Raw genomic sequence first — 115,343 nt, forward strand, 5'->3', positions numbered from 1 at the left:
GCAAATGTAGCTATATTATATACTACCTCATTTTGAAAACAATATATAACCAATGGTCGAACGTTGGTTTCGACTCTGTTACGTGCCCTTCGTTTTGAGAATCATGTACAACTCCTTTCTGATGGGACGATGTTTCTGTAGGTTCTGTCTTCAAATTTAAAAGCATGACACCTAGGGTCAGGCCTCCTGGCAGAGAATTGATAAGTTTATATATTTTACTATGAGGCTGCTTGTACAGCCATAGGGTGAGACAAAATGTACTCACTAAGTTCCTAGCAGTATTTGGTAGTGCCATTTGCCTGCTCCATCGCGAACATACCATGCCGGGGTAGCTTATTTCAAATCCTCTTGAATATATTAGATCTGGAAAAAATTAGCATCAGAGGTTGCTTGTACAGCCATAGGGTGGGGCAAAATGTACTCACTAAGTCTAAAAGATAATACAACCACCATGGGCTCTATTGTATTCTTGAAAGTTAGACTGCCGGGGTGCCAGATTCAATTTAATATCATTTCAAATTAGAATGATTGTTTCAATAGAAACTTTTGAGGCTGCTTGTACAGTAGAGTGAGATATCATGTACTCACTAAGGCTATTCAGACAATACAATCGATGGGCTCGCTTGTGTGCTACTGCCAACGGAAATGCCGGGACATTTATCGGTTCTTCCCCACTCATATCTTTGAAATCAATAAGAGTGTAAAGGGTCACTGGTTATTGATCAAGAATGCTATAAGATTACAAAGGAAATGGGTGCCTGAGGTTATTAGGAACGCCCTGTAACTTGAACCTGATAGGTAGTATAAATAGGAGAATAATGTCCCTGCAAAGAAACCATTAATCATGTAGATGATATTGTAATTGTGTGATAAGGCAAATACAATACCGGATAAAATAATGATAATCCATATTGAAACTCTTTTTTCCAGTATGTAAAATGGTAGGGATTGAAATATTATGGTTTCAAACAATGGAGCAAATACAAGAATAATAAGCATCTCTTCAATTGGATTATCAAACTTAATGAAGTTTGATAGGATGTCCTTATTCAAAACAACACTGGAAAGAAAACTAAAGACAAAAGAAAGAACCAGGTTGCTTATGACAAAAAATGTCATAAGCTTATAACCTGGTGAATTTTTAAGAAATGAATTGAGATTTTCTAGTTTTTTCATCTATCTATATTCACCCGGTCTGATCGGGTGAGTTGCATTATACTTGAAAAATTCAACGACTCCTCGCCCAAACATCGATGTATAATATGCAACGTCATATGCGAAGCTTGTATCATTGCTAGGTGCGGAGCTCCCACCATCTGTTAAAACCAATTCATCAACAGACATTTCTTCCAGGTGTAGCTAAATTAAAGCTCTTCATTTTTTTAGATTTTTGAGTTTACGAAATTGTTCTTTAGGTTTGGATTATTTGTATTCAACGGCATTCCAACCATCGCTTAGACCTTTTTTAGGTCAGACCAGTTTTCGGAAACCCAAATTCCAATACCTAGCAAACCCCACTTTTTTAAAGGCTTTAGACTGCCACCATCGATTTGAGTCATTTCTCCAATTTGTAACTCCCCAATGCCAAAGCTTTCGAACGCTATTTTTTTTTCATAAATAGTTGTTCAATAGCAAGTTATAAAAACCATTGCCTACTAAAAGGTGGCTATCTTAAAATCTTCAACAGATAAGAGCCGTACCCACTTTTCACTAAAGGTTCTGCTACTTTTCTTAATTGCTCTTTATCAATGAAGCCCATTCTATAGGCAACCTCTTCGATACATCCGATTTTCAATCCCTGACGCTCTTCGATCACCTGTACAAATTGTCCGGCTTGCATTAAAGAAGCAAAAGTACCTGTATCTAACCAGGCGGTACCCCTGCTCAATACACCAACCTTTAGCTTGCCCTTTTCCAGGTAAACCTTGTTTACATCTGTAATTTCGTATTCCCCTCTTGGTGAAGGTTTGATGTTCCTAGCAATTTCCACGACAGAATTGTCATAGAAATACAAACCTGGAACTGCATAATCTGATTTAGGTTGAGCCGGTTTCTCTTCGATTGAAATCGCTTTGTTTTGATCATCAAACTCGACAACACCATAACGTTCAGGATCTGAAACCCTGTAAGCAAATACAACACCACCATCAGGGTCTGCACTTGACTGTAATAATTTAGCCATTCCATCGCCATAGAAGATATTATCTCCGAGGACTAAAGCAACCTTATCATTTCCAATAAAGTCAGCTCCAATGACGAATGCCTGTGCAAGGCCATTGGGTTGCTCTTGTATGGCATAAGAAAACTTACAGCCAAGGGAACTTCCGTCGCCAAGAAGTTTTTCGAAATTAGGAAGATCGTGAGGTGTGGAGATGATAAGAATTTCTTTGATTCCGGCCAGCATCAATATAGACAATGGGTAATAGATCATCGGTTTATCATAAACCGGCATCATTTGTTTACTCATTACCAGGGTTAAAGGATGCAACCTTGTGCCACTTCCCCCTGCTAAAATTATTCCTTTCAAGTTATAGCGTTTGTTTGTTTAAAAATCTATTAAGGTGTTAACTATTTACGTCTTTATCCGAAGATACATTATCTTCCAGCTCTTTAAACCATTCCGCGCCATATTTCCTGGTAAGTGGTCCTTTTAAAAACTGATAAACCGGTACCTTTAGCTCTCTTCCAAATGAACATGCATCATGGCAGATGTGCCACCTGTCGTAATTTAACACTTCAAATTCGGGGTATTGGGTTACCCTGATCGGGTATAAATGGCAAGAGATCGGTTTTTGCCAATCAATTATTCCCTGCTCATATGCCTTCTCAATTCCACACTTGGTAATTCCGTTCTCGAAGGTAACATAAGCACACTCTTTGTGCCCATCTACGCATGGTGTAGTTAAATCGCCATCAGCATCAACTACAGATGTTCCCTGCTCTTCAATTGCGGCGATTCCTTTAGGTTCAAGCAAATGCTGAATCTTTGGATAAATTTCTTTAAGTATTGCTGTTTCTGCTACATCCAAAGGTGCGCCAGCATCACCCTCTACACAACAAATACCCTTACATTTGTTGAGGTTACACACAAAGTTTTCCCTGATCAGGTCTTCGTGCACGAGGGTATTTTGTACTTCTATCATCTTCTTCTATTTTACTATAGCCAAAGGATACCTTAATCCATCGGCAGATTTAATTTCCATTATTACTGATCCTACCAGAATCTCTACCTGAGCCTTTACAGGCACCCTGTTGCCATCATCGGTAATCCACAAGTACAATTTACTGTCTTTACGGAAAATCCTTCCTGGCTTTATTGAAGGGCTAAATTTCAGACAGCTTATTTTCCCAAGCTTAGTCTTTATAACTTCCTTACCTAAATATTGTATTTGGAGCTGACTGATCTCATCGCTCAGAAAATAGTTTAGTTTAACGAACTCACCTGATTTCATTTTAGAGACATCAAGGCTTCTGGCAAAATAGTAAGAAGAAACCAGGTCGAATGTCTGATTGCTAGGGGCAATAAAAGTACCCTTTGTAGCCACCACTCTCCTTTCCTCCTGATTAAATCTGGCTTTGTCTTGTCGCCTGTAACTTCCTTCTCTAATATTCTCCTGAAAGAAATAGGGTTTTAAGTTAACCTTATCTATGTAGGAATCGTAATGATCTCTGATCTTGTAAAATATATCAAAGGTTCCCGAGGTTACCCCATCAACACTTAATTTATAAGTAGGATTACCATCAAATTTAAGGTCAGAATTAAGCACTTTTAATGTCCCTTCTGCGGCTGTGATAAAACCATATTTCAATTTATAGGTTAAAACCTCTCCGGGTTGAAACACTGGTTCCTTTACAAAAGGCAACTCTTGTGCAGTAGCCCTAAAGCTTAGGAATGCAACAACAATAAACAATAGTGATTTTCTCATACCTAAGCTAAAACAAAAAACAATCCAAAATTAATCCTTTCGCTTATATATGGGCACAGTAGAGCATGGCTCTCCATACATAATGCTTTTTACAACAGGCGTTAGCAGATTAGTAATCTCTACATAAGCCGAAACAGGCAGATCAATATCTGCACAGCCTTTTACTACCACACGTTCGCCGGCAAAAGCATTAAGATCGATCTTTGCAAGCGCTTTAGTAAACAACACAGCCTCTAATGTTTCAAGGCTACCAAATACAATCTCATTTGCATATGGCTTCATTTTATTGGCCAATAGCATGTAAGCCCAGGTTGGCACTATCGCATCAGCACTGCAGGTGATTGCTACATTTTTACCAGTATATGCTGTCCAGTCGTGCGTTTTTATAAACTCTCTGAAATCTTTCTCTCTTAACATTAGTCCGTGAAAAAGATTATCCTTAATATCATAAACGACTCTTTCTCCCTGATTAAGATAATCTTCAAGGCTAAACGTAATTAAACCGCTGGCCGCTACTTTATTGACAAAATTTTCTTGAATCTCCATCGCTCTAAAATAAAAAAACCGGAAGTAGAAATACTTCCGGTTACAAAATTACGTAAAATAAGATTAATAGAATTTCACCCTATTGTCTTTTATCTCGCTTTTATCTTGTAATGCCTGAAATGCCGCACCCAATGAGCGCTGAGCAGTAGCCTGCATCATTATTTCTTTTTGTTTATAAGTATTTGCCAGTGGCGCAGGATTAGTAAATCCATCTACCGAGAATGCATAAACACCACGCTCGCCATCAATTGCTTTAGAAAGCTTACCTGGTTGAGATCCAAATACAGCTCCAACCACTTTATTTTCCTGACCGCCGCCCGGGATAATAGGATTAGAGAATACAATGTTTTGAACAGGTGTTGCTGGTTTAGCCAGTTTTTGGGCTACCTGATCAATGTTAGCAGCACCTTGTAAGGCTTTGTCGACTTTTTCTTTAAGCATTTTAGCCTTAACTAGATTACGAACTATAGGCTCAATATCTTTTTTAACAGCTTCTAATGGCAAAGTTCCTTTTGGTCTGATATCAGTAACACGCGCTACCACAAATGAATTATCCATTTGATATACCTGATCTAATACATCTCCTTTTTCAGCATCATAGGCATCACGAATTAACTGACGTGGATTATCTAAGCCTGGAGCGAAACCTTGTGTTGGTGTAATTTTATCAGCTACGCCTACAGTATAACCTTTTTTCTGAGCAAGCTCAGAGAAACTGCCACCTTTAACTTCACTTAAGAAGTTACTTGCTTTTTTATAGGCAGCATCTTTAGTTTTATTACTTGCCGATAAGCTCTTCTCAATGTAAGCCAACTTAGCCACTTTTGAAGAACCAATTTGCTTCTCAATTTTAATTAAGTGTACACCGAACTGTGAGGTTACCACTTTAAGGTCGCCAACGCTTCCGTTAAATGCGGCGTTCTCAAATTCAGGGACCATTTGGCCACGGGCGAAAGTACCAAGATCTCCACCTTTATCTTTAGATCCATCTTCGCTGTACTGAGCTGCTAAAGTAGCAAAGCTTGCGCCTTTTTGAATCAGTCCTTTTAACGAATCAGCCATTTTTACAGCTTTATCTACACCACCAAGTTTGCTGGCATCAAGCAGGATATGACTTGCTTTAACTGAATCAGGAGAGAAACGGGTGTCAATAACTTTAACCAGTTTGTAAGAATTACCCGAGAATTTAGGTCCGAAGAAGCTTCCTGCAGGCAGGTTAAATACCACTGAATCTACAGCAGGATCTAATTTACCTTTATTGATATAAGTGTATGGAACTTTAACGTCTGAGTTAACCGCAGCAAAAAGAGAGTCGTTAGCAGCTGTTTTAAAGTCTACTGCAAGTTTCTCAATCTGAGATTTAACCGCTGCAGAATCTTCTTTAGTTGGGCTAACACTGAAAGACACATACTCAAATGCACGTGTTTCTGTAGGGTTTTCAAAACGTTGTTTGTTATCGTTATAATAAGCTGAATAATCAGCTTCTGCAATCTTTACGCTTGCATCAGGAATAGATGCATATTCAAGACCAACATATTTAAAGTTAGCCAGTTTGTTACGGCCTATATATTCATCATTAGCTTCTAATGAAGTTACATAAACGGCGTTGCTGATCAGCTTAACATATTTCTGTTGTAATGCTTGTCTTTCTATTTCAGCTTCAACAGCCTGCAGCTGTTTTGCCATATTAGGGTCTTTGTAACCTTCTTTAAAGGTTCTGATCACCTGAGCTCTATCAACCTGACCAGTTTGAGGGTTTCCAAAATATTGTACAATTATTGGGCTTGGATTGTCGCCTTTAATAAGGTCAGCCAATTCATCAGAAGAAACGTTTATGCCTAGACGACTATACTCTTTTCCTAAAAGCACTCTTGCTACTTCACCTTGCCACACGTTATCAACCGCCATAGCCTGCATCTGGGCATTACCTGAACCACCATATTGTTGTTTGAACTGAGCAAGGCTTTGATCAACCTTAGCACCAAACTCATCTATGTTTATTTCCTCACCATCAACAGACCCCACAACTTTTTGAGAAGCAGCCCAGAAAGGCTTACCTACGTTAATTGCATCACCAACCAAAAATGCAACAATTGCAAAACCGATGGCTCCTATCAGAATATAGCCTGCGCGATTCCGCAAAAATGTCATTAAACCCATAATATTCTTATTTATAATTTTTTTTAAGAGGGCGCAAGATACAACTTTTGCTAAAAAAAGAAAATATTAAATTGTATTTGAATAAGTATTTAAAAATTAGGGAAATAAGCCCCTTAAATAATTATGCTTATTCTCCGAAATTATCCGGCACATAGGTCTCGCCCGATCCGTTTTTCCAGTTGATAAAATTGAAATCTTCAGTAGCAGTAAAGTCGACCGCATTAAGCACTGTACCGTCTGGTTTTGTGACTACTCCTTTCGGAGATAAAAACAATTTCTTGTTTTGGTCCCAAACCAATTCTTCGGTATTAAAGGTCATGTTTTCATTAACAACAACAACGTTTCTCCTGAAGATGGTTAACTTCTCGGTATCTTTCATAATCGCATAGTCTGAGGTAATAGACCCTTTGATCTTAGTTGTGATTTCGTCGATGAAGTTGATTTTTACACCCTTTGGCATTTCCTGATAAACCGCACCATTGGCGGGGGTAACTTTATCCAGAATAGGTGCAAACCCTTGTGCCTTAACTTTAGCAGAGTCACTATAAATAATGTCTACACCTGTAGTACGGTCCCTGTTTAAAGCAATCTTTTCAGATAGCTTTGCAGCTTTCTTCAGGTCGTCTTCCCCACAGGAGCTTAAACAAATTTGCAGCAGACAAAGTATAACACTTCCATATATTATACCCCGGGCTTTCATTAGTCGAATTTATATCTTCTGAACCAGGTATCGTTAAGTGTAAATCCTAGATGGAAATTAATATAATTCTCCTGGATAAGTCCATTAGTTAATGAGCCTCTTTTTCCTACTTCAGTAGTGAAGTTTAGCTTATAAAAAGAGCTTCTGCTAAGGGCTAAAGGAAGCCCGACGCCAAAGGTGACTGCCATTTGCTTCACGTCCTGATTATTTAGCTGGATATAAGTCTTATCATACTGGAATCCCACACGATAATCTACATGCTTAAAATATCCTGAAACTGCAGTTGCATCCGGCGTGATTTGTCCACCTGCCGAGAAGCCCCAGCTATCCTGTAATCCCTGATTAACACCATCCATGCTCAATTTAGACCACTGACCCATTCTATAATCGGCGCCAATCATCCATTTGTTATCTCTTTGAATAGAGATCCCGAAATTGTGCATTAAAGGAAGTTTCATTTTAGCTGAGCTGTTTTCAACTATTTTAACAGTATCAACTTGTGGCAACTCATTACCTTCATTATCCCTTTGATATAAGGTGGTTAAGAAAGTCTTTTTGTAATTAACTGACGAAGAAGAAGATCCCGAATAACCTAAAGTAATGCGTTTTCTTGTTCCCAATGGAATTTCATATTGTGCTCCGTAAGAAAAACCAATTCCACCAACGCTGTTCTTTTTAATGTTGCGGCTATTACGGGCAACCTGATTAACTGGTTCTAAAGAGGCGCTTTCCTGCAAATTTCCGAATATGTATTCAATGTTACCACCAATTCTGAAATGATCTCCAAATTGTTGTCCGTAACCAAAATATGCTTTTGTTAAGTTTCCTTCTCCTGAATAAAGGTAATTTACGCTGTTTGTATCCAGTTTATCACTAACGCTATATTCGTAACCAAGCTCTGTAAATGGTAACAACCCAAAACTCAATGCTGATTTTCCTGATATTACCGGAAAGGCTAGCGCCACGTGACTAAGTGTACCGTTAAAACTGCTTTCGGATTTTGAACCATCTTTTAGGGTAGTAAAAGCGCCGCTTAAACCCATATCAAGTGTGGTCATTGTGATTCCCGAATAAGAGGCCGGATTCTGCATATTGATGTTACTGAATCCGCTGGGTTTATAAACCCCTGTGGAAATACCACCCATTGCCTTAAACTGAGGAAGTAATGCTCCTTTTACGTTTCCAAGTCCAAATCTGGAGTATGGCGACTGTGTTGTAACCTGCGCATTAACAGAAATACTGGTAAGCAATAACAATACTGCCGCTATATAATTAATCTTTTTGTACATATTCAAAAGCAATGACTTCATTTAATCCTTTTAATACTAGGTATGGATCGTGTATAATTTGAGGCGCAAAGATGCTGTTTTTTAATTGTTTCAGCAAAAAAGCTGCATCTCCTCCTGTTATTAATACCGTCAGATCCTTATTTTCTTTATTTTTATGGGAAATAAATCCCTCAACTTCATTAATTACGCCTTGCAAAACGCCACTTTTAATAGCGGTTTGCGTGTCCTCACCCGCGGGTATGTCTGTTTCAGCGCTATCCCACGTTACCAGGGGCAATCTGCGTGTAAAATGATGTAATGCATCAAAGCGCATGTGTAAGCCTAAACTTATACTACCTCCAAAATAGGCATCATCGCTATCCAGCAAATCATATGTTATACAAGTTCCCGCGTCAATTATAAAACAATTTCTTTTGGGATAATAATAATGGGCTGCAATAATCTTTGCCCACCTGTCTAAACCCAGCGTAGAAAGTGTTTTATAGTGATTCTTTATTCCTGTGTTTATCCTTGTAGAAAACTCAATATAATTGGTGTTCTCCTTTAACACCCCAATGATATCTTCAAATTCAATGGCTACACTTGAAATGGTTGAATGACTAATCTTATACTGCTTAATTAAACTTATCAGCGCCTCAGCCGTTACTTGTTTCAGCGTTTGATATTCAACCAGCTTCCGGTTATTAAAAACAGCCAGTTTACTATTCGTGTTACCAATATCTATGACAAGATTATGCATTCAGGACAGCTACTCCAAACTTCATTGCACAAAGCTATTAATCTTTAGCAAGTTTCAACATTTCAAATTGTTAAAAAAAGTTAAACAAACAAAAAGTACTGAATGGCAAAAACAAGGATCAGAAACAGACTTTCATAAAACCATCTTTTTTGTGCGTTTGAGAAATAGTATGCCAATAAAACTGCTCCCGGAGGCACACCTAACAAGAAATGATATAACCTGAAATCGGGTTTGGTATAAAAACTGATAATGCTAATGATGAACATAAAGAACAGCATTTGAAATGCTTTTCTTGTGCTGATAAAACTTCTAAAAAAGTTCTCGCGTAGCTGCAAAGTGGCCAGAACGATCATCACCACCACCGGAACCAATACCAGGTAATCGTTATAATTGATCGTAAATACGGAAGGAAATTTATTAGTAAGCGGTAGCCAGATCTTGTAGAACATGGACAAATTATCATTCCAATAGTAGTAAACGCCTACAAAGAAAAATATGGTAAAAAAGCCAACCAGGCCCGAAATCCACTCTCGCCAGCTAAACGATCTGTACAACAATAATGTAAACCACAGCATCGCCAGCATGACAATAAACGGAAAATAAATAAGCGTTCCGATAGCGATGATCATCCCTACATCAAACATCGTCATGATTGCGTTTAGAGATTTCCCCATCTTCAGGAACTTATCCATTATCCATATCATGAGGAAATTACAAATCAAGGTAGGACTCAGAATGAGAAAAGGCATAAACAAGCTCGAAGCAGTAACATATAACAATGCCGGTAAATATCCCGGCTTACTTAACAAGCCATGGTTGTTGACCACCCTGTTAAACAGGATTGCCTGTACAAAAATGATTATCCCTGCAAAAAAAACATTGCCTGCAGGCGAGAAAGTATTTTGAAGCGGTATCTGTATAAAGAATTTAGTATACGGCTCTAAGAATTCGAACTGAAGCGATGGAGGTAGGTCAGCAAATATTGCCATGCGCATAAAAAATGTATATGCGAATAATATGAGCAGGTTTATAGGGTTTAAATTTCTAAATTGATTGATCATGCCTGTATATTACGGCAAAGTAAAGCAAATTATCTGGCAAACTGCTTCACAACTTTATCAATTACCGCAGCTGTTTCATCAGGGAAATAAAATTGGTGCTCCTGAGGATTGCTTACCCAGTTTTTAATAATCGGCAACCAGTTTTTATTACTTCCCCATATTACGGGCAACCCAAATTGCTTTAGTGCAAAGGCATTACATTGTTGTTCGTACTGAAATTTCATAGGCGCAACAAGCAACTTCTTCCCCATATGCAATGCTTCGGCCGGACCTTCAAATCCGCCACCTGTAAATAACCCCTCACAGCAGGCCAGGCTCTTATTGAACAATTCATTATTCACCGGTTGAACCACTACATTTTCATCCGTATAGGCCACTTTGGTATGTTTAGAGAAGATCTCCCATTTGATATGGGGAATTTGTTTTAAGATGGGGACAAGAAATTTATCGTCTATTGCGGGCAGGTAGACGGTATAATGGCCCAGATTTGAGACAATCATATTCCTGATTTCGGCACGAATTACCGGCGTATAAATGAAATCATCATATCTATCGAAATGAAAACCAACATAGTGAGATGCAGGGGCATAATATTTCATAACCAGCTGCGCCCAGTCTATACTTTTAGGCTTAGGAACTTTTTTAGATTGAAAGGAAGCCTGATGGCTAAGCCCAACGCTCTCTATCCGCTGGCGTTTACAAGCCCAGGCAGTTACCGGCTCAAAATCATTAAGAATCAGGTTGTATTGTTTTAGCGGTACGCTGCTCATGTCTTTAATAAAACGGGGAAGATTCATTTCCTTCCAGGTCTGGTAATGGTTTACACCACCTTTTTTACCGAAGATAAAGCTAAAGCCATGAAGCTGATACTTCACCTGCTGTGTTAATTTAACATCTGCCTGTGTTCCGCTAATTAAAAGATCAACATCTCCATATTGCTGCAGCAATGGCACAATTTCTCTAGCCCGGCTAATGTGTCCATTGCCGGTTCCCTGAATGGCGTAAAGTATCTTCATCCGCTCCGAATATCTGTAATTTTTACGCGCTAGGCAATTTCTAATTTAATCTTTTGTAATAAAGTATTAATATCCAATTTACTGTGAAGGTCTTCACTGTCGGACAAAACACCTTCTTCTGCTTCATCCTTCTCAAAGTCCTTTTGATCGTACTTAAAAATCTTCCAGCTTTTATCGTAGTATTCAAGTGCTGTTAAATTTTCAACCCAGTCACCACTATTCAGATAAGTTACTTCTCCATCCTCTGTGGTAATGGTACGCATTTCAGGTTGGTGAATGTGTCCACAGATCACATACTGGTAACCTTTCTCTATTGCAAGTTCTGCAGCGGTGTACTCAAACTTATTGATGAATTTAACCGCATCTTTAAACTTGGCTTTGATCTTTTTAGAGAAACTCATCTTCTCTCCTCCCATTGAAGTAAGGCACCAGTTTACAAAACTGTTTATTAAGATCAATGTATCATAACCTACTGCACCTAATTTGGCAAGCCATTTGGAATGCTGCATGGTTACGTCAAAAACATCACCATGGAAGAACCATGTCTTTTTTCCGTCAAGTTCCAGGATCAGTTTATTTTGAAGATGAAATGCACCTAAATGCATGTCGGCAAATTTTCTTAGCAGTTCATCATGATTTCCTGTTAAATAATACACAGGAACGCCCTCTACTACAAATTTCATTAATTTTCGAACGACCTTCATGTGGGTTTCCGGCCAGTATCTTTTACTAAACTGCCATACATCTATGATGTCGCCGTTCAACACCAGCATTTTAGGTTTAATGCTTTTAAGGTATTTTAACAATTCTTTAGCGTGACAACCATACGTTCCAAGATGAACGTCGGAAATTACGGCTATATCTACTTCTCGTTTAGATATCATCTTCCTCCATTGTTAATTCGTATGGGCTGAAAAAGAAAGCTACTATCGCAATTACACATACTATTAAAAACAATTCCAACATAGGACGTTAGTTTATTATACAAATTTGCAACATGTAGATTAACAAGGTGTTAAGAAAATATTATGATTAACCAGAGGACAATAAAAAAGAGAAGCATTATAAAAGGGATGTCGCATAAAGCAAAGGTTGACCAAAGCGTAAAAAAAGGCCGTTACTTTTAAAGTAACGGCCTGCATAAAAATTTATAAAAAGCTATTATTTTGCTGATTTTTTCTTTTTCTTATCGTCATAGAATGCAAATCCAAGACCAGCTACTAAAAGGATAGAGCCAGCCAGAGAGATCTTTTCGCCTAAATAATATGAAGTTGGTTCAAACTTGAATTCAACTTTATGATTACCTGCTTCAAGCTGTGCAGCACGAAGTACATAATCTGCTCTGAAGTATGGTTTCTGTACCCCATCTACATACATATTCCATCCTTTATCGTAATAAATCTCAGAGAACACAGCAATGATATCACGGGGAGCACTGTAAGAGTAAATCATATGATCAGGGCTATAGCTATCAAGCTTGATGGAAGCACTCGGATCTGCACCAACATTTTTAGAGCTGATCTGATCTTTATATCTGATATCAACAATAGCTTCTTTTTTAGGATCAAAGCTGCTAATTGCTTTCATTTCCTCATCCGCATCTTTAACAAACTGGACGTTCTGAACAATCCAAGCATTTCCGGCTGCTGTTGCGTTGTTTTTCATCTGGTAAGATCCATTTTTAGGATCCTGAGTGATGATATATTTAGTATTTAGCATATCCAGCACATCCTGGTTAACACTTTTGGTAAGCTGATTGTCTATCAGCTCCTGATATCTCTTCAGTTTTGCCGCATGATACCCACCAATGGTTTTGTGGAAAGCAGAAGTACTTGCATCAGAGAAAGTATTAATGGTTAAATCCATTACCCTAAAATCAGGATCCTTATCTGAAGAGATGAAAGTATCCACTTCACGTTGCTGGAAATGGTTATTCAAATCCGTTTTACTGGCAAAATTACTGTTATTCAAATAACGGCGATCTACCTGCCACATATCAATCATAATGGCGCATCCCAACAAGATAAAGGCAAGTTGTATGTTGATCTTTTTGGTGATAAGTGCCCATACCAAGGCGTATCCAACAGCAATAAACAGGAAGGAACGAATCGCATCAGCACGTGCAATATCCGCCCTATCGGCAATAAGTGCATTGGCGATAGATTGCGCTACACTGGCATTATTTTGAAGCATCTGTGTAAGTGCCTGCACCATTAACTGATGATTAGCTGTAGTGAAGCTAAACAGCGCCGTAGGCATGATGGCCACAATTAGTGCGAAACCACCAGTTATCCCACCTGCGATTGTTAGTTTTTTAACAAGGGTTTTTTGATCATAAGTGCCTTCCTGAGCTTCTTTAATTGCAAGAAAAGCTAAGACAGGGACCATTAAACCCACAAGAGCTAAAATAGACTCAACTGCTCTAAACTTATTATACAATGGGAAGTACTCGAAGAAAAGGTCAGAGATCAACGGAAAGTTCTTTCCGAATGACAGGAACATGAAGAGAATGGTTGTACCGAGTATCCACCATTTTAATCTGCTTCTTACGATTAGCAAACCAAATACAAACAGGAAGCAGACGATAGCACCAAAGTAGTAAGGGCCTGATGTTCCCGGTTTTTCACCCCAATACTGTTGCAAGCCGATTTGCCCTGCTAACTGGCCAATTGCCTGAGTAGGATCGCCCCCGGTTATCCCTTGCAAAGTTTTATACGTGTGGCTTTCGGGCTTTATCAATGCATCGATACTGGTTGCACCACCATAAAGATCCGGAATCAGGAAGGTAAAACTTTCGCCAATACCCTGACTCCAGCCATATGCGTATTCTTTTGATAAACCATTTTTCTCTTCTGCTGCATCGGTAGTTAAGTTAGATTTACCTCTGTTAGATTCTTTACCGTACTCGTAAGTAGTCCACAATTTACCTGTATTAACCATAAATGCAACCAGCATCCCGACCGCCAAAAAGCTTAGCGCCTTACCCAACTGGGCAAGTTTTTTAGCTTTTACAGCATGGTAAATTTCTATGCCAATAAATATCAGCAATGCGATCATCAGGTAATAGGTCATTTGAATGTGGTTTGACCTGATTTCTAACGCAAGGAATAAAGCAGTTAAACTTGCCCCTATCCAATATTTACCCCTGAGGGTTAAAATTACACTGGCAATTATGGGTGCACAAAATGCAATGGCAAGTGCTTTGTTGCTATGCCCTGCAGCAATAATGATAAAATTATACGATGTAAAGGCGAAAGCTATCGCCCCTGCCGCTGCCAGCCATGGATTGATGCGTAGCACAATAAATAAGAAATAAGCCCCAACAAGGTACAATAAAACCGAATCTACCGGATCAGGAAAAATAGTTTTTACCAGAGAGATCACATAGGTTGCTCCATTATACGGATGCTGAACCCAAATCTGGTATGCAGGCATACCGCCAAAAATCTGGTTAGTCCATAATGGACCTTTACCATCTTTTTCTTTGTAGTGCATTATTTCCGTGGCGGTTGCCTTAGCTCCCAAAACGTCTCCCTGGGCAGGTGCCTTACCTTGCAGGACAGGACTGAAGTAGACAAAACAGATGATTATAAAAAATCCAATAATGGCCAGGTGTATGCCATTTGCTTTTAACCAATTATTCATTAAGGTTTGTTTATGATTTAAACTAACCCCAAACTTAGATAAAAAATCCTTTTTAAAAAAAATAAAAAACCGGCAAAAAAACGGCTATTTTATCTCTTCGTAATCAACAAAATCGCCTAATTTATCTGAATTTCCCTTCTTTTCCCTAGGGGGTACATATTCGATTGAGATATCGCCTTCTGGCTTTGAATAGTGTTGATTGTTCGGCTGGCGAGACTGGTTTGCAGCTTGCTGCTGAACTTTACTAAACATACTTCTTAGTACTACAGGAAATATTAAGCGGAGGATGATCCGGATAATATATATGACCAGTACCGATATTAATATGAATTTTATAAGTCCCATTTCTTTATTTTAATATTTACAAATTTAAGTAAAACTGTTTAATTACAGCCTCACTTACCTCTTTGCAACCTTTGAAAAGAGGTTTATTGGTAAAATATAGACACCCTTGCGATATGAATATTACAAAGGCAATTAGATTATTGCAAAGCAATTACAATATACCTTATTTATTCTTCATCAACAATAGCGGCAACCCTGCCCACCTGCCCATCTTCCAACCGAACCTTAATTCCTCTGGAGTGATATGGTGCTGAGGTTAGTAAATTACTTACAATGCCTCTTGTTAAGGTTCCATTACGCTGATCTTTTTTCAATATGATATCCACTTCCAAACCCGGATATATGTCTTTTCTATTTTTTCCGTCCATTATTTACTAAATCTTTCTTCAAACATTTTTTCCATTGCAAACATCTCATCTCTCAATCTTGCGGCCAACAAGAAGTCCATCTCTTTTGCAGCCTTAGCCATGTCCTTACGTGTTTTATCTATCGACTTCTGCATTTCGGGCTTGGTCATATACTGAACAATCGGATCTGCAGCTATGCTCACTTCATCAACCTCTACATAAGCCTTTGCGCGGGCAGCATTGCCAGAGAAATCCAATACTGATGTTTGCTCAAGTATTGCTTCTCTGCTTTTGCCTACGGTTTTTGGAACAATATCATTTTCCAGATTATAGGCAATTTGCTTGTCTCTTCTTCTGTTGGTCTCCTCTATAGTTCTTGCCATAGAGTCCGTAATTTTATCGGCATACATGATTACCCTACCCCTATCATTACGCGCAGCCCTTCCAATTGTTTGAATTAAGGCACGATCAGAACGAAGAAAGCCTTCTTTGTCAGCATCCAGTATGGCTACAAAAGAAACTTCTGGCAAATCCAGCCCTTCCCTTAATAAGTTAATTCCTATCAGTACGTCGAACTCGCCTAATCTAAGTCCTCTTAAAATTTCTACACGCTCCAGCGTTTTTACTTCGGAGTGAATATAACGGACCTTGATGTTTAACCGGTCCATATACTTGGTCAATTCCTCGGCCATTCTTTTTGTAAGTGTAGTTACCAATACCCTATCGCCCATTTTAATGGTTTTGTCGATTTCATCAAGCAAATCATCAACCTGATTAATTGCCGGACGAACCTCAATCAAAGGATCTAACAAACCGGTGGGGCGAATGACCTGCTCCACATAAACCCCATCAGATTTTTGCAGTTCATAATCGGCAGGTGTAGCACTTACATAAATTGTTTGTGGTGCCAAACGCTCGAATTCATCAAAATTAAGCGGGCGGTTATCCAACGCCGAAGGTAAGCGGAAGCCATATTCTACGAGGGACATTTTGCGGGATCTGTCTCCGCCATACATTGCCCTGATCTGAGGCACAGTAACGTGGCTTTCATCAATCACCATCAAATAATCATCAGGAAAATAATCAAGCAAACAGAAAGGCCTCATTCCTGGCGAACGGCCATCGAAAAACCTTGAGTAATTTTCAATACCTGAGCAATAGCCCAGTTCTTTCATCATTTCGATATCAAAATTAACCCTTTCTTCGAGTCTTTTTGCTTCCAGCAATTGTCTGTCGTCAATCAACTGATTTTTGCGGATCTCTAGTTCTTCCTGGATACCCCAGATGGAGGAGTTGAACCTGTCCTTTGGCGTTACGAACAGATTGGCCGGATAAATAGCCATATCTTCCAGCTTTTCCAGTGTTTTTCCTGTTACTGGATCAATAGCGCTAAGTTCTTCAATATCGTCGCCAAAGAATGAAACACGATAAGCCGTATCCAGGTAAGCAGGAAAAATATCTACTGTATCACCCTTTACCCTAAACGTTCCTCTCTTAAAATCATTTGTGGTACGGGCGTATAAAATCTCGACCAGGCTATGTAAAAATGAATTGCGCGAGATTCTGGTTCCCACTGAAAAGCGAAACACGGATCTTGAAAAATCTTCAGGATTACCCATACCATAGATGCAGGAAATAGAAGAAACCACGATTACATCTCGGCGGCCAGACATGAGCGCTGAGGTGGTACGTAACCTTAATTTTTCTATTTCTTCATTTATACTAAGGTCTTTTTCTATATAGGTATTGGTACTGGGCATAAAAGCCTCAGGCTGGTAATAGTCATAATAAGACACAAAATAGTTCACGGCATTTTCTGGAAAGAATTGTTTAAACTCACCATAAAGCTGTGCTGCAAGCGTTTTATTGTGGCTTAGGATCAGCGTAGGTTTTTGCGTTTGCTGAATTACATTGGCAACAGTAAATGTTTTTCCTGAGCCGGTAACACCTAAAAGCGTTTGATAATGTTCATTTCCGTTAACACCTTCAACGAGCTGCTGAATGGCATTAGGTTGATCGCCTGTTGGTTTATAATCTGAAACAAGTTGAAATTTCATCCGTGTTTTTTATGATTTTTAATAGTAAGATGATGCCTGGCATAATTTTCAAATTTACGAAAAAAAGTACACATCAGCCATGCCACCGCTACGCTGGAGGTGGCAACTGTAACACCTTTAACTTAAAAGAGCAGCCAATTGTTTTAGAGGGCAATTTTGTTTAAATTTATGTGATGATATTCGAACTCAGCAAAATAAATTCACATGCCAATGTTTTCATCTCGGAACTTCGAAATGAAAACATCCAAAAAGATGCCATGCGTTTCCGCAAAAATATGGAACGTATAGGTGAATTTTTCGCCTATGAAATCAGCAAAACCCTTGAATATACAAAAACGGAAACACAAACCCCATTGGGCATTGCACCAAGCGTGCAGTTATTGGATCAGCCGGTTTTGGCTACCATTTTACGTGCGGGCCTCCCTTTACACCAGGGATTGCTGAATATTTTTGATCAAGCGAACGCTGCTTTTATTGCTGCCTACAGAAGAACCCACAAAAGCGGAAGTTTTGAAATACAGATGGAACATGTTTCCTCGCCGGATTTAACGGATAAAATAGTGATCATCGCCGACCCTATGCTGGCCACAGGACTAACAATGGTACTTTGCTGCAAGGAATTAATACGGAGATATCAACTCAAAGAATTACACATCGTTTCGGTAATTGCAAGTACCGAAGGGGTTAGGCATGTAAGGGCAAATTTACCCAAAGCGAAGTTATGGCTTGGCGCTATTGACGAAGAAATGACCAGTAAAGCGTATATTGTGCCCGGATTAGGCGATGCCGGAGATTTGGCATACGGGCTTAAGCAGTAAGGCGTTTTTACTATGATTAAACATATTTTTTTCGATTTAGACCATACCATTTGGGATTTTGACAGAAATGCTCAGGAAACTTTGCATCAACTTTATACACATTATGAGCTTCAGAAACTGGGATTAACATCCGCTGAAGATTTTATAACCACTTATACCGAAAACAACCATCTGCTTTGGGCGCAATATCATGTGGGCACTATCACCAAAGAAACTTTAAGATCAGAGCGATTTAAAAAGACTTTTATTCAGCTAGGGGTATCCCCTGAACTGGTGCCACAGCAGTTTGAAGAAGACTATGTGAACCTGACGCCAACAAGAACTAATTTGTTTGAAGGATCTGAAAAAGTATTGGCTTATCTTCAAAAAAAATACACCTTACATATCATTTCTAATGGTTTTAAGGAGAGTACATTAACCAAAATGGATCGTTCAGGTTTAAATCCGTACTTTAAAAATGTGATCATTTCTGAGGATGTTGGTGTTAATAAACCTGACAAAGCTATTTTTGAATATGCACTAGACAAGGCCAGCGCAGAAAAACATGAGTCTGTTATGATTGGGGACAGTGTTGAGGCAGACATTCGCGGTGCCCAGGCATATGGAATAAAGGCCATTTATTTTAATCCTTTAAATAAAGAAAAACCTGAAGATGTTCAGTGGCAAATTACGCATCTTGAAGAATTGATGTTACATTTTTAAAATGTTGCAGATCTTATGAGATTAGATTTAACAACAAAATTTCAAAATAATTACCCCTTTAATCCCTAAAAAAATATTCAATGAAAAAAATCCTTTACATCTGCTTTTTAGCATTCGGCTTTTCGGCTTGTCAGACCAGTCCTAAAGAAACTCAGAATATTGTTACCCCTACACCCAATGGTGTTCCATCCACACAAACTGCAGCCCCATCGGCTCCTGCTCAACAAAGTGCAGCTACCGGTGAAAGACCGGCAAACAATCCGGCACATGGTCAGCCTTTTCATGATTGCTCAATTCCTGTAGGTGCCCCGCTTAATGCAAAAAACACAACTGCTCCTGCCCTGCAGGCGCCCGTTGCTGCCCCTGCACAACAGCAAGTGCCAGCAACAGATAAGGAAGTAAAATTGAACCCCCCGCATGGACAACCTGGGCACGATTGTAAAATCTCGGTTGGTGCACCTTTAACCTAATAAAAACTAAGAGAGAGATTGAGCGTGAGGATCCCAAGCATTAAAGGTTTTGATCAGACGGCCCTGGAGAAATATGTGAAAAATACAGGCTGGCTAATGTTGGCCAGAGTAGGAAGCATGGCCATTAAAGTTGTGGTAGGCATTGCCGTAACAAATTATTTAGGGAAAGATCAAAACGGAATACTTAATTATCCTGTAGCTTTTGTAACCTTTTTTACTGCCGCCGCAGCCCTGGGGGTAGATGGTTTTATAACCAGAGAGCTATTGCGGAATCCAGAAAAGAAGAATGAACTGCTAGGAACCGGCTTTGCTATAAAGCTTATTGGAGGCCTTATTGTTCTTCCGCTGATTTACACAACATACGTTATAGTTAATAGCTATAACAAAATCGATACTCCATTGGTTTTTATTATGACCGTCGGTTTTACCGGTTTAATCCAGTCGCTCAATATTATTGATAGTTTCTTCCAATCCAGAACGCAAGGCAAGTACATCATGCGTGTACAAATAGCAGGAAACGTTCTTTCTGCTGCGATTAAACTTACGTTGATCATTATTGGCGCCAGTTTGAAATGGTTTGTTTTTGCGCTTTTATTAGATGCCGCATTGCTGGCTGCAGGTTACCTATTTATCTATCAGAACAATGGAGAATCAGTTTTCAGATGGACATTTAAGCGCGATATCGCTAAATTTCTGTTAAAAAACTCGTGGCCTCTGGCATTTTCAGCGATCCTTGTTTCTATTTACATGAACATTGATAAGCTGATGATTGAATATTATAAAGGTTCCGGGGAGCTAGGGATTTACGCCAATGCCGTTCAATTTGCCGAAGCATGGTATTTTATCCCCGTTGCTGTAGCCGCCTCAGTATTCCCCGCCATTATGAATGCCCGCAGGGACAACCTCCAGCGGTATGAAAAGAGGATGCAAAACCTGTACGATTTAATGGTTTGGATCAGCATGGTCCTGGCCATATTTATCACATTTTCCGCTCCGTATCTCTTCAGAATATTTAAACCCGAATTTTATAGTGGCGCGCATGTGTTGTCGATACACATCTGGGCGGGAATCTTTGTATTTTTGGGTACTGCAAGTACTCAGTTCTTAATTGCCGAGGGCTATACAAAACTATCTATGCTGCGTACCGCAATGGGTGCGGTGATCAACATTATATTAAACACTTTCTGGATTCCTAAATATGGAATAGCCGGGGCAGCAATGGCTACATTGGTTGCCTATGGCTGTTCAACATTTTGGATTTTACTTATCCCAAAAACAAGACATCATGGTATAATGATGCTTAAATCACTGCTGTTAATTACATTATACCAGAAATTAAAAGGTTCAGCAGATCAGCCAGGCTAGGCCCTACATAAATTTTAATATTAATATATTAGCGCCTTGCATTTAACGTTTTAACTTTACCATAAATCATAACATACTAAAGATGTCCTTAAGAAAGGTAATAAGAGAAATTGTATATAAGCCCAAGAACATGCTGGAGCTCATTCAGCTTAAGGCTAAAATAAAGAACAGCACCGGAAAACTCCAGATCATTATTGGGGCACATACCACTGATTATAAGGATTGGTTACCGACCAATATTGAGCACCTTAATTTGTTAGAGATTGCTTCGTTTGACAACTTATTTGGGGATAAAAAAGCAGACCGTTTTTTAGCCGAGCATGTTTTTGAGCACATCAGCTATGAGGATGCAATCGTTGCTTTAAAGAATTGCAATAAGTACCTTAAAAAAGGAGGAGTGGTTAGAATTGCGGTTCCAGATGGGCTTCACCCCAATCCCGATTACATAAATATGGTGAAACCAGGTGGACACGGGGAGGGCGCTCATGACCATAAATTACTATATGACTATAAAACCCTGTCTAAAGCATTCCAGGAATCAGGCTACCGTGTAAATCTTTTAGAGTATTACGACGAGAACGGTCAGTTTCATTTTAACCAGTGGGATAGTAAAGACGGGCATGTGATCAGATCTAAAAGGTACGATAAACGTTTTAATGAACCTCTGGGTTATTCGTCTTTAATTGTTGAAGGTATAAAAGATTAGATTTATGCAAACCTTTGCGCCCATAGCATTATTTGTTTACAATCGTCCTGAACATACTGCGCGAACACTTAAATTTTTACAACAGAATGAGCTGGCTACTGAAAGCAGGCTATTTGTGTTTTCTGATGGATTCAAATCGGAAACGGACGAAAAAAATGTGCTTGAGGTAAGGGAACTGCTTAAAAATATTGAGGGGTTTAAATCGATCGAGGTTGTAGAGCGCAAGGAAAACATGGGGCTTGCCAAATCAATTATCATTGGGGTAAGCAAACTCATAAAAGACTACAAGCAAGTAATTGTTTTTGAAGACGACCTGATCACTTCACCTTATACATTAACCTATTTTAATGAGGCATTAACCCGGTACCGCGAGGAAAGCAAAGTAATGCATATTGGCGCTTATATGTACAATTTAAAAGATGCTGGTTTACCCGAAACCTTCTTTTATCGTGCTGCTACAAGCTGGGGCTGGGCAACATGGGAAAGGGCATGGGAACATTTTGAACCCAACATAGACACATTGATGGCTAAGTTTGACAAATCCGCAAAAAGCGCTTTTTCTATCGAGCATACCATGAATTTCTGGAAACAGATGGAAGACTTTAAAAGCGGCAAGAACAATTCATGGGCAATAAGATGGTATGCTTCTATATTTTTAAAAGGCGGATTAACGCTTAACCCCTCACAATCGTTGGTAAACAACATCGGCCATGACGGATCAGGCATACATTCGGGGATTAACGATATTTACAATGTAATCATCAATCCCAAACCCATAACCCAGTTTCCTGATACGATAGCTGAAAGCCCTGCTGCATATGCTGCCATCAAGGGCTTCCTGAAAAACAGAAAAGGAACCTTATGGGATAGATTGAAACGCTACCTAGTACAACGGATTAAGTAAAATCTAAGGCTTTCTTGCTTCTAAAATAATGTAAGGCGAAAGCTGTTTGGAATTGAAAGGGAATACTTTGGTGAATATTTTACCCGCCAGCCACAGCGATTTTTTTAACAGCCTTATTCCTGCCGGTTTTTGCTGCTGATTCTCTAACCATAAACTAAAATGACCAAAGTATTTGGCTTGTATCACCTTTAAACCCGCTTGCTTACAAATGTTTTCGAGCAGCCTGGGGTCCATACAATCAATGTTGTGTTTATCGTAATTCTCCCTATCAAAGTTTTTTTGAAACCATCCGTTTAAAGCTTTAAAGTTAGGCAGTGTAATAAACAAGGTCCCTCCTGGCTTTACAAAATTGATGTGCCTGTTAATGATGTCGGCAGTGTCATTAAAATGCTCGATAAGACCACAAGATAAAACAAGATCATATTGTTGCTCCGGCGTATAATTAAACAAATCCGTTTCAATAATATGGATATCGGTTTCGTTTAGTTGATTGGCCTGCAATAAAGCACTAGTAACCGGTGGGTGTACAAAATAATCAAGCAGGGTAACATCAAGTTTAAAATACTTCTTCAGAAAAACGGCATAATATCCTGGGAAACCACCCAATTCAATAGCCGTTTTAACTTTTTGGCCACTAATAATGCCTGCCAGTTCTTTATGAAAAAGATAGTTTTCGGGAATACTAACCGATAACCCGGTTTTGCTTTCCCAATAATTCACCCAAAACTGTCTGTCGGTTAACAGGTTACCCATATTGCTTTTTTAGTTCTTATAAATAGACGATCATTACAGGGCTGTTACCTAAAGTCTGTAAAAAATCAAAGTCTGACGAAAATACACAAGAATTTAATAAAGATTGAAAATATATATTATTTTAGGCTGCATAACCGTTTAAACAGGAAACAATTATCTAAGTCTGATTCATTGAAAGTAGTACACCTAAATACATACGAAGGTAATGGAGGCGCCGGAAGGGCCTGCCTCAGATTAAGCGATGCACTAAATGCAAGTGGCATCGAATCTAAAGTGATGGTTTACTTTCAGTTTTCCGAAAGCTCAAAAACGGGAACTTTTAGTAAGGGTCCTTTTGCAAGGGCAAAAGCCGTATTTAACATCCTTTCTGAACGTTATTTATCCAAGGCTGTAGCCAAAGCTGTGAAAACACCTTTCTCGCTCCAGTGGTTTGGCACTTCAGTGATTGACCATCCGGCAGTAAAACAGGCTGATATTATACACCTGCACTGGATCAACCACGGGTTCTTATCTCCAAAATTTCTGGCGGAAATTGATGAACTGGAGAAACCAGTAGTCTGGACATTTCATGACAGCAACGCATTTACAGGTGGTTGTCATGTACGCTATTCCTGCGAAAACTACTTTAAAGAATGTGGCAACTGCCCCTTACTTCGTTCAAGCGGTAAAAATGATTTCTCACACAAAACCTGGTTGCGTAAGAAAAAAGCTTACTCGGAATTAAACTGTCATATTGTTGCCCCAAGCAGATGGATGGCCGATTCAGTTAAACTGAGCAGTTTAATGGGATTTAGAGAAGTAACGGTCATCCCAAACACAATTGAAACCGAGGTTTTTAAACCGTATGTAAAATCTGAAGCTAAAAAAATCCTTAAGATAGATCCCAGTAAGTTCGTGCTGATGAGTGGTTTTATGCCGTCTAAAAACGACAAGCATAAAGGCACATCTTATTTAATAGATGCACTAAATGACCTTGCAACAAGACCAGGGATTATTAAAGAGAATATAGAGCTGGTGATTTTTGGCAATAAGGATAATGCCCAAATGCCGGAGTTCCCGTTTAAAACAACATTTTTAGGCACCATTAGCAATGACGACCATCTGGCCAAGTGTTATTCGGCGGCAGACGCTTTCATAACGCCCTCTCTTGAAGATAACCTGCCAAACACGGTAATGGAAAGCCTGTCGTGCGCAACGCCTGTGGTGGCCTTTAAAACAGGTGGCATACCAGACATGGTAAAACATCTTGAAAATGGGTACCTGGCAGAATACCAGTCATCTGAAGATCTTGCAACGGGCATTGAGTGGCTATATCACGATGAAAATGCGCCTGAAATTCAGAAAGAAGCAAGAAGAACAATTTTAAATCAATTCTCTGAGCAAGTAATTGCAGAAAAACACTTATTATTGTATCAGTCACTGATAGATTTACAACCCCGATAATTTTTTAGATTCAGAACCACATGCAACCAAAGTTAAGTGTCATTACTATCGTTTATAATAATGTAAAGGATATTGAACGCACCATGCTTTCTGTGCTGAATCAAACTTATAAGAACATTGAATACATCATTATTGATGGCGCATCAAAAGACGGCACCGTAGACAAGATCTATAATTATAAATCGAGGTTAACCCAGTTCATCTCTGAACCGGATAAGGGCATATACGATGCCATGAATAAAGGGCTGGCACTTGCAACTGGAGATTATGTGCTTTTCATGAATTCAGGAGACGAGATTTATGCGCCCGAAACGGTGACCGAGGTATTTCAGAGTGCTGCATCAGCAGATATTTATTATGGTGAAACAGAAATGTTTGACCAGGACTGGATTAGTTTGGGCCAAAGAAGACACCATGCACCCGAAAACTTTGACTGGCAAAGCTTCAGGTATGGAATGAGTATAAGCCACCAGGCCATTTATGTTAGAAGAAGCCTGGCAGAACCTTTCGACTTAAAATATAAATATAGCGCTGATATTGACTGGATCATTAAAGCTGCCAAACATGCTTCGAGCATTGTCAATACACACATTTACGTAGCCAAGTACCTGGTCGGCGGAATTTCTAAGAAAAAGCATCTGGCTAGCCTTAAAGAAAGATTTCACATCTTCACGAAATATTACGGCTTAATTCCAAACCTGATTAATCATATTTTTATAGGGATTAACCTGGCGCACTATTTTATCCGCCACCGCAGAACCAACGATTAGTTTCATAAATGGCTTTTTTGCGTCAAATATCGTTACCTAAAATAGATGCACCCGACTATCCGTTTTCTATCCCTGCCTTTAAGGAGGGCATAACACTAAAAATAAGCAGCAATGTTACCTTCTTTGTTGGGGAAAATGGTTCAGGCAAATCTACACTGCTGGAAGGGCTCGCAGAACATTGCGGATTTAACCTGCGCGGAGGAAACCGCAATCATAATTTAAATACCGGACATCATTTTGAGGGCTATGAAAATCCATTAACGAAACATCTGGGCCTACAATGGATACCCAGACGTATTACTGAAGGATTTTTTATGAGGGCAGAAAGCTTCTTTAACTTTGCTGCCTACATAGACGAAATGGCCGTCTCGGATTCGCGACTCCTTGAGGCATATGGCGGAAAGTTACTACACCATCAATCACATGGAGAATCCTTTCTGGCACTTTTTCAAAATCAGTTTCAGAGCGGTATTTATATCCTGGATGAGCCTGAGGCCGCATTATCGCCTACCAGACTGATGACCTTTATGTCTATCATCAATAAGCTGGAAAGATCGGGACGAGCACAATTTTTGATTGCGACTCATTCCCCGATGCTTCTTTGTTATCCTGGTTCACAAATCTTTAATTTCGGTGAAGACGGACTAAAAGAGACCTGCTACGAAGAGACAGAGCATTACCGTTTGACCCGGGGTTTTCTGGAAAATCCGGATGCCTACTTTAGGTTTTTATTTGAATAGCTGGATTACGGATTTGTAGACCAAAGACCTGCTTCTTTTACAAACACCCTTCTGTTTAATTTTAACTGAGCAACAACCAGTTCCGCAAAATCTTCTGGTTGCATTACCCTGTCAGGATTACCATCAGTTAATTTAAGATCCTTAGCCATATCAGTTGCGATGGTGCTTGGCAATAGCGTGCTTACACGGATGTTGTGTTTACGCACTTCCTGCATTAACGACTCTGACATTCCTATTAAACCAAATTTTGAAGCACTATAGGCACTGGTTACTGCGGCGCCATTTTTACCTGCTGTAGAGGAGATATTAATAATATCACCGGTTTTTCTTTCTATCATTTCAGGTAAAACCGCCCTGGTGGTGTAATAAGCCCCAAATAAGTTTACTTTAACAATCTCTTCCCATCTTGAGGGCTCCAATTCAAGGAATGATCCAAAAGAAGCCGTTCCGGCGTTGTTAATTAAAATGTCAATTACACCCAATTCAGATTTAACCTGAGCAACGGCTGCATTAACGTTCTCAATATCAGACACATCAACTGTAGCAGTTGCTGTTTTGACCCCATACTGTTTTAATTCCTCTGCAAGAGTCTGCAAATTAGACGCAGTTCTGGCCATTAGACCTATATTGACGCCCTCCTGCGCCAAAGCAATAGCCATTGCTTTGCCTATTCCCTTACCTGCTCCGGTAATGATTGCGTTTTTACCTTTTAATGATTCCATAGTATCTTTATTAAAATTCAAAAATAACAAAAAACAAAAGCCTGTTTCTTGCGAAACAGGCTTTATGACTTATCAATAGAAAAAAATTCCTATTTATACAATTTTATTTAGCTTACGTGCAGCTTCAGTTAAGTGAATTTTACGTAAACGCATGCTTAACGGAGTTACCTCGATGTACTCATCAGCCTGGATATATTCCATAGCTTCTTCCAAAGAGAATTTAATTGCCGGAGCAATACGCTGACTATCATCTGTACCAGAAGCACGCATATTAGTTAACGCTTTACCTTTTACGATGTTAACCACCAAGTCATTATCACGGATGTGCTCTCCTAAAATCTGTCCTTCGTAGATATCTACTCCCGGATCAACAAAGAAACGACCACGATCCTGTAATTTATCAATTGAATAAGCGGTAGTACTTCCTTTTTCCATAGAAACCAATACTCCGTTCAATCTGCCAGGGATAACACCTTTCCAAGGCTCGTATGCTTTGAAACGGTGTGCCATAATTGCTTCACCACCTGTAGCAGTTAATACGTTATTTCTTAACCCGATGATACCACGTGCAGGAATATCAAACTCTAAATGCTGTAGGTCTCCTTTTGGTTCCATGATCAATAACTCACCTTTACGTTGTGTTACCAATTCAATTACTTTACCCGCAACTTCACCCGGTACATCAACGATTAGGGTTTCAATAGGCTCACATTTTTTACCATCAATTTCTTTGATGATTACCTGTGGCTGACCAACCTGGATTTCATATCCTTCGCGACGCATGGTCTCGATCAATACTGATAAATGGAGGATACCCCTTCCGTATACCAAATAAGAATCAGGAGACTCCGTTTCTACCACCTTAAGCGCAAGATTTTTCTCGATTTCTTTATATAAACGCTCTTTTAAGCGTTGAGAAGTTACAAATTTACCTTCTTTACCAAAAAATGGTGAGTTATTGATAGTGAACAACATGTTCATTGTTGGCTCATCAATTTTGATTACAGGTAATTGTTCAGGAGCTTCGAAATCAGCAATCGTATCACCGATATCAAAACCATCAATACCTACAACTGCGCAGATATCACCTGATTTTACTTCGGTGGCACGGATTTTTCCTAAACCTTCGAAAGTATATAATTCTTTTACTCTTGATTTTACCATTTTACCATCCCGTTTAATCAAAGTAACCGGTTGGTTTTCTTTAATTACGCCACGGTGTACACGACCAATTGCAATACGACCTACGAAAGATGAATAATCTAAAGAGGTAATTTGCATTTGTAAAGTACCATCGTTTGTTGGCGCAGGTGGAATCTTTGCAACAACTGTATCTAAAAGTGCGAAAATGTCTGTTGTAGGTACTTTCCAGTCAGTACTCATCCATCCTTGTTTCGATGAACCGTAAATTACAGGAAAATCAAGTTGCTCTTCTGTTGCTTCTAAGTTGAAGAACAATTCGAAGATCTGCTCGTAAACTTCCTCAGGGCGACAGTTTTCTTTATCAACTTTATTTACCACAACAATAGGTTTCAAACCTAAAGCCAAAGCTTTTTGAGTTACGAAACGTGTTTGAGGCATGGCACCTTCAAAAGCATCACACAATAACAATACACCATCAGCCATTTTCAATACACGCTCTACCTCACCACCGAAATCGGCGTGACCAGGGGTATCAATAATGTTGATTTTAACGTCTTTGTACATAACCGAAACGTTTTTTGACACGATGGTAATACCGCGCTCACGCTCCAAATCATTGTTGTCAAGTATTAAATCTCCCGATTGTTCGTTATCGCGGAAGATTGAACAAGAGTGTAAGATCTTATCGACCAGTGTAGTTTTACCGTGGTCAACGTGGGCTATGATAGCTATATTTCTTATTTTTTGCATAAAATGCTACTAATTTTTGGCGCAAAGATAAGATTAATTATCGAGATTTCAGTACATTAGTTAAGAGGCGTTTAACTCTTTTTTACGGAAAAATTTGCGGGGCTTTACCGACAGTAGTTTTATTTATGTCGTTTATCGTTTAATTTTAAACAATGTATGCCCTCAGGTGTTTCCTATATACTAAATTACGACAGTGATGAGCAAAACAAAAAAAACCGATAAAAAGAATCCACCAAAAGTGGACCAGCACCATAAAACAGGACTGGATGAGTGGAATGACCGTTTGGATCAGAACTGTGAAAACGAACATGAGGGTAATGAGCTCGCTGACGAAAAAGCAAGAGATTATTCGTATAAAGCCGGAAGCGGAGACCAATCGGACGAAAGCATAGATATTCAAAAATAAGTTCCTTTAAATGTCAAAAAAAGCAATATTACTGGGTGCTAGCGGACTGATAGGCAATAACCTGTTGGTGCAATTACTGAATAACCCTAATTATAACCAGGTGCTGGCTATTGGGCGAAAAACGCTAAATATTGAACACCCAAAGCTAAAAGAACTGATTGTTGATTTTGATCATATAAATCAGTACGCGGCAGACATTACCGGAGATGTCGTATTTTGTTGCCTGGGTACCACAAATAGTAAAACCCCGGATAAAGTACAATACAAAAAGATTGATTACTGGTACCCTTTAGACATTGGCTCAATTGCACAAAACAATGGCGCTACTGCTTACCATTTGATCTCTTCAATGGGTGCGGATATCAATTCATCCTTATTCTATCCCAAAACCAAGGGTGAGGTAGAAAGAGATCTCAAGGCAATCCCCTTCAAAAGCATCTATATTTATCGCCCTTCGCTGCTTGACGGTGATCGTAAAGAAAAACGCAGTGCCGAAAAAATTATGATCGGCCTGATGCGTCTGCTCAACCCGCTTTTAATTGGTGGCTTAAAAAAATACAGGAGTATTAAAATTGAGACTGTAGCCTCGGCCATGCTTAAAGAATCGTTAACGGATAAAAAAGGTGTATTTATCTACACCTCAGATCAGATTCAGGCACTCGGGTAGATTTAAAAAAGATTCTTTTTCCCAAAAGCCCAGATCAGAAATGGCGACATTGCTTTTGCCCAGGTTTTTAATTCGTGTCTGCCTCCAACCATTTCATAATATGCGATATCATCGGGTCTTTTATAGCCTTTTTTCAAAAGTTCTTTGATCACATCAATGGTATCATCAATAGAATCGATAATGAAGTTTTTGTTCCTATCGGCAAGCTCATCTTCAGTTCCTGTCATCAGCCAGAACTTTAATTCAGGTTTAACCTCTGTATCCATAATGCGCTGATGCAAAATGCGATCGTTATCTGTATAACCGTCTTTAAGGTCTTTTTTACGCCACCAGAATGACCCAGAGAAAACACCAACAGCATCAAAATAGTTATCATTATTCCAGGCAATATCAAAAGCGGTTAACCCGCCAAGTGAGTATCCCGCAAAAGCACGTTTCCCATTTATAGGAAACTCAACTGTGGTCTGCACAAAAGGCATAAGTTCTTTAATAATGAAATCTGTATAAGACTGCGCTTTGCTGCCCCTGTCCTGAAAATCAGGTATACCGGCAACTCCGTACTCCTGTAAACGATCTTTGGAAGCTTTTATGGCCACAACTACCAGAGGTTCTATTTTGTTTTGCCCATACAGTGAGGTAAGCGTGTTTTGCAGCGCTAATTCTTCTGTATCCTGACCATCGTTTAGCAACAGCAGATTTAATTGTTCATTACCCAAAAGGTTGTCTGGAACAAAGATTTGAAGCTCTACTGTTCTTTTAAGGTATTTTGATGGTATGGTTTTTTCAGTTTTAATAACTTCCGGAAGTAATAGTGTAGTGTACATAGTTCAGCAATTTCCCTTTCTCTCAAATGCACTGCAAAAGTAATACTCTTAGCAAAAATTAAAATAACTGGCGTGTAATTTTATAGAAAACAACTATTTAGCGTAAGAAATAGGCAGGTTGCTTGCTTTTAACATTCTTTATTTCTTATCTTAAAGCATCTAAATTTTTGGGGGATGAAAGAGGAATATAAAAAGTGGCACAGCAATAACTTAAGTGCCGATTTTGAATTGCTCGCTTTTGGGCATAGCGGCTACCCTATCCTTCTTTTTCCTACCAGTATGGGACGATATTTTGAGAATAAGGACTTCAAAATGATCGAATCTATTCAGTGGTTTATAGATGAGGGGAAAGTTAAGGTATACTGTGTGGACAGCATTGATAGTTTAAGCTGGTACAACAAGAACATCCATCCGGCCGACAGGGTAAAAAATCATACTTTTTACGACAAATTCTTACTGGAAGAGGTCTCGACAATGGCTCGCCAGGAAACAGGACATGCTAAAATCATCACAGCCGGCAGTAGTTTTGGAGGATATCATGCCGCAAATTTTGCCTTCAGGCATCCATGGCTGGTCAGTCATCTGTTTAGCCTGAGTGGAGCTTTTGATATTAGGGCGCAATTGGACGGATTTTATAATGATGAGGTTTATTTTAATAATCCGGTAGACTTTTTACCAAACGACAATAATCCAGAGCTGTGGAACATGAAAATAATACTGGGCACAGCCGAAAGAGATATATGCAAGGCCGATAATGAACGATTGTCGCAGATATTAACCAATAAAGGAATTAATCATTGGCTGGATGTGAGGCAAAATGCAGATCATGACTGGCCGATATGGAGAAAGATGCTACCAGAATACCTATCACAATTATAATTTAACAAAAAACATCTAAAATAGATACCATGAAAAAAATCGGAATATTGTTCGGCAAAGAAAGATCTTTCCCCGAGGCTTTTGTAAAGCGCGTAAATGAGATTGCAGGAAAGGACATTAGCGCCGAATTTGTGAATATTGATAAGATATTTCAGGGCAAAGCGCTGGACTACGCAGTGATCATCGACAGGATATCTCAGGACGTTCCTTTTTATCGTTCTGCGCTAAAAAACGCAGCAATTACAGGAACCGCAGTAATAAATAACCCCTTTTGGTGGAGTGCAGACGAAAAGTTTTTTAATAATGCATTGGCCGTAAAGATTGGGGTGCCCGTACCTAAAACAGCTTTGATCCCTTCTTACGAACAACCTGATGATACATCTGACGAATCATTCAGCAACCTGGCATTTCCTTTAGATTGGGAGGCCATTTTTGAATATACCGGCTTCCCGGCATATATGAAACCTTTTGATGGCGGAGGATGGAAAGAAGTTTACAAGCTACATGATATTGAAGATTTTTTTGACAAGCATAGTCAGACAAAAAAGACAGTGATGATGCTTCAGGAAGAGATCGTTTTTGATGAATATTTTAGGTGTTATTGCATTGGGGGCAAATATGTCCGGATTATGCAATATGAACCACGTAATCCTTTTCATTTGCGTTACCAGGTAAACACACCTCCTTCGAGTGAGAAACTATTAAAAACCATTCATGACTATGTGATTAAACTGAATCAGTTTCTGGGTTATGACTTTAATACGGTAGAGTTCGCGGTACGCGATGGAATACCTTATGCTATTGATTTCTGCAATCCGGCACCGGACGCCGAAGTGACCAGCGTCGGTCAGGAGAATTTTGACTGGGTTGTTGAAACCGCTGCACAGTATGCTATAGAAAGAGCAAAGGCTCAAATTGACGGACAGGACAACTTAACATGGGGGGAATATGTTAAAGCCTCGGCAGCTGGACTACCGTTGGCTGGTAAAAGCAAAACCAGAAAAGCACCTGCTACAAAAAAATAATCTGGGATAAACAGGAGGGAATGAATTATGATGAATGAATTTACGCTTGGTGTAGAAGAAGAATACATGGTGGTTGATCCGGTAACCCGTGAACTTACCTCGCATGACCAAAAAATAGTTGAAGCAGCACAAAAAATACATAAAGATCAGGTTAAAGCTGAAATGCATCAGGCTGTTGTAGAAGTAGGAACAGGAATTTGTAAAAACACAGAGCAGGCACGTGCCGAAATCTCACAATTAAGGTATACTGTTTCTCAGCTGGCAGGCGAACAGGGCTTACGAATTGGTGCGGCAGGCACACACCCTTTTTCCCATTGGGAAAAACAGCTGATCACTGAGCATCCACGTTATAGTGAAATCGTAAATGAGCTACAGGAAGCTGCAAGATCTAACCTGATTTTTGGCTTACATGTGCATGTAGGTTTCCAATCCAGGGAGCTTGCCATTCATATTGCAAACCAGGTGCGCTATTTTTTACCACATGTATTTGCCCTGTCTACCAATTCGCCCTTCTGGGAAAGCAGGAACACCGGATATAAATCTTTTAGAACTAAGGTATTTGATAAATTCCCCAGAACCGGAATTCCAGATATTTTCAATAGCATTGAGGATTATGACAACTATGTCAAGCTGCTCATTAAGACCAATAGCATTGACAATGCCAAAAAAATATGGTGGGACATTAGGGTACACCCTTTCTTTGAAACCATAGAGTTCAGGATTTGCGATTGCCCGATGTTGATTGATGAAACCATGGCTTTTGTCGCATTATTTCAGGCGCTTTGTGCCAAGTTATATAAACTACGCCTGCAGAATATGAAATTTATTAGCTATTCCAGAGCGCTGATAAATGAAAATAAATGGAGGGCGGCCCGTTATGGCATTGATGGGAATCTAATTGATTTTGGTAAGGAAATGGAAGTAAACTGCCGAAATCTGATATTAGAGTTACTGGATTTTATTGACGATGTGGTAGATGATCTGGGCTGCAGGAATGAGATCAATTATGTACTTAAAATTCTTGAAAATGGAACCGGGGCAGACAGGCAATTGGCTGTTTACGAACAAAATGGTAACTTTGAGGCCGTAGTAGATTACATTACTACTCAAACATTAATTGGGGCTAAGCAGTGAGTATAATAGATAGAAATAAGATTAGGGTTGCCGTAATTGACATGAATAATGGAGTTACCAACCAGGGGATGCGTGGGATACAGGAAATCTTGTTGCACTATGGTACCGAGAATGATATTGATCTGGGGTATGATATTTTTGACTTGAGACAGCGCGGAGAGATCCCTGATGAGCATTACGACATCTATATTTCAAGTGGAGGACCCGGAAGTCCTTTTGATGGTGTGGGAGAGCAATGGGAGAATGACTTTTTTAACCTGCTAAACAAAATAGAACACCATAATAAGATCAGTCAACAGAAAAAACATGTTTTTTTAATTTGTCACTCTTTTCAAATGGCTTGCAGAAAATACCATGTTGGAGAAGTGATCAGAAGAAAATCTACCGCTTTTGGCATTTTCCCTGTTTTTTTAACTGAAGAAGGGGAAAATGATTTAATTTTTAATGGTTTACCCAATCCACTATATGCTGTTGACAGTCGTGACTGGCAGGTTATAAATCCTGAGGATGTGCTATTTTCCAACTCCCAGGCCAAGGTATTGGCTTTGGAAAAAGAAAGGCCGCATGTTGATTTGGAACGCTGCGTAATGTCGGTTCGTTTTACCAAGGAAATCGTTGGAACACAGTTTCATCCGGAGGCAGACCCTGTTGGCATGAAAATGTATCTGTTACAGGATGATAAGATGAAGACAATTACCGAGAGTTACGGCCAGGAAAAATATGAAGACATGCTGATAAGTCTGGACAATCCTGATCGGATTAAACTCACACAAAGTGTTATTCTGCCTAATTTTTTAACGGAGGCATTAAATGCCTTACAGGAAGCATAACATATGATTAGTAAATACAGAGACCAGTTTAATCGTTCTTTCTCAAAGGAGAAGTACAAAAGTTTTTTAAAAACGCTGGAATCTGGGTTAACAAGCATTCCTTTTAGGGTTGCCGAAACTCCTGTTTTTATTCCTTCAGATCTGCAGAGGAAACTAATTGATGCGGGTGAAGAAATCATCAAACTCATCAAACAGCCTAATTTTAAAGCGCTTACTAAAGCTGCTATTCCCCCAAATTGGAATGTCCCAAATGAAAATGAACACCCTCATTTTTTAACTTTCGATTTTGGGATATGCAAAGATGCAAATGGTCTGCTGACCCCAAAGCTTATTGAAATGCAGGGCTTCCCCTCCTTATATGGATTTCAGCCTGAGCTAGGGAGCGTTTATAAGGAGTCGTATGAATTGCCTAAGGACTTAACTCCGTTTTTTAATGGATTTGACCAGCAAAAGTACATTAGCCTACTTAAAAAGGTAATTATTGGCGATTACGCACCCCAGCAGGTCGCACTGATGGATATTGATGCACCGAATCAAAAAACAGCCATTGATTTTTTAATTACCCAAAAATATTTAGGTATAAAAATTCTGAGCCTTACAGATATCTTTAAAGAAGGGAATGCGCTATTCTATAAAGAGGAAGGAAAAAAAGTACAGTTAAAAAGAATTTACAACCGACTGATTTTTGATGAAGTTGAGGATAAAACAGATCTTTTTAAACAAAGCTTTGATCCCAGGTCGGAGATTGATGTGGAATGGATAACACATCCAAACTGGTTTTACAGGATCAGTAAATATACAATGCCTTTTTTGGAGAGCGAATTTGTACCAGAAACTCATTTTCTGGATACTTTAACCGAAACACCTTCAGATCTTGAAAACTATGTTTTAAAACCTTTGTTTTCTTTTGCAGGTATGGGTGTAATTATTGATGTAACAAAAGCAGACATAACTGAAATTAAAGATCCGAAGAATTGGATACTTCAGCGAAAGGTTGTTTATGAGCCTATTGTGCAATCGCCGGATGGTGGGGTAAAAGTGGAAATCAGATTGATGTATTTATGGGCGGATGACCAGGAGCCCCAGTTATGTATTAATTTGGCACGCTTAAGCAGAGGTAAGATGATTGGAGTGAGATACAATAAAGACTTTGATTGGGTTGGTGGTACGATTGGGCTCATGGAAAAGTAAATTTACAATTAACAGACCTGCGAGAGGCAGGCATTAACTAATTTTGGGATATGGATATTCAGACTATTCTGGTAATTATACTCTTTGCGGGCGCAGTATTTTATGTTGGCCGCATCGTTTATCGCTCAATAGCCCCTAAGAATGGCGGCTGTGGTTCAAACTGCAAGTGTGGTGTAGATTTTTCCAATGTTAAAATAGACAAGAAATAGATTTCATCTATGACAGCCTTACTGGAACCATTTAAAACGTATTTAAAAAACAAGGTAGCGATAACTGATCAGCAGTTTGGCCTGATTTCTGACAAACTTAAAGTAAAAACCTTCGATAAAAATGAGATGATCCTGATGAAGGGCGAAGTTTTATCCCATGGCTTTTTTGTTTTAAGTGGTCTGCTGCGCAGTTATTCAATAGATAGTAAGGGGAAAACACACATTATTCAATTTGCCCCCGAACAATGGTGGCTTTCCGAACGTAATGGGATGTTCAATGAGGCGTCAGAATTTTTTATTGATGCCATTGAGCCTACCACAGCTATTGCAGTGAACAAGGATTTTATGAATGATGCTGCAAAGCATGTTCCCTGCATGAGTGACCTGAATAGTACCATGCTCAATAATTCCATCAGGTTTATGCAGAAAAGGATCAATATGCTTTTAAGTGCTACAGCCGAAGAACGCTACCTGAATTTTATAAAATTATATCCAAATCTTACATTAAGAGTGCCACAGTGGATGATTGCCTCTTATTTAGGCATTACACCTGAATCGTTAAGCAGGGTTCGTAAAGACTTGGCTCATAAGCATTTTAAACCTTAGTATTTTCTTATCATAGGTCAATGTGAGGCCAAACATCTGGTTGTAATTTTGTGTTGTAATTAAAGAACAACTTAAAAAAACAATATTATGGCAACTACACAATGGGTTTTAGACCCGACCCACAGCGAACTACAATTTAAAGTTAAACATTTAATGATTACTACTGTAACCGGTAGTTTGCACTTAATCAGCGCGACATTAACTTCTGAAGGTGATGATTTCGAAAACGGAAAGGTTACTTTTGAAGGGGAGACCGCATCTATCAATACCGGAAATGCTGACAGAGACAATCACTTAAAAAGTGCTGATTTCTTTGATGCAGAAAATTTCCCTAAAATCACTTTTGAATCTACCTCATTAACAAAAGATGGTGATGATTACATTTTAAACGGAAATCTGACTGTTAAAGGTGTTACTAAATCAGTAGAATTGAATGCTGAATTTGGTGGTATCGCAACTGACCCATGGGGCAATACAAAAGCTGGTTTTACAATAAGTGGTAAAATAAACAGAACTGATTTTGGTTTAACATGGAATGCGGCATTAGAAACTGGTGGTGTTATGGTGAGTGAGGCCGTTAAAATAGCGGGTGAATTACAGTTTGTAAAACAAGCCTAAACAATTAAAACCAAGCATCCATAAAAAATTAAGGAGACAAATGGAAGCAAAAACTAAAACGGTGTCGGCCATTTTAAATGCGCCGGCACCTCATATGGTTGGCGATGGCTTTAGGGTGCACAATTTTTTCCCGAAAGGTTATAAAATTAAAATGAGCCCATTCTTTTTGCTGGATTATAACGCCCGGATAGAATTCTCAGCACGTAATGAACCCAGAGGTGTAGGCGTTCATCCCCATCGAGGATTTGAGACGGTAACCATTGCGTATCATGGCGCAGTTGCACATCATGACAGTGCAGGTAACAGCGGTGTAATTTATCCTGGTGATGTTCAATGGATGACCGCTGGAAGTGGGATATTACATAAAGAATATCACGAAGAACAGTTCAGTAAAAAAGGGGGAGCCTTTCAAATGGTTCAGCTGTGGGTGAATTTACCTGCAAAAAATAAAATGACCTCCCCAAAGTACCAGGATGTAAAGCATAGCGATATCGCAAAGTTCAATCTGGAGAATGGAGCCGGTGAAATTGAGGTAATTGCAGGTGAATACAACCGGATCAAGGGATCTGCAAGTACCTTTACCCCATTAAATTTATTCAATGCCCGATTAAATGAAGGAGGCAAAGCATACTTTAATTTTCCTGCAGGGCACAATACGGGTTTTGTAATTATAGAAGGTCGTGTAAAAATTAATGGTGCTGAAATTGCCAAAGCCGATCAGTTCGTTCATTTCAAAAATGACGGCTCGGTAATAGAAGCTGAAGCTTTAGAAAACAGCATCATTCTGGTCTTAAGCGGCGAGCCGATCAATGAACCAATTGCGCAATACGGGCCTTTTTTAATGAATAAGCCAGAAGAGATACAGCAAGCGATAAATGATTACAACCAGGGTAAATTTGGATACCTTGACGAATAATATCTATTTTATTGATTTTTAAGAAACCGGAAAGCTTTACAGTCCTCTGGTTTCCTATTTTCTATTTTTCTATCAGGCATACCGCATAGGCGACAACGCCCTCTTCCCTACCAATAAAGCCCATCTGTTCATTGGTGGTCGCTTTTATAGAAATATCATCAACGGACATTCCAATTGCCTCTGCGATATTCTTTTGCATTTGGGGAATATGGGGATTAATTTTTGGCGCTTCCAGGCAAAGCATTGCATCGATATTGCCAATTTGCCATCCCTTATCCTGAAGAAGCTTTACGCTTTCCTTCAGCAGGATCACACTGCTTATTCCTTTCCACTGAGGATCGGTATTCTTAAAATGGAAGCCAATATCTCTTAAATTTGCAGCACCTAACAACGCATCGCAAATTGCATGGAGCAAAACATCCGCATCGGAATGACCAAAAGCGCCTTTATGATGTTCCAGATTAACTCCGCCTACTACAAATGGGTGATTATCCTTTAACTGATGCACATCGAACCCAAACCCTACTTTAATTTTCATTTGTTTATTTGTGTTGTTATATATTGTTATTTGGCATCGCCAAAATTGAAAAGCAATGTAAAACGTATTGTATTTGCCAACGGACTCTTTTGTGCATTGGCCGCCAGATACGCAAAATCGATATTGAAAACATTGTATTTTAATCCGGCACCAAGGGTAAAATATCTTCTATCTCCCTTTTGCGGGCTTTCATAAAAATACCCGGCTCTTAAGGCAAACTGCTGATTGTACCAATACTCAACACCCGCGGCGATATTAATCTCCCTTAATTCTTCTGAAAAACCTCCCGGGGCGTCGCTAAATGAGCCAAATATTCCAGATGGCACCGAGCGATCAGGATCCTTACCCGCCAGGATCCTTCCGTTTTCATCATATATCGGCTGAGTTGGTACCAGAAGTTTATTAAAATCAAGCGCAAAAGTAAACTGATTGTAATCGTCGATTAAAAAGGTTGAGGCTCCTCCTATTTTCAAGTTTGTTGGCAGAAAATTCTTTTCTCCACCCTGTACGTAGCTGATTTTTGTTCCAATATTTGAGATGTTCACTCCGGCCGAGAGGATCGCATCTTTACCCAGGAAAATAGCCGGTTTTTTGTAATAGGCAGAAACATCAACAGCAATTGCTGAACCCGCCTGAGTTTGCTGTCCGGCTGCAAACTGACCGGACAACAGATTGGAATAAATGTATCTTAATGATGTACCCAATGAAAATGAGCTACCAAATCTTCTGGCATAGGTAACATCCCAGGCAAGCTCATTTGGACTATACACGCCAAGATCTTGCTGATTAATATCTACAAACTGTATTTCCCCTAATGAAAAATACCTTAAAGAGCTCCCGAGCGTACTCTGGTCATTAAGTTTGTAAAAACCACTTAAATAGGCCAGGTTAATATCAGGGACCAGGCTTTTTAACCAAGGGCTATAAGATGCTGAAAATCCGTATGGCTTATCTAAGAAAGCTAATTTAGAAGGGTTTATGCTCATTGCATTTGCATCTGGAGCAATTGCAACACCAGCATCTCCCATCCCTCCGATTCGGGCATCAGGAGTAATCAACAAGAAAGGTACCGCTGTAATGATATTATTGGGAACACTTCCATTTGTTTGGGTACCGGGCTGTACTTCCTGAGCAAACAGTCCTACAGCAACTGTTACCAGTGAAAAAATGCTTAATGCAATTTTTACAGCGTACCTCAAATTCATTCCTCTCGTATAATTAATACTATTGCACGCAAGTTAACATAGTGCTGCTAAATTTCAAAGGATTCCGCCTGTTTGCAGCGCATTTGAATAAGATCCTGCCTGGAATTTCTATTCGGAGATAATTTGTTTCAGTTTGATAAAAAAGTTTTTTTGGAGCGAACATGTTTTTTTGTGTAGTTTTAACCTTTAGAGTAACTATTTGCGCAATCCAATGAAAAAATCATACCTATACTCGCTTGCATCTCTTGTACTTGTAGCCTCACTTATCTCCTGTAAATCTAAATCAGGAACTTCGGACAAGACCGGACTGGCCTATAATAAAAAGGAATATGGAGGATTTCAGGTTAATAATAAATTCAAAAGAGGACCTGGTCCCGGCCTGGTCGAAATTGAAGGTGGTGTTTTTGTAATGAGTGGCAGCGCAATAAATGTTGCAGGGCAAGAACTAAGTGATTACAATCATAAAAGAGAAACCACTGTTTCTTCTTTTTATATGGATGAAACGGAAGTTTCGAACACGAACTGGCTGGAATATCTAAATTGGATAAGAACCAATTATCCAACTGATTACGAATACTATTATAACGAAATACCCGATACCTTGGTTTGGCGAAGGCCGTTATCATACAACGAACCTTATGTAGACAACTATTTAAGACATCCTGCTTACCAGGATTACCCTGTAGTTGGTGTTACCTGGGAACAGGCGTCAAGGTATTGCGACTGGAGAACTGACCGGGTGAACGAGTTGCTGCTCAGGGATCAGGGCTATATGACGAGCTTTAAAGACATAAACGGGGATACCAGAAATGGGGTTGCCGAGGCAAGCGAAAGACCGACAGCGCCTTTTAATACGGAAACTTACCTGAGCGGCCAGCATAATGATAAAGGTAAAAAAGCGATGAAAGACCTAAGCCCTACCAGTACTAAAGCTGCCGACGCAGGCGCAAATGGGAACAAAGGGGCAACCAGAACGGTAAGACTGGAAGATGGCATTTTAAAGCAACCGTATCGCCTGCCAACTGAAGCCGAATGGGAATATGCTGCACTGGGATTAATTGGCAATACGGAGTACGAAAACATTCATGAAAACAAAATTTATCCATGGAATGGACTGGGTTTAAGTTCTGCAAAGAAAAAAACCCGCGGTTTAATATTAGCCAACTTCAAAAGAACAAAAGGTGATTACATGGGTGTTGGAGGTTCTTTAAATGACAAAGGTGGCCTAACCGTTCCAGTGAGATCTTACATGCCAAATGATTTTGGCTTGTACAACATGGCCGGAAACGTAAATGAATGGGTTGCTGATGTTTATCGGTCCAAAACTTTTGAGGCTGCCGATGCATTTAACCCTTACAGAGGAAACTTTTATGAAGATAAAAAAATAGCAGACCCCAGTACTGGAAGGATAGAAATAGATAAACATAACCGACCTGTGATGACTGCAGCTGTATCGGCAAGAAAACAAACATGGGCAGAAAAACAAGCTGCTGCGAGCAAACCTGCGGACTCTGTTAATACTTATGCCGATCAAAGAGGGTACCGTGACCAGGCTAATAATGACCTGTATGGGGAAATTACACTGATTACCGATAAGTCGAGAGTATACAAGGGTGGATCATGGGATGACCAGGCAATGTGGTTAAATCCTGCAACCAGACGATTCCTTCAACAGGATGAATCAACAGCCGACATTGGTTTCAGATGTGCAATGACCATGCTTGGCGCCTCTGAAATTAGATCTGTGGGGAAACCGCAATTCAAGACTAAACCGCAAAAGGCTTTTAGAGCTGGTAAGAGATAAAAATTCTAATCATGATATAAACAAAAATGGGAGCCACGTATAGCTCCCATTTTTGTTTATTGAAATTGTATCAATATTTCATTTTTCTCTACCTTATCTGCCTTATTGATGAGGATCTTTTTAATCCTCCCGGCAGCTGGAGATTTAATGACGTTTTCCATTTTCATGGCCTCCAGTACCAGTAAGCTGTCTCCTTTGCTTACCTCTTGTCCCTCAGTCACCAGAACACTCAAAACCAGGCCTGGCATAGGGGCTTTAATTTCACTAACCTTACTGGCCAAAGCACTATCCATACCCAATTGTCTGAGCAGTTGATCATATTGATCTTCCATTTGGATAGTATAGGTAGTTCCATTGACCTTGATGACACTCGTTTTATCAGCCTTGCTTTGGGAAACTACCTCTATGTTGTATGATTGATTATTATAGATCACGTGAGTATGGTTATCACCCAAATTTCTTGAATCTAAAATTACTTCCAAACCATCAACACGCATTGAATTATTGTTTATTTCAATATTGAAATTGTAATGTTCGTTGACTTTTACCTTCATGACTATTGTGTTAATGCGTACTGAATTAAGTTTGCGCCCATTTTAAGCGCGCTGGAGCGCTTATCCTGAGTATCGCCGGGGTAAGTTCCATAATCCTCCCATCCATTGCCCAAATCGCATTCATAAGTATAATAACAAACGATGCGTCCTTCCCAGGTTAATGCAAAACCCTGAGGTCTTTTATTGTCGTGTTCATGGATCTTAGGCAGGCCATTGGGAAACTTAAATTTTTGATTGTATATCTGATGGTTGGCGGGTAATTCTGTGAATGCTAATTCAGGGAATACTTTCTTCATTTCCTTACGGATAAACTTATCCAGCCCGTAATTATCATCAATATGTAAGAAGCCCCCACCCATTAAATATTTGCGGAGGTTACTGGCTTCGGCATTGCTAAAAACTACATTTCCATGTCCTGTAAGGTATACAAATGGGTAATTAAACAATTCGGCACTTCCAACCTCAACAATTGCCTCCTGTGGGGCAAAGTTTGTTTGTAGGTTCTTGTTACAAAAGTCAATAAGATTGGGAAGTGCGGTTCTGTTGGCATACCAATCGCCACCACCATTATATTTTAGTTTTGCTAATTTATAAGTAGGAGCATAAAAGCTTGAGCATATCAAAATTATTCCGGCAAAAAAAAGAGGCTTGAGTTTCATCGATTTAAGTAATTCACTTCAAAACAGGCTGCCAAAGCAGCAGTCTCTGTTCTTAGTCGTGTATTACCTAAAGTTAATGGTTTATAGCCATTTTGCAAAGCCAAATCAATTTCCATAGGTGTAAAATCACCTTCTGGTCCGATCAGTATAGTGTAATCCTGATGGGGTTCAGCAATTTGACTGATATACTGTCTGGAAGACGCATCAATGCAATGCGCGATCATCTTATTAGTGGTATTTTCTATTTTTAAGAAATCGGAAAAGTTTATCTGAGGATTAATTATGGGGTGATAGGCCTGAAGTGATTGCTTAACAGCTGCCGTAACTACTTTGACCAGACGATCTTCTTTAACTACACGACGCTCCGAGCGATCACAAATGATTGGCGTAATCTCTTCAATCCCTATTTCTGTTGCCTTTTCCAGAAACCATTCTAACCGGTCAATGTTTTTAGTGGGTGCAACAGCAATATGCAGAGCATGGTTCCGTTTGTTGTAGTTATGGGTTGCTTCCAGAACTTTTAGCTCAACATTTTTCTTTGTCTGGCCTGAAATTGCGGCTTTGTAAAGTCCTCCAACGCCATCAATGAGGTAAACTTCGGCACCAATAGCTAACCTTAAAACTTTTACGCAATGCCTGCTTTCATCTTCATTTAAGACATATTCATCAGAAGTGATGTCTGGTGTATAAAAAACATGCATTGCAAAGTAGATTAATGATTGTCGACCATATCGCTCTTGCTAATCACGAGCTCCAGCTTTATGGTTTCTATATTCTGTTCTGTTTTCTTTAAAATCGTAAATAAATAACCATAACATTCTTCGCTATCTCCCACTTCAGGGATCTTTCCAAATGCATGAGAGACAAGCCCTCCTATTGTATCAAAATCCTCATCTTCGGGTAGATCATGGGGTAAATGTTCATTTACATCATAAACTGTTGCATAAGCATTAATGATGAACTCTGTATCGGATATTTTTTCAACAGTTGGTTTTTCCTCATCATACTCATCCTGTATCTCACCGACAATTTCTTCTACAATGTCTTCCAGGGTTACCATTCCTGCTGTACCGCCGAATTCATCAATGACGATGGCAATTTGAATGCGCTTCTGTTGAAGTTCACTTAGCAGGTCATTTATTTTCTTTGTTTCAGGTACAAAATATGGCTTCCGGATAATATCACTTAAAGACCATTCTTTATTGCCAGCCAATAATGGGAGAATATCCTTTGCGTGTACAATTCCTATAATCTTATCAATGATGTCATCATAAACAGGCATTCTTGAATATCCTTCGCCGATTATTGTTTCTACTACTTCCTGTGTAGGTGTAGACAATTCAATTCCAGAAATTTTAGTTCTTGGAACCATAACATTTTTAACAACACGTTCATTAAAATCGAAAACGTTTTTAATCAGTTCGTGTTCATTGGTATCCAGCGCGCCACTTTCTTTACCCTGATCCAATAAATAATACAGTTCTTCTGTACTGTGTACTGATTCGTGCCCGCCGACACTGGAAATACCGAACATCTTAAGGATTACATTTGCCAAGCCGTTCAAAACCCATATAAAAGGTCTGAATAACCAATAGAATGCCTGAAGCGGCACAGCAATGAATAATGTTGTAGCTACAGGTCTTTGTATGGCTACCGACTTTGGCGCCAGCTCTCCAAATACGATGTGCATTACTGTAATAAACAGAAATGCAATAAACGTAGATATAGAGGTAATGTAAACTTCAGATAAATTAAAGTTAATCAGCGCATCATGAACAATGTTATGCATCACAGATTCACCGACCCAACCCAAACCAAGAGAGGCAAGGGTAATACCCAGCTGTGTTGCGGCTAAATAGCCATCAAGATGCTGGGTAATGTATTTTGCGATATTTGCAACCCTACTTCCGGATTTCGCTTTAATTTCAATTTGCGAGGCCCTAACCTTTACAATTGCAAATTCTGCTGCAACGAAAAATCCGTTCAGCGCTACTAAGAAGAATGTTAAAAATATCTTGAGACCTTCCATTAAGAATTCTTATTTCTAAACTTTTCGTCATAGAGAGCAATGCCTTCTTGTATGACTTTATGTGCATATCTTACACCCAATAGATGTTCGATAGTTACTTTCTTTTCTTCCAACGCTTTATAATCCTGGAAAAACTTAACTATTTCTTTCATGGTATGCGGAGGCAGGTCAGCCAAATCATTAATGTAATTAACCGACATATCGTTTTTAGCTACCGCAATGATTTTATCATCTTGCTCGCCATTATCTACCATATGCATGACGCCAATAACTTTCGCTTCAATAATTGATAATGGATAAACATCCACTGAGCATAACACCAAAATATCAAGAGGGTCATTATCATCGCAATAAGTTTGCGGAATAAACCCATAATTTGCCGGATACATTACCGAAGAGAACAGTACTCTATCTAATTTAATCAAATTAGACTCTTTATCAATTTCATATTTCGCTTTCGAACCTTTTGGAATTTCTATAATGGCATTAACAATTTCTGGTAAGTTTTCGCCTGGAGAAACGCTGTGCCAAGGATGATGATCGTAATTATTCATTTTTTATTTTATTGTTCTGTATTTGTTGTTTCTTTATCTGTGCTATTTACCACCTTCTTTTTCACAAACGTAATGATAAGAGGAATGGTTGTAACAATAATAAAGCCTATAATTATGTATAATAAGTAATCGGTTATTTCTTTTTCAAATCTTTTACCTAAGAAATAACCAAGCAAAGTTAAGGAAGCTATCCATAATATTGCACCTGCAATGTTATATAATGCAAATCTCTTAAAATCGAGTTTAACTACGCCAGCAAAAATCGGGGCAAAAGTTCTAACGATCGGAACAAATCTTCCCATTATTAAAGCAAAAGCGCCCTGTTTGTTGTAATATTCCTCGGCAGCTTTTAAATAACGCTTTTTAAAGAAGAAAGTATCCTTTCTATGATAGAGTACCGGGCCAGTCTTTCGACCAAACCAATACCCGGTAAAATTACCTGAAATGGCGGAAAGGCATAAACCCAGGATAAGCACGTATATATTTACATCCAACTTTCCTGTTGCTACAAACATGCCTGCAAGAAATAAAAGGTAATCGCCTGGTAGGAAGAAGCCAAAAAATAAACCGGTTTCAGCAAAAATAACGAACATTACAACATAAAAACCACCTTCTTTAAGTAATTTTTCAGGGTCGATAAAATGCTGTAATGAGGTCCAGAAATCTTGCATAGTTCAATTACTCGTAAAACTACAAATAATTATCTAGAGAAATGGTTATATCAAATTTAAAATTACCGCAGGGTATACCCCTAGAAATAATGTAATTACAACTGAAAAAACCAATACTGCTTTGTATTGAATCGGCACTTCCAGTTCAATTTCATTACCCTCTTTAAAGTACATTGCTACGATTACTTTAAAATAATAATAGAAGCCAACCAAGGCATTTAAAATAGCAAATGCAACAAGAAGGATCTGATACTCTCCCATCACATTCAGAAACATTAAATACTTCCCGATGAATCCTGCTGTTAGCGGTATACCTGCCAGCGATAACATCGCTATTGTCAGCACCAACGCAGTTAGTGGATTTCGTTTAGCCAGGCCGTTAAAACTGTCAAAATGATCATTACCTGTTTTCTGTTTAACCATAATCAGGACGGCAAACGCAATGATACTGGCAAAGGTATAAGCTGCTGCATAAACCAATACATTATTTGATGAGTTTGCAGACAGTGTTACCAATGAAAACAATAGGTAACCTGCATGAGATATACTTGAATATGCAAGCATTCTTTTAAAGTTCTTTTGAAATAAAGCGGTAACATTTCCAATAAACAACGTAATACAAACAATTGCGATTAGTGGTGGCAGCCAGAAGTCATGTAAAGGAGCAAAAGTATCAGCAAACAGGCGTAAAAAAGCAGCAAAACCCGCAGTTTTCACCACTGTAGACATAAAGGTTGTAATCAAAGTTGGTGCACCCTCATATACATCAGGCGTCCAAAAGTGAAACGGTGCAGCTCCTATTTTAAAGCTTAATCCAATTAACATCAGGATTACGCCCGGATAAAACATTGGAGAGATTGATTTGTAATTGCCTACTAAATATTGATTAATTGTCTCCAAATCAAACGAACCTGTAGCACCATAAATCAAAGTGATACCAAATAGCAAAAATCCTGTTGAAAATGCCCCCATTAAAAAGTACTTCAACGAAGCTTCGTTAGATGCAAAGTTATTTTTCCGAATACCGGCAAGTATATATAAACAAACAGACATGATCTCGATACCAATAAACAACATTGACATGTTCTTGTAAGAAATCATGATGATGATACCCGCCAGCGCAAATAATATTAGCGTGAAATATTCAGCAATATTTTCACTATCAGCTGCAAAATAATTTTGTGTAAGTAGAAACACAAATAATGTACCCAGGATGGTTATACCTGAAAAAGCCAATGCAAAGTTATCCATCTGCATCATACCAAAATAGGTCTGATTAGTGTTCCATGAAGTAGCAACAAAAGCCAGTGAAATAAGCAATCCAATAAGAGTAATGGGTAATAATGCTTTTTTAGCCTTAAACAAACCTGCGTAAAGCACTACTAAAGCTGTAACAGTAATTGTTATTATGATATTCATTTGCTTAGTTTACCGATGTTAATTTTTGTGTTACTTGTTCTATTAAATGCTGTACTGATGCCTCAGACAATTGCAGAATTGGTTTTGGATAAACGCCTAATACAATAATTAGTGCGCAAATGATGTACAGTACTATCCTTTCCGAACCTTTAACGTCTGTAAAGGTAATCGTTAAATCGTTCGTTTTACCCAGCATAATGTTCTGGTACATTCTGAACATATAAACTGCCCCGAATATAATTGTTAATCCTGCAAAAACAGCTAACCAGCTATTGTACTGATACACGCCTATCAGCAACAGGAATTCTCCTATAAAGCCGTTGGTTCCAGGTAATGCAACCGTTCCAAGAACGATGATCAAAGCAGTAATTGCCAATATTGGCGCCTGTTTCGCGATTCCGCCTAATTCGCTTATTCTATTTGTTTTCAAACGGCTTGAAATAATGTCAAGGACAAAAAATAATCCCACTACATTGACACCGTGACTAAGCATCTGAATCATTGCACCCTGCATACCTTGCGTATTCAAAGCAAAAATACCTGCACTGATTAAGCCAACGTGTGCAATTGAAGAATAAGCCACCAAACGCTTTGCGTCTTTTTGCATAAAGGCGATGATTGATGCATATACTATTCCTACAACAGACAGTATGATTGCTACATGTCCCCAATCCTGAACTCCCGAGGGAACGATAGGCAATAACCACCTGATAACCCCATAAATACCCATTTTTAGCATTATACCCGCCAATAACATGGTACCGGCAGCAGGAGCTTCGGTATACGTATTTGGCTGCCAGGTATGGAATGGGAACACAGGCATCTTAATTGCAAAAGCAACAAAAAACGCCCAAAATATCCAACCCTGTTGTGTTGAATCCAAATTAAGATTATAGAAAGCCTGGATATCAAAATTATGCGCAGGGTTCTGTAAGTACAGATAAATCAACCCCAAAAGCATAAATAACGAACCCGCAATGGTATACACAAAGAATTTCATATTTACCTTAATACGATCCTTTCCGCCCCAAACTGCACAGATAAAGTAAATCGGAATTAATGCCGCTTCCCAACCAATATAGAACAAGAAAGCATCCAGGGACGTAAATACGATTAACAGTCCGCTTTGCATGAAAAGAATTAACCCAAAGAATGCATTTGCGCTTTTGTAGCTATGCTGGTAACTTGCCAATATGATTAATGGTATTAACACGTTGGTCAATATTATGGTAATCATACTTATTCCGTCGACACCCGCGTGGAAATTGATCCCAAGATCATGAATCCAGGAGTAGTTTACCACAAATTGGGTAGTGGCATCTGGGGTAAAATTACATACCATCGCCAATGCCAAACCTAAAGAGACAATTGCCGAAACCAATGCCACATGCTTTGCTGCATTTCCGGAAAGAGCGGTAACCAAGGCGCCTAGCAATGGTAAGAATATAAGAAGTAGTAAAAGTTGTTCCATTATCTTTTCTTGAACGATCTTTTATAGAGATAAATAAGTATACAATAACAATGAGATGATTCCTACCACCATCATAAAAATATAAAACCCAACATTGCCGGATTGTATTAAGCGTAAACCTTTACTGGCTTCGGTAGTTCCCCAACCTAAGCTGTTGACGATACCATCAACAATCTTATTGTCTACAATTTTGTAGAAGAATACTGAAATTGCATCCAAAGGTTTTCTAATTAATGCATCATATACCTCATCAAAATAGAATTTATTGTAAGATAAGTTTGCAAGTACAGAACGTTTGGCTTCATCTGGAGCAGGTATGTGATTTTGTTTGATGTATTTGCCATATGCAACTGCAATAGAGATTAAAACACCAACAACAGACACTGCCATAAGGATATATTCAGTAGCATGATCCGGTGATTCGCCAGTATGCTTAATTACCGGAGAAAGCCAATGTGATAGCCAATGATTTCCGCCCAAAGCCTCAGGCACACCGATGATACCACCAACGGCAGACAATACCGCCAACACGATCAAAGGAATTGTCATTGACTTAGGTGATTCATGAATTTTTTCTTCGGCATGATGAGTTCCGCGATATTTACCGTAAAAAGTAAGGAACAACATCCTGAACATATAAAATGCTGTAAGAAATGCGCCAAACACTGCGATGCCCCACATTACTTTATCGTGCAGGTATACATGTGCCAAAATCTCATCTTTAGAGAAAAATCCAGAAAAAGGAGGAAGCCCTGCTATCGCAATGGTACCAATAAGCATTGTGATAAAAGTTACAGGTAGTTTTTTGCGTAACCCACCCATATGTCTCATGTCTTGCTCGTGATGTAAGGCATGAATAACAGATCCTGCACATAGGAACAATAATGCTTTGAAGAATGCGTGAGTAATCACGTGGAAGAAAGCTCCGTTATATGCGCCAACACCTAAACCTAAAAACATATATCCTAATTGCGACACAGTAGAATAAGCAAGTACTTTTTTGATATCAGTTTGTGTGAGTGCAATAATTGCTGCTACAATAGCAGTAGCAAGGCCAACAATTGCAATTACATGTTGAATTAACGGGGCCAAATCAAATATCAGGTTAGATCTGGCGATCATGTAGATACCAGCAGTAACCATTGTTGCAGCATGTATTAAAGCCGAAACAGGTGTTGGTCCGGCCATCGCATCAGGTAGCCATGTAAAAAGAGGTAGCTGAGCAGATTTACCACACGCCCCGATAAATAACAACAGTGCAATAAGTGCTATAGTCGTGTTTCCGGGAAGCATATTTGCGGCCTGAGGAAATATTTTAGAAAACTCAACACTTCCGAAAGTAGTGAAGATAAAGAATACACCCAGCAAAAAGCCCAAATCACCGATACGGTTCATCACAAAAGCCTTTTTAGCTGCAGAAGCATAGCTACTGTTTGTATACCAAAACCCGATTAGCAGGTAAGAGCATAACCCAACCCCTTCCCATCCAATGAACATTACGATGTAGTTTGATCCCAATACCAGTAAAAGCATAAAAAAGATAAACAGGTTCAGGTAGCTAAAAAACTTACCGAAGCCTTCATCGCTATGCATATATCCGATTGAATAGATATGGATCAGAAAACCTACTCCGGTAACGATAAGTAGCATTATAGCACTTAAAGGGTCTACCAGAAAAGATACTGGAATATGTAACGCGCCTGCATTTATCCAATCAAAAAGAAAAATTTCATGAGATTTATTTGCGTCTGCACCTAAGGCCAGAAATATACCAACACTGATCGCAAAAGAAACAAAAATAACACTGCTTCCTATAAAACCAATAAGGCTTTTAGATAATGTGTTTCTTCCCAAACCATTGATTATAAAACCAATCAGAGGAATCAACGGAACCAGCCAAACTAAATCTATTATCATTTTTTATCTATACTTAATATTACCACTTAAGGCGATTCAACACATTTATATCTACTGACTGTGTATTTCTATACACCATCACAATAATACTTAAGCCCACTGCAACCTCTGCAGCAGCTAACGCCATTATGAAAAACACAAACACCTGTCCGGATGGATCATTGTTATGTACGGAAAAAGCCGTTAGCAGTAAATTAACCGCATTTAGCATCAATTCAACCGACATAAATATCACTATGGCGTTTCTGCGGGTTAATACTCCAATAACGCCAATGGTGAAAATAATAGCACTTAGCCAGATGTAGTGGTTAAGTGGTACTCCCTGCAATTGTTGAGTCATGTTCTCCACTATACTTTTTCTTTTTTAGTTAACAATACTGCACCAACCATCGCAGAAAGCAATAAGATTGATGAAAGTTCAAACGGCAGCATAAAAGGGCCGAACAATTCCTTACCCAGATTTTTCAGTAAGCCCAAATTAGGATTTCTTAAAATCACTGGGTCGGACACTGCAGTAGCCTTTAGAGATCCAACTAAAGTTACCACAAGACAGCATCCTGCTATAACACCGACCACTTTTACCGCTCCTGATTTTAACGGCTCGTTATCCTTATTGAGGTTCAGCAACATTAGCACAAAAAGGAATAGAACCATAATTGCACCCATGTAAACAATGAAGTTTACCACGGCCAAAAATTGTGCGTTTAACAGAATGTAGTGAACCGTAAATGTGAAGAATGTAACAATCAGATAAAGCACACTATGCACCGGGTTCTTTGAGAAAATAACCATCAGTGAAAAGATCACGCTTAATGTTGCTACGAAATAGAATACTGAAGTACCCATTATCTATGTTTAAACTGTTTAAAATTACTATTTATTCAATGGTTGCTCTACCAACTTGTCTTTCCCGTAAATAAAATCTTTACGAAGATAGTCAGCAGGTACGATTGGGCCATCTAAGTAGATTGCCTCTTTTGGACAAGCTTCTTCACATAAACCACAGAAAATGCAGCGCAACATATTAATTTCATATACTGCAGCATACTTCTCTTCCCTATAGAGTTCCTTTTCTTCAGGCTTACGTTCTGCAGCGATCATTGTGATTGCCTCAGCAGGACACGACAGCGCACACAAGCCGCAGGCAGTGCAACGCTCCCTTCCCTGCTCATCTCTTTTCAAAGAATGCATACCTCTAAAGTTGGTTGAGAATTCTCTTTCTACTTCAGGGTATCTTATTGTAGCCTCTTTTTTAAACAGGTGGCTAATTGTAACAGACAAACCTTTGGCTATTGCAGGCAGATACATGCGTTCTGCAAACGTTAATGGCTTTTGTTCTAATACTTTCTTTTTACTGGTTAATGGTTCCATTAAACCTCCTTATTATTTATCCGCTAACGCGGGTAGTTAAAACTTTTCAATTATTGCAATCACAATACCTGTGATAATGATGTTAGCTATAGCCAAAGGAATTAACCCCTTCCAGCCAAGGTGCATCAGTTGATCATAGCGGAAACGAGGGATTGTCCAACGTACCCACATAAAGAAAAATATGAATGCGAATATTTTTATAAAGAATACAAACGTTCCAATCAGCGGGCCGATAACCGGTCCAGTATGTAACAATACCCAATCCATGCCCGGATAGTTATATCCTCCAAAATAAAGGGTAGCCATAACTGCCGATGACACAAACATATTGATGTATTCAGCAAATAGGTAAAAGCCCAGTTTCATCGAAGAATACTCCGTATGATAACCACCAATCAGTTCAGTTTCACACTCGGGTAAATCAAAAGGGGCCCTATTGGTTTCTGCAAAGGCACAAACCATAAAGATTACAAATCCTAATGGTTGATAAAGTACATTCCAATGCCAGCCATGTTGTTGTTCAACAATCTCTTTAAGACTCATTGTTCCTGTAACCAGCAACAAAGCGATAATAGATAAGCCCATTGCAATCTCATAACTGATATTTTGCGATGCAGCACGAATAGCACTTAACAATGAATATTTATTATTTGATGCCCAGCCACCAATCATTACTCCGTAAACACCTAGTGAAACCACACCAAAGATGTATAAAATACCTACATTGATATCAGTTACCTGCAATGGAATAACACGATCTCCAATTGTGATATCGCTACCCCATGGAATAACTGCCGTTCCAATACAAGCAGTAAGCATGGCCAATCCTGGCCCCACCATAAATAGCCACTTACTGGCGTTTGAAGGAATGATCTCTTCCTTCATGAACATCTTAACCCCATCAGCCAATGGCTGAAGTATTCCAAAAGGCCCTGCTCTGTCTGGTCCAAGCCTGTCCTGTAAAAAGGCAGCAACTTTCCGCTCAGCATAAGTAGAGTACATAGCAATCAATAAACTGATACCAAATATGATGGCAACCAGTACAAATTTTTCTATTACAAAAGCTATATCCATTAGAATTTGGTTGTTTTTTCTAGTTCTACTTTATTTGCCTGCTGTAATTGTGGGTTATTTTGAATAACAGGCAAAGGCTTTAGAGTTTCATAATGGTTAGAAGCAATAACGGAGGTATCGCTAATATGAGTTGGATGCTCAATTACCCAATCAGCCGTTTTCTTTTTATCAAAACGACAAGTATTGCAGATAAATTCCTCCACCTCACCATAGATATCTTTACGTGCGGTAACCCTTAGCACATCTTCGCCCTTATACCATAAAGTGACTTTACCACTGCATGTAGGACAATCTCTATGTGCGTCAATTGGCTTGGTAAACCAAACACGATTTTTAAATCTGAATGTTTTATCTGTTAACGCTCCAACAGGGCATACGTCAATCACGTTTCCTGAAAAATCATTGTCTACAGCTGTTTGTATATAGGTAGAGATTTCTGAGTGATCACCTCTATTTAAAATTCCATGTACACGTTTGTTTGTAATCTGGTCGGCAGTAAATACGCAACGATAGCATAAGATACATCTGTTCATATGTAATTGGATCTTGTCTCCAATGTCGATACGTTCAAAAGTTCTGCGCTCAAATTCATATCTGGTTTTTTGTAAACCATGCTCATATCCAAGATTTTGAAGGTCACATTCTCCAGCCTGATCACAAACAGGGCAGTCTAAAGGATGGTTGATCAGTAGCATTTCTACCACTCCGCTACGCGCTTCAATAACTTCCGGAGAAGTGATATTTTGAACTTCCATGCCATCCATAACTGTTGTACGGCATGATGCTACCAATTTCGGCATTGGTCGGGGATCTTTCTCAGAGCCCTTGCTAACTTTAACAATACAAGTGCGGCATTTTCCTCCGCTACCCTCTAATTTGGAATAATAGCACATTGCAGGAGGCACTATATCACCACCTACTTGCCTTGCAGCATTTAGAATAGTTGTGCCGGGTGCTACTTCTACTGTTATCCCGTCTATGGTTACCTTAACTTTGTCACTCATGATTGTTAATTTCCTGTCGTAACTTCTGCTTTCGCAATAGGCTCGGCATAATTTGCCAAACCATAATTAGTATCTAAACATTTGATTGGCTCTTTAACATGCCACTCAAATTCATCTCTGAAATGTCTGATTGCACTTGCAACCGGCCAGGCTGCTGCATCCCCTAAAGGACAAATCGTGTTTCCTTCAATCTTTTTAGAAACATCAACCAATAGGTCTATATCGCTCATTTTACCATGGCCATACTCTATTCTGTGCAGCACTTTTTCCATCCAGCCTGTTCCTTCTCTACAAGGAGAGCATTGACCACAGCTTTCATGATGATAAAAACGAGCAAAGTTCCAGGTGTTTCTAACGATACACTGGTCTTCATCAAATGCGATAAAACCGCCAGATCCCATCATTGATCCGGTAGCAAAACCACCTTCTGATAAGGATTCATAGCTCATTAATCTGGGTTCGCCATTAGCCAACTTCAGTGTAAGATTTGCCGGTAAGATAGGAACGGATGATCCTCCGGCTACGGTGGCCTTTAACCTTTTACCATTTGCTATTCCCCCGCAATATTCATCAGAATAAATAAACTCTTCTACAGGTAATCCCAGATCTATCTCATATACACCTGGCCTGACTAAGTTACCAGAAGCTGAAATCAGTTTAGTACCTGTACTTCTGCCGATTCCTATTTTGGCATACTCATCACCACCGTCGTTAATGATAGGCACAGTCGCGGCAATAGACTCAACATTGTTTACTACGGTTGGACATCCATAAAGCCCTGCAATTGCAGGAAAAGGGGGTTTAATCCTGGGATTTCCTCTTTTACCTTCTAAAGACTCCAATAATGCTGTTTCTTCTCCACAAATGTAGGCGCCGCCTCCTGGCTGCACATATAGCTCCAGGTCATAGCCGGTTCCTAAAATGTTTTTCCCTAAAAACCCTGCATTCTTTGCTTCTGCGATTGCTTTTTCCAGTATTCTAATCTGCGGCATCATTTCGCCTCTTACATAAATGTAAGACGTATTGGCACCCAGGGCAAAACTAGAAACAATCATTCCCTCAATAAGTGCATGGGGAATATGGGTCATCAGATAACGATCTTTAAAAGTTCCTGGCTCAGACTCGTCTGCATTACAAACTAAATATCTTGCTACACCTTCAGGTTTCGCCAAAAAACTCCATTTCATTCCCGTAGGGAATCCTGCACCACCACGCCCACGTAATCCAGACTTCTTAACTTCTTCAACTACTTCATCAGGAGTTAAAGTTTTTAAAGCCTTTTCTACAGCACGATAACCGCCTTTTTGGCGATAAACATCAAATGTATTGATGCCTGGTACGTTTATGTGTTCTAATAATAGTTTACGGGCCATTATTTCTTGCGTAAGTCTTGTATCAACTCGTCAACCTTTTGTTCATTAAGGTTTTCGTAAAATGTATATTCCGGACCGATCTGTAATACCGGGCCATACCCACAGGCAGCTAAACACTCTACACCTCTCCAGCTAAACAAGCCATCAGGTGTAACCTCCCCTTCTTTAACGCCTAGATTTTGTTCTATATGGTTCATCAGCCGCTCAGCACCTACTAAACAACAAGGGCCGGTTCTGCATACTTCCAAAACATACTTACCTTGAGGTTTTAAAAAATACATGCTGTAAAATGAAGCTACTTCATATACCTCAATATTCTGGATATCAAGATAAGCAGCAACTTTATCCATTGCATCCGGACTTAACCAGCCCAATTCAGCCTGAACCTCATGAAGTATCGGCAATAAAGCAGATTTATGTTTACCTTTCGGATATCTGCTAATTATCTCATCAAACTTTTCTGTTAAAGCTGATGAAAACGCTACAGGTTGTTGTTGTTCTACTTTAAGCATCTAATTCTCCTGCAATAATGTTCATACTACTCATGTTGATAATGGCATCTGATAACAGCATGCCTTTACTCATTGGTGCAAACATTTGGTAATTAATAAAACTAGGTCTTCTGAAGTGTAAACGATATGGCGTTCTTCCTCCATCATTAATTAAATAGAAGCCTAACTCACCATTACCACCTTCAACTGAATGATATACTTCAGCTTTAGGAGCATCAATTTCGCCCATCACGATTTTAAAATGATAGATTAAAGCTTCCATGTTATTATAAACTTCTTCCTTAGCAGGCAAATAGAATTCAGGTACATCAGCATGAAAAATACCTGCAGGTTCGTGCTTTAATTTTTCTAAAGCCTGTTCGATTAACCTAACACTTTGCCACATTTCTTCATTCCGAACAAGATAACGGTCATAAATATCACCACTTGTTCCTACCGGAACTTCAAAATCAAAATCTTCATACGACGAATAAGGATCACTCACACGAACGTCATAGTCAACTCCAGCTGAACGCAATAGAGGCCCGGTCCATCCATAATCCAATGCCTGTTCCGCCGATACCGCTGCAACTTTCGCTGTACGGTCAATAAAAATACGGTTACGGTTAAGTAAGCTTTCAAATTCTCTTAGTGCCACAGGGAACTCTTTTAAAAACTTATTGATCTTAGCAAAAGCAATTTCATTAAAATCTCTTTCGAAGCCCCCAATACGGCCAATATTAGTCGTTAATCTTGCACCACAAATCTCTTCATAGATCTCATAAATATGTTCTCTGAATTGAAATAAATACAAAAATGTGGTTGTTGCACCTGTATCCTGAGCAATAATGGTATTACAGATAATGTGATCTGAAATACGTGCCAGCTCCATAATAATTACCCTTAAGTAATCAACACGCTTTGGCATTTTTATATTCAACAACTTCTCTACGGTCATGTGCCATCCCATGTTATTTATAGGAGAAGAGCAATAGTTTAACCGATCTGTTAAAGGAGTAATTTGATAGAATGGGCGATGTTCCGCAATTTTTTCAAAAGCACGGTGAATGTATCCAATAGTAGAAACACCGCTAACGATGCGTTCACCATCCAATTGAATTACATTCTGAAAAACACCATGTGTAGCAGGGTGAGTTGGACCTAAATTTAAGGTAACCAATTCATTCTGCGGGTCGTTATCTGTATATACCGGTTGATTCATTTTTTCTTATCTACCAAAGTATTCGTCTTTTTTATCTACTCTGTTTGGATCTTCCAAAGGATATTGCTTTAACATAGGATGAACGCCTAGTTCGTCCATATTCAATATTCTCCTAAGATCCGGATGGCCTTCAAACTTTACTCCAAACAAGTCATAAGTTTCTCTTTCCATCCAATTCGCTGCATTCCATAAGGTTGTAGCGGTTGGAATTTCCGGATGATGCTCATCAATAAAAACCTTAACTCTAACCCTAATTTTGTTCACCATACTGTGTAAATGGTAAACGACAGCAATGCCATGCTTTTTCTCAGGATAATGCACTGCAGTAATATCGGTAAGAAAGTTAAAGCTAGCTAGCGTGTTTTGTTTAAGAAATGCCAGAACATCAATAATCACATCCTTTGTGGTTTCAAAAGTAAGCAAGCCATAAGGCTCATTAATTCCAACTATTTTTTCACCGAACTTTTCAGTCAGCTGTTGTATTAATTCCTGATTAGTAACCTCTGCCATTATTCAATTCCGTATGAAGCCAACATTTCTCTATATTGATCTGAATTCCTTCTTCTTGAAGATTCATTCCTAACCAATTCTTGAATTTTACCAAAACCATCCAAAATAGCTTCTGGTCTTGGTGGACATCCCGGAACATATACATCAACTGGAATAATTTCATCTATTCCCTGCAAAACAGAATAAGTATCAAATATACCTCCACTGGATGCACAAGCCCCAACAGCCATCACCCAACGGGGTTCAGCCATCTGCAGATATACCTGTTTAAGAACCGGACTCATTTTCTTTGCTATTGTTCCCATTACCATTAATAAATCTGCCTGACGAGGGGAAAAGCTTAAGCGCTCAGATCCGAATCGGCCAAAGTCATAATGAGACCCCATGGTAGCCATAAACTCGATACCACAGCAAGAAGTGGCAAATGGCAAAGGCCATAATGAATGGGAACGGGCCAGGCCGATAACCTTGTCTAAGGAAGTAGCAAAAAAACCAGATCCTTCTATGCCTGGAGGCGCGTCTACTATATTGATGTTACTCATGATACAAAACGAAAAAGGTTCATTCCTTTAAAGAATGAACCACAAATCTACAATTTTTTAAAAGCAAATGAATTAAGTTGAGGGCATTTAGAAACAATCTAAATAATCTAATTCCAATCCAATGCTTTCTTCTTTATGACATAAATAAAGCCTAATAACAGGGTTCCCATAAAGATGAACATCTCTATCATCCCAGACATTCCAAGTGCCCTGAAATTAACTGCCCATGGGTACATAAATATTACCTCCACATCAAACAGAACAAACAGAATAGCGACTAGAAAATACTTTATGGAAAATGGCTGACGCGCATTACCAACAACTTTTACACCTGCTTCAAATGTTGCCAGCTTATCAGCTGTTTTTCTTTTTGGGCCTAAAAAGTGTGTCGCGATTAAAGTAACCACCACAAATCCTAAGGCAACAACTACTTGAAATATAATTGGTAAAAAATCTACAGGTACGCTTTGAGTTTCCATTTAAATATAAATTATGAGGCAAAAATAAAAGAAAAAGGCGGGATAACAACCCCGCCTTTTTCTTTTATTATAAAATTATTACTTTTTCTTTGGCTTAGCAGCAGCTTTTGGCGCTGGAGCCGTTAATGATTTAACTCCTTCTAATGCGGTGGTATTTGCCGGATCAATAGCTAAACTTTTGTCCCAGAATAATTTTGCTTTTACTTTATCTTCTTTGTAGGAAGCAAAGCCTGCAATTTGATTATAGGCTTCTACCATATTCTTTTTTACTGCCGGAGTTTGCTTATCTACATGAGCCTCAACAGAATCTAAATACTGTTGGTAAAAAGGAATCTTTAATCCTGTTGGATTTGCTTCATCATCCATAAAATCATTAATTCTAGCTCTATACAAAATTGCATCATATGTTGATGGAGCTAACTTCAGTAATTTCGCTAACGAAGAATCTCCTTTTACTAAAATTTCTTTAGATGGATTAGTCTTTGCGGTATAAGCTTTATAATAAGACACATAAGATGCAATAGCATGATAAAAATAGTTATACAATGATCCTTTACCTTCTGGGTTCAAACGGTTAACCACATCATATGTTGCAATTGCTTTAGGGTAGTTCTTTGCATCATAATATGATTTTGCAAGTTCTGCTAAAGCCTCAACTTTAGTAGAGTCCATATTAACCGCTTTAATCACATTTACTAAACCTAAACTGTCGTTTGCCTTATCTGTAGAATCTTTCATTAAGGCTTTACCCAGGTACATATAATCATCAGAGATAATACGTGAAGTATCTTTTACCTTCGCAAAAAAGTCTTTCATGTATTGTAAACTCTGAGGATAGTTTTTGTTTTCATATGCAGAATATCCTCTTAATCTTGAAACGATCAAGCTTTTAGGATCATTCGGATTTACTGAGGCAAGCTCTGAAGTTTCTTGTTCCAGCGTTTTAAAGTCTTTCGCATAAAATAAGAAAGTAGCATAACGTAATCTTGAATCATATGATTTATCAGTCAGATCAAGATACTTTTTATAGTTTGTTAATGCTTCTGCCGCTTTAGCATCGAAATTTGCAGGTTCCTGATTTCCCCATTGCATATACAGCTCAGCTAACTCACGATAAGCAGGACCATAATTTGGATCAGCAGCTACAACATTTTTCAATTCAACTTCTGCATCACTAAATGCTCTTGATTCTTTATACATCCTTCCAATCTGAACAGTAGATCTGTAAAGGGCCGGATCAATACTCAAAGCTCTCATATAGTTTTGAAGCGCTTCTGAGTTTTTTCTTTGTGCTGCATAATAATCACCTAAAGCAACAAATGTTTCTGCTTCTTTATCTTTATCATCAAGCTCTTCCGCTTTTTGCAAGTTAGGTAGTGCTGCTGCAAAATCAGGTTTCTCTCCCGCTAAATAAGCCTTTCCTATATACAAGTAAGGTGTAAAATCTTTTTTTGACGCTACTTCAATTGCTTTATCAAAATTTGTTTTAGCTGACGCGGCATTATTTGAAGCAAGATCAGCCTGGCCTAAACCTATATAGTTCAAAGGATTTTTTGCATCAGCAGTAACTCCTTGGGTAAAAGCTGCTCTAGCAGAATCAATATAATCCCTTCTTAAATAAACATCACCTAAACTAAAGTAATTCTCCCCTTTGCCTTTTTGTGATGACACCAATGCTTTAAGCATTGAAGTCGCTTTTTGGTACTGTTCGGCATCTATCGCCTTCTTTGCATCGGTAATGCTCTGAGCAAAAGAGGCAGAACCCATCACTACTAAACCTAAACCTAAGGTTATTGCTTTCTTTGTCATTTTCATAGTTCCTCTATTTTCAATTAATTGTTATGAAGCCGGCTTTGCAGCTTTCATGGTTCGCTATTTTGTTTTTAGTTTCAAATATTTAAAAGGCATTTCTAAAATCATAATCATCTTACCCTGCCCATTACTTTCATTTTCCAAATATAAAATTTACTTTGTATTCTTCAAGTTAAAATCCCGTGACATCATCTTATGTGGACCAAGTCCAGATTTCAGTACGATCAACTGACCTCTGGGACTTAATAACCAGTTTGCAAAACCTGTGCCTAAACCATCACGTCCTTCGCAATTTATGATGTAAACATTTCTTAAAAACGGATAAATACCACTAATTAGATTTGCCTGATCTGGACGATAGTATGCATTATCGCCCTTTTTCCCCTTAAGATTCTTCACCCCCATCGTTTTCACCTTTGCAATATAAGAAGTCATATCGGAATTATTAGCTATTAACCAATTTACACCGACTACTCCTATAAAATTCTTATTTTCAGCAACGTACTTTATAACGTCATTATTGTTCTTCAAAGTATATACTCCCTTTTTCGGAAGTTCTGTGATTTGAGCCAGCTCTTTAAAATACCGGAGCGTACTGGAATAAGCATTGTCAAAAACCAGCTGTTTCCCACTGGTTGAGGTTCCTTTTAATATCGCTATCACCTCATCAACAGTGATATTTGAGTCAATATCGTCTTTCTGAGTAAGTAATGAAATTCCATCTATGGCAAACCTGGATGTCTTTGGAACGATGTTTCTGTTTCTGTATATCTTATCTTCCTGGGGTGTCAGCATCCTGGATAATATGATTACTCTAATGCTGTCATTTAAAAAAGCAGGTACTATTTTATTCTCGTTACCGGCAGTGGTCGCAAATTCCGCATGCTTATAATCAGATTTAAATACCATGATCTGATCAGCGATAATCGAAGAAAAAGATTCGTCAACAAGAATTTTAACCGAACCGGATGTCCGTGTTTGTTCAACAACGTCAGTCTGCTTTTTATTTTTACAAGACAGCAGCACCAGAAAAATGAACACAAAGCTTAGATTCTTCATTATTTAATTCTCCTTTTGATTAATTACCCGGGTAAATCTTATTGCTGCATAAACGATCAATAACACACCAAGGAGTACTCTATAAGTCCGTTCGATGGTTACCGGCATGTCTTTCCAAATGATTAATGTAAGGCCCAGAACCAGGTAAAAGGCAAACATAACTAGCCCTAAAATAAACAGAAATCGCTGTTGAGGCGATTTCTGCATAAATGTTTTTAAATTAAACATTGTATTCTATTGTGATAAGGTAAAACTGATTGGGATGTTATATTTCACACGCACCTTTTTACCATTTTGAACTCCTGGGATCCATCTTGGACTTGCTTTTAGTACCCTAACAGCTTCCTCATCTGTACCACCACCAAGTTTTCTATCAACTTTAATATCAGTTAAGCTACCATCCTTTTCCACAACAAATGATAAAAACACTTTACCCTGAATGTTGTTTTCCTGAGCCATAGGAGGATATCTTACCGCTTTTTTCAAATAAGCGTAAAACTTCTCCATACCACCAGGGAAAGATGGCTGCGTTTCAAGACTCACAAAGTCATAAACTTTGGTATCCTCTACTACCGCTGCTTGTTTAGGGCCATCACCTGCAGGACCTGCGATAACGATATCCGCATCAGGGTCACCAGCAATGGTTTTCTGACCTGGGTCAGCCTTTTTCAAGTCTTCAATTTCAACCGGCTCTTCATCACGTACCAACTCATCCGGTTTTACAATTGGAGGAGGGAATTTAACCTGATCCTGTTTTGGCGGCGGTGGCTCAACCGGTGGCGGTGGAGGTGTTTCCGGGTTCACAGGAGGAGGTGGCTGTACCACTACTTCCGTTTGCTTAACAATTTCCTCTTCTGGAGCTTTTCCTTTGAATAACTCCATAATTTTAGGGGATAAGAACAACAACACAAATGCTGTTGATGCTATTAGCAATGATTTTGTTGTATTCGCAGAACTTTTCTGACGAAGCTCGTAAGCCCCGTAGCTTTTGTTCTTATTGGCAAACACAACATCCAGCCAATCCCTTTTTAATAAATCTATTTTAGAACCAAACATAGCCTAATATTTTTATGTTTATAATTATTTATAATATCCCAGCTTGTTTCATCGCATCTTTCTCGCTATCGATAATGTTTACATCATCAATAGCCGGAGCAGTTTTAATTTTAGCGATATTTAACTCGTCCATTATATCAACAAAATTCTTGTAAGTAGCACCTTCTGTTGGTTTCACTACTATCACTATTTGTCGGCCGGTAGTTTTACTTACCTCGTCTTTATTTTTTAGTATCGATTTTCTAACCTCAGCAAAGCTCTCAATATTTGGAGGAGTCTTTCCTGCTTCTCCCATGTACCAGGCAACCTTATTGTTTTTACCCAATAGAATTGTCATGGTCTGAGAAGCACGCAGCTCATTTTTCACTTCATTATCCTCTTGATCAGGTTTTGCAATGTCCATTGCAATCGGCTTTGACAACGAGGTGGTTAACATGAAGAAGGTGATCAGCAAGAATGCTAAATCTACCATGGCAGTTAAATCTACTTTGGTATTTGCTTTCTTACTTCTTACTTTGCCGCCTTTTTTCCCACCTCCGCCGGAGGTATCTAATTCTGCCATAGTATGATTTTATTTAGCATCGCCCTCGGCCGATGTAATTAAACTAAATTTGTTAATTTTTTGCTTCTGAAGAATATCAATAATCTTTTTAATGTTTGGATATTTTTCCTCAGCATCACCCTTGATACTAATCCTCATTGAAGTCTGGTGTAACTCCGCAACCGCCTTACGGGATTGCAGCAACCATTCAGCCAATTCGTTGTTGGTTGAATCAGCCGGGATACCCAAGTTGGCCTTAGCAAACTTCTCTCTCTCATCACCATTCATCATGATAAACTTTTTCAAGCCGCTTACAGGAACTCCGAATGATCCAAGAACACCGAAACGTTCTCTCTCTTCAGGAGTAAACTGAATTTTGTACTGCTCTCCTATTTTATCAAGCGTTGCCATTTTCACGTCCTTTCCTACAATTTCGTAGAAAACCTTGCCTTTACCAATCGATAAAATCCCCATATCCAAATCAGGGACTTTGATCTTGTAGGTAGAACTTGGAATTGTTACTTCCAAAGGATCCGGCTGGCGCGCTGTTGCTGTTAATATAAAGAAAGTAAGCAGCAGGAAAGATACATCGCACATGGCGGTCATATCTATCGAAGTACTCTTTCTTTGAACCTTTGCTCTTGCCATAATATTTAATAAATAAACTTACTTTTTACTAATGATGTTAATTCTTCCGGTTTTCCATAAAGCCGGTAAAAAAAAATACATTATTTTTTATTTATGTGTACTGGCGTAAGTTTGAATGATACTGAAACCGGCTTCATCAATTGCATAAGTTAATTTATCAATTTTAGAAGTAAGGATGTTATACATGATAATCGCAAAAGTAGAAGTACCAATACCAGTAGCTGTGTTAATTAGGGCCTCAGAAATACCAGTTGCCAATGCAGCCTGATCCGGAGCACCAGAGTTAGCCAAACCACCGAAGGCCTTGATCATACCTGTTACTGTACCTAATAGTCCTGTTAATGTACCTACTGATACCAAAGTAGCAATTACAGTTAAGTTTTGCTCTAACATTGGCATTTCCAAAGTAGTAGCTTCTTCAATATCTTTCTGAATGGCTAAACATTTTTGATCTGTATCCATGTTTGCCTCAACTTCCATCTCACGATATTTTTTCAATCCTGATTTGATCACGTTAGCAACCGAACCTTGTTGTTTATCACACTCACTTAAGGCTGCCTCGATGTTGTTTGAATTTAAAAATCCTTGGATCTTTTTAACGAATGAATCCAAGCTAGATTTTCCAGTTGCTTTACCAATTACAATAAGACGCTCGATAGAGAATACAATTACCATAAGAAACATACCCAATAGAATAGGTACGATAACCCCACCTTTGTAAGCCATACCCATGTAGTTACCTACTTTTGGAAGTGTATCGTGAAGATCTGGATCAGCCCCATCGATGAAATTCCCTCTATCTCCGAAAATAAATTTGTAAACACATATACCAATAATGATACAAATTGGAATAGTAAGAGTAGCGAATAAATTTGAAGCTGTAGAAGAGCCTTCTTTTTTAACTGTTGTCGGTTTTGGTGCGTTTGCCATTTTTTTTTAGTTTTTTAGTTTTTAGTACTTTGTTTTTTAAAATTAGATTAAATATTCCGTAATACACACAACGACTATTACAAACAATTGTTGCCGTAACAAATTTATAACTTTGATTTTAATTCCAAATTAAATAATCGTTAGCTTGCTAATTCGTTTTGTCCCGTCAATTTTTTCCGTTTGCACTCCCGTTATATCTAACGCATTACTGTATAATTAAAAAAGATTGTCTCGTTGCGGAGACAATCTTTCGCAATTAAAACTAAAAAAAAACTGAAATGCAAATTTTTAGGTAAAAAAAAAGCTTTAAACTGTGTTTTCGGTTATTTTTGGTAGCGAACTAATCATTTCTTCGTTCGCGAAGGCTTCAAATTGCTTGAAATTATTTACAAACGCCAAAGAAAGTTCGTTGGCTTTATGATCATACTTTTGCTTGCTTGTCCAGGTATTTCTTGGATTCAAAATTTCTGATGGAACATTTGGACAGGTCAACGGAATTCGTAATCCAAAAACAGGATCAGTGGTAAATTCGGCATCTTCAAGGTCTCCATTCAAAGCTGCAGAAATCATGGCGCGGGTATATGCTAACTTCATTCGCTTACCTTCTCCGTAAGCCCCCCCACTCCAGCCAGTATTAACTAGCCATACATTTACATCATTCTTTTCCATCTTTTTTCCCAGGAGTTCTGCATATCTTGTAGGATGAAGTGGCAGGAACGCCTTACCAAAACAAGCAGAGAAGGTCAATTGAGGCTCAGTAACCCCTGCTTCAGTGCCGGCAACTTTTGCGGTGTATCCAGATATAAAATGAAACATCGCTTGTCCGGTATTTAATTTAGCAATTGGGGGCAAAACGCCGAAAGCATCTGCAGTGAGAAAGAAAATATTTTTTGGTTCAGGAGCAATTGAAGGCACTATAGCATTATCAATATAGTTTATTGGATATGCGACCCTTGTATTCTCCGTTTTATCAATGTTGGAAAAGTCAACAGTGCGCCCTCCCTCAAAGTAATTGGTATTCTCTAACAAGGCTCCGAATTTTATTGCATTAAAAATTTGTGGTTCTTTTTCAATTGTTAAATCCACACATTTGGCATAACAGCCTCCTTCAAAATTAAATACAGATTCACTTCCCCAGCCATGTTCATCATCTCCGATCAATCCGCGCTCAGGATCTGCCGAAAGGGTAGTTTTACCTGTTCCTGATAAGCCAAAAAATATGGCTGTATCTCCTTTTTTCCCAACATTTGCTGAACAATGCATTGATAATGTGCGTTTCTGCTCAGGAAGAATAAAGTTTAACACTGAAAAGATTCCCTTTTTAATTTCACCTGTATATCCGGATCCTCCAATAAGGATGATCTTTTTTGAAAAATTAAGGATTGAAAAGTTAGGTTGTCTGGTTCCATCTACCACCGGATCTGCCAAAAAAGAAGGGCAGGCAATAATTGTCCATTCTGGTCTCTGCTGAATATCGCCGTCTTGGGGTCTTAAAAATAGGTTATGGGCAAACAGATTTTGATAGGCCGTTTCACTCACGACCCTTATGGTCGTTTTGTAAGCCTCATCTGCACAGGCATATGAATCCCTTACATAGTACTTCCTTTTGCTGAGATACGCCGTCACTTTCTTATATAAGGCGTCGAATTTCTCCGGTTCGAATTTGAAGTTTATATCGCCCCACCAGACCGAATCACGGGTCAGTCCGTCACAAACGATAAATCTGTCTTTTGGAGAACGGCCAGTAAATTTTCCTGTATCTACTGCCAATGCACCGGTATCGGCCAGTGAACCTTCTCCATTTTTTAAGGCCTCCTCAACCAATTGTGCTACGTTAAGCTGGTATAAAGCCAAATCCGAATCGAGATCCAGATAGCTCAAATCAGGCTTAAGCATAAATGCTTTGCTCATAAGAATAATAAGTTAGTCGGCCAAAGTTATACAGATAAAAAGGTAAAAACCGACTTTTTTAAAGAAAAAATTAACTTATTGTTGCTTATACACTTATAAATAACACGCTGTTATTCAGTAATTTAATAACGAATTATCCCCCAGATTTTTTTACTTTATACCCCTCCTTTTGCAGCAGTAAAAGCACTTTATCTCTAAAATCTCCCTGGATGATGATCTCGCCATCTTTTGCCCCCCCTCCTACGCCACATTTGGTTTTCAGCATTTTAGCTAAATTATCCAGTTCTTCATCACTGTCTCTAAATCCTGTGACTAAAGTAACTGCTTTTCCACCTCTGTTTTTTCGATCCAAAGTAACCCTTAAGTCCTGTTGGTTTTTAGGTATTGAATGATCAGAACCGTCGCTTTCTTCCTGATAAACGAAGGAAGGGTCTGTGGAATACATTATTCCTCCAAGATCACTTAGCGTTTTCTTCTTAGATTTCATAATTAGGAGTAATTATATTTAACGATAACGGCACAATAGACACATCTATTTCTTTTCCCATAAAAAAAGGTTCTCCATCAATATGTATTGCATCGTCCTGACTGCGTGTAATCCTTATGTTTCTGCCTTTTATGATTTCTACAATTTTGGAGCGGTCAGTTCTAGCACTTAACATTTCATACGCTAATAAGGGCAATTTGTACATCGGAAATTCTTTAACCACACAAACATCAAGAAGTCCATCGATTACCGATGCCTTGGGTGCAATATGTGCATTGTTGCCATATTGAGAAGAATTGGCTATGCTGATGACAAATGCCTTGCGCTCATAATCAACTCCGTCTATATTAAGCCGATAGATTTGAGGCCTATAGTTTAACACCTCTGTTAACCCTAATTTGAGGTAGCCGGTTAACCCCCTTGATTTATTTCCTGCAAAAACAGAGCTGATATGTGCATCAAAGCCCATACCCGCCATATTGAAAAAAGATTTATCGTTAAATTTCGCAGTATCGATAATTTCAACATTGAAATTATTAATAACCTTGATTGCAGCAACAGTATTCATGGGTATTTTCAAGAACCTTGCTAATCCATTCCCAGAGCCAAACGGAATAATACCCAGCACCTTGTTCTGTTGCATGACCTTAGTTGCAATTTCATTTATAGTACCATCGCCTCCAACAGCAACAATTACATCAAAATTCTTGTTTGCAGCTTCCTCAGCTATTTCCGAGGCATGACCAACATATTCCGTAAAGCTGAAATTTGGGCTAAACTTAGTGCGGTCCAGGTGTGCATCTATCAATGCAGGTATCTTTAACTTATCCTTCCCTCCTGATATGGGATTAATAATAAATAGAATGTTTGATTTCGACAAAACCTTTTGATTAATGATAGTACAAAATAATTGATATTTTTTGACTATTTAAATATATATGCTAATTTTGCAGCATTAAAGTGGACTGATTTGCGATGCTATTTAACAATAGCGGGATTGCAACCACGTAAAAAAAAGTGCTAACCATATCATACACTTCATTTTACTGCCTGCTGTGCAGGGTCTGATTCCATTTTATATAATTGTTTAAATTAAATTTTTAATTATTTAAAATGTCGTATTTATTTACATCCGAATCAGTTTCTGAAGGTCATCCGGATAAAGTAGCAGATCAAATCTCAGACGCACTTATTGATAACTTTTTGGCATTCGATTCAGAGTCAAAAGTTGCTTGTGAAACGTTGGTTACCACAGGCCAGGTTATTTTAGCAGGCGAGGTAAAATCACAAACTTACCTGGATGTGCAACAAATTGCTCGTGATGTAATCAGAAAAATTGGTTATACAAAAAGTGAATACATGTTTGAAGCCAACTCATGTGGCATTCTTTCAGCAATCCACGAACAATCCCAAGATATAAACCAAGGCGTAGACAGAGCCAGTAAAGAGGAACAAGGCGCTGGTGATCAGGGAATGATGTTTGGCTATGCAACCAACGAAACTGAAAACTATATGCCTTTAGCATTAGATCTTTCGCATACACTTTTACAGGAATTAGCGCTCTTAAGAAGAGAAAACAGTGAAATTACTTATTTGCGTCCTGATGCTAAATCGCAGGTAACGCTGGAATATGCAGACAACAACAAACCAGTTCGTATTGATGCTATTGTAATATCTACCCAGCATGATGATTTTGATGAAGAGGCTACAATGTTAGCTAAAATCAAAAAGGATCTTATAGACATTCTTATTCCAAGAATTATTGCAAAATACCCAGAATATGCGCATCTGTTTAACGATAAGATAGAGTATCATATCAATCCAACAGGAAAATTTGTCATCGGAGGTCCTCATGGTGATACTGGTTTAACAGGCCGTAAAATCATTGTAGATACCTATGGAGGAAAAGGAGCTCATGGCGGTGGCGCATTCTCGGGAAAAGATCCAAGTAAAGTAGATAGAAGTGCGGCATATGCAACTCGTCATATCGCTAAAAACCTTGTTGCTGCCGGTGTAGCTGAAGAAATTTTAGTTCAGGTAAGTTATGCTATTGGGGTTGCAAAACCAATGGGTATTTACATTAACACTTACGGAACGAGCAAGGTAAATAAAACAGATGGCGAAATTGCCAAGATTGTTGAAGATCTGTTTGATATGCGCCCCTACTTTATTGAGCAGCGCTTAAAGTTAAGGAATCCAATTTATAGTGAAACTGCAGCATATGGTCATATGGGTCGTAAACCTGAAACAGTGACCAAAACTTTTAAAAGTCCTGGAGGTGAAGAAAGAACAGTTACAGTTGAATTGTTCACATGGGAGAAATTAGACTTTGTAGATAAAGTAAAAGCGGCTTTTTCGTTATAAGCGTAAGAAATATTTAAAATGTAAAAAGGCTGACCAATTGGTTAGCCTTTTTACATTTAGGGCATTGAATAACGTCCTTGCAACAAAAAAGAAAACCATTTCTAAAAGCCATTGTTTTACTTACAAAAAACAAGACCTATTATGGAACATCCAATAGAAATGAATACGCTTAGTCAGGTTTTAGAGAAATTAAGACTTAAAGGTTTGGATAACGAAATAAAGATGACAGATCATGGCAAAATGCAAGGAGTTGGACTGAATAAAATCTATAACCCTGAGGATTTAACAATAATTAAAACGTATCGCTTTGAAGGAGATTCTGACCCTGGTGATAACTCCATACTTTATTTGTTAGAGGACAAAGACAAACAGATAGGCTATATTCTTGACGCTTATGGAATGTATAGCTCTCAGGAGAATGCCGGATTCGATGACTTTTTAAAAAAAATACCTACAGCAGATAGGGACATGCAAGAGTTATTTAGTTAACCAAAATAACCGCTACAGTCTGCTTAGTTAAGAAAAACAGCTACAAAAAAAGCATTTTAGTCGAATGCTTTTTTTGTATATGAAGCCGAGGGTAGTACCCCTTTAATGTTTTCTGTAAAAAAGACGATACATTGAAATAAAGTCGTTATCTTCAAGAAGAATTAAACCAAACTTCTTAACCAAATGTCTTCTTTAACCTCTAAACTGCACCTGAGCATAGCGCTTCTCAGCCTGTTTTCATTTACGTCTTGCGTAAATAATGATAAAAAAACCGGCATTGAGACCAGCACAGATAAACTCTTTTCTTTACTTTCTTCGGATCTAACCCATATCGATTTCAATAATACAATCATTGAGAATGAAAGAGCAAACATTATATCTTATCAGTACTTCTATAATGGTGGAGGGGTGGCAATTGGTGATTTAAACAATGATGGCCTCGACGATATTTATTTCTCGGGGAACATGACAAAAGCCAAGCTATATCTCAATAAAGGGAAAATGCGGTTTGAAGATATTACCGATAAGGCTGGCATAACTGAAATGGGCTTGTCCTGGAAAACAGGAGTTACCATGGCAGATGTTAATGGTGATGGAAGATTAGACATTTATCAATGTTACTCTGGCGGTTTACCGGCAAAGAACAGATCAAATAGTCTGTTGATAAATCAGGGAGTTAACGACCGGGGAATCCCTGTATTCAAAGATCAGGCTGCAGCGTATGGCCTTGCAGATACTGCATATAGTACCCAGGCAGTTTTTTTTGATTATGACAAAGATAACGACCTCGATGTGCTCCTGTTAAACCACAATCCAAAGGTATTTACAACCCTAGATGAGATTTCGGCTCCTCTAATTTTAAAAGAGCCTGCACCAACGATTAGGATTAAATTATACAAAAACGAAAATAAAAAATTTAAGGACGTATCTGATCAGGTTGGCCTATACAATTCCTCTTTTACATACGGTCTGGGTGCGGCAGTAAGTGACCTGAACAATGATGGTTACCCCGACATATACATTTCAAACGACTATTCAGCCCCAGATTATTTGTACATAAATAACGGAAATGGCACTTTCACAAATCAGATTCAATCCCAAATCGGCCATACGTCTTTATATTCAATGGGTAATGATATTGCAGACATTAACAATGACGGCCTTTCTGATATTTTTACCTTAGATATGCTTCCGGAGGACAATCGCAGACAGAAGTTACTTTTCTCCCCTGACAATTATGAATATTATGATTTACGCCTGCGTCTTGGCTTCCACTACCAGGATATGCGCAATATGCTTCAATTAAATAATGGTAACGGCACATTTAGTGAAACAGGGCAGTTATCTGGCATTTCAAATACAGATTGGAGCTGGGCCCCATTGTTTGCAGATTATGACAATGACGGTTGGAAAGATCTTTTTATATCTAATGGTTATATGCGGGATTATACCAATATGGACTTTCTCAAGTTTAAAGGAGATTTCTTACGTAGCACTGACCCCACTCAAATAAAAGCAAATCTGTTAGATCTGATTCATGCAATGCCAGCGTCTAATGTTAACAACTACATTTACCAGAACAACGGGAACCTTTCATTTACCAATAAAGCAATGGAATGGGGATTAAACACGCCTTCGAATAGCAATGGGGCAGCATATGCTGATTTGGATAACGATGGGGATTTGGATCTGGTAGTTAACAACATCAACCTGCCTGCATTCGTTTATGAAAACAAATCAGACCAAAAAACAAAAAATCAATTTCTCAAGGTAAAACTGCAGGGGCTTGGGCAAAATACTCAGGGTATTGGGGCGAAAATATGGATCTATCACAAAAATAAGCAACAGTATCTTGAGCAAATGCCATCCCGAGGCTATCAATCAAGCGTTTCCCCAATTCTACATTTTGGCTTAGGGGAAGCTACTTCCATTGACTCTCTTCGAATAGTTTGGGCAAGTGGAAAACAAGAGGTAATCTTAGGCATAAAAGCAAATCAGCAAATACCTTTATTAGAAGCGAACGCAAAACTAATATATAAAACTCCCCAACCTGTTCCTTCTATATTCAAAGAGGTGAAATCGCCGATCGCATTCCAACAGCAAAAAAAATCAACCAACGATTTTAAGCGGCAACCCTTATTAGTAAATCCTATGTCGTTTTCCGGGCCATGTCTATCCAAAGCAGATATAAACGGTGATGGTTTAGAGGATATTTATGTTGGAGGAACCCAGGGTCAACCGGGTGTACTTTTTATTCAAAAAAAGAATGGCGAATTTGTAAAAAAACCGCAGGCTGTTTTTGCCACCAGCATAAAAAGTGAGGACGCAGATGCAGTTTTTTTTGATGCCAACAAAGATGGGTTTATGGATCTTTATGTATGCAGTGGAGGATATGACAACTATATTCCAGAAGATCCATCACTGCAAGACCGGCTATACTTAAATGATGGCAGAGGTAATTTCCGGCAGACGGTTAATGCCCTACCTAAAATGCTAAGCAGCAAGAGTTGTGTCCGCGTGACAGATTTTAACCAAGATGGCCATCCAGATTTGTTTATAGGAGGAAGAGTAATCCCGGGCCGCTATCCAGAAGCACCAACCAGCTATTTACTGATTAACGATGGAAACGGAAATTTCAAAGACCTGATAAAAACCATAGCTCCACAATTACAAAAAGCAGGAATGGTCACAGATGCAGCATGGATAGATTTGAATGGCGATAAAAAACAGGATCTAATTCTTGTAGGAGAATGGATTCCTGTTACCGTACTAATTAATAGTAATGGAAAATTGATTGACAAAACCACTGATTATTTTGAAAAAACCTTTTCAGGATGGTGGAACAAATTACTGGTTGATGATCTAAACAATGATGGCTTACCAGATATAGTGATTGGAAATACCGGATTAAATACACAATGTAAGGCAACAGAAAAGGAACCCGCAGAAATGTACTACAAAGATTTTGACGACAATGGGTCGGTTGACCCTATATTATGCTTTTACATTCAAGGAAAAAGTTACCCCTACGTAACCAGGGATGAAATGCTTGACCAGATGAGCATCATGCGCACCCGTTTTCCGGATTATAAAAGTTATGCCGATGCATCAATGAAGGAGATATTTACGAAGGAGGAACTAAAGGGCGTATCAAGGCTAAAAGCTAATTGTTTAAAAACCACCGCCTTTATTAATAATGGGAAAGGGAAATTTAAAGAGTTGAACTTGCCTATCGAGACTCAATTTTCGCCCGTATTTACAATTACTTCCATTGATTACGATAAGGATGGCAATAAAGATTTGCTGCTATGTGGTAACATTAGCCGCGCGAGACTTAGATTCGGAAAATACGACGCCAATTATGGAATGCTGCTCAAGGGCAACGGTAAAGGCGGTTTTACCTACATCCCTCAACAACAATCAGGTTTTGATATAAAAGGAGATGTGAGAAGTGTAGTACAAACCAACGACAAATTAATATTCGGTATTGGTCAGCAAACGCTGAAGGCATATGCATTAAGATAATTGAGAAAGGTAATTGCCAATAAATTAACAATATGGCAAAATAGCTTAATGAATTGCAAAAATAAGTTAACAATCCAACTGAACTTTACTATACTTTCATAGTAATAGCATCATATCTTTTATTAAAATCTATTTCTTTTAAAAATCTGGATGCGCATTAAGCATCTCAGATCAGAGAAGAAACAGATACAAAATAATTTAAAAGGTATCTGCTAGTTAACTAAATCATCCCAAATATGAACCAGTTTTTAACTTTGACGCCCAAGGGTGTGGCTTTGCGCCAAAAAATTATTTGCCTGTTAACAGTTCTGTTCATGGCAACAACGATGCAACTACATGCAAACTATTTAAAAAAAAATCCTGCTTACCTACGCATTCCCCCCATCGATGCAAAAGGGAAAATTTTAGATGAAAAGGGTGTTGGAATACCCGGAGTCAGCATTAAAGTAAAAAGTACAGGACAAACTACAACAACGGATAATGATGGTAATTTCAACATAAAGGGGCTAACCGAGGAGGCGATTTTGATTGTTTCCTATGTAGGCTATACCACTCAGGAGGTAAAAGTTACTTCCGGAAATATGTTAATTAAGTTAGTGCCGCAATTACAAGGTTTAGACGAGGTTGTTGTTGTAGGGTACGGAACCGCTAAAAAATCAGATCTAACCGGAGCAGTAGGTACTGTAAAAGCAGAAACCCTTCAGGAGCGTCCGGCCTCTTCTCTTAATCAAAGCTTATCGGGTCGTGTATCTGGCGTAAATGTATCCTCTAACTCTGGCAGGCCAGGTGGCCGGGCCAGCATCCGTATCCGGGGTGCAAGCTCATTGAGTGTATCCAATAATCCATTATATGTGATTGATGGGGTTATACTCAATGCTGTAGATCTAAAAAATGGGAGTTCCCCGATCGATTACATAAACCCTAGCGACATTGCATCTATTGAAGTATTAAAAGATGCCTCATCAACAGCAATTTACGGCGCACGTGGAGCCAATGGTGTGATTATGGTTACGACTAAGCGTGGAAATTCCAGTGGAGGTAACGTAACCTATGAATCAGACTTTAGTTTAGGTGTACTGCCTAAAAAACTTGAAGTGCTCAATTCAACAGAATTTTTAGCAGTAGAGGATTTAGCCTATGCAAACGCCAAAAAATATGATCCCGTAGGGTGGGCAACAGGAACAAAATATACAGATCCTAAAACCAAACGTAATAACCCCAAATTGTTTGATTCACAAGGTAATCCATTGTATGATACAGATTGGCAGGATGAAGCATTTCAAAAAGCGTTTACACAAAATCATCAGCTTGGCTTTACCGATGGCAATGAGAAAAGCAGCTTTGGCGCTTTTTTAAACTATCGCAATCAGCAAGGGCTTGCACATGGCTCATGGCAAAAAAGATATGCCGGTCGCTTTGTGTTTGATAGCCAGATAAAGAGTTGGCTAAAGGTTGGTGGAACAATGGGTTATACAGATCAAAATGACAAGCAGGTCGACCAGCTTGATGGAGGAGGAATAACCATGATGCGTCAGGTATTAGAGGCCTTACCTATTATTCCTGTAAAATATGCTGATGGATCATGGGCAAGCAACAGGGACTATCCGGGAATGGAGGGTGGCGACAGCCCTCTTCGTGTAGCTGCCGATAGGTTATATTTTTTGCGCACCCAGACTTTGCTCGGCAATATGTATGCTGCCATTAACCTGGCTCCCGGATTGGAATTCAAATCAACAATTGGTACTAATATAATTAATCAGAGAGAGGATTATTTTGCAGCCAAAGGGATGCAATACATTTCTGACAATGGAGAAGCCCGGGTAAACAACAACAGGTACAACTCCTGGCAATTCGAGAACTACTTAACCTATAACAAGCAATTTGCAAAAATACACTCGATAAGCGCTATGGCAGGTCTATCCTGGCAGCATATTGATCGTTTTGAAAATCAAGCTAACACTCAGGGTTTCGACGACTCCTATTTCCTGTACAATAACCTTGGTGCAGGATCTAGCCCCCAGGCTCCTTCCTCTAATGGCCAGGCTTATGGGCTAAATTCATATTTTGCCCGCATAAACTATAGCTTGCAAAACAAGTACTTAATAACATTAACAGGTCGGGCAGATGGGTCTTCTAAGTTTGGAACCGAAAATCAGTATGCCTTCTTCCCTTCGGCTGCACTTGCCTGGAGAGTAATTGAAGAAGACTTCATGAAGAACATTCCCAGCATTTCAAACTTGAAGATTCGTGCCAGTTATGGTGCTACCGGAAATTCTGAGATTCCAGCATATAGAGCACTTGCCGGTATGGGTAATTATAACGTAATTTTCGACGGAACCCGAAATATCGGCATAGGCACCAATCGTATGGCCAATTCTACCTTACAATGGGAAAAAACGAAACAAATTGATTTCGGGCTTGAGGTTGGTTTATTCGCTAACAGATTAAATTTTGAACTCGATTTATATCGCAGAAAGGTAAATGGTATGCTACTAGAAGCACCTTTACCCCTCAGCAGCGGATATGCCAGCATCTTCTCTAATGTTGGAAGTATGGAAAACAAGGGTATTGAATTTAGTGTAAACTCTACTAACATCAAAACAGATGATTTCTCCTGGAGTACTACCTTCAATATTTCTGTGAATAAGAACAAAGTTCTTGCCCTGGCCAGCGGTGATATATTTTCAGGTAATGGAGTAATCAGGGTGGGCGAACCTGTTGGCTCTTTCTTTGGAAGGGTACACCTGGGAACCTGGGGAACCAATGAAGCTGCAGAAGCAAAGAAATACAACATGCTGCCTGGTGATGTAAAATATAAAGACTTAAATAACGATGGCAGAATAAACGATCTGGACAGAACCATAATCGGAAAAGGTATTCCTGATGGGTTTGGGACGTTCCTAAACACTTTCCAATATAAGGCATGGTCATTAACCGTAGACCTCCAGTATATGTATGGTAATGATGTACTGGACAGGAGCATCCATTCAGCGGAGGACAGGCAAGGTATAGCCAACAGTTACAAAACAGTGTTAAATGCCTGGACAGAAACCAATCAAAACACCCCAATCGCACAAATCAGGCCAATTAATGCCTATTATACTACGAACAATGATAGCCATAAAGTAACCGATGGATCATTTATCCGTGGGCGCAATTTATTACTTGCATATTCTTTTCCATCAGCAACAGCTGCTTCACTAAAACTGAATCGCCTAAGGGTATATGGTTCGGTTCAGAACTTTTTTGTAGCTACCAAGTATAAAGGCTATGACCCGGAAGTTTCCAACTCAGGAGCACCCTTCGATCAGGGCTTGACCTTATACGATTACCCAAAGCCAAGGATATTTATGGTTGGGCTTAATATTGGACTATAGTTTAATACAAACCTTCTTAAGAAAAATCAATGAAAACAATAATAAAAAAATATGGATTCCTGGTATTAACGGTTTACACTTTGGGGTTTACCAGTTGCACCAAATTTCTAGATGAATCGGATCCCAGCAATTTTACAGTAGAAAATTATTTTACCAAACCAGAACATGCCAGAAGTTCTGTAAATGCGATCTATGCAAGCATGCGCGATCCGATGAGTAGCGGCTTTGGCGGTGGCCCCTGGACAATGACTGAATTTGCTACCGGGCAGGCTGCTACCGATTTAGGACAGGCTGTTGATAGTTATTTTGTAAAGGACTTGCAAAACACTGCCGATAACAGCTATGGATTAAATTATTGGCAAAATTACTATAAGGGCATAGGCAATGCCAACCTTTCTATAGCAAAGATACCATCCATACCAATGGATGCGGCAGAAGCTAAAAAATTACTGGGCGAGGCTTATTTTTTACGCGCCTGGTATTATTTCAATTTAGTTCAAATGTTTGGTAATATCCCGCTGATAACAGCGCCCGTTGATTTGAAATCGGATCAATTGAGGCCAAAACAAGCAGCTCCGGACGATGTCTATAAATTGATTGTGGAGGATTTAAAAACAGCAGAAGCAGCAGGCTTGGCATGGGTTGATGTCACAGGAAGAGTAAGCTTAGGCGCAGTAAAATCATTACTAGCCAAAGTATATCTTACCATGGCAGGCTATCCTTTGCAAAAAGGAGCTGAATATTTCGATTTGGCAGCTAAAAAATCCGAAGAAGTAATCGATTCCAAACAATTTAAGCTGTTCAATACTTACGGAGATTTACACAACCCAGCGAAGAAAAATATTGAAGAGAATATTTTTATGATTCAGTATAAGACACAGATCATTCCAGCAAACTGGCAGGAATTGATTATCCCTTATAATAAAAACATTTCCGCATACTCTGCCGAAACCGGAGGTATCTATGCCACGGCTGACTTTGTAAAATCATATGATCCTGCGGACTTGCGTGCAAAAGAAGGCCAATTCTTTTTCACCAAGTTTACCAATCAAGACAACAGAAATCTGGTGGTAGACCTGGGAGGATACTTTATTTACAAGATTTTCGATGTTACCGCGCACACAAGCACAGCCAATAGCGATCTTAATTGGTCACTTCTCAGGTATGCCGAGGTACTACTTATATATGCTGAAGCTGCAAATGAGGTAAGTGGCCCAAGCACCAAAATATATGATGAAGTTAATCTCATTAGGACAAGGGCACAATTACCCAAACTAACGGGATTGTCCAAAGATCAACTACGGGAAGCGATTTGGCGCGAACGCTGGTATGAATTATGCTTTGAAAATGTGACCTGGTTTGACATGGCACGCCTCCGTAAAGCCTTTAATGTGAGCACTAAAGGATTTGACAATTATGTTGGTCATAAATTCTCCTACGGTCCGGTTTTAACCCAAAGAGAACTGTTATTCCCAATCCCGAGCAGAGAGTTGAGAAACAACACTAATTTGATCCCAACAGAAGGGTATTAATTAATAGCAAATTAACAGGTTAAAATACGATCAAGAGCAATTTCTTGATCGTATTTTGATATTGTTGCATTCAACAAAATTGTATCTTACACTAAACGTTCTTATTTAATAATCGTATCGTTGACGATACAATGGAACATCAATTAACATAGTGTTGCCTTAAGAAAATAGTTTTTTGTAAAAGGCAAGGCCCTCGATGGCAAGTTCATCTGAACTATTTGCCAGTGGCCGCCATATAGAGGCTGCTCTGGCAATCTCTTCAGACACCTCACCGAAAGTTTCTATCACAATGGCTTTTTCGTAACCAATTTCAGTCAGTGCCTCCTTTATGCCAATCCAATCCAGGTTACCAGTTCCAGGAGTCCCCCTGTCACTTTCATTTGCCTGGATATGACACAAAAGATCCTTGCCCAATTTTCTTATCGTATCAGGGATATTCTTTTCTTCAATATTGCAATGGAAAGTGTCTAATTGTATTTTGATATTAGGACTCGCTACCTCACTAATTAGTGAAATCGCTTGATCGGCAGTATTTATCATATCAGTTTCAAACCGATTTAATGGTTCTACACCTACCACCACACCGTAGTCGGCTGCTACTTTACCAATTTTAACCAGATTTTCAACGCACCAGCTTCTTTCTCTTTTTTTCTGTTCCTCAGTTACAAAGCGGGTTTTCCCAACGGCCGAATATACCGGGCCACCAAAAATAGGGCTCCCTAAATGCTCTGCTATTTTAATACAGTCGGCAATGTATTTCAGGCCTTGCGCCCTTATTCGTGGATCTTCGCTGGAAATATCGCGTTCGGCACCAAATGCACCACTGACAGTAACCTGTAATCCGGTTTCTTTTATGAGCTCTTTTAATCTGACCCAATCAATTAATTCTTGTTGTTCAACTGCTACTTCTATGATGTCAAATCCCATTCCTTTGATCTTATGAACAAGATCAAAGGAATGAGAAGTAAAGGGTGATTTCCAAAGGAATGTACTTACTCCAAATTTCATAAGGGATAAATTAAGGTTTTAGTTAGATTTCGAAATCAGGTATATTGATACGCGTACCACCCTTCATTGCAGACTCATGCGCGCAGATACCTGCACAAGTATAATTGGCTGCCAGAGCAGCATCAACGGCTGAATCTCTACCTTCCATAATAGCAGCAACAAATTCCTGAACCAAATGAGGATGTGACCCTCCGTGACCTGCTCCCTGTAAAAATGAAACATGATTCGGATCATCTATTTTTTCTCTTTTTGTAAAATTCGCAATCTCAGGAATTAACTGTTCGTCGGTATCAGGCACGCTTATCCTGCGCGCATTTTCACCACCATCAAACACGATGTGTTCCTCATCCTGCAACTGCTCCCATTCAAATGACATTTTTGTGCCATATACATCATAACTTTCACGGTACTGGCGTACCACGTCAAATAAAGAACGCGTAGCTTCTGCGACTACATCCGAGTTTTTTAACTTAAATGTTGCGGTTTCCACTGCAAACGGAGAACCATATCTGCTAGTCAGATCATCGCTTAACCTTCCTGAGCCATGACATACAACAGATTCAGCTTTGGTGTTATTGATTCTTAACAAAGGAGAGATGGCATGCGTTCCATTAAGCATTGGCGGATAACCTTTCCAGTATTCGCCCCATCCATCCATGCTCATGTCCTGAATATGGGAACCTCTAACAAACTGAATCCGGCCCAGATCACCATTTTCTGCCAGTTTCAATCCATAGAGGAACTCTCTGGTGTACAATGCGGTTTCCATCATCATATACACTTTGTTAGCCTTTCTTTTAGCTTCCACTATGGCAGTACAGTCCTCAACAGTCATCGCCATAGGAATGGTACATGCAGTATGTTTATTGGCGTTGAGTGATGCCAACGTCATTTTAGCATGCTCAGGAACGGGAGTTACGATATGGATGGCATCAACGTCTGCTCTTAAAGGAACATCCTCAAAATTTGTAAAGCAAAGATCCCTATCCAAATTAAATTTAGTGGCAAGCTCATCAATAGTGTCCTGATTGCGGGTGCAAATCCCTACGGCTTTAACATCAGGGTGGTTCTGATAGATTGGAATAAACTCTTTACCAAAACCCATCCCTACAATAATTACGGTAATTTTCTTTTGACTCATGTGATTATTTAATTTAGATATTAACAGTTATTAAAAAGTTCAACAATATTATTTATGGCTTACCCATTTAATGGCATTCCGAATAAGCTTATGATAAACAGGTAAATCGTGCGATTCTGCATCATGACCTAATGCTATCCCTACAATACGAGCTTTCGGATTATTGACAACAAATACAGAAGGATAGATATCCGCAGATCCCTCCACACTAGAATTCGCTAAAATTTTTATTCCCGGGCCCGCAGCATCTGCTTTATAATAGTAGCGTTCATCTTTCAGGCTAAACTTCTGGTCTACTCCCTTTGTTACTGGATGTTTTGTATCTACAACATTCACCTCAAATGGGCCATATTTATCATGGCCTTTTGATCCACCACTTACCAACTGAAGGTTATATTCTGGCCAGTCTTTCCAATTGTACCACAGTGCAGCATGAGCAAGCACCAGGCCCTTACCAGCGTTAACAAAAGCAAAAATGGCTTTCCTCAGTTCAGGGTCTTCCATGGGCTGGTTGTTCGTTAAGAATAGAACATCAATATCCGTCAGCTTTGAAAGAATACTGCTCACATCACTAGTATAAGTCACTGTAGCAAGCCCATCTTGTTCTAAGGTTCTCGTATCGACTTCTTTATACCATTTGTCGAAATCATGGGAAGCGCCCCCGCCTACCATCAGCGTGCGTATTGATTTGGCCTTTTTCTGAGCATTGGCTGGAGAATTTACCCCACAACTACTCAACGATAACACCAGGATAAAAAGCGAAGCTAACACCGGCAGTTTAGCGGGTAATAACCTCAAAAAAATTACATTCCATTTCATATCAAAAAGTTTATTTTAAATTATTTAACTACTCTCATAATGCCATTCATTCCTCTCCAGTGACCAGGAAACGTACAAAGAAAAGGATAGTCTCCTGTGACATCTGGCACCGTAAAATCAAAAGTCACTACATCTCCTGTATTCAAAAGTTTAGTGGCATGCAAAACTTCGGGCATAACAGGCACATAATTCTTTTGAGCAGCCTGTGGATCACGAAGCATATCATCTGCAGCTTTCCCTACCTTTTGTAAGGTGCCGGGTTTAATAATGAGCATATTATGTTGCATACCATCCGGATTTTCCAATTCAAAAATGAGTTTCTGCCCCGCCTTTACTGTAAAGAGATTTTTATCGAATTGCATCAGATCCTTTACCACTTTAATTTTAATGAGCATAGGTTTAGAACCATCATTTTTATTTGTAGTTGCCGCTGCCTCCCTTTTATTTCCTGTAGGCGCTGCTTTTTTTAATTCAAGTGATGCGTTTCTTGTTTCCCCTTTTAGTGGCAACATTCCATTATAAAAAGCTTTCTGGTCTTCGCTTTCTTTATCTCCAACAAAGCGCAAACCGCCATTAAGCGCATTTTTAAAGAGCCCGGAAGCTTTTGCATTGGCTACTTTTCTACCATTTATCTCTAGTGTAATCATACCACCTGTCTCCAAACTGGCAACCACATCAAAAGACCTGTTAGGTACTGAATCTCTTGCTACTGCTTTAAATGATTTACCGTTTTGGTTAACCACCATATTCAGATTCCCTGATTCAATAAATAAGCAATATCCATTGTCCTTATTTCCCTGAGCCATAATAGCTCCATTGAATTCACTGTTTCTAGCTTTGGTAACAGTCGCCTTAAAATGAATTTCCTTTCCGACAACATCAGGCGACAACTGTGTGCTGCTACCCCTATCCAGCAGATAAACCTCCTGACTAACCGCGTTTACCAGGCGCGAGGTTAGGCTAGAGTCAATAACTTTTTTATCACTTTCTTTTGAAACTGACAAAAAGCCTTCCCTATTCTTCAACGCCGCTGCAAACAGTGCTTGTGAGATCCACTGATCTTTTTCATTTTCGGCTTCAAAACTCGCTTCATAAATGATCTTTGCAGTTTCTTGTGATGCGGGCAAAGCAGCAAGTGTTAAAATTGCCGCCATTCTTGTATTTAAATTACGGTCGTTAAGGATACCACTGCTTTGCATTAAATGTATTGTATGGTTGTTTTTAGGTAATACTTCTATTGCAGCTTTTCTTACTCCAGCCACTGGGCTAGATAAGGCTTGCACAACAGCCTGTGTAGCCTCAGCATTTTTACCATCCAATACGCCCATTCCATTTAATGTCCACAATGCATTAACAGCAGATCCATTAAGACCAATTTCATCTACTTTCTGATCGCCTACTAATTTTAACAATGCAGGAATAGCACTCTGATCTTTTTTCTCTACCAGTAAACGTTGAGCCGTTATTCGCCAAAACATGTTGTCGCTTCCTAATGCGGCAAGCAGTCCGGGTGTATCATTCTTAGATAATGAAATTGGAGTATATGGCTTAGCCTTTTTATATATCACACGATATATCCTACCCCGATCAAGATCTCTTAAATTGCTGATCAATGCATTTCCCTGCCCTAGTTTCTGATCGGCTAAAGTAAGTGGCAGAATAAACTCCGTTGGCGATTGTCTGGGAACAAATGTGTTGTGTTGAATCACGAAATTATACCAATCGGCCACCCATACCGCACCATCCGGACCAACTTCTGCTTGCACCGGACCAACCCATTCGTCGGAGCTTGCCAGGAAATTCCATCCATCTTTTTCTTTAAATCCTGCTCCATCAGGTTCAATGATTGCATTATGGATTAATTTCACCGTTGGTTCTGATATAAAAGCAATGCGGTTCCAGTAATTTTTTGGAAAATTTCTGGCAGTATATAAATGGTGACCAGCAGCTGCTGTAAATCCGCCAACCACATCTACTTGCCGAAGGTTAGGGGTCATCGCATGTACATCATAGTGGCCATCAATTTTCTGAACTGCATTGAGGTTTAAGCCAGGGAGTGTCCTTTTGGTATAAGAAACAGGCATAGAATAAAATGCGCTGTGTGTATTGTTAGCGGTAGATATAAAGACATTGTTATCTTCCGAAAAGCCAAGCCCCCATGTATTATTACTTGTTGGCGCCAGGTATTCAAAGTCTTTTCCATCCGGCTTGAACCGATAAACACCCTGACCAAAGCGGGTATTTACGCCTTCTATTTGCCCATTGAAACCAGAGAAGCCAACAACGCCCCAAATTTTATTATCAAAACCATACTGCAAGTTTGAAGGGCCTGCATGGGTATCATTCTTACCCCATCCAGTTGATACGATTTCATGAACATCAGCCTTGTCATCACCATTGGTATCTTTCAAAAATACCATGTTCGGTGCTTGCGAAATGATCACTCCATCATTAGCAAAAACAATACTTGTTGGAATATTTAAACTATCCGCAAAAACGGTAAATTTATCCGCTTTACCATCGCCATCTGTGTCTTCACAAATTTTTATCCGGTCATTTGCCGCGCCATCTGTTTCAATAAAGGTATTTGGATAATCTACAGATTCCACTATCCAAAGTCGTCCTTTTTCGTCCCATGCCATCGCAATAGGATTGGTGATATCTGGCTCCGCAGCAAAAAGCTTAATGTCAAAATCTACCGGAATTTGTATCAATTTCAAAGACTCTTCCGGAGTTAACCCTTCCTGTATTTTAGGAACTACGTGCCTTGCAGTAAAATCAGCTATTGTGTCGGGATAAATGCTCATATCAGGAATTTTCAATCCTGCAATCTGATCTTTTACCTTATCGCCAATAGCCCATAAAACCCCATTTGCGAGCAATTTCAAGAAATTTCCGTTCTTCCAGGTCGAATCATCATGCCCATAGGCGGTGTAAAAAACCCTTCCTTTTCCCTCATTACGTACCCAGGTGTATGGCTCTTTTCTTGCCCCTTCGGTACGTTCGGTTAATACAACAATATCAGGATTTAGTTTTTGATGAACATAGGTCTCATCTGTAGTGGTAAACGGGGTAACATTTTTCATTACCTGATGCGAGGGATTTGTAATTTGAGCAGTAAATGATCCGTTACCATGTGATGCAAATTGGCCTCCAATTGCCTTAACATACCATTCAGAATTTTTAAAACAACCAGAAGCAGAATGTAATGGAATTAGACCTTTGCCATTTTCAACAAAGTCCTTTAAAGCCTGTTCTTGGGAAACGGATATCGTATCATGGTTAGCATAAATAATCAACCCATCATATTTGCCTAAGTTTTCTGCATTCAGATCCTTCAGATCTGTAGTATAAGTAAGGTTAACGCCACTTTTAAAAAGTTCAATGGCCAGCCAGGGCGCATATTTACCTGAGTCATGATGTGTGCTGTTGTTACCCAGGAATAAAATTTCTGCCCTTCGGGGTGCTTCTTTAGCAGAACTTGTTATTCCCTTGACAGCACTACTCACCCGTGTTTTGTTGGAGCAGTTTTGGAATAAAAAAGCGCTAAACAGCAATAAAAAAAATGCTTTTCTCATGTGTGTTAAGATTATTTAGTTAAAAAATACTGGTTTAGCTAAAATCATCTTTTTAAACTTTATCAAACCAACTCCCAAAAAGAAAAGGGAGCTGGTTCAACTTAAAAAAATATTAAAAAGTTAATTTCTTTACAGGTGCAAAAATCATATCGTCAACACCCGAAAATTTGACGCCAATGCTGGCGAATACATAATTTTGAGTAGGTATTAATGCAGGTACAGTAACACTTAAACTAACATTATTCAGGTCGGTAATTGCGGACCCGGCTAAGTTAGTTGTAGCAACATTGGTTTGGGAATCCGCAAATCTTGTTTTGCTGATATAAAGCGTTACGCGTTCTATTGTTTTAGCGTTTGCATCCTTTACAATTTGTTCCAATTTAAATGTTCCGGTAACACTTCCGCTTGAATAAGTAAGCTGAGGTCTCCTTATCATATAATAAGGCATTACTTCAATATCCATATTGGTGTTCCCCTTTAAAGTTATCGCAATCGAATCTGGCTTACCCGCAGTTTGTTTCCATACAAAGGGCCCTTGTCCAACCGGAATAACCATTTTATAAAGCCCATCAAAAAGCAGATGTGAAAACCCGCCTTCTGGCGTGAAAGTACTTCCTATAGCGCCGGTTTTACCGAAACCGGACTGATATAACTCATAGCCCACTTTATTATATTCAAAATTCAGTGGCTCTCCCTGATAAACTATACGTCCGGCTAAAGCAGCCTTAGGCGCATCAAAATTATCCTTCTTACACGACAGAATAACGGTGCTGAGCGCGAAAAACAGTATATAATGAAATTTAATTTTCATAATTATAAGATTTATAAATAATACTTATTGATTAGGTTGTTTAACTAATTTTGGGTTTTTTGTCAGGATATCGGCCTCAATCTCACTATAATAATTACCCAATTGCCAATTGTCACTTGCAGTAACAATGTTTGATAAATCCACTTTATAAATCCACTTACCATTATTTGGTGATCCCGGAGCATAATATTTGTACGGCAACAAACTGTAAGGTTGAGTACTACGTTTTGTAGCTTTAGAAAGATTACTTAAAAGGTCCGTTTTGCTTAAGGCAACCCCATCAAATATCTGGTGGGCTATTCTAAACCTTTTAAGGTCAAAGAAGTATTGTCCTTCAAAGGCAAATTCCGCCCTGCGCTCATGCACAATCCGATCAAAAGTGATATCGCCAGCGGTTAAAGGAATGACTAATCCGGCCCTGGCCCGTACCTGATTCATATACCCCGCAGCTGCCGAAGTTTGTCCTAACTCAAAGGCTGCCTCAGCTGCATTCAATAGGATTTCAGCATACCGGTATCTTACTCTCCAAACAGCACTTCCTATCCCACGCTGACCCGAGCCAATAGCGGGGTCCTGATATTTCCGGATATAGAAACCAGTTTGGGCAGTATTACCAATCCCATTGATTGGCCCATCAAAGCCAACAACCTGTTCAGGTACCGTTTTACCAGGTAATACCTTCTGAGCGCCGCGTTCACCTCCACTGATTACCGTACCGTTTGCCAATTGCACTCCAGCCCAAATATCAACTGGTCTGGCTTTAAAGCTCGAGCCCGGGATGATTACCGTACCACCCAGGCGGGCATCCCTGCCGGCAAATATATCCTGTTGATTGGTATAATAAATATAATCACCGGTAGCGTTATTAGTAGCTAAAGGGGCAAATGTATTATCTAACTTTTCAAATGACTGAACCAAATTAAGGGATGGATTAATACGGCCACCTTCTTCTTCTTCCGCACCAAAACGAGGCTGATTTACTTGCGTAAATCCATGTCTTTTGAATTTTAGGGCATAGTCATCAACCCATATCACCTCATTATTTTGTGTCTTATCGTAAAATATGGCAGCAAAGTTTTCAGAAAGATTTCCAGGTTGCTTTTTGTATAGGGAATAAGCTCCCGCTGATCCACTGATGATTTCTTCAGCAGCTTTCAAGGCAGTGGTATAATAAGCATTTGCCATACCTGCCGGGATGCCCACTTCGCCACCAGAGAGCGAAACAGAAGGAGTTGTTGCACCGTATTTTGCGATAGAAGCAGCATACAGAGCGGCTCTTGACTCCATAGCCAATGCAGCGCCTTTAGTCGCACGGGCCTTGGTATTACTGTTTGCCGGAAGCAATAGTTTCAATTCCTCCGCTTCCTTAATTACAAAGTCATACATTTCTGATTCTTTCGCCCTTGGATATTGTAAGGAAGTAACGTCAGTTCCATCAAATTCCAGCGAATTGAGGATGATAGGCACGCCTCCATAATATTGAGCTAAAGTAAGATAATAACTTGCCCTTAAAAACCTGGCTTCAGCAATATAAGATGCTTTAGTTGTCTCATCCAGTGCTGTAGCCTTTGCGCAGCGCTCCATAAACAGGTTAAGTTCACGGATATAAGTATAGTCCCATGGTGTCCAAAAGTAGGTTGCCCTGCCGCCAACATCGGGCCCTCTATACCCTCTAAAGCCCCAGGTACTGTTGCCATGATACTCATTGTACCGGCCATTTTCCGAATAGAATGACTCATTAAAATCGCCAAAAGAAATCCATTCAGTTAGCCTTGGATAATCATACTGACGATTATAAAGATCAGCCAGGATAGATAGCACCTGTGCAGGATCACTAAAAGCTTGTTCAGGGCTAAGTACCTGAGTAGGTTTTATATCCAAATAATCTGAATCGCTTTTGCACCCTAACCCAAAAATGAATAAGGTGGTTATTGCTATAATAAATTTATTTTTCATGTTGCTTCAATTAAAAACTGTTATAAAGTGAGGTTGATACCCATGTTAACAAATGAATTTTGTGGGTACTGTAGGCCGTTTGTATCCTGAACTTCCGAGTCAACCTTGTACTTACTTAGGTTATCAATAGAAAATAGGTTATAGCCATTTACAAACAGACGTGCCTTTTTGATGTTTATTTTTTCTATTAGTGATTTAGGTAAAGAATAACCGAGTTCCAGGGTTCTGGCACGAATGGCAGTTACATTATGCAACCAATAAATAGAATTTTTATTTACTGAACTGGCTGAATTGACATTAAATCTTAATGCAGGATATTTACCCGGTATCCATTCACTATTTAAATCAAAAGCATCGGCTCTTCTCCATCTATCAGTTAAAATAGTGTTCAACGCTCCTGAATTATAGGCAAACCCTCTTCTGATCTCGTTTTCCTGATTATAGCTGTACATCGATCCTATTGAAAAATCAGCGGCAAAGTCAAATCCTTTCCATGCTAGGCTAAAATTAAATCCACCGTTAAGAATTGGTTGATTGGTTCCACCCTCGCTGTCAGGTTTTTTGTTGCCATAACCCATCGGACGCTCATCATATCCGTCGATTTTCCCATCTCCGTTAAGGTCCACATAAATCAAATCACCAGGTAACAGGGTTTTATTTCCCTGTCCGTCAATATTGACCGGATAATTATTTATTTCTTCCTGCGATTGGAACTGACCGGCTACATCATATGCCCAAAACAGATTCTCGTATCTGCCTTCTTTAGAATTACGGTACTGATCCCAGGAGTTAAAAAATATAGGTTTATAAGAGGCGGTAAACTTACTACGCGCATACCCAACATTTCCACCTACGCTAAAAGTAACTGCACCAGCCGATCCATTATAGGCAAGTGAAATCTCACCCCCGGTTTGCTCATCTTTATTTATATTTTCGTCACTTAGGTTAAAGCCAATCTCACTTGGCAAAACGATATCATATTTGGTGCCTCTAAGCCCTGTTCGCAATCTTTTAAAATAATCAACACTTCCAGTCAGCTTATTGTTAAACATGGTAAAATCGGCACCAATATCCAGAATCTTACTTTTAAACCAGGAAATATTTAAGATGGGCTTGCCTTTATCTCTGGAGCCTATAACCGGGTTTCCATCTAAGATACCGTAACCATTACGGTTATAGTTATAACCCTCAAGATAATCCGTTGCCAGAACTTTGTTATCATCATCTCCCAGTATACCATAAGAGGCGCGAATCTTCAAATCATTCAGCTTACTGTTTTCACCTAACAGTGATTTCATGAATTTCTCTTCGGTAATTCTCCAACCGCCGGATACAGAAGGAAAATATCCAACCCTTTTGTTGGGTGCAAATTTCCATGAAGCGTCTCTTCTCCCTGAAACTTCCAGGTAGTACTTATTGGCAAAGTTATAGTTTAATTTTCCGATATATCCAATACGCGCCTCCTGGTCATCACGATCGTCGTAAGCATCAGAAGTGTTAAAATAGATCAGAGGAAGCACATTTGTTGCCGGCACCGCATGTACCCATACTTCTTTATCCCTTACGTCATACCGCTCTGATACCAGAAGTCCCCCAACGGTATGTTTACCAAAAGTGTTGTTGTAATTTAACCCTATCTGATAATTATTTTTTTCTATCTTCTGGGTTCTACGTTCCCGCCATGGATTGGTACTGCCTCCGGTTGCTTTATAACTGTCATCAGTAGGATTATAGGTATACGTTTTGTAAGTATATTCGTGGCCATCATGCAAGCGATCTTCGAGGCCGTAAGAATAAGATCCCTGTGCAACAAGCCCCTTTATGTGTGGGATTTGATATTGGGCATTAAATCGTGCTGATCCATAACGTCTTCTATCGTTCGAATATCCCCCGTTTTTTTTGTTGTTATAAGCCCAATTGGATTCATTATGGCCAATATCATTTATATAGTCTGGATTGTCATTGGCATATGGCCGTTCCCAGGGCCTGTTCCATAAAATGGCGACTCTTGGTAAATTATAATCATCACCCCCGGGTATTCCCGGATTGTCTCTTACTTCGTTATAAGCATTAACCCCAAATCCAACCTTTAACCTGTCGGTTATATTTACATCCATATTGGCATTGATATTTTTACGTCCATACGTAAATTCGCGTCCCAATACAGAATATTGGAACAAGTTTGTTCCCGAAAAATAGTAGTTTATTTTATCAGAACCGCCGCTGGCATTAATAGCCTGCTGATACAATGGCGCGTTCTTCTGTATAATAAAGTCTTTCCAATTAAAACTCTGATAACCCCGCTCGGTTCCCTCCTTGTATTTGGCTAATTCTTCTTTGGTAACTGTAGTTGAACCCCCATTATTCATCTCCGCATCGGCTTTCGCTAAGTACCATTCGTATGAATCATTCACTACATCAGGAAATCTCGTCCAATTTTGAAACCCTGTAAAAGCATCAACATTTATTACATTCTTTTCCCCTCTGCTTCCTCTTTTTGTGGTTACAACCACAACTCCATTAGCAGCACGTACACCATAAACAGCGGCAGAAGCGTCTTTCAAAATGGTAATACTTTCCACATCACTAGCAGCAAGATTATCAAATTGACGCTTATCCTGCTGGATCCCATCGATTACAAATAATGGATTTCCCATGTTCCTAACCTGAACGGTTGCTCCACCACCTGGTCGCCCATCGGGCATACGAAAGGTAACACCCGGTAATTTCCCTGCCAATCCGGTGCTCACTTGTGATCCGCCATGTACCTTTTCTAAATCTTTACTTGTGATGGTGGAGATCGCCCCCGTTATTGATTCCCTTTTTTGGCTGCCATATCCCGTTACAACAACCTCCGATAGCTGCTGCTTATCTTCTTCGAGTTCCACGTTAATTGTAGTGCTACCCTCCACGATAACTTCTTTTGTAAGAAATCCGATATAGGTGAATACCAATACGCCTCTTCCCGTTGGTAAGGTAACCGTGTACTTACCCTGTTCATTTGTACTCATTCCTGTATTGGCACCCTTTAACTTAACGCTTACCCCGGTTAGTGGTTTTTGCTGAAAAGTTACCGTACCGGTAATGGTCTTTTGTTGTGCATGCGCAGACTCCCGGGACAGTAAAGCAATGGTGATCAGTAAAAGAAAAACATGATATTGTTTTCTTAGCAAAGCTTGCTCAAATAGAACAAATCTCTTGAGTATTAATTTTTTCATCTTATATTTAGTTTGATTAATTTTAGGTTAAATAACTGAAATCGACATATCTAATGCTCATACTACTATGGCTTATCTCCTTTCTTTAATTATTGACTAATAAAAATTACCGCGCCCATAAATTTCATTATGGCGTCATGTCCTGATTTTTTAGATAGTTGCGGGATTCCGGAATCGCGTCATTCTATTTTACAATCGTCTATATTTGATTTTGGTTTAGTACAAGTTTAAATTTTATTGCGCTAGAATCATTGGCACTTGTTATCTAATAATGACTATATTGTATCCTAAAATTTCTATATAGCCAATATTTAAGATAATTTTAATAAAATGACACACGTTATTCCTAAATCACCTATTTCACAGTCTAAAGTGTATGTGGTTAAAGAAATTTATGCCCCATACTTTGACCCTACGTTTCACTCACATCCCGAATTTCAACTAAATTGTGTCCTGGAAGGCGAAGGAAGCCGTTTTGTAGGTAATAACATCACCTCATTTAAAGCCATGGACATGGTACTTATTGGCCCGCATCTTCCACATGTATGGAGAAATGAAAACAAATACTTCGAAAAGGACAGTCAGTTATCGACCAGAGTTATTGTAGTTTACTTCCATAAAGATTTTTTTGGAGAAGCATTGCGGTTAAAAGATGAAATGGGACAAATCGATAGGCTATTTCAAAAATCTGAAAGGGGCCTCGAAATTATTGGTAAAACCAAGGCTACCGTGAGTAAAATGATGCGCGAGCTGCTCGAATTAGATGGCATGGATGGGGTTATTCAATTGCTTAAAATATTAAATGTACTGGCTAAATCCAACGACTATCATTTCGTTACCCATAATTATTTGATTTCGTCTAATACTGAAGCGGAGACTACCAGGATGAACAAGGTCTACGGGCATGTAATGAGGAATTTTAAACACACCATTAGTGCGGAGGAGGTTGCCTCGTTAATAAATATGACCCGTACATCCTTTAGCAGATATTTTAGGGCGCGTGTAAACAAATCATTTTCAGATTTCCTTAAAGAGATCCGAATTGAATCTGCCTGCAAATTACTTAAAGAAGGAAAAATGAATATTGATCAGATTGGCTACGAATGCGGTTTTCAAACGCTCTCTAACTTTAACAAACAATTTAAAAAAGTTATAGGAAAACAGCCTAATCAATACCGGCATGAATACCTGAAAGTAGCAGCCGAGTCTTATCGGTATTTTTAATCTTGTTACAGGAACCGGCCCCATATAGAACCCGGTTCCTGTAGAAATTCCTACCTTCCCATAAATCCCAGTTCCTGACTGGCCAGATTATCGTCATCAATGAGGTAAGATTTCACATCTGCAATACTCATCTCATCCAATACGTCTACAAAATTCTTATATGTAGATCCTTCGGTGGGTTTAATAATAACAATCATAAACTTAGCAGGATCATTCTCCTGCAACCTTGCTATTTCCTTTTTGTTTTGAGTTAAAACACTGCCTATCATTTTAAAACTAACACGATGTGGCGTTGCCTTCTCCGTCTCGCCTTTATACCAAACAATGCTATTATCTTTACCCAAAAGAACCGTTAGCGTTCTTGAGGCAGGATAAGGCTGATTAGGAATATCAATAACCGGCTTGGCTATGTCCATGGCCTGAGACTTAGATAAGGATGTTGTGAGCATGAAAAAGGTTATTAAAAGAAACGCAAGATCTACCATTGCAGTAAGGTCTACTGAGGGAACTGCTTTTCGGGTTCTGTTTTTTCCTTTCAAGGCCTGGCCATTTTGAGGAATGCTTAAGGTTGACATAGTTCTATCTTTTAGTTAGGATGTCATTAAACATCAATTTTCACAAAGAAGACAGAAATATTTACTTCGAGTTCAGCCCCGGAATTATAGAGGTAACTAGTCGTCTGGGGCAAAGACAGGAGTGGTCAAATTGGTACTATGCAATCCTTTATTGCTCAGCTGACCAATTTCATTGTAGATATTACGACTCAGCAGAATCTCTGCAGCATTACGGCCTCTTTTTCTTTGGCAGAAGTGGTGATGTTAAAAGAGTTACTAACTTTAACGTAATCCTCGAAAATGTCCAGAGATTTTTCCTTCAACTGTTCTCTGGTATGCAGGTTAGCAAAAACCAGTCTTGAGTTCATCCGTCTGCGTAATTTTTTTCACTTGAGCATCCTGATTCCCCATTAAAAGACTGGATCACGCAACCCAGCACATCAAGCACCCTGCTTACACCTGTCCTTATCAGAATTAGCAGTTCTGCCTCAATATAACCCTTGTGACTTTTCGGCAACCTATTCTGCAAAAATTCATCAATTATATAAACGCCTGGGAAGACGAATAGTGACTTTTATGGCGTGATATAAACACCCATAATACGCCAAAACATATGATACTTCTAGTAATTTTTTTCTGTAAGTAGATTCTTTAGTTAGGCTATTTTCCTGAATGGGCACGCCTAAACCCTCAAGTATTTGTTCAACCAAAATACTTTTTTATTGGGAATATTTATAATTAGCGTTTTCCATATAGCAAATATACTGAACATGTATATAAATCAAACTGAATAATACACCAGAAACACCTGCAATCTTATAACTACAGGCGTTCTAAAGTTTTCCAATCGGACTGGACGGAACCGCTAGACACTACGTAATGTGCTTATTTTCAATCAATTGCCATCAACACAACCCATTGGTATCCTTGAAGGTACCCTCGCTGCTTGTTTCCGTTTGAAGTAATTATGGGAAAGATCAAAAAATCTTGTAAGGATCTCTTATCGGTTTCGACTAAGCATCATGCAAGTCTATAAATATTTAAGTAATTTCATATATGCAAACCGCCCAGAATGAAGCACCCAGTCTTGAAAACCGCACACTCCACCCGCAGTCATGGGTAAGCAAGTATGCCGACTACTTGTACTCCTATGCCCTGACGCGTATAAATAATGAGGAGCATGCCCGGGACCTGGTTCAGGAAACTTTCCTTGCAGCACTGGAAAAGGCAGACAAATTTGAAGGTCGGAGCTCTGAACGCACCTGGCTAACCTCTATTTTGAAGTTCAAAGTGATTGACCTGTACCGCAAGAATGCTTCAGGCTTTGCAAAACGGACGGAGCTGAGCAGTGCCGAAGGAGATCAAGAGTTTTTCGACGCCGATGACGGTCATTGGAACGACCAACATAGACCCAAGGAGTTCGGCATCGAACAGCCCGATGCACTGGAAAACAAAGAATTCCAAAGAATATTGCAACTATGCATGAAGAAGTTACCCACATTATGGCTTTCCGTATTTACCATGAAACATATGGATGACGAAACGACCGAAACCATTTGCGAGGAGCTAAAAGTATCAACATCAAATTTCTGGGTAATCATACACCGCACCAAAGTGAACTTGCGGTCCTGCCTCCAAAAGAATTGGATCTAACATACGGCAATGAACGAATTAAGAAAAATACAGTACAACTGCCGGAAGGCAACCTACCTGATCGAGAAACAGCAGATCGGCCGCATCACCATAAGGGAGAAACTGGAACTTAAAATCCACCTGGCTGGGTGCACCATTTGCAAAACGTTTCAGCGGCAAAGCATCCTAATCAATCACCTGGTAAGTAACCTTTTCCCGTCTCCCGGCCAGGCTGATGTAAAACTGGATGAAGAATTTAAAAAAAAACTCCAGAAACGCATAGATCAGCAGTTAGACAAAAACTAGTGACAGAACTTTTAATTCTATGCCTGCCTGAAGAGCAGGCATAGAAACCTTAGGGATTTGCAAATTTTGACGGCATTGTTGATCTCCGGTGACGATTCGGAAAAAAATCTACATCTCATTGCGCAAAGAACTGGCTGCAGCTTTAAGCAATGAGGCACTTAACCTTTGTGTGATATTTGGATTGATGTATTCAAACAGGATATGACCTTTCTTACCCAGAATGAACACCGAAGGTACAGGAAGCAATTTGTCTACATTTTTACCACCTGAAGTTTCCGGCAAGAATGAATCATAGCTCTTAGGCCCTTTGAAGGCGATGCCGAATTTTTTGGCAGCATTGAGGTCTGCATCTGATAAAAGCGTGTAAGACAATTTCTGTTTATCCCTCGTTTTATTCAAATTTTTCGGACTATCTGTACTGATAGCAATGATCTGATAACCCATCTTAGTTAAGTCCTTGTCAATCTCCTGCAAGCCTGACAACTGCTTAGAACAGTACGGGCACCAGCCTCCACGGTAAAAGATAAGTATGGTAGGTTTTCCCGCAACAGATTTATTTAAATCAAAACTTTCCCCTGTAGATTTCAGCAACTTCAGTGGTGGGATTGTTTCCCCGACCAGTAAGGGACTGATATCCTCCGGTTTCAACGGCACTCCTGTTACCATTTTTGTTGTATCATTTATCGGCACCAGCTCACCTGGCCCACCAATCCTGCCTACTGCCGCAGCTTTCACACCAACATTCGACGCGCACAGTAGTGCAAATGCTACCAGAGATTTTTTCCATGTGCACTTGGTTAAATAGTTGTTTTTGTTAAGATTCCTTTTCATGCGATTATTAGTTTTTAAACTTAGTCGCAGTAACTGCCCAAGCCTTACAAAAAAAAGTTAATTCATTTAATACCATACCTAAAATGGTAAAAACACACATTTTCAAATAACCGCAAAAAAAAATTGTAAGGAACAAACAGCTTTTCCGACAAAGTGGAAAAACTCAATATGAAAAATCCCAAAAACACGATCTGGTGTACGCTTGCGCTGATGCCTTTAGCACTTGCAGCATGTAAAAAAGACAACTCAGATGCTCCGGCCGATCAAAGTGAGAAGACAACCATCACCATAGAAAATGTTTTAAACTCAAAACCATTGGTGGAATCCGGCACTTTTCAGGGAAGCGGATCCCCTGCGCTTATATTACCCGAACAATCCACAACAATCACATTTTATGCTGCCAAAGGAGAAGCGCTCACTTTTGCAACAATGTACGGGGCATCCAATGACTTATTCTTTGCACCGGAAAACCCGGGAATACTGGTTTATAATCAGGATGGGCAACCAATTGAAGGAGACGTTTCTGCGCAAATAAAACTATGGGACAATGGTACGCGCATCAATCAAAATCCGGGATCAGGTGTCATTCATCCCGGAACTGTTGAGAACAAAAATATCACCGAAGTTAGCGGAAGCGATCAACAAGGTAACACTTATCTTTCTGCCTCGAAACTGATCAAAGCAAGCTTGAAATACAACGGCAACTCCCAGTTTACCTTGACCCTGCAAAACACTTCCGGTGGAACAGCGAACCAGACGCCTTTAAGTCCCGGTGTTTGGGCAGTATCCTACATCGTCGGTGGAAACTTACTCAGTCCAACACCATTATTTACTAAAGGACAATTGAGTGCAAATGGCCTGACCGCTATTGCAGAAGCGGGGGACAATATACCTCTTAAAACATATTTAAGCAGCATCACTGGGATATTTACACCTCTTTCACCAGTCTTGGTTGTGGTCTACAATGGCATTGAAAATCCATTGTATAAAATTGACGAAAAAGACCGTAACGATGGCCTTAAAGAATTGGCTCAGCAGGGAAATGCAGCCATACTTGCTGCTTCACTAAAGACAAAAAATGGAATTAAAGCGGTGTATATTCTGCCAGCTCCAACCACTACGGTACTGCTGCCAAAAATAGGGGGACAGCCAGGCGGCCAGGTTTCTCAGGAACTCATCGTAACAAACGGAGATCGGATAGCGATAGCAACCATGTACGGATTTTCCAATGACTGGTTTTTTGCAAGCGGTTCAAACGGGATAGATCCCATGAAAAAAGGGAATGTTTCAGCTGACATTGGCCTTTATAACAATGGAACTGCAGTCGACCAGTTCCCGGGTGCGGGCCTCACTCAATTCAATCTTGCGGGAACACCACTTTCAGAAAGCATTCCCATTTCTGAGGTCCCAAATCCAAACCCATTTACCACTTTACCAGCAATAACCGAGATCGTAAAGGTTACCCTGAAATAAAAACAAATTCAAGATGAGAACAATTGAAGTATTCTCAATTAGAGAGAAAGACTATATGCAATGGGCGCCGTTGATTTTACGGTTGATCATAGGGTTCGGATTTATGATGCATGGCTGGGCAAAACTCAGCAAGGGACTAGCAGGTTTTGAAAAACTACTGACACAGTTACATATTCCGTTTCCGCACCTTACCGCATGGATAGCATCGCTCGTAGAAGTACTGGGTGGATTTGCTTTAATGCTGGGCTTTTTTGTCAGTCTTACGACAATCCCCCTTATTTTCATGATGCTGGTGGCCATATTCACCATTCAAATCAACTATGGGTTTAGTTCAGTAAAGACAATAGGACTGACTGCGCAGGGACCTTTATTCGGCCCACCAGGATACGAGATCAATCTGCTTTACATTGCCGGACTGCTTTCCCTGATCATCACCGGAGCAGGCGCGCGCTCTGTGGATTCGTTAATGGTAAAAACTGCTCAAATAAACTTCAAGTAAACCAAATCCCGGCCAAGTGAGCAAACTATTGTATTACCGTTTAATTTCCATTTATGACAAGCTTCTGTGTTCTCCAGAAGCTTGTCATCACCAAGCAGTTTAATTACTAAATATAGCTGCACACTTAAATATTGAATTAAAATATAAAGACAATGAATTTAAAAAAATCTGGTTATAGTCTAGGGGTTATAGCCACAATAATTGTATTATTCTGGATTGGAGCACTAAAATTCACACCCGCCGAGGCGATGGCCATTAAAGGCTATGTATCGAATAGTTTCCTGATGAACTGGTTGTATCGTTTTAACTCTGATCAGGGCGTTTCAAACATCATCGGTGTTTATGAGATCATCACAGGCGTTTTACTGATTGCATCTTTTTGGAACAGCCGAATTGGGCTGATAGCTGGGTATCTAACTGCAATCATTTTCCTCACCACCTTAAGTTTTTTAATCACAACTCCAGGAATTTGGAAGCTAAGTGACGGTGTCCCGGTCACCGACTTCTTTGTGATCAAGGATCTCGCCTTTTTAGCAGTCGCGCTACAGGTTATAGGGAAAAGCAAAGACAGCTCGATGGCAACCTCCATTCTAGTGGAGAAGTCATAGCATTCAGCACAAGCCGAAATAAAAAAGCCTGCAATCATTTGATTTGCAGGCTCTTGTTGGTCTTTAAGACTCTTTGAGCAGACCGGACGGAATTTAAACCCAACCGTTAAATGATCTCTAAACAATATTTTCAGAATAAAAAGACGAAAACTCACCGAATTCTTATTTTATTAATAGCTGCAATGCAGTAACAAATGCAATCATAACCTTAAAAACTTCAAACCATTTAAGAGATAACAAAATAGATTTTAGAAAAAACACTCTTTCCATCTGGAAGTGAAAGAAATTGTGAGTTGGAATTTCTCTAAAATACATCAATTGGATTAAAAACCTGCGCTACCACAGTAGAAAGAACCGATTATAGGAACTCAGCTCTCAGCCTTCTAAATTTGATCGCCTTTTGAGTAACCAAAGCCCCCTTGCATTCATTCTTCCACTGCAACCCTCCTTCAGATATAACGGTATTTATTTCAATCAAGAGCCGCCTTTTCTGTAAATATAGGCATCGGGGAAACCAAGATATTTCAGTTTTTTGAGTATTTTTTTTGCCTCAGGTATTCCCTTAATGCCAATTATTCGGATGTTAAAATAACGTGGGCCGGCCGGGACAACAATAACCGAATAATTGTGACCCGCTAAAAGATCCTTCACGATTAAAGCCTTACGTCGTTTAAAATGGGCCGCCTGGATCGTAGTAAGATTTTCAACTGAAATAGGTATAACCAATATGGTTTGTTCATCCGCAGTATCCGGAACAACCACAGGTACGACTGGTGGGGAATTCTTGGCTTCAACCACAAATTCAAGGTTGTCAACAAAGGCACCTTCAATACTACGGGAGATGGTGAACGGAAAGCTTTCCGGGGCAGCGACCAAATTTTGTTTCCTGAGTTCACCTGTGTCAACCCTAGCCGAATAGGTCCCCGGCAACAGCCCCAGATAGCTGAAATAACCATCCACTTCGGTAAAGGTTCGGGCAACAACAACAGATTTATCATTATAAATACGAATGGTCGTACGTCCTGGAGCACCCTCGTTGTCTCCCTTCCAGGTAACTCTGCCCGAAACCTCACCGGATACAAATACCGGAACATCGATGTTTTTAACCGAATTTGGGTCAACGGTAACACTGTAATTCTTTTTAAGAAGCTGCCATGCCACGTTGCCGAACCCTGAGGGATCGAGTTCTAAATTGTAAGTTACATAAGCCTCCATGTCTGTAATGCGTATAGTGGTATCTTTCAGACTTTTTTCAATCCGTCCCCCATTGACGCGAATATTGAGATTCGGTGCTTTGGGTTCGTCGATATCGCGACGGCCATTGCCATTCATATCCAAGTAAGGATTTAGAATAATGCTGCCTTTTCCAACACTGGTATGGTTATTGAAATTCAGGTATTTTGATTTCCGATCATAAATCAGGCTGCCATTGACAGCTGCCAGATGCCTTACGGTTCTATTGCTTTTGCGTACCGAAGCCCTGCTCTGTCCAAACCCGAAATCATACCGGATACCGGCTTCGAAATACGACAGGTCGCTGATATAATTTCGCTCAAAAGAAACATTTACATAACCATTTCTGAATAACCGGTTCTCCAGCTCGGTCTTGATCCCGATAAATTTATTCTCTGCATACGCATATTGAAGCTGTTGGGTCAACAGCGTATTTTTAAGCACCCTTGTGGCTACAGAGACATTGCTATATACGTAAGGATCATTATACTGCCTGAAAATTGCAAATGTATTAATACTGGTATTGAATGAACCAACCGATGTGGACAACAACCATTCGGCACTGGTATATTTAAAGTCGGGCAACACAAACTGTTCAAGTGTAATCCTGGAATAGGCAGAAAATGAACGGCCTCTGATCGGTAGGGAAAGACTTATCCTGCGGTCCTCAACAAAAGTGTTGTTAATTGCAGTCTGGCCTTTTTTATACCAGGTATTATTCAGTTCAAGCTGTAATCCGGAAGGTAGGTTGTAACTCAATATTACTTTTGAACGCACGTTATGATCATATTCTGCCGAAACCAGAAGATTGGGCAGCATGCGCACCGAAGTGTTTATAAATGGGATGAATGATCCTGAAGTGACAGAGGAAAGATATTCAGCCCCTGCGCCGATGGTGATACTTTTGTTAAGCCCATAATTACTACTGAACCGGGAAAAACGACTTTGATACCCATCCTCAACCATTCCGGCAGAAGCTGTATATTCAAATTCATTTTTAGGAAGGAAGTTAAAAGGGATGCTGATATTTTGCTCGCTGGAACGCTCTTCACCATAAGGGCCATAAAAACGAAGTTTCACCAGGGAATTCCCATATACAAGTGGAACATTGAATGAGTAAAAGCCTGCGGCATCCGCCTTGACATAATTAACCAGTACATTGTTCACATATAATTCCACCGTCCAGTTGGGTTCGGTATAGTTGCTCAGCATATATGACCCGAACGACCTCCGGTAGGTTGTTGGCGTATTGGTGAGTTGAACACCGACTATCGGTGCATAAATGGAAGAAATTGACTGCCCGAATATTTTCCCTGCTGAAATCTGCTTTGCAAAGGCATGATCATTATTGGCCAGTCTCCAAAGGTAATATTGCTGCCGTTCGGAAAATGGCTCGTTACTATAATAGTTCATCACCACATTGGTTTCTCCGCCTGCAATTACTCCCCCGAGCCCGAGGCTTACACGGGTGTCCTGAGCACGAGTAAGATTTTCGGCAGAGTTAACTATAGCATAATCTGCTACGCCAAAATGAAACAAGGGGTAGTCTCTGCCGATGCTGGTATCTGCCTTAAAATCTCCTCTGAGCTTACTGACATTGGCCCGCATCTGTTCCTGCCGCAGCTGGCGGATGACTGGCAGGTCAAGATCAGTACGCAGTGTTACCGAAAGGTCACGAAAGCTGAAGAAACAGTTCAGTCCGAACACTTTGCCGAAATAATCCGACTTCAAAAAGAGATTTGCACCGCTGGCGATCAGGTCATCACCCTGCAGATTAATGGTCTTGTCAAGATAGGTAATGCGATTTCGTGTGTTATCGATAGTGAACTTCGCCTTGGAATCCATAAAAGTACCGCTGATGGAATCTGCATTTACAGACTGCACATTTTTGATTCCCAGAAAGCTAAAAATATTGGCGACCGGAAGATACGCCGTCTGGTCTACAATCAATGCAGGAATCTCTATCCCGCCGACGCGCTCAACATTCAAAAAGATGGAGACTTCGTCATAGACCAGTTCCGGGTCCTTGGCATTAAAAGGCTGGGCGAGGGAGTAATTTATATCTAAAAACAGAAACACCGCCAAAAAAGTTAATGACCATAACTTTTTAAATACCATATAGCTGTTTTCCACGTAAAACATAGCTAAGGCTGTATAAATGTAACTGTAAAGGTTCCGTTATAATTTCCTGGAGGACTGGCGATCGGATTGCCAACCGTCAGGGTACCGCCGATTCTTATCAATGTCCGCGCAGGCGATGCAGCCGTAGCAATAAAGGGGCTGCCCAGGTTGGAACTGCCGATGCGCATGGTCATGGAACCGCCATTGCTGCCTGTCAGATTTACATCCGGTCCGTTGCTGATGGTTACGATGGTTCCCGGTTCCGCATCGACTTCAAAAATTGCGGGCGAAAAGGAAATTCCGAGACTGGCCTGGATAATGCTGCCCGTAGTTGATCTGGATCCGTTTGGATCAATGATCACCGTACCGCCGGAACCGCCCTGGTAAAAAGCACCGAAATTTAATCCCTGTGCCGGATTTACATAGATGCTTATGGGCCGAGGCGGATTCTCTACCGAAAGGGAGGGTGGCCTGTGCTGTGCCTGGGCCGCCAGAACCAACCCAAGACCCAGGAAAACCAAAATTAGCACCCCGGCGGCTATCGGTTTCAAACAGACAATATGTTTAGCGGTTATCCTCATTTATTTCCTAAAAATACTTTCTTTGAATGCACCCCCCTGGGAGTGATAAAACTGATGATATAAATACCGGCATTCACACGGCTGTCCACCTGGTATTCTCCGTTTCCGGGGATAGGGTTCCTGGAAATCACCTGACCAATCGTGTTGCTGACGATCAGGGTCCCCTTTTGTTCTAAAGCCAGTTTGATGCGTACAAACAACGCACCTGCAGAACTGAATACGGTATATTCATCTTTATTTTCTACGAGGCCTTTCGACTCGGTAAAATGCAACGAGAAACGGTTTTTGATGCTGCCGGAACTTACATTGGTACGGTAAACAGGGTTAGCCCGCAGATCATGTTTTGCACCGGTAGCCCCATCATGTAAATAAATGCGCAAAGGTTCGGGCCATTGTTCTTTGTCTTGCAGGGTAAAAATAACTGTCCCGCTCCTGCTGCTTTCCAGGCCAAGGGGTATTACAGTAAGGGTATCCAGCTCCGGCAGGGAATTGATGGCAAGTTTGGATGCATCAGCGGCAAGCGAATAGAGGTTGGGAACCTGTTCGTCCAGGTTCATCAGTTTAATAGCGTCGAGCTTATTGTCAAAAACAGGGCTAGCATCTCCGCTGGTATAAATCACAAGGGGGTCTGCCCCGTGCTCCTGGTCTGAAAACTTCGCACTCAGTCGAAGGAGAATACGCGAATTTTGTACATTATGATCAGCCAGTGCACTTAGCGACTTATGAAAAACCGGGGACAAATCATTCACCCGGATATTGTTATTCATGGCCAGCGTCGCCGTAACCGGGTAAGCCCCATCGCTGACATGTATAAAGAATCCCTGCATGGAAGCAATAATATTTCCTGCAATGCCATCGCTTGAAACCCCGTTGATGTAGGTACTGTAAACACCGGTATACTGACTGGTCGTTCCTGAGTTGAAGAAATAAACAGCATTATCAATATTGGTCTTGGTCCAGCCCGAGGTCGCATTCCAGTCTATAGGCGATGGATAAGGATTGCCAACCAGGTTAAATCCCTTTGAATAAGGCTGGTTGTTATTGTACAGCGTTGAAGAAATCGCGCCGTTGTTGACAACGCCTGTAATGCTAACCGTTTTTGGAGCTGTCGATGATCCAAAATCCGCGGCATATCCCCGCATTGGAACAAGCGGATTTGTACCGGTGGTGTATGCTGTAAATCCGGTGCTCGCCTGGTTTTCTATATAAGTGTAAAAGTTGGGAAAAGCAGCATTGAGATCAACGGTACTGGCAAAACTACTTACCGTAGCGGATTGCACCGGCGAGCTGAAGTACTTATACCCAAAGCCTGCAGCAAGATAACGTTGCATGGTAACGTTCCCTAACACACTGCCTGCACCGCTGCCGTCTACCAATGCCGTCTGGGTTGGCGATGATATCAGCGTAAGGAAGCCACCGGTGTTGAGCTGACCGGAAGATACCAACAGAATCCCCGTAAGATTCAGTGTTCCTCCTAGGGTAACCCCAGCGCTGTTTTTTACCGTCAGGTTTTTGATCAGGTTGCCAGAAAAAACAGAGGGGGGCAGGGTTTGCGCACTTGCGCCGTTCATTTCAATCGTGCCATTGCTCACCGTAAAGGTGCCTGTATTGCTAATGTTGCCAGCGATTTGTAATATTCCATTGCTAACAGTAAGCGCCGCACCCGACTGAATGGTTAAATTATTCGCTGTTGCAATCCCCGTACCTACGGTTGGGTAGTTGGAAAGCCCTGAGGGAATAAGTACATTCGAAGTGTTTACCGGAACAAAACCAGAGGACCAATTGCCGGTGGTATACCAATCAATGCTTACTGCACCTGTCCAGTTGGCTATGCCTGCAAATTCTCCCACAGCAATATCGCCAATAAAGCTCAGACCCGTTGCCTGTATCGAAGTAGGCAAGGGGGAGGCAACCGCAGGCTGCGACCAGGTTGATCCGTTGAAATTGGCTATTCTCAGGTTTGCAGTAATTGTTCCGGGATCCAGATCGGCAGCAACCCAGTTAACTGTAACTGATGCGCTACTAAAAATAACTCCGGTGTTACTAAAAGACCAATACCTGTTGACGCTGCTGCCCGCGCTGATGCCTGAGGCCGCCAGATTCGGATGATCTGTGTTAAATACGGCCGAGCTTAGGTTTCCTGCTGTTGAAACAGCGGCAAAAAGCACCGTAGCCCGTGTGTAACTGGTGCTGTCGCCGACCTCAAACGTCCTGGTAAGGTTTGTGCCGGTTGCAATATTTTTTTGCAGTCTACCATATACCCAACCCGTTGCCTGTGATGCGCCACTTACAGTGCCTGTGGCAGGAATGATTACACTGTTACTGCCGGTTTTTATCTTGCCCGCAACGAAATTCAATATCCCGTTCACAGTTACATTTGACGACAAAGTAGCAAAAGCCGTTGCTTTATTGATGGTCAGGTTATTAAAAGCCCCGGTTGAAAAAACCTGCTGTGTTGTATTTCCTGAAAGAACAATTGTATTGCCTGTACTGGTAAAGGTCCCGCTGGTCATGTTCCAGTTGCCCTCAATGATATCGGTAAAAGGACCGGGTACAAAAGTGCCATTGGCCAAAGAAAAATCACTTAGCGTATGCAGCGCTGCAGAAGCGGTTTTTGTACCTGAGGTGGAGATGCTGAGTTTTCCATAGGTTGTTGCTGTAGATATAGCTTGTATTCCACCATTGTATTCCACAGTACTTAAGGTGTCAAGAACGTAGCTGGCAAAAGTGGGCAGCGTGTTTGTGCCACCTATTTTTAAGAAAGCATTGTCATCAACGGACAGCGAACCGCCGGCAGCATCCTGGGTGATGCTAAAAGTAGAGGCATCCAGTGTGCCACTCAAAATATGGAGATCAGCTACCGCAGTAACGTCTTTTGTCAGCGTCACCGCTATCCCCGAACTTTTATTTATGGCAAATTGTGCCAGTGGGAAAGAAGAAGCAGCGCCACCGATAACAGCGGCATCGCCACCTGTCATGATCAATGCACCTACGGAGGCGTCAAAACTATTGTTGTTTGTGAAGTTATGGGATACATTGAAATCGCTGTTGGACAGGACTGCGCCAGTGATCACAAGGTCATAAAATGTAGTACCCGGGCTTCCGGAAAGCTCCCCTGCGGCCGAACTCATTGTAAATACCGATGTACCCCCATTTAATGTGCCGTCACTTTCAATATCCCCGCCGACCGTGTAACTATTGCTCCCGGCGTTAAAAACGGCATTGTTAGTAATGGCAAAAGTACCCGCAATATTCCATCCAGAAGCAGGCGACACACCTGTAGTATTGGAAATTCTGACGTTATTTAAGCTGGCAGGAACACCCGTAACAGTGATTGCCCCTGAACCTCCGAATATGACAGTACCTGTACTGGTGAAGGAGGTACCGGCGAGTTTGATCGTGCGTGCCGCTGCAGGCGCGTAATTCATGATACCGCTGCTGGTTACGGTCCCTTCGTTGGTAAAACTTCCCAGAATATTATGTGTAGGGTTTCCTCCATTGAATTTCGCTCCTGAACTGATATTAAATGCTACAGCGATCGTCCAACCAACACTTGGATTGATTCCTGCCGTATTGTTAACATTCAGGGTAGCAAATACAGGCTGGCTGGTTGAATTCAGTACCGGTGAAACATTCCCGTTGAAATTGATCACGCCACTGGAGTTGGACGTTATGGCGTTTAAAAAACGGATGGTTTGTACCCGCGTACCGGAGAAAGTAGTTACCCCATTGCTCACCAGTGAACCACTGTTGGTAAGGTCTCCATTTAATGTGGCAGACCCCGAACCACCGTCAAATGATCCGCTTGCGGTGACAAATAACAGATCGTTATAGGTAACGTCACTTCCAGCCACGACATAGCTGCCATAAACTGTTACCCGGTTAAAGGTCGTATTGCCGCTTATGGTTTTTCCGCTCCCGTTCAGCACCAGTGTTCCGCTTCCGGAATTGAATGTACCGTTATTGACAAAGTTACCACCAAGATTGATGGTTTGTGCAGCTGTCCCCAAGGTGGCCCCGTTGTTAACGGTCAGGTTGCCGTTGATGGTCAACGGGCCGGCTAACGTCTTTGCTCCGCTGTTTGCAAATACGACATTACCGAGTGTTGCCGCCGGTACTGTCTGGGCAACCGTTCCGTTGAAGGTCACGGTACTGTTAACGTCTATATTATATACCCCAAAATTTGCAGGAAGGTTATTTGCCCCGCTTAGTAAAAGATTCGTTCCGCCCGATGCAGTGAGTGTACCACCGGTAGCGCTCGTGCTAAGTGTAAAAGTAGAAAGATCCAGCGTGCCGGCACTAAATGCGACGGTACCGTTGATATTTAAGTTACCGGCAAGCGTCGCGGTACTGCCCGGTTTATTGATGGTTAAATTATTAAATGTCGTCGAAGAGATGCTTTGCGGCCCCGCACCATTTAACAGAATGGTGCCGCTTAATGATAAAAAGGTTCCGTTATTATTCCAGTTACCGCCCACCGTGGTAGTAACACCATCACCATTCAATATGGCAGCTGAAGCGATTGTTACATTTCCGGAAATACTGGCCGGTGAATTTATATCCAGCTCACCTGCGGTCACCGAAAGATTTCCCGTAATTGTTGCGGGGCTGTTGATTGCGGCAATACCAGCTGTTTTATTGATGCCGAGGTTATTGTAATTAATTCCGGCAACAGATTGTGCAGAACTGCCATTATAAACTACCGTACTGCCCGAAGGGGTGAAGGTACCACTGAGGTAATTATAACTACCACCAATACTTAATGTACCTGCGCCCGTAAAAGTCACATTCGCCCCGCCCGACTGGGTGAGCGATCCTGCAACCGTGGTTGTGCCGGATCCCATATTCAGGTTAATCACGCGGCCTGCTGTACCGTCACTTAGATTCAAATCTCCGTTGACAATTAAGTTCTGGTTATTGGTATTGATCGTATGGGTGGCGCTTGCAGTCCAGGAACCATTGATGTTGCCCTGGGTAGTCAGCGTGCCCCCTGTCAGACTGAGGATCACTGCCTTCACACTACCGAAAGTGATGCTTTTTGCTACGGCATTGCCATTGATAACAGGCTGATTGACAAATGTTGTGGCACCTATCTCCACAATATCATTAGCTGAAGGCGGCAATGAGGGAGCACCCTGTACAGTGGTCCAGTTGCCAGCAGTGAACCAATCGCTACTTACAGAGCCATTCCACCTGACCAGGTTGGCATTATCGGACAATGTCCAGCGATTACTCACATTCAGTAATGTAGTTTGCTCTACATAATTGGCCGTCGTACTATTGGTTGTCTTACCGGATGGGCCCCAGCCGGCGCCATTATTATGCCACAGCTGCATCGTGGATTCGTTGTTCCCGTTCAGGTCCGCATCTTCATAATGCAATCTGAGTGTAGCTGCAGATACTGCAGTACCTGTAAGGGCGACATTGTAAACCACATTAGCCGAGCCACCAAAAGGGAAATCACTTACTGGCCCCTTGGTTACTGTAACTGTCACTGCTGACAATAGTGCATTCACCCCGTTGAAGGTAATGGTATTATTCGGCCCTTCAAAAGCATAGGCTGTGCCCGAAGTAAAGCTATGGGTATGCCTTATGGTACCCATTATGATGCCGTTACCAGTGCGGTTACTGAGTATATTGATGATGTTGTTTCCAGTGAACATGCCACCATTGACCATGTTTAAAGTGTTTGCCGTCACACTGTTCAGGATATCCACCTGACCGGTAGCGGCCGATTTGTTGATGGTAAGAATGTTAAAGGTACTGACCCCGGCGATTGATGCATTAGCAGTACCGGTGAACTGGACAGTGCTGCTGGCGGCGGTAAACGTACCCGTTGTGGTCCAGTTACCCCTTATTGTGTGTAAAAATGAAGAAGCATTGAAAGTGGTAGATGCAGCAATGGTCAAGTCGCTATTTACAGTTATTGCGCCTCCGGCCGTTTTAGTACTGCCGTTAGATAAAATGAGGTTGCCATAGTTACCGGCAACCACTGTCTGAGCGCCGGTGCCATTGTAATTAACCGTGTTTGGTGTGGTCGAACTAACGTTCAGAGCACCACTGGTTATTACATAGGCCCCCGCGATTCCCAGTACGGCATTTGTAGAGAGCTGCAGTGAAGTCCCGTTTAAAGTGACATTAAATAAATTAGCGGCGCCATTTAGGGTACTGGCACCTGTAAATGTTGCCGTGCCTGCGGTCGCCGTAAAACTGCCGATCACATCTGCAAAGGCCGCAATTGAAAAGTTGCTCGCGGTAGTGATGTTCCCTGTCACTGATAAACCGCTGAAGCCGATAACTCCAGTCCCTGAGATATTATTTGCGGTGCCTCTCATGGCAACTGTATTGTTTGCGTTTGTAAAACTGTTGCTGACAGATAAATTTCCGCCAATAGTCAGGTTACTGCTGGAACTGATGGTTCCCGAGATTGTAAGATTGCCGAAGGTAAAGCCCGTACCAGTGATCGTTTTCGCTGAACCGGACATCGTGAGTGATCCTCCAGTGGTATGGAGGAATGAGCCTGCCCCAGTAGAGGATAGGTTCCCGGCTACGTTAAGGGTGCTGGCGGCACTTGCGGTGATGTTCGAAGCGCTGATGGACAAATCATTGAAATTATGCGTACCGGTGCCACTAATGGTGGCACCGGCGCCGGAAAAGTTAACCGTACCACCCCCACCCGTAAAGCTGCCGTTATTTATCCAGTTACCCGCAATTTCCACTAGAAAACTTCCGCCGTTAAAAACCGTGGAAGCCCCTATGTTTAGGTTTCCACTGACCGAAATATTCGATGCCGCGGTAAAGGTAACTGAAGTACCTGTAGTGAGGGTACTGGAAAAATTTCCGACCACTGTAAGGGGTGTGGCAGGCATTGTTTTGACAGCGGCGCCACTTGATGAGGATAGGATTAAATTACCGTAAATTTGATTGGCAACCACCTGGTTGGTGCCAGAATACTGAACAGTACTGGTCAAACTGAGAGAGTAGGTTCCATAATTTACCGGAAAGCTGTTCGTGCCGCCTATCCTTAGCGTAGCACCATTGGCCACAGTGAAGGTGCCACCGCCAACAGTGGTTCCACGGTTTACCGTGAAAGTCGAAAGATCAAGCGTGCCGGAGGCCACATTAATATTACCTGCTGAAGCAACAGTAGAATTCAAAGGCAACAGATTGCCCGCCGGTGTTTTTACTCCAGTACCGCTAATTCTAAGAACTGAGTAAGTAAGGTTTTCCCTGATGGTCTGGTTTAACAGTGTGGCGCTGTAATCTACTGTGGATCCTGTGGCAAGGGTCACCGCCCCTGTAAGGCCATAGTTCAGGGCAAACGTTGCCGCGTTTACCCGCAATACACCATTCACCCCAACACTAAGGGAGCCTGATCCTGATAGCAGGAAGGGCGTTGCATTTTCTGCCGGTATAAACGTCCCGCCTACAGTGACTGCCCCCGCGGCCACTGTGTTTATATTCATGGTTACGGTACTTCCCGCGTTGATCGTAAGTCGCCTGAATGTCGTGGTATTTATTCCTCCAATGCTCTGAACGGTACCACCAAAAGTAACCTTCGATTTGTTGTTGGTAGCGCTGAAGACCCCGGAATTACTCCAGTTCCCTTTTAGAGTCAGGGTAACACCAGCCTGGTTGAGCCTTGCTCCTGAGGCGATAGTCAGATTCCCCGAAACGGACAACCCTTTGTTCTGTGTCAAAATTGGACTGCGGGTCCCTGCGCCGATGGTAAGCGACTTACAGGTAGCAGAAACGTTTACCGTTGGCTGGAATGACCCTGTAAAGTTTGCATCGCCTATTATCGCATCTGTTGCCGAATTGGGGATCCCCGCTGTCCAGTTAGCCGAATTGTTCCAGGACGAGCTGAACGTGCCTTTCCAGCTTGTCTGTCCTATGGAAATTCCCGGCAGGCACAATAGCAATGTCGCAAATAAGCAAGAAAACAGTATTTTAAGCACATTCATTGGCTCGTTGTTTTAAGTGCCGGGAAAACTATCTCAATGTAATTCCATCTCGGTTTCTGCAATTTTAAGTGTCTTGGTACCGGAGGTTGTCGTAAACAGGATACGCAGTTTGCCGGTACGGTAGCTGACGTTTGGATTATCGTCCAGCGGGAATGTGGCATGCCGTTGTTTATTTGGCGTATAAATCGCAAATCCCTTTACCAAACTCAATTGGGTTGTTTTCCCCTGCGGGGAAATATGATCAATCTGAATATCGCCGTAAACCGAAACAGTTCCCGTCCGGTTGAATGTGGTCTTCAATTGCCGGACACCCTGGGCATCGATTTCTAAGGCCGTTTTTCCCACCGTGACGGTACTTACCGAAGGCCCCACGCGAATAATAACCGGGATAGCAATGCCGAATATTGGCACCAGCTTTACTGATATTTCTTTACTGTTAGTGTCTACCGAATGCTCTCCGGGGGGCTTCTCATTAGGGACAGACCTGAAATACAAATGTGACCGGTACTCTCCGGGTTTTAATCCGCTCGTATTTAGCGTCTGCAGTTTTACGGTTTGCGCTTCATTTGGCGCCAGCACTACACTCCGGGGAAAAAAACGAAAGTTCTTATCCGCAAAATATTGCCCTGAATCAGGCGCGGTAATCAGTTCGAAAGCACCATTATCCAGCATACGGTAATGAATCACTGAGATCAGGTATTTGGCCGTATCTGTACCGGTATTTGCCAGACTGAGGGCCTCTGTTCTTTTGGGCCCTTCAAAAACTACCCTCCTGGGGATGATAATCAGGTTGCCCTGTGCAAAGCCAGCTGAAGTAAAAATCAATACACCGGAGAAGAAGAGCAAAGAAAATATAGTTCGTCGTTTTATAAACGACGATAGCGTTGTTACGTTCATTGATTTGAGCCAGTAGGGGATGATCAGGTCAATTCGATGAGCTATATACTTAATTAATAGGGATTATTAATCAACTTTATTAGCCTTTCTAATTGTAATTTACGGTCACTGTAAAGGGTGTTGCGGAGGTATATGCTCCTGCCGCCTGTGTTGCGGCCAGGTGCAAGGTCGCTCCTACAGTCAGTGTTGATGTACCTCCCGCCAGGGTGCCTGTTCCAGATGGTGTGCTGGTAAAAGTATCAACAGTCATCGTGTTGGCCCCACTGGTGATGTCAAGGGTCGTAGGAAGGGTAATGGCATAGGTATAAGTTCCAGAGCCACCAACTGTAAAAGCCGCAGCAGTCACAGTACCTGCGGTAGCCGGAAGGGTTACTCCGCCGGTAGAACTGCGTGTACCTCCTGGCGTGAGGACAACGGTTCCAATGGCACCGTTGGTTGCCACATTTCCGAAATTCATGTCTGCGGTTTTAGTAATGCTGATTGGAGCTACAATAGTAGCTGATGCGGTCGCCGTGGCAGATGCCTGAGCGTAAGTGGAAGTAGCGAATGCTACACAAACAAGGGCAATGCCCATGGTGACAAATAATCGTTTCATAATAGGGAGATTTACTAGTTAGCTATTTGTGAATTTGAATGCTCTGGTCTTCGTCCTGACTCTAAGTGGGTTTAAGTGAGGGTTAAATCAGGATGGTTAAAAGCCAACTTAAAGTTAGGAAATAATTTTAGAAAAAATAATTTTCTTGCAATTTTTTAGTTTATACATTACAAATAAATCCCTCATAACATTGCATCCGGAATGAGTTCTAATTACGTCCTGTTTCGGATTATTAGATAACCTATACACTGGTAATTCCCGGCATGTTCCCGGGGAGCTCACTCCAGAGTTTCTCAAAGTTTCTCAGTTGTTCTTTTCATGATCATTCCACACCACACCGGATCGACACGCGATATAAACAACTAAAAATTAAGCTGTTAAACTTCATTAACGAACTAAAGTGAGGTGCCCGTTTTAAACGGCGAAAATGTCAGGCTAAACCTAAGTGTATTGGCAAGTGGGCTGTTTTCAACTCCAGAGACAAGGTAGGCCAAATCCAGCGTAAATGATTGATATTTCAGACCTACACCAGTAGTAAAATATCGCCTATCTCCTTTTTTAGGACTTTCATAAAAATATCCGCAACGTATCGCGAACTGTTTATTATAAGAATACTCCAGCCCAACGGCAATACTGACCTCCCTAAACTCCTCCTGGGCCCCGCCTGGAGCATCACTGAATGAGCCAAATATTCCTGCAGGCACAGATACATTGGGATCTCGTCCCTTAATGATCTGGCCGTTTTGATCATACACAGGCTGCGTCGGGGCCAATATCTTGTTCAAATCAAGGGCAAAAGTAAACTGGTTAGTATTATCAAGAATAAAGGTAGACGCTCCCCCTAATTTTAGGTTTGCCGGCAAAAAAAACTTATCACTACTTTCAGCATAGCTAACTTTTGTGCCAATATTAGAGATATTGATTCCCAAAGCCAGGAGCGCATCTTTTCCAAAAAGAACCGTTTCATTCCTGAGGTATCCCGATACGTCAACCGCCAGCGCATTTGCGGGCTTTATTGTCTGTCCGTCAGAAAACTTTCCTGACGATAAGTTTGATCTGATGTACCTCACTGCAGTTCCAAGGGAAAAGGATTCGCCAAACTTTCGGGAATAGGCAACATCCAGTGCAAATTCATTTGGCCGGTATGTTCCCAGGTCCTGAAGGTCCCGATCAAAAAGTTGAACCTCCCCTAATGAGAAGTACCTGAGCGAGGTCCCCACGGCGCTGTTTTTAGCAACCTTATAATACCCGCTTAAGTAAACAAAATCTATATCTGAATTTAGGTTATTTAACCAGGGGCTATAGGACATCGAAAGTCCATAGGGATCATTCAGATAAGCCAGCTTCGAGGGATTAATACTCATCACGTTCACATCTGGCAATACAGCAACACCGGCCTCTCCCATCGCACCGGCGCGGGCATCCGGGGTTATCAATAAAAACGGAACAGCAACAGTGACATTTGTAACCTCACTGCCGTTAGTTTGCGTACCAGGACGAATCTGGGCCCGCGTAAAAAAAAAGCATAAACAGAGGGTGAAAATAAGAAGAGTAATTCTAAAAAAACACTTCATGTGCACAATACTAAGATTACAGAATAGACACCTAAAGATACATTACACTTCTATAAATTCAAAACCTGCGGCGTCCTGCAGTCAAATACAATCAACTGGGCTATAAAAGCGGATCACCCAAATCGCAGTTTAGGACTTCAAAGATTCAAGGAGAATTTTACCAAAAAAAATCCTACCGGATGTTTAAGATTGCCAAATGGACAATCATCCTGAACAAGCCTATTCATTTTACAGTATAGGCACCCAAAGCGCGCAGGCGGATAAAATGTCAAGGACGGTCATCGGGGTTGGCCTGAAGCGATTGGTTGCCTGCTTGGGTATCATTGACATTTAATTCCGGTAAGGGCTATTACCATCGGGTGAAGATCGAATAGCAAGCTAGCTGGCACCCCAATTAAATAGATTGATTCTGACTGGGATCATGACCATATGATGAGCCGCATTCGGGCTGGAAAAATGTAACCATTTATTTAACGCAAATCAGATCGTTCCCTCCCCTCACCGGTTTGACAACAAAGTCAGTCATTCCTGCCTCTAGATACCTCAATTTTTCCTTTCACATTTCCCGCAGTCAAGCGGTAATCGGCACACATTACCAGCATTTGAAAGGTTGCACGCTGCTTTGGTTACTTCATATCTATTCATTGCTGTCTCAAAAATTCTGGCACATTGTTGGTTATATGAATACCTGTATTGTATTAATTATATATTTGATCTCGGCAATCATCAACAAGCTATGCGACAAAATAATCATCCTATACCTGAAAACGAAATGGACAGGCTCATCGGTCTAGCTGAACTCGATATTGACTACAGCAGCCTATCTGAGAACTTTAAAGACCTCACACGCCTGGCGGCCAAAATAGCAGGCACAGAAATCTCCCTGATCAATCTCATTGATTCTTATACGCAATGGACACTTGCAAAACACGGAATTGAGGTAGATCAGATGACAAGGGAGGAATCTGTCTGCCAGTATACGATCATGAACGACGATCACTTTGAAGTAGCCGATCTTTCCAAAGATGAAAGGTTTAACAAAAACCATTATATAGAGGGTCCTTTATCGCTCCGGTATTATTTCGGCGTCCCCCTTAAGGATCAGCAGGGTCTGAACATAGGCGCCCTGTGCGTCCTGGATACCAGACTGCAGACACTCAGTCCGGAAAAAATAGAGATGCTGAAGATCATTGCGGCAGAAATAGTCAACAGACTGAAGACCTATAAGGCTATGAATGTATTACGCGATCAGGTTAAACAGGCTGATGAATCCAGGAAAAAAGTTGCCCATGACATCAGGGGTCCTCTTGCAGGCATAATTGGCTTATCGCAGATCATAGCTGAACAAGGCAAAACTGCCAATATTGACCAGGTGATGGATTTTATTAACCTGATCCATTCTGGCAGCAAGTCCATTTTGGACCTTGCTGATGAAATTCTAAGCCAGGAACATGAAACCAAACAGCTTGGTAGCCAGCAGTTCAATCTCAGTAGCTTTCGTGATAAGCTGAAACAGCTGTACGACCCTCAGGCCATCACCAAACAACTGCAGTTGCTGATCAGCGTCAATCAGGACACCCAGTACATCCCCTTTTCCAAAAACAAGCTTTTACAAATTACAGGCAACCTGATCTCCAATGCAATAAAATTTACGCCAAATAAAGGCAGTATCCTGGTAGA

101 protein-coding genes (1 of these 101 running past the window's edge) are annotated in these 115,343 nt (G+C 40.2%); 33 read left to right on the plus strand and 68 right to left on the minus strand.

Features of this window, described 5'->3' with window-relative positions; genetic code table 11:
* Positions 1-708: 708 nt before the first annotated feature.
* The 16 genes from AC6CH7_RS16290 to uvrB form a co-directional block, all read right to left on the minus strand.
* Complete coding sequence (locus AC6CH7_RS16290; RefSeq protein ID WP_498263760.1) at positions 709-1,176, minus strand: CPBP family intramembrane glutamic endopeptidase; 468 nt, start codon at positions 1,174-1,176, stop codon at positions 709-711.
* Positions 1,177-1,666: 490 nt separating this feature from the next.
* Positions 1,667-2,527 carry a glucose-1-phosphate thymidylyltransferase RfbA gene (rfbA, locus tag AC6CH7_RS16295; protein ID WP_498263761.1) on the minus strand — a complete coding sequence of 287 codons (861 nt, stop codon included), beginning with the start codon at positions 2,525-2,527 and terminating at the stop codon, positions 1,667-1,669.
* 37 nt (positions 2,528-2,564) lie between these two features.
* The gene (locus tag AC6CH7_RS16300; RefSeq protein ID WP_172662096.1) at positions 2,565-3,143 is read right to left on the minus strand and encodes a DUF3109 family protein; all 579 of its coding nucleotides are present in this window, start codon (positions 3,141-3,143) and stop codon (positions 2,565-2,567) included.
* Positions 3,144-3,149: 6 nt separating this feature from the next.
* A complete protein-coding gene (locus AC6CH7_RS16305) occupies positions 3,150-3,926 on the minus strand; it encodes a DUF3108 domain-containing protein (RefSeq protein WP_498263762.1) in 777 nt (258 codons plus the stop codon).
* Between the two features lie 30 nt (positions 3,927-3,956).
* A complete protein-coding gene (locus AC6CH7_RS16310) occupies positions 3,957-4,472 on the minus strand; it encodes a DUF2480 family protein (RefSeq protein ID WP_498263763.1) in 516 nt (171 codons plus the stop codon).
* Between the two features lie 63 nt (positions 4,473-4,535).
* The gene (locus AC6CH7_RS16315) at positions 4,536-6,632 is read right to left on the minus strand and encodes a peptidylprolyl isomerase (RefSeq protein WP_498263764.1); all 2,097 of its coding nucleotides are present in this window, start codon (positions 6,630-6,632) and stop codon (positions 4,536-4,538) included.
* A gap of 127 nt (positions 6,633-6,759) precedes the next feature.
* On the minus strand, positions 6,760-7,332 hold the full coding sequence (locus tag AC6CH7_RS16320; RefSeq protein WP_498263765.1) for a hypothetical protein: 573 nt from the start codon (positions 7,330-7,332) through the stop codon (positions 6,760-6,762).
* On the minus strand, positions 7,332-8,642 hold the full coding sequence (bamG, locus tag AC6CH7_RS16325) for a BamG family beta-barrel-assembly machinery protein (protein WP_498263766.1): 1,311 nt from the start codon (positions 8,640-8,642) through the stop codon (positions 7,332-7,334). The genes AC6CH7_RS16320 and bamG overlap by 1 nt, the downstream gene beginning before the upstream one ends.
* Positions 8,605-9,360: a type III pantothenate kinase gene (locus AC6CH7_RS16330; RefSeq protein WP_498263767.1), complete on the minus strand. Its 756-nt coding sequence runs from the start codon at positions 9,358-9,360 to the stop codon at positions 8,605-8,607. The genes bamG and AC6CH7_RS16330 overlap by 38 nt, the downstream gene beginning before the upstream one ends.
* Positions 9,361-9,440: 80 nt before the next feature.
* Positions 9,441-10,421, minus strand: coding sequence for a DUF6427 family protein (locus AC6CH7_RS16335; protein WP_498263768.1), 981 nt, complete (start codon positions 10,419-10,421; stop codon positions 9,441-9,443).
* A 29-nt stretch (positions 10,422-10,450) separates the two neighbouring features.
* On the minus strand, positions 10,451-11,437 hold the full coding sequence (locus tag AC6CH7_RS16340) for a glycosyltransferase family protein (RefSeq protein ID WP_498263769.1): 987 nt from the start codon (positions 11,435-11,437) through the stop codon (positions 10,451-10,453).
* A gap of 29 nt (positions 11,438-11,466) precedes the next feature.
* Positions 11,467-12,318, minus strand: a complete 852-nt coding sequence (locus AC6CH7_RS16345) for a UDP-2,3-diacylglucosamine diphosphatase (RefSeq protein ID WP_498264039.1) — start codon at positions 12,316-12,318, stop codon at positions 11,467-11,469.
* A 280-nt stretch (positions 12,319-12,598) separates the two neighbouring features.
* A complete protein-coding gene (locus AC6CH7_RS16350) occupies positions 12,599-15,082 on the minus strand; it encodes a hypothetical protein (protein WP_498263770.1) in 2,484 nt (827 codons plus the stop codon).
* Positions 15,083-15,166: 84 nt separating this feature from the next.
* On the minus strand, positions 15,167-15,427 hold the full coding sequence (locus tag AC6CH7_RS16355; RefSeq protein WP_498263771.1) for a DUF4834 family protein: 261 nt from the start codon (positions 15,425-15,427) through the stop codon (positions 15,167-15,169).
* 167 nt (positions 15,428-15,594) lie between these two features.
* Positions 15,595-15,795 (minus strand): YwbE family protein, encoded by a 201-nt coding sequence (locus AC6CH7_RS16360; RefSeq protein WP_048903438.1) that lies wholly within the window; start codon positions 15,793-15,795, stop codon positions 15,595-15,597.
* Entirely contained in the window at positions 15,795-17,831 is a 2,037-nt protein-coding gene (uvrB, locus tag AC6CH7_RS16365; RefSeq protein WP_498263772.1) for an excinuclease ABC subunit UvrB, read from the minus strand. Before uvrB ends, AC6CH7_RS16360 begins: the two co-directional genes overlap by 1 nt.
* A 173-nt stretch (positions 17,832-18,004) precedes the next feature.
* On the opposite strand from uvrB, the gene upp reads away from it, so the two are divergent.
* From upp to AC6CH7_RS16395, 6 genes are all read left to right on the plus strand, one after another.
* Positions 18,005-18,649: a uracil phosphoribosyltransferase gene (gene upp / locus AC6CH7_RS16370; RefSeq protein WP_498263773.1), complete on the plus strand. Its 645-nt coding sequence runs from the start codon at positions 18,005-18,007 to the stop codon at positions 18,647-18,649.
* A gap of 12 nt (positions 18,650-18,661) precedes the next feature.
* On the plus strand, positions 18,662-19,351 hold the full coding sequence (locus tag AC6CH7_RS16375; RefSeq protein WP_498263774.1) for a YjjG family noncanonical pyrimidine nucleotidase: 690 nt from the start codon (positions 18,662-18,664) through the stop codon (positions 19,349-19,351).
* An 80-nt stretch (positions 19,352-19,431) separates the two neighbouring features.
* Positions 19,432-19,821 (plus strand): hypothetical protein, encoded by a 390-nt coding sequence (locus tag AC6CH7_RS16380; RefSeq protein WP_498263775.1) that lies wholly within the window; start codon positions 19,432-19,434, stop codon positions 19,819-19,821.
* Positions 19,822-19,845: 24 nt separating this feature from the next.
* Positions 19,846-21,186 (plus strand): flippase, encoded by a 1,341-nt coding sequence (locus AC6CH7_RS16385; protein ID WP_498264040.1) that lies wholly within the window; start codon positions 19,846-19,848, stop codon positions 21,184-21,186.
* 82 nt (positions 21,187-21,268) lie between these two features.
* On the plus strand, positions 21,269-21,892 hold the full coding sequence (locus AC6CH7_RS16390; protein ID WP_498263776.1) for a class I SAM-dependent methyltransferase: 624 nt from the start codon (positions 21,269-21,271) through the stop codon (positions 21,890-21,892).
* A gap of 4 nt (positions 21,893-21,896) precedes the next feature.
* Positions 21,897-22,796 (plus strand): glycosyltransferase family protein, encoded by a 900-nt coding sequence (locus AC6CH7_RS16395; protein WP_498263777.1) that lies wholly within the window; start codon positions 21,897-21,899, stop codon positions 22,794-22,796.
* Between the two features lie 3 nt (positions 22,797-22,799).
* On the opposite strand, the gene AC6CH7_RS16400 is transcribed toward AC6CH7_RS16395, so the two are convergent.
* Positions 22,800-23,549: a class I SAM-dependent methyltransferase gene (locus AC6CH7_RS16400; RefSeq protein ID WP_498263778.1), complete on the minus strand. Its 750-nt coding sequence runs from the start codon at positions 23,547-23,549 to the stop codon at positions 22,800-22,802.
* Between the two features lie 171 nt (positions 23,550-23,720).
* Here AC6CH7_RS16400 and AC6CH7_RS16405 point away from each other — a divergent pair, with 171 nt between their 5' ends.
* From AC6CH7_RS16405 to AC6CH7_RS16415, 3 genes are read left to right on the plus strand one after another with little or no spacing between them, the layout of a single operon-like run.
* Positions 23,721-24,992, plus strand: coding sequence for a glycosyltransferase family 4 protein (locus tag AC6CH7_RS16405; protein ID WP_498263779.1), 1,272 nt, complete (start codon positions 23,721-23,723; stop codon positions 24,990-24,992).
* Positions 24,993-25,012: 20 nt separating this feature from the next.
* The gene (locus AC6CH7_RS16410; protein ID WP_498263780.1) at positions 25,013-25,762 is read left to right on the plus strand and encodes a glycosyltransferase family 2 protein; all 750 of its coding nucleotides are present in this window, start codon (positions 25,013-25,015) and stop codon (positions 25,760-25,762) included.
* An 8-nt stretch (positions 25,763-25,770) separates the two neighbouring features.
* On the plus strand, positions 25,771-26,502 hold the full coding sequence (locus tag AC6CH7_RS16415; protein ID WP_498263781.1) for an AAA family ATPase: 732 nt from the start codon (positions 25,771-25,773) through the stop codon (positions 26,500-26,502).
* Positions 26,503-26,507: 5 nt separating this feature from the next.
* On the opposite strand, the gene AC6CH7_RS16420 is transcribed toward AC6CH7_RS16415, so the two are convergent.
* Complete coding sequence (locus AC6CH7_RS16420; RefSeq protein WP_498263782.1) at positions 26,508-27,224, minus strand: 3-ketoacyl-ACP reductase; 717 nt, start codon at positions 27,222-27,224, stop codon at positions 26,508-26,510.
* A gap of 93 nt (positions 27,225-27,317) precedes the next feature.
* Positions 27,318-29,117, minus strand: a complete 1,800-nt coding sequence (gene typA / locus AC6CH7_RS16425) for a translational GTPase TypA (protein WP_498263783.1) — start codon at positions 29,115-29,117, stop codon at positions 27,318-27,320.
* A gap of 196 nt (positions 29,118-29,313) precedes the next feature.
* Here typA and AC6CH7_RS16430 point away from each other — a divergent pair, with 196 nt between their 5' ends.
* Both AC6CH7_RS16430 and AC6CH7_RS16435 read left to right on the plus strand, forming a co-directional pair.
* Positions 29,314-29,523: a hypothetical protein gene (locus AC6CH7_RS16430; RefSeq protein WP_498263784.1), complete on the plus strand. Its 210-nt coding sequence runs from the start codon at positions 29,314-29,316 to the stop codon at positions 29,521-29,523.
* 10 nt (positions 29,524-29,533) lie between these two features.
* A complete protein-coding gene (locus tag AC6CH7_RS16435) occupies positions 29,534-30,190 on the plus strand; it encodes a Rossmann-fold NAD(P)-binding domain-containing protein (RefSeq protein WP_498263785.1) in 657 nt (218 codons plus the stop codon).
* A 2-nt stretch (positions 30,191-30,192) separates the two neighbouring features.
* Here the strand turns inward: AC6CH7_RS16435 and AC6CH7_RS16440 are convergent, their stop codons facing one another.
* Positions 30,193-31,014 (minus strand): alpha/beta hydrolase, encoded by an 822-nt coding sequence (locus tag AC6CH7_RS16440; protein WP_498263786.1) that lies wholly within the window; start codon positions 31,012-31,014, stop codon positions 30,193-30,195.
* A gap of 174 nt (positions 31,015-31,188) precedes the next feature.
* Here AC6CH7_RS16440 and AC6CH7_RS16445 point away from each other — a divergent pair, with 174 nt between their 5' ends.
* The 9 genes from AC6CH7_RS16445 to AC6CH7_RS16485 all read left to right on the plus strand — a co-directional run bounded on the left by AC6CH7_RS16445 (position 31,189) and on the right by AC6CH7_RS16485 (position 38,422).
* A complete protein-coding gene (locus tag AC6CH7_RS16445) occupies positions 31,189-31,893 on the plus strand; it encodes an esterase family protein (protein ID WP_498263787.1) in 705 nt (234 codons plus the stop codon).
* Positions 31,894-31,922: 29 nt separating this feature from the next.
* Entirely contained in the window at positions 31,923-32,918 is a 996-nt protein-coding gene (locus AC6CH7_RS16450; protein ID WP_498263788.1) for an ATP-grasp domain-containing protein, read from the plus strand.
* Between the two features lie 27 nt (positions 32,919-32,945).
* The gene (locus tag AC6CH7_RS16455; protein ID WP_048903419.1) at positions 32,946-34,052 is read left to right on the plus strand and encodes a carboxylate-amine ligase; all 1,107 of its coding nucleotides are present in this window, start codon (positions 32,946-32,948) and stop codon (positions 34,050-34,052) included.
* On the plus strand, positions 34,049-34,882 hold the full coding sequence (locus tag AC6CH7_RS16460) for a type 1 glutamine amidotransferase (protein ID WP_498263789.1): 834 nt from the start codon (positions 34,049-34,051) through the stop codon (positions 34,880-34,882). The genes AC6CH7_RS16455 and AC6CH7_RS16460 overlap by 4 nt, the downstream gene beginning before the upstream one ends.
* A 3-nt stretch (positions 34,883-34,885) precedes the next feature.
* Positions 34,886-36,073, plus strand: coding sequence for a hypothetical protein (locus AC6CH7_RS16465; protein WP_498263790.1), 1,188 nt, complete (start codon positions 34,886-34,888; stop codon positions 36,071-36,073).
* A 50-nt stretch (positions 36,074-36,123) separates the two neighbouring features.
* The gene (locus AC6CH7_RS16470) at positions 36,124-36,282 is read left to right on the plus strand and encodes a FeoB-associated Cys-rich membrane protein (RefSeq protein WP_498263791.1); all 159 of its coding nucleotides are present in this window, start codon (positions 36,124-36,126) and stop codon (positions 36,280-36,282) included.
* A gap of 9 nt (positions 36,283-36,291) precedes the next feature.
* Positions 36,292-36,888: a Crp/Fnr family transcriptional regulator gene (locus AC6CH7_RS16475; RefSeq protein ID WP_498263792.1), complete on the plus strand. Its 597-nt coding sequence runs from the start codon at positions 36,292-36,294 to the stop codon at positions 36,886-36,888.
* Between the two features lie 87 nt (positions 36,889-36,975).
* The gene (locus tag AC6CH7_RS16480; protein WP_498263793.1) at positions 36,976-37,506 is read left to right on the plus strand and encodes a YceI family protein; all 531 of its coding nucleotides are present in this window, start codon (positions 36,976-36,978) and stop codon (positions 37,504-37,506) included.
* A 40-nt stretch (positions 37,507-37,546) separates the two neighbouring features.
* Positions 37,547-38,422, plus strand: coding sequence for a pirin family protein (locus tag AC6CH7_RS16485; protein WP_498263794.1), 876 nt, complete (start codon positions 37,547-37,549; stop codon positions 38,420-38,422).
* A 61-nt stretch (positions 38,423-38,483) separates the two neighbouring features.
* On the opposite strand, the gene ispF is transcribed toward AC6CH7_RS16485, so the two are convergent.
* Together ispF and porV (AC6CH7_RS16495) are read right to left on the minus strand one after the other, a co-directional pair.
* Entirely contained in the window at positions 38,484-38,960 is a 477-nt protein-coding gene (gene ispF / locus AC6CH7_RS16490; RefSeq protein ID WP_498263795.1) for a 2-C-methyl-D-erythritol 2,4-cyclodiphosphate synthase, read from the minus strand.
* 26 nt (positions 38,961-38,986) lie between these two features.
* Positions 38,987-40,165: a type IX secretion system outer membrane channel protein PorV gene (gene porV, locus AC6CH7_RS16495; RefSeq protein ID WP_498263796.1), complete on the minus strand. Its 1,179-nt coding sequence runs from the start codon at positions 40,163-40,165 to the stop codon at positions 38,987-38,989.
* A 211-nt stretch (positions 40,166-40,376) separates the two neighbouring features.
* Between porV (AC6CH7_RS16495) and AC6CH7_RS16500 the strand changes: the two genes are divergently transcribed.
* Positions 40,377-41,969: an SUMF1/EgtB/PvdO family nonheme iron enzyme gene (locus tag AC6CH7_RS16500; RefSeq protein ID WP_498263797.1), complete on the plus strand. Its 1,593-nt coding sequence runs from the start codon at positions 40,377-40,379 to the stop codon at positions 41,967-41,969.
* A gap of 56 nt (positions 41,970-42,025) precedes the next feature.
* On the opposite strand, the gene AC6CH7_RS16505 is transcribed toward AC6CH7_RS16500, so the two are convergent.
* The 30 genes from AC6CH7_RS16505 to AC6CH7_RS16650 form a co-directional block, all read right to left on the minus strand.
* Positions 42,026-42,523: an acyl-CoA carboxylase biotin carboxyl carrier protein subunit gene (locus AC6CH7_RS16505; RefSeq protein WP_498263798.1), complete on the minus strand. Its 498-nt coding sequence runs from the start codon at positions 42,521-42,523 to the stop codon at positions 42,026-42,028.
* A 2-nt stretch (positions 42,524-42,525) separates the two neighbouring features.
* Positions 42,526-43,182 (minus strand): DUF4159 domain-containing protein, encoded by a 657-nt coding sequence (locus AC6CH7_RS16510; RefSeq protein WP_498263799.1) that lies wholly within the window; start codon positions 43,180-43,182, stop codon positions 42,526-42,528.
* Complete coding sequence (locus AC6CH7_RS16515) at positions 43,179-43,883, minus strand: 16S rRNA (uracil(1498)-N(3))-methyltransferase (protein ID WP_498263800.1); 705 nt, start codon at positions 43,881-43,883, stop codon at positions 43,179-43,181. Before AC6CH7_RS16515 ends, AC6CH7_RS16510 begins: the two co-directional genes overlap by 4 nt.
* 11 nt (positions 43,884-43,894) lie before the next feature.
* Positions 43,895-45,211, minus strand: coding sequence for a hemolysin family protein (locus tag AC6CH7_RS16520; RefSeq protein WP_498263801.1), 1,317 nt, complete (start codon positions 45,209-45,211; stop codon positions 43,895-43,897).
* The gene (locus tag AC6CH7_RS16525; protein WP_498263802.1) at positions 45,211-45,765 is read right to left on the minus strand and encodes an inorganic diphosphatase; all 555 of its coding nucleotides are present in this window, start codon (positions 45,763-45,765) and stop codon (positions 45,211-45,213) included. Before AC6CH7_RS16525 ends, AC6CH7_RS16520 begins: the two co-directional genes overlap by 1 nt.
* Before the next feature lie 8 nt (positions 45,766-45,773).
* Entirely contained in the window at positions 45,774-46,436 is a 663-nt protein-coding gene (locus AC6CH7_RS16530; protein ID WP_498263803.1) for a DedA family protein, read from the minus strand.
* A gap of 45 nt (positions 46,437-46,481) precedes the next feature.
* Complete coding sequence (locus AC6CH7_RS16535; protein ID WP_498263804.1) at positions 46,482-47,855, minus strand: NADH-quinone oxidoreductase subunit N; 1,374 nt, start codon at positions 47,853-47,855, stop codon at positions 46,482-46,484.
* A 4-nt stretch (positions 47,856-47,859) separates the two neighbouring features.
* Positions 47,860-49,326 (minus strand): complex I subunit 4 family protein, encoded by a 1,467-nt coding sequence (locus AC6CH7_RS16540; protein WP_498263805.1) that lies wholly within the window; start codon positions 49,324-49,326, stop codon positions 47,860-47,862.
* A 21-nt stretch (positions 49,327-49,347) separates the two neighbouring features.
* The gene (gene nuoL, locus AC6CH7_RS16545) at positions 49,348-51,240 is read right to left on the minus strand and encodes an NADH-quinone oxidoreductase subunit L (protein ID WP_498264041.1); all 1,893 of its coding nucleotides are present in this window, start codon (positions 51,238-51,240) and stop codon (positions 49,348-49,350) included.
* 22 nt (positions 51,241-51,262) lie between these two features.
* Positions 51,263-51,583: an NADH-quinone oxidoreductase subunit NuoK gene (gene nuoK / locus AC6CH7_RS16550; RefSeq protein WP_216854440.1), complete on the minus strand. Its 321-nt coding sequence runs from the start codon at positions 51,581-51,583 to the stop codon at positions 51,263-51,265.
* An 8-nt stretch (positions 51,584-51,591) separates the two neighbouring features.
* The gene (locus tag AC6CH7_RS16555; protein WP_048903402.1) at positions 51,592-52,089 is read right to left on the minus strand and encodes an NADH-quinone oxidoreductase subunit J family protein; all 498 of its coding nucleotides are present in this window, start codon (positions 52,087-52,089) and stop codon (positions 51,592-51,594) included.
* 27 nt (positions 52,090-52,116) lie between these two features.
* The gene (locus AC6CH7_RS16560) at positions 52,117-52,614 is read right to left on the minus strand and encodes a NuoI/complex I 23 kDa subunit family protein (protein WP_048903401.1); all 498 of its coding nucleotides are present in this window, start codon (positions 52,612-52,614) and stop codon (positions 52,117-52,119) included.
* A gap of 36 nt (positions 52,615-52,650) precedes the next feature.
* Entirely contained in the window at positions 52,651-53,688 is a 1,038-nt protein-coding gene (nuoH, locus tag AC6CH7_RS16565) for an NADH-quinone oxidoreductase subunit NuoH (protein WP_498263806.1), read from the minus strand.
* A complete protein-coding gene (locus AC6CH7_RS16570; protein ID WP_498263807.1) occupies positions 53,688-54,692 on the minus strand; it encodes an NADH-quinone oxidoreductase subunit G in 1,005 nt (334 codons plus the stop codon). The genes nuoH and AC6CH7_RS16570 overlap by 1 nt, the downstream gene beginning before the upstream one ends.
* Positions 54,693-54,697: 5 nt before the next feature.
* Positions 54,698-56,065 carry an NADH-quinone oxidoreductase subunit NuoF gene (nuoF, locus tag AC6CH7_RS16575; protein ID WP_498263808.1) on the minus strand — a complete coding sequence of 456 codons (1,368 nt, stop codon included), beginning with the start codon at positions 56,063-56,065 and terminating at the stop codon, positions 54,698-54,700.
* Complete coding sequence (locus AC6CH7_RS16580) at positions 56,065-56,577, minus strand: NADH-quinone oxidoreductase subunit NuoE family protein (RefSeq protein ID WP_498263809.1); 513 nt, start codon at positions 56,575-56,577, stop codon at positions 56,065-56,067. The genes nuoF and AC6CH7_RS16580 overlap by 1 nt, the downstream gene beginning before the upstream one ends.
* Entirely contained in the window at positions 56,570-57,778 is a 1,209-nt protein-coding gene (locus AC6CH7_RS16585; protein ID WP_048903397.1) for an NADH-quinone oxidoreductase subunit D, read from the minus strand. Before AC6CH7_RS16585 ends, AC6CH7_RS16580 begins: the two co-directional genes overlap by 8 nt.
* Before the next feature lie 6 nt (positions 57,779-57,784).
* Complete coding sequence (locus tag AC6CH7_RS16590; protein WP_498263810.1) at positions 57,785-58,288, minus strand: NADH-quinone oxidoreductase subunit C; 504 nt, start codon at positions 58,286-58,288, stop codon at positions 57,785-57,787.
* Complete coding sequence (locus AC6CH7_RS16595; protein WP_048903395.1) at positions 58,288-58,830, minus strand: NADH-quinone oxidoreductase subunit B; 543 nt, start codon at positions 58,828-58,830, stop codon at positions 58,288-58,290. Before AC6CH7_RS16595 ends, AC6CH7_RS16590 begins: the two co-directional genes overlap by 1 nt.
* Positions 58,831-58,937: 107 nt before the next feature.
* Positions 58,938-59,309 carry an NADH-quinone oxidoreductase subunit A gene (locus tag AC6CH7_RS16600; RefSeq protein ID WP_048903394.1) on the minus strand — a complete coding sequence of 124 codons (372 nt, stop codon included), beginning with the start codon at positions 59,307-59,309 and terminating at the stop codon, positions 58,938-58,940.
* A 78-nt stretch (positions 59,310-59,387) separates the two neighbouring features.
* On the minus strand, positions 59,388-61,124 hold the full coding sequence (locus AC6CH7_RS16605) for a tetratricopeptide repeat protein (protein ID WP_498263811.1): 1,737 nt from the start codon (positions 61,122-61,124) through the stop codon (positions 59,388-59,390).
* A 150-nt stretch (positions 61,125-61,274) separates the two neighbouring features.
* Positions 61,275-62,180, minus strand: a complete 906-nt coding sequence (locus tag AC6CH7_RS16610; protein WP_498263812.1) for a substrate-binding domain-containing protein — start codon at positions 62,178-62,180, stop codon at positions 61,275-61,277.
* Positions 62,181-62,183: 3 nt separating this feature from the next.
* Positions 62,184-62,408 (minus strand): hypothetical protein, encoded by a 225-nt coding sequence (locus tag AC6CH7_RS16615; RefSeq protein WP_498263813.1) that lies wholly within the window; start codon positions 62,406-62,408, stop codon positions 62,184-62,186.
* A 6-nt stretch (positions 62,409-62,414) separates the two neighbouring features.
* Complete coding sequence (locus tag AC6CH7_RS16620) at positions 62,415-63,236, minus strand: energy transducer TonB (RefSeq protein ID WP_498263814.1); 822 nt, start codon at positions 63,234-63,236, stop codon at positions 62,415-62,417.
* A 28-nt stretch (positions 63,237-63,264) separates the two neighbouring features.
* Complete coding sequence (locus AC6CH7_RS16625) at positions 63,265-63,798, minus strand: ExbD/TolR family protein (RefSeq protein WP_498263815.1); 534 nt, start codon at positions 63,796-63,798, stop codon at positions 63,265-63,267.
* Positions 63,799-63,807: 9 nt separating this feature from the next.
* On the minus strand, positions 63,808-64,425 hold the full coding sequence (locus AC6CH7_RS16630) for an ExbD/TolR family protein (RefSeq protein ID WP_498263816.1): 618 nt from the start codon (positions 64,423-64,425) through the stop codon (positions 63,808-63,810).
* A gap of 87 nt (positions 64,426-64,512) precedes the next feature.
* Complete coding sequence (locus AC6CH7_RS16635; protein WP_498263817.1) at positions 64,513-65,355, minus strand: MotA/TolQ/ExbB proton channel family protein; 843 nt, start codon at positions 65,353-65,355, stop codon at positions 64,513-64,515.
* A 306-nt stretch (positions 65,356-65,661) separates the two neighbouring features.
* Positions 65,662-67,266 carry a phosphoenolpyruvate carboxykinase (ATP) gene (gene pckA, locus AC6CH7_RS16640; protein ID WP_498263818.1) on the minus strand — a complete coding sequence of 535 codons (1,605 nt, stop codon included), beginning with the start codon at positions 67,264-67,266 and terminating at the stop codon, positions 65,662-65,664.
* A gap of 133 nt (positions 67,267-67,399) precedes the next feature.
* On the minus strand, positions 67,400-67,753 hold the full coding sequence (locus AC6CH7_RS16645) for a translation initiation factor (protein ID WP_498263819.1): 354 nt from the start codon (positions 67,751-67,753) through the stop codon (positions 67,400-67,402).
* Positions 67,743-68,633 (minus strand): diacylglycerol/lipid kinase family protein, encoded by an 891-nt coding sequence (locus AC6CH7_RS16650; protein ID WP_498263820.1) that lies wholly within the window; start codon positions 68,631-68,633, stop codon positions 67,743-67,745. The genes AC6CH7_RS16645 and AC6CH7_RS16650 overlap by 11 nt, the downstream gene beginning before the upstream one ends.
* 233 nt (positions 68,634-68,866) lie before the next feature.
* Here AC6CH7_RS16650 and metK point away from each other — a divergent pair, with 233 nt between their 5' ends.
* From metK to AC6CH7_RS16675, 5 genes are all read left to right on the plus strand, one after another.
* A complete protein-coding gene (gene metK / locus AC6CH7_RS16655) occupies positions 68,867-70,117 on the plus strand; it encodes a methionine adenosyltransferase (protein ID WP_498263821.1) in 1,251 nt (416 codons plus the stop codon).
* A 141-nt stretch (positions 70,118-70,258) separates the two neighbouring features.
* On the plus strand, positions 70,259-70,606 hold the full coding sequence (locus AC6CH7_RS16660) for a hypothetical protein (RefSeq protein WP_498263822.1): 348 nt from the start codon (positions 70,259-70,261) through the stop codon (positions 70,604-70,606).
* Between the two features lie 183 nt (positions 70,607-70,789).
* Positions 70,790-74,131, plus strand: a complete 3,342-nt coding sequence (locus tag AC6CH7_RS16665) for a VCBS repeat-containing protein (protein WP_498263823.1) — start codon at positions 70,790-70,792, stop codon at positions 74,129-74,131.
* 236 nt (positions 74,132-74,367) lie between these two features.
* Entirely contained in the window at positions 74,368-77,508 is a 3,141-nt protein-coding gene (locus AC6CH7_RS16670; RefSeq protein WP_498263824.1) for a SusC/RagA family TonB-linked outer membrane protein, read from the plus strand.
* Between the two features lie 29 nt (positions 77,509-77,537).
* Entirely contained in the window at positions 77,538-79,040 is a 1,503-nt protein-coding gene (locus tag AC6CH7_RS16675; RefSeq protein WP_498263825.1) for a RagB/SusD family nutrient uptake outer membrane protein, read from the plus strand.
* A 159-nt stretch (positions 79,041-79,199) separates the two neighbouring features.
* On the opposite strand, the gene AC6CH7_RS16680 is transcribed toward AC6CH7_RS16675, so the two are convergent.
* The 7 genes from AC6CH7_RS16680 to AC6CH7_RS16710 form a co-directional block, all read right to left on the minus strand.
* A complete protein-coding gene (locus tag AC6CH7_RS16680; RefSeq protein ID WP_498263826.1) occupies positions 79,200-80,048 on the minus strand; it encodes a sugar phosphate isomerase/epimerase family protein in 849 nt (282 codons plus the stop codon).
* 22 nt (positions 80,049-80,070) lie between these two features.
* Positions 80,071-81,189: a Gfo/Idh/MocA family protein gene (locus AC6CH7_RS16685; protein WP_498263827.1), complete on the minus strand. Its 1,119-nt coding sequence runs from the start codon at positions 81,187-81,189 to the stop codon at positions 80,071-80,073.
* Positions 81,190-81,237: 48 nt separating this feature from the next.
* The gene (locus AC6CH7_RS16690; RefSeq protein WP_498263828.1) at positions 81,238-82,008 is read right to left on the minus strand and encodes a ThuA domain-containing protein; all 771 of its coding nucleotides are present in this window, start codon (positions 82,006-82,008) and stop codon (positions 81,238-81,240) included.
* A gap of 20 nt (positions 82,009-82,028) precedes the next feature.
* Positions 82,029-85,586 (minus strand): PVC-type heme-binding CxxCH protein, encoded by a 3,558-nt coding sequence (locus tag AC6CH7_RS16695; RefSeq protein WP_498263829.1) that lies wholly within the window; start codon positions 85,584-85,586, stop codon positions 82,029-82,031.
* Positions 85,587-85,698: 112 nt separating this feature from the next.
* Positions 85,699-86,397: a DUF3823 domain-containing protein gene (locus AC6CH7_RS16700; RefSeq protein ID WP_498263830.1), complete on the minus strand. Its 699-nt coding sequence runs from the start codon at positions 86,395-86,397 to the stop codon at positions 85,699-85,701.
* A gap of 24 nt (positions 86,398-86,421) precedes the next feature.
* Complete coding sequence (locus tag AC6CH7_RS16705; protein ID WP_498263831.1) at positions 86,422-88,353, minus strand: RagB/SusD family nutrient uptake outer membrane protein; 1,932 nt, start codon at positions 88,351-88,353, stop codon at positions 86,422-86,424.
* A gap of 20 nt (positions 88,354-88,373) precedes the next feature.
* On the minus strand, positions 88,374-91,571 hold the full coding sequence (locus AC6CH7_RS16710) for a SusC/RagA family TonB-linked outer membrane protein (protein WP_498263832.1): 3,198 nt from the start codon (positions 91,569-91,571) through the stop codon (positions 88,374-88,376).
* 330 nt (positions 91,572-91,901) lie between these two features.
* Here AC6CH7_RS16710 and AC6CH7_RS16715 point away from each other — a divergent pair, with 330 nt between their 5' ends.
* Positions 91,902-92,795 carry an AraC family transcriptional regulator gene (locus AC6CH7_RS16715; protein ID WP_498263833.1) on the plus strand — a complete coding sequence of 298 codons (894 nt, stop codon included), beginning with the start codon at positions 91,902-91,904 and terminating at the stop codon, positions 92,793-92,795.
* Between the two features lie 50 nt (positions 92,796-92,845).
* On the opposite strand, the gene AC6CH7_RS16720 is transcribed toward AC6CH7_RS16715, so the two are convergent.
* Both AC6CH7_RS16720 and AC6CH7_RS16725 read right to left on the minus strand, forming a co-directional pair.
* Positions 92,846-93,370: an ExbD/TolR family protein gene (locus AC6CH7_RS16720; protein ID WP_498263834.1), complete on the minus strand. Its 525-nt coding sequence runs from the start codon at positions 93,368-93,370 to the stop codon at positions 92,846-92,848.
* A gap of 188 nt (positions 93,371-93,558) precedes the next feature.
* Positions 93,559-93,717, minus strand: coding sequence for a hypothetical protein (locus tag AC6CH7_RS16725; protein ID WP_498263835.1), 159 nt, complete (start codon positions 93,715-93,717; stop codon positions 93,559-93,561).
* A 688-nt stretch (positions 93,718-94,405) separates the two neighbouring features.
* On the opposite strand from AC6CH7_RS16725, the gene AC6CH7_RS16730 reads away from it, so the two are divergent.
* On the plus strand, positions 94,406-95,002 hold the full coding sequence (locus AC6CH7_RS16730) for a sigma-70 family RNA polymerase sigma factor (RefSeq protein ID WP_498263836.1): 597 nt from the start codon (positions 94,406-94,408) through the stop codon (positions 95,000-95,002).
* 9 nt (positions 95,003-95,011) lie between these two features.
* Positions 95,012-95,287: a hypothetical protein gene (locus AC6CH7_RS16735; protein ID WP_498263837.1), complete on the plus strand. Its 276-nt coding sequence runs from the start codon at positions 95,012-95,014 to the stop codon at positions 95,285-95,287.
* Positions 95,288-95,395: 108 nt separating this feature from the next.
* On the opposite strand, the gene AC6CH7_RS16740 is transcribed toward AC6CH7_RS16735, so the two are convergent.
* A complete protein-coding gene (locus AC6CH7_RS16740; protein ID WP_498263838.1) occupies positions 95,396-96,118 on the minus strand; it encodes a peroxiredoxin family protein in 723 nt (240 codons plus the stop codon).
* A 168-nt stretch (positions 96,119-96,286) separates the two neighbouring features.
* Here AC6CH7_RS16740 and AC6CH7_RS16745 point away from each other — a divergent pair, with 168 nt between their 5' ends.
* The 3 genes from AC6CH7_RS16745 (at position 96,287) to AC6CH7_RS16755 (ending at position 98,698) form a co-directional block, all read left to right on the plus strand.
* Positions 96,287-97,591, plus strand: coding sequence for a spondin domain-containing protein (locus AC6CH7_RS16745; RefSeq protein WP_498263839.1), 1,305 nt, complete (start codon positions 96,287-96,289; stop codon positions 97,589-97,591).
* Positions 97,592-97,604: 13 nt separating this feature from the next.
* Positions 97,605-98,090 (plus strand): DoxX family protein, encoded by a 486-nt coding sequence (locus AC6CH7_RS16750; RefSeq protein ID WP_498263840.1) that lies wholly within the window; start codon positions 97,605-97,607, stop codon positions 98,088-98,090.
* 152 nt (positions 98,091-98,242) lie between these two features.
* Entirely contained in the window at positions 98,243-98,698 is a 456-nt protein-coding gene (locus tag AC6CH7_RS16755; RefSeq protein WP_498263841.1) for a DUF417 family protein, read from the plus strand.
* A 474-nt stretch (positions 98,699-99,172) separates the two neighbouring features.
* On the opposite strand, the gene AC6CH7_RS16760 is transcribed toward AC6CH7_RS16755, so the two are convergent.
* The 6 genes from AC6CH7_RS16760 to porV (AC6CH7_RS16785) form a co-directional block, all read right to left on the minus strand.
* Entirely contained in the window at positions 99,173-102,073 is a 2,901-nt protein-coding gene (locus AC6CH7_RS16760; protein ID WP_498263842.1) for a carboxypeptidase-like regulatory domain-containing protein, read from the minus strand.
* Between the two features lie 2 nt (positions 102,074-102,075).
* Positions 102,076-102,603 carry a DUF4402 domain-containing protein gene (locus AC6CH7_RS16765; RefSeq protein WP_498263843.1) on the minus strand — a complete coding sequence of 176 codons (528 nt, stop codon included), beginning with the start codon at positions 102,601-102,603 and terminating at the stop codon, positions 102,076-102,078.
* 26 nt (positions 102,604-102,629) lie between these two features.
* A complete protein-coding gene (locus AC6CH7_RS16770) occupies positions 102,630-110,597 on the minus strand; it encodes a DUF8693 domain-containing protein (protein WP_498263844.1) in 7,968 nt (2,655 codons plus the stop codon).
* Between the two features lie 33 nt (positions 110,598-110,630).
* Entirely contained in the window at positions 110,631-111,494 is an 864-nt protein-coding gene (locus tag AC6CH7_RS16775; protein WP_498263845.1) for a fimbrial biogenesis chaperone, read from the minus strand.
* Between the two features lie 88 nt (positions 111,495-111,582).
* Entirely contained in the window at positions 111,583-112,089 is a 507-nt protein-coding gene (locus AC6CH7_RS16780) for a DUF4402 domain-containing protein (protein WP_498263846.1), read from the minus strand.
* 395 nt (positions 112,090-112,484) lie between these two features.
* Positions 112,485-113,663, minus strand: a complete 1,179-nt coding sequence (gene porV, locus AC6CH7_RS16785; RefSeq protein ID WP_498263847.1) for a type IX secretion system outer membrane channel protein PorV — start codon at positions 113,661-113,663, stop codon at positions 112,485-112,487.
* Between the two features lie 736 nt (positions 113,664-114,399).
* On the opposite strand from porV (AC6CH7_RS16785), the gene AC6CH7_RS16790 reads away from it, so the two are divergent.
* A protein-coding gene (locus tag AC6CH7_RS16790; protein WP_498263848.1) for a GAF domain-containing sensor histidine kinase crosses the window boundary here: on the plus strand, positions 114,400-115,343 show its 5' portion. Its footprint extends 265 nt past the window's final position; 944 of the gene's 1,209 nt are visible here — the first part of the coding sequence; its start codon is at positions 114,400-114,402; its stop codon lies off the right edge, out of view.

This window comes from Pedobacter sp. GQ55, assembly GCF_059758925.1.

Coding starts and splice junctions, on each gene's coding strand:
- AC6CH7_RS16290 (WP_498263760.1), bottom strand. CDS start 1,176: ATGAAAAAACTAGAAAATCTCAATTCATTTCTTAAAAATTCACCAGGT.
- AC6CH7_RS16300 (WP_172662096.1), bottom strand. CDS start 3,143: ATGATAGAAGTACAAAATACCCTCGTGCACGAAGACCTGATCAGGGAA.
- AC6CH7_RS16305 (WP_498263762.1), bottom strand. CDS start 3,926: ATGAGAAAATCACTATTGTTTATTGTTGTTGCATTCCTAAGCTTTAGG.
- AC6CH7_RS16310 (WP_498263763.1), bottom strand. CDS start 4,472: ATGGAGATTCAAGAAAATTTTGTCAATAAAGTAGCGGCCAGCGGTTTA.
- AC6CH7_RS16315 (WP_498263764.1), bottom strand. CDS start 6,632: ATGGGTTTAATGACATTTTTGCGGAATCGCGCAGGCTATATTCTGATA.
- AC6CH7_RS16320 (WP_498263765.1), bottom strand. CDS start 7,332: ATGAAAGCCCGGGGTATAATATATGGAAGTGTTATACTTTGTCTGCTG.
- bamG (WP_498263766.1), bottom strand. CDS start 8,642: ATGAAGTCATTGCTTTTGAATATGTACAAAAAGATTAATTATATAGCG.
- AC6CH7_RS16330 (WP_498263767.1), bottom strand. CDS start 9,360: ATGCATAATCTTGTCATAGATATTGGTAACACGAATAGTAAACTGGCT.
- AC6CH7_RS16335 (WP_498263768.1), bottom strand. CDS start 10,421: ATGATCAATCAATTTAGAAATTTAAACCCTATAAACCTGCTCATATTA.
- AC6CH7_RS16340 (WP_498263769.1), bottom strand. CDS start 11,437: ATGAAGATACTTTACGCCATTCAGGGAACCGGCAATGGACACATTAGC.
- AC6CH7_RS16350 (WP_498263770.1), bottom strand. CDS start 15,082: ATGAATAATTGGTTAAAAGCAAATGGCATACACCTGGCCATTATTGGA.
- AC6CH7_RS16355 (WP_498263771.1), bottom strand. CDS start 15,427: ATGGGACTTATAAAATTCATATTAATATCGGTACTGGTCATATATATT.
- AC6CH7_RS16360 (WP_048903438.1), bottom strand. CDS start 15,795: ATGGACGGAAAAAATAGAAAAGACATATATCCGGGTTTGGAAGTGGAT.
- uvrB (WP_498263772.1), bottom strand. CDS start 17,831: ATGAAATTTCAACTTGTTTCAGATTATAAACCAACAGGCGATCAACCT.
- upp (WP_498263773.1), top strand. CDS start 18,005: ATGATATTCGAACTCAGCAAAATAAATTCACATGCCAATGTTTTCATC.
- AC6CH7_RS16375 (WP_498263774.1), top strand. CDS start 18,662: ATGATTAAACATATTTTTTTCGATTTAGACCATACCATTTGGGATTTT.
- AC6CH7_RS16380 (WP_498263775.1), top strand. CDS start 19,432: ATGAAAAAAATCCTTTACATCTGCTTTTTAGCATTCGGCTTTTCGGCT.
- AC6CH7_RS16390 (WP_498263776.1), top strand. CDS start 21,269: ATGTCCTTAAGAAAGGTAATAAGAGAAATTGTATATAAGCCCAAGAAC.
- AC6CH7_RS16395 (WP_498263777.1), top strand. CDS start 21,897: ATGCAAACCTTTGCGCCCATAGCATTATTTGTTTACAATCGTCCTGAA.
- AC6CH7_RS16400 (WP_498263778.1), bottom strand. CDS start 23,549: ATGGGTAACCTGTTAACCGACAGACAGTTTTGGGTGAATTATTGGGAA.
- AC6CH7_RS16410 (WP_498263780.1), top strand. CDS start 25,013: ATGCAACCAAAGTTAAGTGTCATTACTATCGTTTATAATAATGTAAAG.
- AC6CH7_RS16415 (WP_498263781.1), top strand. CDS start 25,771: ATGGCTTTTTTGCGTCAAATATCGTTACCTAAAATAGATGCACCCGAC.
- AC6CH7_RS16420 (WP_498263782.1), bottom strand. CDS start 27,224: ATGGAATCATTAAAAGGTAAAAACGCAATCATTACCGGAGCAGGTAAG.
- typA (WP_498263783.1), bottom strand. CDS start 29,117: ATGCAAAAAATAAGAAATATAGCTATCATAGCCCACGTTGACCACGGT.
- AC6CH7_RS16430 (WP_498263784.1), top strand. CDS start 29,314: ATGAGCAAAACAAAAAAAACCGATAAAAAGAATCCACCAAAAGTGGAC.
- AC6CH7_RS16435 (WP_498263785.1), top strand. CDS start 29,534: ATGTCAAAAAAAGCAATATTACTGGGTGCTAGCGGACTGATAGGCAAT.
- AC6CH7_RS16440 (WP_498263786.1), bottom strand. CDS start 31,014: ATGTACACTACACTATTACTTCCGGAAGTTATTAAAACTGAAAAAACC.
- AC6CH7_RS16445 (WP_498263787.1), top strand. CDS start 31,189: ATGAAAGAGGAATATAAAAAGTGGCACAGCAATAACTTAAGTGCCGAT.
- AC6CH7_RS16450 (WP_498263788.1), top strand. CDS start 31,923: ATGAAAAAAATCGGAATATTGTTCGGCAAAGAAAGATCTTTCCCCGAG.
- AC6CH7_RS16455 (WP_048903419.1), top strand. CDS start 32,946: ATGATGAATGAATTTACGCTTGGTGTAGAAGAAGAATACATGGTGGTT.
- AC6CH7_RS16465 (WP_498263790.1), top strand. CDS start 34,886: ATGATTAGTAAATACAGAGACCAGTTTAATCGTTCTTTCTCAAAGGAG.
- AC6CH7_RS16470 (WP_498263791.1), top strand. CDS start 36,124: ATGGATATTCAGACTATTCTGGTAATTATACTCTTTGCGGGCGCAGTA.
- AC6CH7_RS16475 (WP_498263792.1), top strand. CDS start 36,292: ATGACAGCCTTACTGGAACCATTTAAAACGTATTTAAAAAACAAGGTA.
- AC6CH7_RS16480 (WP_498263793.1), top strand. CDS start 36,976: ATGGCAACTACACAATGGGTTTTAGACCCGACCCACAGCGAACTACAA.
- AC6CH7_RS16485 (WP_498263794.1), top strand. CDS start 37,547: ATGGAAGCAAAAACTAAAACGGTGTCGGCCATTTTAAATGCGCCGGCA.
- ispF (WP_498263795.1), bottom strand. CDS start 38,960: ATGAAAATTAAAGTAGGGTTTGGGTTCGATGTGCATCAGTTAAAGGAT.
- porV (WP_498263796.1), bottom strand. CDS start 40,165: ATGAATTTGAGGTACGCTGTAAAAATTGCATTAAGCATTTTTTCACTG.
- AC6CH7_RS16500 (WP_498263797.1), top strand. CDS start 40,377: ATGAAAAAATCATACCTATACTCGCTTGCATCTCTTGTACTTGTAGCC.
- AC6CH7_RS16505 (WP_498263798.1), bottom strand. CDS start 42,523: ATGAAGGTAAAAGTCAACGAACATTACAATTTCAATATTGAAATAAAC.
- AC6CH7_RS16510 (WP_498263799.1), bottom strand. CDS start 43,182: ATGAAACTCAAGCCTCTTTTTTTTGCCGGAATAATTTTGATATGCTCA.
- AC6CH7_RS16515 (WP_498263800.1), bottom strand. CDS start 43,883: ATGCATGTTTTTTATACACCAGACATCACTTCTGATGAATATGTCTTA.
- AC6CH7_RS16520 (WP_498263801.1), bottom strand. CDS start 45,211: ATGGAAGGTCTCAAGATATTTTTAACATTCTTCTTAGTAGCGCTGAAC.
- AC6CH7_RS16525 (WP_498263802.1), bottom strand. CDS start 45,765: ATGAATAATTACGATCATCATCCTTGGCACAGCGTTTCTCCAGGCGAA.
- AC6CH7_RS16530 (WP_498263803.1), bottom strand. CDS start 46,436: ATGCAAGATTTCTGGACCTCATTACAGCATTTTATCGACCCTGAAAAA.
- AC6CH7_RS16535 (WP_498263804.1), bottom strand. CDS start 47,855: ATGAATATCATAATAACAATTACTGTTACAGCTTTAGTAGTGCTTTAC.
- AC6CH7_RS16540 (WP_498263805.1), bottom strand. CDS start 49,326: ATGGAACAACTTTTACTACTTCTTATATTCTTACCATTGCTAGGCGCC.
- nuoK (WP_216854440.1), bottom strand. CDS start 51,583: ATGACTCAACAATTGCAGGGAGTACCACTTAACCACTACATCTGGCTA.
- AC6CH7_RS16555 (WP_048903402.1), bottom strand. CDS start 52,089: ATGGGTACTTCAGTATTCTATTTCGTAGCAACATTAAGCGTGATCTTT.
- AC6CH7_RS16560 (WP_048903401.1), bottom strand. CDS start 52,614: ATGGAACCATTAACCAGTAAAAAGAAAGTATTAGAACAAAAGCCATTA.
- nuoH (WP_498263806.1), bottom strand. CDS start 53,688: ATGGATATAGCTTTTGTAATAGAAAAATTTGTACTGGTTGCCATCATA.
- AC6CH7_RS16570 (WP_498263807.1), bottom strand. CDS start 54,692: ATGAGTGACAAAGTTAAGGTAACCATAGACGGGATAACAGTAGAAGTA.
- nuoF (WP_498263808.1), bottom strand. CDS start 56,065: ATGGCCCGTAAACTATTATTAGAACACATAAACGTACCAGGCATCAAT.
- AC6CH7_RS16580 (WP_498263809.1), bottom strand. CDS start 56,577: ATGCTTAAAGTAGAACAACAACAACCTGTAGCGTTTTCATCAGCTTTA.
- AC6CH7_RS16585 (WP_048903397.1), bottom strand. CDS start 57,778: ATGAATCAACCGGTATATACAGATAACGACCCGCAGAATGAATTGGTT.
- AC6CH7_RS16590 (WP_498263810.1), bottom strand. CDS start 58,288: ATGGCAGAGGTTACTAATCAGGAATTAATACAACAGCTGACTGAAAAG.
- AC6CH7_RS16595 (WP_048903395.1), bottom strand. CDS start 58,830: ATGAGTAACATCAATATAGTAGACGCGCCTCCAGGCATAGAAGGATCT.
- AC6CH7_RS16600 (WP_048903394.1), bottom strand. CDS start 59,309: ATGGAAACTCAAAGCGTACCTGTAGATTTTTTACCAATTATATTTCAA.
- AC6CH7_RS16605 (WP_498263811.1), bottom strand. CDS start 61,124: ATGAAAATGACAAAGAAAGCAATAACCTTAGGTTTAGGTTTAGTAGTG.
- AC6CH7_RS16610 (WP_498263812.1), bottom strand. CDS start 62,180: ATGAAGAATCTAAGCTTTGTGTTCATTTTTCTGGTGCTGCTGTCTTGT.
- AC6CH7_RS16615 (WP_498263813.1), bottom strand. CDS start 62,408: ATGTTTAATTTAAAAACATTTATGCAGAAATCGCCTCAACAGCGATTT.
- AC6CH7_RS16620 (WP_498263814.1), bottom strand. CDS start 63,236: ATGTTTGGTTCTAAAATAGATTTATTAAAAAGGGATTGGCTGGATGTT.
- AC6CH7_RS16625 (WP_498263815.1), bottom strand. CDS start 63,798: ATGGCAGAATTAGATACCTCCGGCGGAGGTGGGAAAAAAGGCGGCAAA.
- AC6CH7_RS16630 (WP_498263816.1), bottom strand. CDS start 64,425: ATGGCAAGAGCAAAGGTTCAAAGAAAGAGTACTTCGATAGATATGACC.
- AC6CH7_RS16635 (WP_498263817.1), bottom strand. CDS start 65,355: ATGGCAAACGCACCAAAACCGACAACAGTTAAAAAAGAAGGCTCTTCT.
- pckA (WP_498263818.1), bottom strand. CDS start 67,266: ATGAGCAAAGCATTTATGCTTAAGCCTGATTTGAGCTATCTGGATCTC.
- AC6CH7_RS16645 (WP_498263819.1), bottom strand. CDS start 67,753: ATGAAATCTAAGAAGAAAACGCTAAGTGATCTTGGAGGAATAATGTAT.
- metK (WP_498263821.1), top strand. CDS start 68,867: ATGTCGTATTTATTTACATCCGAATCAGTTTCTGAAGGTCATCCGGAT.
- AC6CH7_RS16660 (WP_498263822.1), top strand. CDS start 70,259: ATGGAACATCCAATAGAAATGAATACGCTTAGTCAGGTTTTAGAGAAA.
- AC6CH7_RS16665 (WP_498263823.1), top strand. CDS start 70,790: ATGTCTTCTTTAACCTCTAAACTGCACCTGAGCATAGCGCTTCTCAGC.
- AC6CH7_RS16670 (WP_498263824.1), top strand. CDS start 74,368: ATGAACCAGTTTTTAACTTTGACGCCCAAGGGTGTGGCTTTGCGCCAA.
- AC6CH7_RS16675 (WP_498263825.1), top strand. CDS start 77,538: ATGAAAACAATAATAAAAAAATATGGATTCCTGGTATTAACGGTTTAC.
- AC6CH7_RS16680 (WP_498263826.1), bottom strand. CDS start 80,048: ATGAAATTTGGAGTAAGTACATTCCTTTGGAAATCACCCTTTACTTCT.
- AC6CH7_RS16685 (WP_498263827.1), bottom strand. CDS start 81,189: ATGAGTCAAAAGAAAATTACCGTAATTATTGTAGGGATGGGTTTTGGT.
- AC6CH7_RS16690 (WP_498263828.1), bottom strand. CDS start 82,008: ATGAAATGGAATGTAATTTTTTTGAGGTTATTACCCGCTAAACTGCCG.
- AC6CH7_RS16695 (WP_498263829.1), bottom strand. CDS start 85,586: ATGAGAAAAGCATTTTTTTTATTGCTGTTTAGCGCTTTTTTATTCCAA.
- AC6CH7_RS16700 (WP_498263830.1), bottom strand. CDS start 86,397: ATGAAAATTAAATTTCATTATATACTGTTTTTCGCGCTCAGCACCGTT.
- AC6CH7_RS16705 (WP_498263831.1), bottom strand. CDS start 88,353: ATGAAAAATAAATTTATTATAGCAATAACCACCTTATTCATTTTTGGG.
- AC6CH7_RS16710 (WP_498263832.1), bottom strand. CDS start 91,571: ATGAAAAAATTAATACTCAAGAGATTTGTTCTATTTGAGCAAGCTTTG.
- AC6CH7_RS16715 (WP_498263833.1), top strand. CDS start 91,902: ATGACACACGTTATTCCTAAATCACCTATTTCACAGTCTAAAGTGTAT.
- AC6CH7_RS16720 (WP_498263834.1), bottom strand. CDS start 93,370: ATGTCAACCTTAAGCATTCCTCAAAATGGCCAGGCCTTGAAAGGAAAA.
- AC6CH7_RS16725 (WP_498263835.1), bottom strand. CDS start 93,717: ATGAACTCAAGACTGGTTTTTGCTAACCTGCATACCAGAGAACAGTTG.
- AC6CH7_RS16730 (WP_498263836.1), top strand. CDS start 94,406: ATGCAAACCGCCCAGAATGAAGCACCCAGTCTTGAAAACCGCACACTC.
- AC6CH7_RS16735 (WP_498263837.1), top strand. CDS start 95,012: ATGAACGAATTAAGAAAAATACAGTACAACTGCCGGAAGGCAACCTAC.
- AC6CH7_RS16740 (WP_498263838.1), bottom strand. CDS start 96,118: ATGAAAAGGAATCTTAACAAAAACAACTATTTAACCAAGTGCACATGG.
- AC6CH7_RS16745 (WP_498263839.1), top strand. CDS start 96,287: ATGAAAAATCCCAAAAACACGATCTGGTGTACGCTTGCGCTGATGCCT.
- AC6CH7_RS16750 (WP_498263840.1), top strand. CDS start 97,605: ATGAGAACAATTGAAGTATTCTCAATTAGAGAGAAAGACTATATGCAA.
- AC6CH7_RS16755 (WP_498263841.1), top strand. CDS start 98,243: ATGAATTTAAAAAAATCTGGTTATAGTCTAGGGGTTATAGCCACAATA.
- AC6CH7_RS16760 (WP_498263842.1), bottom strand. CDS start 102,073: ATGTTTTACGTGGAAAACAGCTATATGGTATTTAAAAAGTTATGGTCA.
- AC6CH7_RS16770 (WP_498263844.1), bottom strand. CDS start 110,597: ATGAATGTGCTTAAAATACTGTTTTCTTGCTTATTTGCGACATTGCTA.
- AC6CH7_RS16775 (WP_498263845.1), bottom strand. CDS start 111,494: ATGAACGTAACAACGCTATCGTCGTTTATAAAACGACGAACTATATTT.
- AC6CH7_RS16780 (WP_498263846.1), bottom strand. CDS start 112,089: ATGAAACGATTATTTGTCACCATGGGCATTGCCCTTGTTTGTGTAGCA.
- porV (WP_498263847.1), bottom strand. CDS start 113,663: ATGAAGTGTTTTTTTAGAATTACTCTTCTTATTTTCACCCTCTGTTTA.